This window comes from Streptomyces sp. NPDC087845 (genome assembly GCF_044742755.1).
GTDB lineage: Bacteria > Actinomycetota > Actinomycetes > Streptomycetales > Streptomycetaceae > Streptomyces.
On sequence record NZ_JBIUVC010000003.1, the window covers coordinates 436872 to 552214 of the forward strand.

The 115343-nt window shown below is 69.8% G+C and carries 93 protein-coding genes and 8 pseudogenes (1 of these 101 only partly in view); 33 read left to right on the forward strand and 68 right to left on the reverse strand.

Annotated features, from left to right (window positions below; all coding sequences use genetic code 11):
• The 4 genes and pseudogenes from ACIOMQ_RS11060 to ACIOMQ_RS11075 form a co-directional block, all read left to right on the forward strand.
• On the forward strand, positions 1–230 hold the 3' portion of the coding sequence (locus ACIOMQ_RS11060; RefSeq protein ID WP_362209919.1) for an RraA family protein. 394 nt of this gene lie to the left of the window's left edge; only the last 230 of its 624 coding nucleotides appear in the window; the start codon falls outside the window, past its left edge; it ends in the stop codon at positions 228–230.
• 230 nt (positions 231–460) lie between these two features.
• Positions 461–1990, forward strand: coding sequence for a UDP-N-acetylglucosamine 1-carboxyvinyltransferase (locus ACIOMQ_RS11065; protein WP_362209916.1), 1530 nt, complete (start codon positions 461–463; stop codon positions 1988–1990).
• A 749-nt stretch (positions 1991–2739) separates the two neighbouring features.
• On the forward strand, positions 2740–4548 hold the full coding sequence (locus ACIOMQ_RS11070) for a pentapeptide repeat-containing protein (RefSeq protein WP_402188832.1): 1809 nt from the start codon (positions 2740–2742) through the stop codon (positions 4546–4548).
• 368 nt (positions 4549–4916) lie between these two features.
• A pseudogene (locus ACIOMQ_RS11075) lies at positions 4917–6526 on the forward strand (IS1182 family transposase).
• A 28-nt stretch (positions 6527–6554) separates the two neighbouring features.
• On the opposite strand, the gene ACIOMQ_RS11080 reads toward ACIOMQ_RS11075, so the two are convergent.
• The 7 genes and pseudogenes from ACIOMQ_RS11080 to ACIOMQ_RS11110 form a co-directional block, all read right to left on the reverse strand.
• Complete coding sequence (locus ACIOMQ_RS11080) at positions 6555–7685, reverse strand: hypothetical protein (RefSeq protein WP_402188658.1); 1131 nt, start codon at positions 7683–7685, stop codon at positions 6555–6557.
• A 91-nt stretch (positions 7686–7776) separates the two neighbouring features.
• Positions 7777–9846 (reverse strand): methyltransferase, FxLD system, encoded by a 2070-nt coding sequence (gene fxlM / locus ACIOMQ_RS11085; protein WP_402188660.1) that lies wholly within the window; start codon positions 9844–9846, stop codon positions 7777–7779.
• A 21-nt stretch (positions 9847–9867) separates the two neighbouring features.
• Positions 9868–11133 (reverse strand): lanthionine synthetase C family protein, encoded by a 1266-nt coding sequence (locus ACIOMQ_RS11090; protein WP_402188662.1) that lies wholly within the window; start codon positions 11131–11133, stop codon positions 9868–9870.
• A complete protein-coding gene (locus ACIOMQ_RS11095; protein ID WP_402188834.1) occupies positions 11130–14159 on the reverse strand; it encodes a lantibiotic dehydratase in 3030 nt (1009 codons plus the stop codon). Before ACIOMQ_RS11095 ends, ACIOMQ_RS11090 begins: the two co-directional genes overlap by 4 nt.
• 176 nt (positions 14160–14335) lie before the next feature.
• Positions 14336–14515: an FxLD family lanthipeptide gene (locus ACIOMQ_RS11100; RefSeq protein WP_028444064.1), complete on the reverse strand. Its 180-nt coding sequence runs from the start codon at positions 14513–14515 to the stop codon at positions 14336–14338.
• Positions 14516–14703: 188 nt separating this feature from the next.
• Positions 14704–15357, reverse strand: coding sequence for a hypothetical protein (locus ACIOMQ_RS11105; RefSeq protein WP_402188837.1), 654 nt, complete (start codon positions 15355–15357; stop codon positions 14704–14706).
• 24 nt (positions 15358–15381) lie between these two features.
• Positions 15382–15537: pseudogene (locus tag ACIOMQ_RS11110) on the reverse strand (DUF5999 family protein); the annotation flags it as partial.
• 40 nt (positions 15538–15577) lie between these two features.
• On the opposite strand from ACIOMQ_RS11110, the gene ACIOMQ_RS11115 reads away from it, so the two are divergent.
• On the forward strand, positions 15578–15955 hold the full coding sequence (locus tag ACIOMQ_RS11115; RefSeq protein ID WP_266989948.1) for a hypothetical protein: 378 nt from the start codon (positions 15578–15580) through the stop codon (positions 15953–15955).
• A gap of 37 nt (positions 15956–15992) precedes the next feature.
• On the opposite strand, the gene ACIOMQ_RS11120 is transcribed toward ACIOMQ_RS11115, so the two are convergent.
• From ACIOMQ_RS11120 to ACIOMQ_RS11145, 6 genes are all read right to left on the reverse strand, one after another.
• The gene (locus ACIOMQ_RS11120; protein ID WP_402188664.1) at positions 15993–18113 is read right to left on the reverse strand and encodes a tyrosine-type recombinase/integrase; all 2121 of its coding nucleotides are present in this window, start codon (positions 18111–18113) and stop codon (positions 15993–15995) included.
• Positions 18114–18116: 3 nt separating this feature from the next.
• Positions 18117–18449, reverse strand: a complete 333-nt coding sequence (locus tag ACIOMQ_RS11125) for a hypothetical protein (protein ID WP_402188666.1) — start codon at positions 18447–18449, stop codon at positions 18117–18119.
• Positions 18442–19644: a tyrosine-type recombinase/integrase gene (locus tag ACIOMQ_RS11130; protein WP_402188668.1), complete on the reverse strand. Its 1203-nt coding sequence runs from the start codon at positions 19642–19644 to the stop codon at positions 18442–18444. Before ACIOMQ_RS11130 ends, ACIOMQ_RS11125 begins: the two co-directional genes overlap by 8 nt.
• Positions 19641–19799 (reverse strand): DUF5999 family protein, encoded by a 159-nt coding sequence (locus ACIOMQ_RS11135; RefSeq protein ID WP_402188670.1) that lies wholly within the window; start codon positions 19797–19799, stop codon positions 19641–19643. The genes ACIOMQ_RS11130 and ACIOMQ_RS11135 overlap by 4 nt, the downstream gene beginning before the upstream one ends.
• A gap of 44 nt (positions 19800–19843) precedes the next feature.
• The gene (locus ACIOMQ_RS11140) at positions 19844–20041 is read right to left on the reverse strand and encodes a DUF6302 family protein (protein ID WP_402188672.1); all 198 of its coding nucleotides are present in this window, start codon (positions 20039–20041) and stop codon (positions 19844–19846) included.
• Between the two features lie 265 nt (positions 20042–20306).
• Positions 20307–20888 (reverse strand): hypothetical protein, encoded by a 582-nt coding sequence (locus ACIOMQ_RS11145; protein WP_358979604.1) that lies wholly within the window; start codon positions 20886–20888, stop codon positions 20307–20309.
• A gap of 317 nt (positions 20889–21205) precedes the next feature.
• Here ACIOMQ_RS11145 and ACIOMQ_RS11150 point away from each other — a divergent pair.
• The 4 genes and pseudogenes from ACIOMQ_RS11150 to ACIOMQ_RS11165 form a co-directional block, all read left to right on the forward strand.
• Positions 21206–21424, forward strand: a pseudogene (locus ACIOMQ_RS11150) (helix-turn-helix domain-containing protein); the annotation flags it as partial.
• A 135-nt stretch (positions 21425–21559) separates the two neighbouring features.
• Complete coding sequence (locus ACIOMQ_RS11155; RefSeq protein WP_402188857.1) at positions 21560–22633, forward strand: DNA-binding protein; 1074 nt, start codon at positions 21560–21562, stop codon at positions 22631–22633.
• A 29-nt stretch (positions 22634–22662) separates the two neighbouring features.
• Positions 22663–23849 (forward strand): annotated as a pseudogene (locus ACIOMQ_RS11160) (dihydrofolate reductase family protein).
• A gap of 581 nt (positions 23850–24430) precedes the next feature.
• Positions 24431–24676 (forward strand): hypothetical protein, encoded by a 246-nt coding sequence (locus tag ACIOMQ_RS11165; protein WP_402188674.1) that lies wholly within the window; start codon positions 24431–24433, stop codon positions 24674–24676.
• Between the two features lie 33 nt (positions 24677–24709).
• Here ACIOMQ_RS11165 and ACIOMQ_RS11170 read toward each other — a convergent pair whose 3' ends face one another.
• Together ACIOMQ_RS11170 and ACIOMQ_RS11175 are read right to left on the reverse strand one after the other, a co-directional pair.
• The gene (locus tag ACIOMQ_RS11170; protein WP_093798514.1) at positions 24710–25000 is read right to left on the reverse strand and encodes a transposase; all 291 of its coding nucleotides are present in this window, start codon (positions 24998–25000) and stop codon (positions 24710–24712) included.
• A 35-nt stretch (positions 25001–25035) separates the two neighbouring features.
• The gene (locus ACIOMQ_RS11175) at positions 25036–25452 is read right to left on the reverse strand and encodes a group II intron maturase-specific domain-containing protein (RefSeq protein ID WP_399332763.1); all 417 of its coding nucleotides are present in this window, start codon (positions 25450–25452) and stop codon (positions 25036–25038) included.
• Between ACIOMQ_RS11175 and ACIOMQ_RS11180 the strand changes: the two genes are divergently transcribed.
• Positions 25370–30604, forward strand: coding sequence for a sacsin N-terminal ATP-binding-like domain-containing protein (locus tag ACIOMQ_RS11180; protein ID WP_402188677.1), 5235 nt, complete (start codon positions 25370–25372; stop codon positions 30602–30604). The genes ACIOMQ_RS11175 and ACIOMQ_RS11180 overlap by 83 nt on opposite strands.
• 364 nt (positions 30605–30968) lie before the next feature.
• Here ACIOMQ_RS11180 and ACIOMQ_RS11185 read toward each other — a convergent pair whose 3' ends face one another.
• A complete protein-coding gene (locus ACIOMQ_RS11185) occupies positions 30969–31202 on the reverse strand; it encodes a helix-turn-helix transcriptional regulator (RefSeq protein ID WP_402188679.1) in 234 nt (77 codons plus the stop codon).
• A gap of 418 nt (positions 31203–31620) precedes the next feature.
• Here ACIOMQ_RS11185 and ACIOMQ_RS11190 point away from each other — a divergent pair, with 418 nt between their 5' ends.
• A complete protein-coding gene (locus tag ACIOMQ_RS11190) occupies positions 31621–32895 on the forward strand; it encodes a tyrosine-type recombinase/integrase (protein ID WP_362201829.1) in 1275 nt (424 codons plus the stop codon).
• Between the two features lie 712 nt (positions 32896–33607).
• Here the strand turns inward: ACIOMQ_RS11190 and ACIOMQ_RS11195 are convergent.
• The 4 genes and pseudogenes from ACIOMQ_RS11195 to ACIOMQ_RS11210 form a co-directional block, all read right to left on the reverse strand.
• Positions 33608–33745: a hypothetical protein gene (locus ACIOMQ_RS11195; protein WP_401263624.1), complete on the reverse strand. Its 138-nt coding sequence runs from the start codon at positions 33743–33745 to the stop codon at positions 33608–33610.
• A 78-nt stretch (positions 33746–33823) separates the two neighbouring features.
• Positions 33824–34125, reverse strand: a pseudogene (locus ACIOMQ_RS11200) (transposase); the annotation flags it as partial.
• A 273-nt stretch (positions 34126–34398) separates the two neighbouring features.
• Positions 34399–34506 (reverse strand): annotated as a pseudogene (locus ACIOMQ_RS11205) (ATP-binding protein); the annotation flags it as partial.
• Between the two features lie 18 nt (positions 34507–34524).
• Positions 34525–35541, reverse strand: coding sequence for a helix-turn-helix domain-containing protein (locus ACIOMQ_RS11210; RefSeq protein ID WP_362201832.1), 1017 nt, complete (start codon positions 35539–35541; stop codon positions 34525–34527).
• A 259-nt stretch (positions 35542–35800) separates the two neighbouring features.
• On the opposite strand from ACIOMQ_RS11210, the gene ACIOMQ_RS11215 reads away from it, so the two are divergent.
• The 7 genes from ACIOMQ_RS11215 to ACIOMQ_RS11245 all read left to right on the forward strand — a co-directional run bounded on the left by ACIOMQ_RS11215 (position 35801) and on the right by ACIOMQ_RS11245 (position 44904).
• Entirely contained in the window at positions 35801–39502 is a 3702-nt protein-coding gene (locus tag ACIOMQ_RS11215; protein ID WP_402188681.1) for a S8 family serine peptidase, read from the forward strand.
• 240 nt (positions 39503–39742) lie between these two features.
• A complete protein-coding gene (locus tag ACIOMQ_RS11220; RefSeq protein ID WP_402188683.1) occupies positions 39743–40018 on the forward strand; it encodes a hypothetical protein in 276 nt (91 codons plus the stop codon).
• A 106-nt stretch (positions 40019–40124) separates the two neighbouring features.
• A complete protein-coding gene (locus ACIOMQ_RS11225) occupies positions 40125–41078 on the forward strand; it encodes a sensor histidine kinase (RefSeq protein ID WP_401758001.1) in 954 nt (317 codons plus the stop codon).
• Positions 41079–41215: 137 nt separating this feature from the next.
• Positions 41216–41740: a hypothetical protein gene (locus ACIOMQ_RS11230; protein WP_402188685.1), complete on the forward strand. Its 525-nt coding sequence runs from the start codon at positions 41216–41218 to the stop codon at positions 41738–41740.
• Positions 41741–41847: 107 nt separating this feature from the next.
• On the forward strand, positions 41848–42954 hold the full coding sequence (locus ACIOMQ_RS11235; protein WP_401263774.1) for a sensor histidine kinase: 1107 nt from the start codon (positions 41848–41850) through the stop codon (positions 42952–42954).
• Entirely contained in the window at positions 42951–43616 is a 666-nt protein-coding gene (locus ACIOMQ_RS11240; RefSeq protein ID WP_362201850.1) for a response regulator transcription factor, read from the forward strand. The genes ACIOMQ_RS11235 and ACIOMQ_RS11240 overlap by 4 nt, the downstream gene beginning before the upstream one ends.
• 436 nt (positions 43617–44052) lie before the next feature.
• Positions 44053–44904 (forward strand): IS630 family transposase, encoded by an 852-nt coding sequence (locus ACIOMQ_RS11245; protein ID WP_402188687.1) that lies wholly within the window; start codon positions 44053–44055, stop codon positions 44902–44904.
• 109 nt (positions 44905–45013) lie between these two features.
• Here ACIOMQ_RS11245 and ACIOMQ_RS11250 read toward each other — a convergent pair whose 3' ends face one another.
• Positions 45014–45250 (reverse strand): hypothetical protein, encoded by a 237-nt coding sequence (locus tag ACIOMQ_RS11250; RefSeq protein WP_401263621.1) that lies wholly within the window; start codon positions 45248–45250, stop codon positions 45014–45016.
• Between the two features lie 335 nt (positions 45251–45585).
• Here ACIOMQ_RS11250 and ACIOMQ_RS11255 point away from each other — a divergent pair.
• Positions 45586–46293 (forward strand): annotated as a pseudogene (locus tag ACIOMQ_RS11255) (Tn3 family transposase); the annotation flags it as partial.
• A 163-nt stretch (positions 46294–46456) separates the two neighbouring features.
• On the opposite strand, the gene ACIOMQ_RS11260 reads toward ACIOMQ_RS11255, so the two are convergent.
• Genes ACIOMQ_RS11260 through ACIOMQ_RS11270 form a run of 3 tightly spaced genes read right to left on the reverse strand, consistent with a single transcriptional unit; the run spans position 46457 to position 48731 of the window.
• A complete protein-coding gene (locus ACIOMQ_RS11260; RefSeq protein ID WP_402188689.1) occupies positions 46457–47881 on the reverse strand; it encodes an MFS transporter in 1425 nt (474 codons plus the stop codon).
• A gap of 38 nt (positions 47882–47919) precedes the next feature.
• Positions 47920–48381: an SRPBCC family protein gene (locus ACIOMQ_RS11265; RefSeq protein WP_362201859.1), complete on the reverse strand. Its 462-nt coding sequence runs from the start codon at positions 48379–48381 to the stop codon at positions 47920–47922.
• Entirely contained in the window at positions 48378–48731 is a 354-nt protein-coding gene (locus ACIOMQ_RS11270; RefSeq protein ID WP_362201862.1) for a metalloregulator ArsR/SmtB family transcription factor, read from the reverse strand. The genes ACIOMQ_RS11265 and ACIOMQ_RS11270 overlap by 4 nt, the downstream gene beginning before the upstream one ends.
• A 240-nt stretch (positions 48732–48971) precedes the next feature.
• Here ACIOMQ_RS11270 and ACIOMQ_RS11275 point away from each other — a divergent pair, with 240 nt between their 5' ends.
• The 4 genes from ACIOMQ_RS11275 (at position 48972) to ACIOMQ_RS11290 (ending at position 53609) form a co-directional block, all read left to right on the forward strand.
• Positions 48972–49973: a recombinase family protein gene (locus ACIOMQ_RS11275; RefSeq protein ID WP_402188691.1), complete on the forward strand. Its 1002-nt coding sequence runs from the start codon at positions 48972–48974 to the stop codon at positions 49971–49973.
• Positions 49974–50566: 593 nt separating this feature from the next.
• On the forward strand, positions 50567–51097 hold the full coding sequence (locus tag ACIOMQ_RS11280; RefSeq protein ID WP_401758119.1) for a DoxX family protein: 531 nt from the start codon (positions 50567–50569) through the stop codon (positions 51095–51097).
• Between the two features lie 434 nt (positions 51098–51531).
• A complete protein-coding gene (gene ctaD / locus ACIOMQ_RS11285) occupies positions 51532–53223 on the forward strand; it encodes a cytochrome c oxidase subunit I (RefSeq protein WP_402188841.1) in 1692 nt (563 codons plus the stop codon).
• A complete protein-coding gene (locus ACIOMQ_RS11290; RefSeq protein ID WP_362201868.1) occupies positions 53220–53609 on the forward strand; it encodes a cytochrome c oxidase subunit 4 in 390 nt (129 codons plus the stop codon). The genes ctaD and ACIOMQ_RS11290 overlap by 4 nt, the downstream gene beginning before the upstream one ends.
• 64 nt (positions 53610–53673) lie before the next feature.
• Here ACIOMQ_RS11290 and ACIOMQ_RS11295 read toward each other — a convergent pair whose 3' ends face one another.
• From ACIOMQ_RS11295 to ACIOMQ_RS11335, 9 genes and pseudogenes are all read right to left on the reverse strand, one after another.
• On the reverse strand, positions 53674–55335 hold the full coding sequence (locus ACIOMQ_RS11295; RefSeq protein WP_402188843.1) for a cytochrome bc complex cytochrome b subunit: 1662 nt from the start codon (positions 55333–55335) through the stop codon (positions 53674–53676).
• 313 nt (positions 55336–55648) lie between these two features.
• Positions 55649–56515 (reverse strand): hypothetical protein, encoded by an 867-nt coding sequence (locus tag ACIOMQ_RS11300; RefSeq protein ID WP_401263617.1) that lies wholly within the window; start codon positions 56513–56515, stop codon positions 55649–55651.
• Positions 56516–56705: 190 nt separating this feature from the next.
• Positions 56706–57059, reverse strand: a complete 354-nt coding sequence (gene mnhG / locus ACIOMQ_RS11305) for a monovalent cation/H(+) antiporter subunit G (RefSeq protein WP_362201874.1) — start codon at positions 57057–57059, stop codon at positions 56706–56708.
• Positions 57056–57418: a monovalent cation/H+ antiporter complex subunit F gene (locus tag ACIOMQ_RS11310; protein WP_362201877.1), complete on the reverse strand. Its 363-nt coding sequence runs from the start codon at positions 57416–57418 to the stop codon at positions 57056–57058. The genes mnhG and ACIOMQ_RS11310 overlap by 4 nt, the downstream gene beginning before the upstream one ends.
• Positions 57415–58038 carry a Na+/H+ antiporter subunit E gene (locus ACIOMQ_RS11315; RefSeq protein ID WP_362201880.1) on the reverse strand — a complete coding sequence of 208 codons (624 nt, stop codon included), beginning with the start codon at positions 58036–58038 and terminating at the stop codon, positions 57415–57417. The genes ACIOMQ_RS11310 and ACIOMQ_RS11315 overlap by 4 nt, the downstream gene beginning before the upstream one ends.
• The gene (locus ACIOMQ_RS11320) at positions 58035–59690 is read right to left on the reverse strand and encodes a Na+/H+ antiporter subunit D (RefSeq protein ID WP_362201883.1); all 1656 of its coding nucleotides are present in this window, start codon (positions 59688–59690) and stop codon (positions 58035–58037) included. Before ACIOMQ_RS11320 ends, ACIOMQ_RS11315 begins: the two co-directional genes overlap by 4 nt.
• Positions 59691–59848: 158 nt before the next feature.
• Positions 59849–60451: pseudogene (locus ACIOMQ_RS11325) on the reverse strand (Na(+)/H(+) antiporter subunit C); the annotation flags it as partial.
• Positions 60448–63375 carry a Na+/H+ antiporter subunit A gene (locus tag ACIOMQ_RS11330; protein ID WP_402188694.1) on the reverse strand — a complete coding sequence of 976 codons (2928 nt, stop codon included), beginning with the start codon at positions 63373–63375 and terminating at the stop codon, positions 60448–60450. The pseudogene ACIOMQ_RS11325 and the gene ACIOMQ_RS11330, both read right to left, overlap by 4 nt.
• 223 nt (positions 63376–63598) lie before the next feature.
• Complete coding sequence (locus tag ACIOMQ_RS11335; protein ID WP_402188696.1) at positions 63599–64030, reverse strand: (4Fe-4S)-binding protein; 432 nt, start codon at positions 64028–64030, stop codon at positions 63599–63601.
• Between the two features lie 218 nt (positions 64031–64248).
• On the opposite strand from ACIOMQ_RS11335, the gene ACIOMQ_RS11340 reads away from it, so the two are divergent.
• Genes ACIOMQ_RS11340 through ACIOMQ_RS11360 form a run of 5 tightly spaced genes read left to right on the forward strand, consistent with a single transcriptional unit; the run spans position 64249 to position 69822 of the window.
• A complete protein-coding gene (locus ACIOMQ_RS11340; protein ID WP_402188698.1) occupies positions 64249–67224 on the forward strand; it encodes a nitrate- and nitrite sensing domain-containing protein in 2976 nt (991 codons plus the stop codon).
• Positions 67221–67658, forward strand: coding sequence for a roadblock/LC7 domain-containing protein (locus tag ACIOMQ_RS11345; RefSeq protein ID WP_362201898.1), 438 nt, complete (start codon positions 67221–67223; stop codon positions 67656–67658). Before ACIOMQ_RS11340 ends, ACIOMQ_RS11345 begins: the two co-directional genes overlap by 4 nt.
• Entirely contained in the window at positions 67655–68059 is a 405-nt protein-coding gene (locus ACIOMQ_RS11350; protein ID WP_401263613.1) for a DUF742 domain-containing protein, read from the forward strand. Before ACIOMQ_RS11345 ends, ACIOMQ_RS11350 begins: the two co-directional genes overlap by 4 nt.
• Positions 68060–68065: 6 nt before the next feature.
• On the forward strand, positions 68066–68635 hold the full coding sequence (locus ACIOMQ_RS11355) for an ATP/GTP-binding protein (protein WP_362201901.1): 570 nt from the start codon (positions 68066–68068) through the stop codon (positions 68633–68635).
• 53 nt (positions 68636–68688) lie between these two features.
• Positions 68689–69822: an FAD-dependent monooxygenase gene (locus ACIOMQ_RS11360; RefSeq protein ID WP_362201904.1), complete on the forward strand. Its 1134-nt coding sequence runs from the start codon at positions 68689–68691 to the stop codon at positions 69820–69822.
• A 103-nt stretch (positions 69823–69925) separates the two neighbouring features.
• Here the strand turns inward: ACIOMQ_RS11360 and ACIOMQ_RS11365 are convergent, their stop codons facing one another.
• Together ACIOMQ_RS11365 and ACIOMQ_RS11370 are read right to left on the reverse strand one after the other, a co-directional pair.
• Entirely contained in the window at positions 69926–70327 is a 402-nt protein-coding gene (locus tag ACIOMQ_RS11365) for a RidA family protein (RefSeq protein ID WP_362201907.1), read from the reverse strand.
• Positions 70324–71451 (reverse strand): acyl-CoA dehydrogenase family protein, encoded by a 1128-nt coding sequence (locus tag ACIOMQ_RS11370; protein WP_401986451.1) that lies wholly within the window; start codon positions 71449–71451, stop codon positions 70324–70326. Before ACIOMQ_RS11370 ends, ACIOMQ_RS11365 begins: the two co-directional genes overlap by 4 nt.
• 104 nt (positions 71452–71555) lie before the next feature.
• On the opposite strand from ACIOMQ_RS11370, the gene ACIOMQ_RS11375 reads away from it, so the two are divergent.
• Together ACIOMQ_RS11375 and ACIOMQ_RS11380 are read left to right on the forward strand one after the other, a co-directional pair.
• On the forward strand, positions 71556–73157 hold the full coding sequence (locus tag ACIOMQ_RS11375; protein ID WP_362201913.1) for an AMP-binding protein: 1602 nt from the start codon (positions 71556–71558) through the stop codon (positions 73155–73157).
• A 78-nt stretch (positions 73158–73235) separates the two neighbouring features.
• Positions 73236–74060 carry a GNAT family N-acetyltransferase gene (locus ACIOMQ_RS11380; protein WP_402188700.1) on the forward strand — a complete coding sequence of 275 codons (825 nt, stop codon included), beginning with the start codon at positions 73236–73238 and terminating at the stop codon, positions 74058–74060.
• Positions 74061–74148: 88 nt separating this feature from the next.
• Here the strand turns inward: ACIOMQ_RS11380 and ACIOMQ_RS11385 are convergent, their stop codons facing one another.
• Positions 74149–76593: a bifunctional salicylyl-CoA 5-hydroxylase/oxidoreductase gene (locus tag ACIOMQ_RS11385; protein ID WP_402188702.1), complete on the reverse strand. Its 2445-nt coding sequence runs from the start codon at positions 76591–76593 to the stop codon at positions 74149–74151.
• A 4-nt stretch (positions 76594–76597) separates the two neighbouring features.
• The gene (locus ACIOMQ_RS11390; protein WP_362201923.1) at positions 76598–77425 is read right to left on the reverse strand and encodes an enoyl-CoA hydratase family protein; all 828 of its coding nucleotides are present in this window, start codon (positions 77423–77425) and stop codon (positions 76598–76600) included.
• A gap of 260 nt (positions 77426–77685) precedes the next feature.
• Here ACIOMQ_RS11390 and ACIOMQ_RS11395 point away from each other — a divergent pair, with 260 nt between their 5' ends.
• Positions 77686–78117 (forward strand): ATP-binding protein, encoded by a 432-nt coding sequence (locus ACIOMQ_RS11395; RefSeq protein WP_362201926.1) that lies wholly within the window; start codon positions 77686–77688, stop codon positions 78115–78117.
• A gap of 32 nt (positions 78118–78149) precedes the next feature.
• Here ACIOMQ_RS11395 and ACIOMQ_RS11400 read toward each other — a convergent pair whose 3' ends face one another.
• From ACIOMQ_RS11400 to ACIOMQ_RS11505, 22 genes are all read right to left on the reverse strand, one after another.
• Complete coding sequence (locus ACIOMQ_RS11400) at positions 78150–79616, reverse strand: amino acid permease (RefSeq protein WP_402188704.1); 1467 nt, start codon at positions 79614–79616, stop codon at positions 78150–78152.
• Between the two features lie 179 nt (positions 79617–79795).
• Positions 79796–80830: an ornithine carbamoyltransferase gene (gene argF, locus ACIOMQ_RS11405; RefSeq protein WP_401263609.1), complete on the reverse strand. Its 1035-nt coding sequence runs from the start codon at positions 80828–80830 to the stop codon at positions 79796–79798.
• Positions 80831–80961: 131 nt separating this feature from the next.
• Entirely contained in the window at positions 80962–82194 is a 1233-nt protein-coding gene (locus tag ACIOMQ_RS11410; protein ID WP_362201934.1) for an arginine deiminase, read from the reverse strand.
• Positions 82195–82299: 105 nt separating this feature from the next.
• On the reverse strand, positions 82300–84873 hold the full coding sequence (locus ACIOMQ_RS11415) for a polynucleotide kinase-phosphatase (protein WP_402188706.1): 2574 nt from the start codon (positions 84871–84873) through the stop codon (positions 82300–82302).
• Positions 84870–86369, reverse strand: coding sequence for a 3' terminal RNA ribose 2'-O-methyltransferase Hen1 (locus ACIOMQ_RS11420; RefSeq protein WP_401936240.1), 1500 nt, complete (start codon positions 86367–86369; stop codon positions 84870–84872). Before ACIOMQ_RS11420 ends, ACIOMQ_RS11415 begins: the two co-directional genes overlap by 4 nt.
• Positions 86370–86494: 125 nt before the next feature.
• Positions 86495–87460, reverse strand: a complete 966-nt coding sequence (gene mmuM / locus ACIOMQ_RS11425; protein WP_402188708.1) for a homocysteine S-methyltransferase — start codon at positions 87458–87460, stop codon at positions 86495–86497.
• 114 nt (positions 87461–87574) lie between these two features.
• Positions 87575–88498, reverse strand: coding sequence for an LLM class F420-dependent oxidoreductase (locus ACIOMQ_RS11430; protein WP_401936236.1), 924 nt, complete (start codon positions 88496–88498; stop codon positions 87575–87577).
• 94 nt (positions 88499–88592) lie between these two features.
• Positions 88593–89129, reverse strand: a complete 537-nt coding sequence (locus ACIOMQ_RS11435) for a DUF6099 family protein (RefSeq protein ID WP_362201950.1) — start codon at positions 89127–89129, stop codon at positions 88593–88595.
• Positions 89130–89253: 124 nt separating this feature from the next.
• On the reverse strand, positions 89254–89622 hold the full coding sequence (locus ACIOMQ_RS11440; protein ID WP_401263607.1) for a nucleotide pyrophosphohydrolase: 369 nt from the start codon (positions 89620–89622) through the stop codon (positions 89254–89256).
• Positions 89619–90944, reverse strand: coding sequence for an AAA family ATPase (locus ACIOMQ_RS11445; protein ID WP_401263606.1), 1326 nt, complete (start codon positions 90942–90944; stop codon positions 89619–89621). Before ACIOMQ_RS11445 ends, ACIOMQ_RS11440 begins: the two co-directional genes overlap by 4 nt.
• Positions 90945–91159: 215 nt before the next feature.
• On the reverse strand, positions 91160–91558 hold the full coding sequence (locus ACIOMQ_RS11450) for a cell division protein SepF (protein WP_362201958.1): 399 nt from the start codon (positions 91556–91558) through the stop codon (positions 91160–91162).
• Positions 91559–91662: 104 nt separating this feature from the next.
• The gene (locus tag ACIOMQ_RS11455; protein ID WP_402188710.1) at positions 91663–92937 is read right to left on the reverse strand and encodes a cytochrome P450; all 1275 of its coding nucleotides are present in this window, start codon (positions 92935–92937) and stop codon (positions 91663–91665) included.
• A complete protein-coding gene (locus ACIOMQ_RS11460) occupies positions 92934–93548 on the reverse strand; it encodes an ATP/GTP-binding protein (RefSeq protein WP_362201964.1) in 615 nt (204 codons plus the stop codon). The genes ACIOMQ_RS11455 and ACIOMQ_RS11460 overlap by 4 nt, the downstream gene beginning before the upstream one ends.
• Positions 93526–93879 (reverse strand): DUF742 domain-containing protein, encoded by a 354-nt coding sequence (locus tag ACIOMQ_RS11465; RefSeq protein ID WP_362201967.1) that lies wholly within the window; start codon positions 93877–93879, stop codon positions 93526–93528. The genes ACIOMQ_RS11460 and ACIOMQ_RS11465 overlap by 23 nt, the downstream gene beginning before the upstream one ends.
• Positions 93876–94301, reverse strand: a complete 426-nt coding sequence (locus ACIOMQ_RS11470) for a roadblock/LC7 domain-containing protein (RefSeq protein WP_362201970.1) — start codon at positions 94299–94301, stop codon at positions 93876–93878. Before ACIOMQ_RS11470 ends, ACIOMQ_RS11465 begins: the two co-directional genes overlap by 4 nt.
• A complete protein-coding gene (locus ACIOMQ_RS11475; RefSeq protein ID WP_402188712.1) occupies positions 94298–95695 on the reverse strand; it encodes an ATP-binding protein in 1398 nt (465 codons plus the stop codon). Before ACIOMQ_RS11475 ends, ACIOMQ_RS11470 begins: the two co-directional genes overlap by 4 nt.
• A gap of 62 nt (positions 95696–95757) precedes the next feature.
• Positions 95758–96759: an MBL fold metallo-hydrolase gene (locus tag ACIOMQ_RS11480; protein ID WP_401758031.1), complete on the reverse strand. Its 1002-nt coding sequence runs from the start codon at positions 96757–96759 to the stop codon at positions 95758–95760.
• Positions 96760–97096: 337 nt separating this feature from the next.
• Positions 97097–98269: a Gfo/Idh/MocA family protein gene (locus ACIOMQ_RS11485; protein WP_401263601.1), complete on the reverse strand. Its 1173-nt coding sequence runs from the start codon at positions 98267–98269 to the stop codon at positions 97097–97099.
• Between the two features lie 62 nt (positions 98270–98331).
• Positions 98332–99972, reverse strand: coding sequence for a hypothetical protein (locus tag ACIOMQ_RS11490; protein ID WP_362201982.1), 1641 nt, complete (start codon positions 99970–99972; stop codon positions 98332–98334).
• A 52-nt stretch (positions 99973–100024) separates the two neighbouring features.
• Complete coding sequence (locus ACIOMQ_RS11495; RefSeq protein WP_362201985.1) at positions 100025–100969, reverse strand: carbohydrate ABC transporter permease; 945 nt, start codon at positions 100967–100969, stop codon at positions 100025–100027.
• A complete protein-coding gene (locus tag ACIOMQ_RS11500; RefSeq protein WP_389801895.1) occupies positions 100966–101976 on the reverse strand; it encodes an ABC transporter permease in 1011 nt (336 codons plus the stop codon). The genes ACIOMQ_RS11495 and ACIOMQ_RS11500 overlap by 4 nt, the downstream gene beginning before the upstream one ends.
• 494 nt (positions 101977–102470) lie before the next feature.
• A complete protein-coding gene (locus ACIOMQ_RS11505) occupies positions 102471–103271 on the reverse strand; it encodes a DeoR/GlpR family DNA-binding transcription regulator (protein ID WP_362201988.1) in 801 nt (266 codons plus the stop codon).
• A 185-nt stretch (positions 103272–103456) separates the two neighbouring features.
• Here ACIOMQ_RS11505 and ACIOMQ_RS11510 point away from each other — a divergent pair, with 185 nt between their 5' ends.
• Positions 103457–104341 carry an SIS domain-containing protein gene (locus tag ACIOMQ_RS11510; RefSeq protein WP_362201991.1) on the forward strand — a complete coding sequence of 295 codons (885 nt, stop codon included), beginning with the start codon at positions 103457–103459 and terminating at the stop codon, positions 104339–104341.
• Positions 104342–104348: 7 nt separating this feature from the next.
• Positions 104349–105251, forward strand: coding sequence for an acyl-CoA thioester hydrolase/BAAT C-terminal domain-containing protein (locus tag ACIOMQ_RS11515; RefSeq protein WP_402188715.1), 903 nt, complete (start codon positions 104349–104351; stop codon positions 105249–105251).
• Positions 105252–105380: 129 nt separating this feature from the next.
• Here the strand turns inward: ACIOMQ_RS11515 and ACIOMQ_RS11520 are convergent, their stop codons facing one another.
• The 9 genes from ACIOMQ_RS11520 to ACIOMQ_RS11560 form a co-directional block, all read right to left on the reverse strand.
• Positions 105381–105968, reverse strand: coding sequence for a hypothetical protein (locus ACIOMQ_RS11520; protein WP_362201997.1), 588 nt, complete (start codon positions 105966–105968; stop codon positions 105381–105383).
• Positions 105969–106055: 87 nt separating this feature from the next.
• Positions 106056–107177: a P1 family peptidase gene (locus ACIOMQ_RS11525; RefSeq protein WP_362202245.1), complete on the reverse strand. Its 1122-nt coding sequence runs from the start codon at positions 107175–107177 to the stop codon at positions 106056–106058.
• A gap of 91 nt (positions 107178–107268) precedes the next feature.
• A complete protein-coding gene (locus ACIOMQ_RS11530; RefSeq protein WP_401263599.1) occupies positions 107269–107964 on the reverse strand; it encodes a 4'-phosphopantetheinyl transferase in 696 nt (231 codons plus the stop codon).
• Positions 107965–108130: 166 nt separating this feature from the next.
• Positions 108131–109306 (reverse strand): MFS transporter, encoded by a 1176-nt coding sequence (locus ACIOMQ_RS11535; RefSeq protein ID WP_401263598.1) that lies wholly within the window; start codon positions 109304–109306, stop codon positions 108131–108133.
• 6 nt (positions 109307–109312) lie between these two features.
• Entirely contained in the window at positions 109313–109888 is a 576-nt protein-coding gene (locus ACIOMQ_RS11540; protein WP_402128846.1) for a GNAT family N-acetyltransferase, read from the reverse strand.
• Positions 109889–111106, reverse strand: coding sequence for a type III PLP-dependent enzyme (locus ACIOMQ_RS11545; protein WP_362202009.1), 1218 nt, complete (start codon positions 111104–111106; stop codon positions 109889–109891). It abuts the gene before it with no gap.
• A gap of 19 nt (positions 111107–111125) precedes the next feature.
• Positions 111126–112439, reverse strand: coding sequence for a DUF6271 family protein (locus ACIOMQ_RS11550; protein WP_362202012.1), 1314 nt, complete (start codon positions 112437–112439; stop codon positions 111126–111128).
• Positions 112421–113485, reverse strand: a complete 1065-nt coding sequence (locus ACIOMQ_RS11555; protein ID WP_401936211.1) for a phytanoyl-CoA dioxygenase family protein — start codon at positions 113483–113485, stop codon at positions 112421–112423. Before ACIOMQ_RS11555 ends, ACIOMQ_RS11550 begins: the two co-directional genes overlap by 19 nt.
• A gap of 595 nt (positions 113486–114080) precedes the next feature.
• Entirely contained in the window at positions 114081–115058 is a 978-nt protein-coding gene (locus ACIOMQ_RS11560) for an ArsR/SmtB family transcription factor (protein WP_402188718.1), read from the reverse strand.
• Positions 115059–115343: the final 285 nt, after the last annotated feature.

Consider the following 115343-nt stretch of genomic DNA (forward strand, 5'->3'; position numbering starts at 1 on the left):
GGCCGCTCAACACCCCGGTGCGGTGCGGTGGTGTGAGCGTCCACGCCGGCGACATCGTGGTGGCCGACGAGGAAGGCATCGTGGTCACTCCCCGCGCCCGCCGGGAGCAGGTGCTCCTGGACGCCCGGAAGAAACTGGCCGCGGAGGCCGACGAGTCCCTCGACGCGTGGGAGGAGGCCCACCGCGCCCGCATCGACAGGATCCTGGCCGAAGGCGGCTTCGAGGACTGATCCGGCACCAGGCTCCCGCCGGCTCCCTGCCGTTCCGCGTCCACCCCGGACGGACGCACACCGCGCGCCCTCGCACCGATCCGGGGGGACGATGGAACGCACGGTGCGCCGGTGGCCCGCATCCCTCGCGCGCGTCCGGCCGCGCAACTGCCGTGCCTCCACACGTGGCCGTCACCCGAATGCCACACCCCGCCACAGGTCTCATCTCATATCTGAGATAACCTTTCGCCATGTCAGACGATTACCTCGTACGCATCGGCAAGCTCATACGTGACGCCCGTCAGCACCGGGGCTGGACGCAGAGTCAGCTTGCCGAGGCGCTCGCCACCAGTCAGAGCGCCGTCAACCGCATCGAGCGCGGCAACCAGAACATCAGCCTTGAGATGATCGCGCGCATCGGTGAAGCACTCGACAGCGAGATCGTGTCGCTCGGCTACGCCGGGCCCATGCACCTGCGGGTGGTCGGTGGGCGTCGGCTCTCGGGCTCCATCGACGTCAAGACGAGCAAGAACGCGTGCGTGGCACTGCTCTGCGCCTCACTCCTCAACAGGGGCCGTACGGTGCTGCGCCGCGTGGCCCGCATCGAGGAGGTCTACCGCCTCCTGGAGGTGCTGAACTCCATCGGCGTGCGGACCCGGTGGATCAACGAGGGAATCGATCTGGAGATCGTCCCGCCCGCCCGGCTCGACATGGACGCCATCGACGCGGACGCCGCCCGCCGGACCCGCTCCATCATCATGTTTCTCGGGCCGCTGCTGCACCGGATGGACTCGTTCAAGCTTCCGTACGCGGGCGGCTGCGACCTCGGAACGCGGACCATCGAGCCGCACATGATCGCGCTGCGCCGGTTCGGGCTGGAGATCGCCGCGACCGAGGGGCTCTATCACGCCCGGATGGACCACTCGGTCACGCCCGAACGTCCCATCGTGCTGACCGAGCGCGGGGACACCGTGACCGAGAACGCCCTGCTGGCAGCCGCCCGGCACGACGGCACCACCGTCATCCGCAACGCGTCCTCCAACTACATGGTCCAGGACCTGTGCTTCTTCCTGGAGGCACTGGGCATACGCGTGGACGGCATCGGCACGACCACACTGACCGTGCACGGCACTCCGCACATAGATGTGGACGTCGACTACTCCCCCTCCGAGGACCCGGTCGAGGCGATGAGTCTGCTCGCCGCCGCCGTGGTGACGGAGTCCGAGCTGACGATCCGCCGGGTACCGATCGAGTTCCTGGAGATCGAGCTCGCGGTCCTGGAAGAGATGGGCGTCGACTGCGACCGTACGACGGAGTACGCCGCCGACAACGGCCGTACCAGGCTGGTCGACCTCACGGTCCGCCCCTCCAAACTGGAGGCGCCGATCGACAAGATCCACCCCATGCCGTTCCCCGGGCTCAACATCGACAATGTGCCCTTCTTCGCGGCCATCGCCGCCTCGGCCCAAGGCCAGACCCTCATCCACGACTGGGTCTACGACAACCGGGCCATCTACCTCACCGACCTGAACCGCCTCGGCGGCAGGCTGCAACTCCTGGACCCGCACCGGGTACTCGTCGAGGGCCCGACCCGCTGGCGCGCTGCCGAGATGATGTGCCCGCCCGCGCTGCGTCCCGCAGTGGTGGTGCTGCTCGCCATGATGGCGGCGGAAGGCACGTCCGTACTGCGCAACGTGTATGTCATCAACCGCGGTTACGAGGAGCTGGCGGAGCGGCTCAACTCCGTGGGCGCACAGATCGAGATCTTCCGCGACATCTGATCGGCGGGGTGTTGTGCCCCTTGGGCCCAAGGGGCACAACACCGCAACATGCAATCTGACCTGCGAATACTTACCTTCACGGCCCTTCACTGATCACTGTTGCTTTTCAGCACCTTGTGCAACGCACGTGCAAGATGATCTTGAATGACTGATGGTGCGTCAGATATAGCTGAGTGCCCGTCAGTCTTTACGGAGGGTTACTGCCGAAGTGGACTCGCAACGTTCGATGTCGGTCGTGTCACGCCGACCGCGTCTGCGCGAGGCGCCCGCACGCCACATCGGCGGCGGTTAGGTCCAGCTGCAGCCCACACCGGCAGCCGCAACCTTGTCGGCCCATTACCGCCAGCTCGACAAGCGAATGGATCGAGATCTCGGCACCGGCCAAGGCCGCGCTGGAGCGGTGGCACCCGATCCGGCAGGACCTGGTCGAGAGCGGACGCACGGCACGACCAGGCTGTGGGTGTCGCTCTGGATGAACCGCTACGGGCTTCTCGACGAAGACGGCGGCACGATCATCAAGCCGGGCGGGATGCCGCTGGAGGAGAACGGGCTGACCCCTTGTGCGCCCGAGTCTCGTACTGTCCAAGTCACCAGCGCATAGTGTCAGTTGTAAGGCCTAACGCTGACGCCTGGTGCGGCCAGTGTTGTCGGACCGTGCGGAAGATTTCAGTAGCGCGCGTTTCATTTCAGTACGCCGACTGTGCGGTGGGATCGGCAACCATCCGGCCGTGCTTGATCGTCCTTCGGGTATGTCACACCTGAGCCCCGAACCGTCCTTGACCTCGCTGAGTTGGGTGCCCTGTGGTCAAGGCACCACCCCCGAGGACCCGGTCGGCTGCCGCGGTGCCGACGTGCCCGGTCATACCGCGTGCCTAGCCCATCTGGCCGACGCCGAACGCGACGCCTACCTGTACAGCCTGCCCCCCGGCGCCGACATCGACCACAGCGGCACCACCTTCACCGACCCCCTTCTCGACTCCCTCCTCGATGCCCTCCGCGACCCCGCCACCGGCTTCCCCCGCCTCGGCGACGCCCGGTTCATATCGGCAACCTTCCAGGGCAACGCCGAGTTCGAATTTGTGACCTTTCAGGGCGAAGCCACGTTCCGGTCGGCGATCTTTAAGGGCGACGCTGAGTTCGGGGCGGCGACCTTTCAGAGCGACGTCGAGTTTCGGTCGACGACCTTTAAGGGCGACGCCGTGTTCCAAGCGGCGATCTTCGCGTGCACCGCCAACTTCACCGTGGCGACCTTCCAGAGCGGCGCCCGGTTCGATGGAGCGAACTTCCAGGGCGGCGCCCGGTTCGATGGAGCGAACTTCCAGGGCAACGCCGAGTTCGCATCGACGGATTTCCAGGGTGACACCGGGTTCGTATCAGTAGCTTTCCAAAGGGATGCCCGGTTCGAACTAGCGGTCTTCCAAGGCGATGCCCGGTTCGAGATGGCGGTTTTCGAGCGGGCGGCTAGCCTCGGGCCGTTTGTGTGTGCCGGGCGGGTGAAGTTGTCCGGGGCGGTGTTCGGCAGCCCGGTGACCCTCTCGTTGGCCGCGCGCCGCCTGGAGTGCCGACGGACCCGCTGGTCGTCAACGGCCGAGATACGTCTGCGCTACGCCACAGTGGACTTCGCCCAGGCGGTCTTCGAATACCCACTCACGATCGCTGCGGAGGCCGAGCCCTTCTCCCTCCCCGCCGGACAGCCAGTGTCCGAACAGGCTCTTGCCGACGCCCCCAGCGCCACGGTGCGAATGATCTCGCTGCGGGGGGTGGACGCGGCCCATCTGGTGCTCTCCGACATCAACCTGGCGATGTGCATGCTGACCGGAACCGTGCATCTGGACCAGATCCAGCTGGAGGGCACCTGCTCTTTCAATGACGTCCCCCGCACCCAGTGGCGGCGCTGGCCTCCCGTACGGTTCACCCAGCGCCGCATCCTTTTCGAAGAACGTATCTGGCGTGTGAGCGAGCCAGCAGCAGCTCCGGGCTGGAACGCCGCCGTATCCGGCACCGTGCGCGTGGGGCCGGCGCAGCTGGCGCCGGTGTACCGGGCGCTGCGCAAGGCGTTCGAGGACGGCAAGAACGAGCCGGGGGCGGCGGATTTCTACTACGGCGAGATGGAGATGCGCCGCCATGACCGCATCAACACCACCCGCGCCGAACGCGGACTGCTGTCCGGCTACTGGCTGCTGTCCGGCTACGGCCTGCGTGCTTCCCGGGCGCTGGGCTGGCTTGCTGCCGCCATGCTCGTCACTGTCGTGCTTCTGGTGGGCTTCGGGCTCCCCAAGGACTCCCCGAAGCAGGAAGCGACCGGCACCGTGCCGCCCGGCGGCGGCAAGGTCACCTTCGAGATCGGCAAGGCTGATCCCCAGAACCCCACGGGGGAAAGGTTCACCGGCGAGCGCTTCGACAAGGCCATCAACGTCACCCTCAACTCGGTGGTGTTCCGCTCCTCGGGCCAGGACCTGACCACCACTGGCACCTACATCGAGATGACGTCCCGCGTGACCGAACCCGTCCTTCTGGGCCTGGCGGTCCTGGCCGTCCGTAACCGTGTCAAACGCTGACCCAACCCGTCCCCAGCCAGGGCCGACGCAATGCCGCAGCCACCGAACACTGAAACAACTGGTGTAACCGAACCCGCCATGAGCCGCCGCACGGAAGATTTCAGTGCCCAGCTCACAGCCCCTGCCCACTGACATCTTCCGTGTGGTCCGACAAGTGTGGCGCCATGGTCCTCCCCTAAGCTTGACTCTGTCGGTGATCTTGGGGTTTCCCAGTGCGCGAGCATGATCGGCGGGCATGCTCAGTGCTGTTTCGAAGGCCGATACAGCTGCCGAGGTGTCCGTTGTCGCTCCATCCCCGCTCCGGTGAGCAAGTCCCGCCTCTGACCGCCCAGATCGCACGGGCAAGCAATCCGGCCGGTACGACGGCGATGTGGGTCAGAGACCGGCTGGACGGGTTGTGGTGCGACGAGGACTTCGCCGGCTGGTATCCGCGCGACGGGCGTCTCGGGCTCTCGCCTGCCCAACTGGCCACCGTCTGTGTGCTGCAGTTCCTGCTTGGTCTGTCGGACCGGCAGGCAGCGGAAGCGGTCCGCTGCCGAATCGATTTCAAGTACGCCATGGCCATGGAGCTGGACGATCCCGGCTTCCACCACAGCGTACTGGCCGACTTCCGCGAGCGCGTCGCACAGGACGACCGCGCCGACCGACTCTTGGATCTGGTGCTCGCCCGTCTGAAGGAGGCCGGCCTCGTGGGCGAGCGCACCGCGCAGCGCACCGACTCCACCCACGTCCTGGCCGCGGTGCGCGACCTGACCCGGCTGGAACTGGTCACCGAGGCGGTCCGTGCCGCGCTTGAAGAAGTGGCCCGCACGGCTGGGCATCTGCTGATCGGCCTGGTCGACGAGGACTGGGGGCGCCGCTATGGCCGCCCGGTCCGCCTGGGCAAGAACCCCACCCGGCCCAAGACCAGGATCCTCGCCGCCGGCAACGACGCCTGCCGACTACTGGAACGCCTCCACCGGCACGGGTCCGCCTACCGGCCCGGCCCACAAGCCGAGGCCCTACGGCAGATCGTGGTGCAGCACTACTACCGCGACACGGCAGGCCGCCTGCGCTGGCGCACCACCGACGACGGCGGTCTGCCGCCCTCCTCCTCGGCAATCGTCTCCCCCTACGACACCACGGCGCGCTATGCCCGTCACGGGCACATCACCAGTTGGAAGGGGTTCGCCGCGCATGTCACCGAGACGTGTGCCTCCGACAGCGCCAACGTGATCACGGACGTGGCCACCACGTCGGCCGCTACGAACGACGGCCAGGCCCTGCCCGGTATCCACAGCCGCCTGGCGCGTCGCGGGCTGCTGCCGGCCGAGCACTTGGTCGACGGCGGCTACACCTCTCTGGTCCACCTGGAACGAGCCGCCCGCGAACACCAGACCACTGTCAGCGGGCCACTGCCGGGCAACCCCACCCGCCAGCACCGCAGGAACGAAGGCTTCGACCGGGACGACTTCCACATCGACTTCGACCGCAAGCAGGTCACCTGTCCCCGAGGCCAGGTCAGCCAGGGATGGCACGGCCCCTACCCGACCTCCTCGCCCACCGCGGCACCCCTGATCGTGGCGCGGTTCACCAAGAGCCAGTGCCAGCCGTGTCCGGACCGCCCTCGGTGCACCAGCTCCCGCGACGGCGCCCGGAACGTGGGCTTCCCTCCACGAGAACCCCGTGACCTGCAAGTCCGCGTCCGCGCCGAGCAGCAGACACCCGAGTGGAAGGCTCGCTACGCGGTCCGCTCCGGCGTGGAGGGCACCATCAACGAGTTTGCCCACGGAACGGCATGCGCCGCTGCCGCTACCGAGGACAGCCGAAAGCCCACCTGCAACACGTACTCACAGCCATCGCCGTGAACATCGAACGACTCAGCACTCGGTCAGTGACCCAGGAAACCCCTTCACCGAGACCGCCGACCGCCTTCCAGACCTTCCTGGACCAGCAGGGAATTCCCCGATCGAAGTCCTGGCGCACCCTCGGCACCTAACCTCGACCATCCAAGATCACCGACAGAGTCAACCCTGTGCGCCAGTCCCTTCCTGCTGAGGGTGGGATCGCCCGACGCTGGCACGGATCACCTCGTCGCTGCCCCGCAGAGCCTCTGTCATCCTTGCGAGCCAGGGCGCGGGGAGGTTTCCGCTGCCCAGCGCGCATGCACGGACGAGTTGTCGGGCCGCCTCGACCTGGCGCGGCTCGGCGAGGCTGGTGAACCGGTGGTCAGCCAGGCACTCGCGGGCGGCATAGCCGTCGGTCGCCACGACGGCCCGGCGGTGGAGCTCTGCAACCATCCGGTGCGCTTCGTCTTCCTGGTGCGGCTCCAGCAGGTCCAGAATCGTCAGGCCGAGGCGCGTGTCGAAGACGGTCATGCCTTGGTCGGGTTGGTGCTCGACGTAGTCCTCGACCAGCGTGTCGAGGAGGGGTACGGCCGGGCCGCGAAGGGCCTTTTTGCACATCACGTCGAGGCAGCCGGTGACGGCGTTCTCCCAGCGTTCTCCGGGTGTGGTCATGGTGATGAGCGCGGCGGCGTCGGTGGGGGTGTGGCTGAGTGCGGCCAGGAAGGCGACCTGGCGGCCGTCCAGCATGCGCTGCCCGATGCCCCGGTGTTCCTCGATGTGGGCCAGCGCCTCCGCCCAGCGGCCGGCCGTGGTCAGGGTGCGCGTGCCGTCGGCCAGGACTACCTTCCACAGCCAGGTGCGCACCTCGTGGCGGTCGGTGTCGGTGAGGGTGAGGTCGGCCGGGACGTGGACTCCCTCGAACTGAGCGTTGGTGCCGTTGGTGACGGCGTCGAAGAGGTGCAGCAGACGGTGACGCCCGTCGTCGGCGGCGCCCGCGCGGATCTGGAGGCGGGCGAGGTTCACCACGGGTTCGAGGGCGCGGATCGCGGTCATGCCGGGCAAGGGGGTGGCGTGGAGGTAGGCGGCGGCGTGCTGGTGGCACATCTTCCGCGCGAGGTCGGGCAGCCCGAGGTCGGAGGCGATGAGGGCGGCCTGGTTGTAGACGGCCGAGGCGAGGCCCTGGTCAGCCTTTGCGGCTGCGGCGTCGGCGAGTTCGGCCAAGCCGTGCACGCGCCGGGGCAGGGGCAGGCACGCGGGTCGGAATCGGTAGATGAGCGGGAAGCGCTGCGCTATGGGTCCGTTCGGGTCCATGAGATCCCCCGGGGGTGAAGACGACGAGGAGCGGGGAAGGGCCGCGTGGTGCCCGCCGGCCGGTCGGGCGGGCACCACGCAGGCGGATCAGCTACTGCCAGGTGACGCGGACGCAGTTCAGCGGGGTGTCGAGGACGAAGACACCGGGCTGCTCGTCCGCGGGCGCGTCGAGCGGCAGGATCTCGGAGGCGGCATCCCGGCCGCGGTACCCGCGGTCCCAGGTGCGGACCGCGTCGGCGACCTTGGCGGCCAGCTCATCGCTCCCGGGGCCGTGGCCGATGACGCCGAACTCCCAGAGCTTGTCGCCCTCGGGGGTCTTCTGCTCCGAGGGACGCCGCGCGAGGTAGGTGAGGGCGCCCTTCTCGACGGCGGCCGTGGCCGAGGGGTAGGGGTCCTCGGTAAGCACCGTGCCCTTGGCGGTCTGGAGGAAGAGCATCCGGATCAGCCCGGACGGCATGACGCAGGAGACGAACAGCTCCATCCACTCCGGGGACTCCCCGGCGCGGACCGTCATCCCCGTCCACTCCTCGACGCGCGGCTGGTCAAGAACACCGGCAAGGGCATCGGCGTCAAGCGCCAGTCCGGCCGGGGCCTGGAGGCGCACGGCGCCGTCCGTGCTGAGCGGCACGGCGCGGCGGTCGTCGTCGGCGATGCCCCGGCGCAGCGGCATGAAGGTGTTCATCTCCGAGCCGACCGACTGCCACCGGCCGTCGCGCTTCACGTAGATGATGGAGCGCGAGACGCTGCCCGTGAGCCGCTGCGGGGTGACGAGTCGGCCGCCTTCGGCGAGTTGGTCGAGCCAGGCGTGGGGGATGCCGTGCGCGCCGACGGTGGCGATGATCCGGTCGTACGGGGCGCCTTCGGCGTGGCCGAGGGCGCCGTCGCACGTCAGGGCCTCGACGTTGGTGGCTCCGGCGGCTGCGAGGTGGGCTCGGGCGCCTTCGACCAGGTCGTCATCGACGTCGATGGTGGTGACGTGTCCGCTCGGGCCGACGAGGTGGCCGATCAGGGCAGCGTTGTAGCCGGTGCCGGCGCCGAGTTCGAGGATGAGCTCGCCCGGCTGGGCTTCGAGCTGGTCCAGCATGAGGGCGACGACGGCGGGCTGGGAGGCGCAGGAGATCGAGGTGCCCTCGGGGTCGTACTTCACGTTGACCGGGTTGTTGGCGTAGGCGTCGGCCAGCGGGGTGTCGGGGACGAACAGGTGCCGGGGCACGGCGCGCAGGGCGGCTTCGACCGCGGGGGTGCGGGCGTGGCCGTCGGCCTTGATCTGGTCCACCAGGGCGTGGCGGAGCTGTTCGGCGTCGGCCTCGGGGGTGGTGAGTGTGTCGGTGTTCACCGTGCTGACGCTATGAGCCGCGGAGCCCGATCCGGGTGCTGACGCGGTGTTTTCACTCGATCCCATGACTGCCTCTCGTGCGATGTGGAACAGGGTGTGCTGGTCGGCGGACGGCAGACCGGCACGGTTGGCGTGGAAGATGGTGTGGTGTGCGATGACGGCGCGCAGTCCGCGGGTCAGGTCGCCTTGGGCGGCGAGGTAGGCGAGCGTGGTGCCGACGCGCTCGAAGGCGGCGATCCAGTCGGCGTGGCCGTCCAGCGGCCTGTGCTCGCGGCACAGGCTGCGGGCCTCGGTGGTCATCAGGCTCCTCATCGCCGAGGTCAGGCGCGTTGACGCGGGCGTGATGTTACCGGGGCGTAGTGCGGAGATCTTCGCCCATACGTCGCCTTGCTCGAACCAGTCGAGACCCGAGGCGCGCATCAGGCTGCTCATCAGCAGGATGGCGGTCTCGCGCCGCCCCAGGTGCCCGTCCTTGACGGGATAGGCGAGCAAGTGGCGGCTGTCCTCGTGGAAGAGGGCGTGCGCGGCCGTCATGGCGTCCGCCCCGCCGAACGCCTCGGTCTCCGGCTCGTAGATGCCGGTCATGTGGGACTGCGCGGTGCCGTCGGCCACCCAGTCGTCCAGCAGGGCCAGCACGATCGGGGCGGGCTCGTCGGCGAGGTACCGCAGGCGCCAGGGCTGCTTGTTCATGAACCACCAGCCGCTGAGCTGCCCGTCGGCCTCGGCGGCGAGCAGCGCCGGGGCGAGGCGTTCGGTGACGGCGCGCTGTCCCGTGTCCCGGTCGGGGAAGGTGATGTTGTGCTGCTGCCAGCGGTCGGGGCGCATCGAGAAGTCCTTCGGTCGGATTCAGGCGGTGAGTAGGCAGGCGTCCCAGGCAGTGCGGGGCGGGTCCGTGCTGTCCGCGGTGAGCAGTCCCAGCGCGGTTCCGGCGGCGCCGTCGAGGAGACCGGCGCCCGCCGCGTCCTTCAGCAACAGGGCAGCGGCGTCGTCCGGGGCGGTGCCGGGCAGGACCAGCATGGTGAGAAGGGCGGGGATGATGGCGCGGAGCTGGCCGGCGGTGGCCCGGTCGGCGTCGGCGGCGGCACGCGCCGCGATGTGGATCAAACCGGCGAAGCCGTGGCACAGGCCGCTGTCCGTGGTGACGCGAAGCTGCACGCGGTCGCTCAGCGCGTCCAGCAGGGCGGCCTCGGCCTCGACCTGGAGGTCGCTGTCGCCGAGGGCGAGCGCGGCGAGCTGCTGGGCACGGGCCAAGGCCGCGGTGCCGTAGCACCAGCTCGGCCGCCGTGGTGCCGCGGCCGCGGGCCGGCCGCTGCGCAGTTCCTCGCGGCTGATCCAGTACGGCCAAGCCGTGCCGCGCCCGGTGGGCGCCTTCCACTGCTCCAGCCAGGCAAGGATGGTGCGCATCGCCTGATGGTGGCCGGTGACGGTGGTGCCGCGGCGGGCGGCAAGCGCCAGCAGCGCGAGGACCGCGCCGACGCCGTGTGCCATGCCGTGGTTGGCGTGCCCACCGGGGAAGCGGTCGTCCGGCCTGCCGGACGGCCCGGTCGGTACCCACCAGCCCGGCAGGCGTTCGCCGCTGTCGGTGACCGGGTCGGTCAGGCGCACGCAGTAGTCGAGAACGGCCCGGGTCACCGGGCCCGCAGGGTCGCGGCGCAGCAGGTAGGCGCCGTACCCGCTCAAGCCCCGGATGGCGTCGAACTCGGCGAGTGCCGGAAGCTGCCCTGCTTCGATCCGGCGGTGCGCGGCGTCAAGGCGCCGCCGGGCGTCTGCCGTCACCTGCCGGTCCAGCACATCGAGGCCGCGCCGGTAGGAGTCCGGAAGCTGGTCGGCGGCGCACGCCACGGCATGGGCGAGCGCCGGGGCGCCGTAGAAGGGGTGGCTGTCCGGGCCGCCGGTGAAGGGCTCGCGGGTCGAGGCGGCCAGCCAGTCGTGGGCGCGCTGCCAGGGGGCAAGCCCGGCCGCGGCGCGTTCGATGTGCAACAGGGCGATGCCTGTCGGGCCGTAGGCGAGGTGCTGCCGGTTGGCGTCGTCAGTGGCCGCCGTCGGCGCCTGGTCGGGGTGGGCAAGCCGGTCGGCGATGGCGGCGGCCACCGCGGCTGCTGTGTGGGTCACGGTCGCCTCCCGGCGCGGGCGGTGAAGGCCAGGGCGGCGGCGCGGGCCAGGTACAGGCAGACCTCTTCCTCAGGGAAGTCCACCGCGACATGCCGCACGAAGTGGACGTGCAGTAGGGAGGTCAGCACGCCGTCCACGGCGATGCCGTCGGCGTGCGGGCCGGACAGGTGCGGCCCGTACGCGGCGAGCGCAGCGGTGCGCTCGGCCCAGGCGTCCACGATCGCGGCGCCGCCGGGCGCTGACCGCAGGGCCGCCCAGTCACCGCGCGGGTCTGCCAGCCGCACGGCGTCGGTGAACTGGGAGCGGGGTACCGGGTTCGGCGCGGCCGGCTCGATGTGGTCGATCAGCCAGCGCGCGCCGGCGTCCGGGCTGCCGAGGAGGGCGGAGGCGATGGCGAAGAAGTGCGCGGCCACGAGCGTGCGCTGCGCGGGCCGGACGGGCTGGGCGAGCTGCGCCACCGTGGCCAGGGAGTCCGCGCGGAACACGGCCTCGGCCGCGTCCCATGCCGGTCCGGAGCCCCACCGGCCCGTCTCGCGGTAGGAGGTGGGGTAGCGCAGGTCCGCCAGCAGCCCCGCGGTCCGCAGTTCGTCGGCCCAGGCGCTGACCGTGTGGGTGGTGTCGGCGAAGTCCTCCGGGTCCGGCAGTGCGATCCGCAGGCGAAGGTGCTGCTGGGGGTCGCGGAAGCGGACGTACCACCAGGGAGGAGAGCCGAGGCGCCGCATCAGGTCGGGCACGTGCCGGGTCAGCAGGGCGTCTTGACGCCGCGGGTCGCCGTACAGGGCTACGAGGAGCACCGGGGAGGTGGCCGGGGTCTGGATCTGGGCTGGGGAGAGCGTGCGGGCGGTGGTCGGCGTAGGCAGCGCAGGCCAGGCCGGAGGACGGACCGCTTTGAGGGGGACCGCGATCTCGTGGGCCCGGCCCCCGCTCCAGCCGTCCGCCCCGGGAGGAGCGGCTTCCGTCAGCAGCGCCGTACCGGTGCGGTCGAGGTGTTGGCGCAGCAGGCTCCGGTGGCCGGGCTCATCGAGGTCGAGCGGCAGGCGCCGGTCGTCCTGGACGAGGTGCACGTGCTGCGGCAGGCGCCGGCGCTCCCGCCAGCCGGACAGCGCCGCGTCCCAGTCCGCGCCGGGACGATGGCGGTTGGGGAGGTCGCCGGCCTCCAGCCTCCAGCGGGCCGCGACCAGCACGATGCGGCCGTACCGCAGGCGGGGGAGGAACGGCATTGCTGCAGCGGCGCCCCAGTCGAATCGGGTGACCTGGGCGTTCTGCGCCCGGGACGCCTCGGTGATCAACCGCGCCAGGGGCGGGGTGTGCTCGGCGAGGTTCAGCGCGTTCATGCCGACGGCCTCGACGCGCAGCCCGCGGCCCGGAGCCGCCAGGTACATCCGGCGCCCGTCGCACGCCACCGCCAGATCCGCCGGCGAGAGCACTGTGGCGTCGGGGGCGCGGTGCTCTTGCAGGCTGATCACCAACGGCAGCACGCGCGGGGTTCGGGTGACGTGGGCGGTGTCGGGCAGCAGCGCGGGGAAGGAAAGCTGCGCCGCCACCGTGCCCTCGTCAGCCGTGGGTAGGTCAGCCAACTCCGCGCGCAGGCACTCGCGTTGTGTGGCCGGGAGGACGCTGAGGAAGCGTCCGGCGGTAACCCCGGCTCCGCGTGACACGCTGGTCAACTCCACGGTGAACCGCCCACGGCGGACTTCGGCGAGGGTGGCCGCGTGCAGCCGCACGCCCACCTCCAGGTGGCACGGTATCCGCAGCTCCTGCGGGCCTCGGTCCAGGGCGGCCACGATCTCGTCGGTCAGCACGACCTCGTCGCGGCCGTCGAGCGCCGCGGCCTGGGCGAGGCGGAGCAGCACGTCGTCCCGCGGCGACAGGCGCCGGCGGCCTTCGCCGGTCGGCCTGCCCGGGTACCCGTCCGGGTAGCCGACGCCGCTGTCTGCGACAACTTCCATAAGCGGCACCATGGTGCCGACGCCGAACCGCTCGTAGAACCGCTGGTGGTACTCGTTCCACGGCTCGGTACCGTACGGGCGGGCGCAGAGACGGGTGAGGATCGTGGCGGCGCGCTCGACCTCGCGGGCGACCAGATCGGGGAGCACCACGGTGGCGTCCAGGCACAGGTCCAGGGCGAGCGGGTGACGGCGGAGGCCCGGCACCAGATCGCGCATCCGGGTCGCTACGGCGTCCCGGCCCTCTGTGGTGCCGCACTGCTCCAGCCCGGCGTGGACGGCGCGCAGCTCCCGGACGACGGGTGCCAGGAGACGAATGTCCTCGGCACGGACCGCGTCGAGCTGGGTGACGAGGTGACCGAGCGCGTCGGTCTCGGTCGCCGGCGCGTGGAGGTTGGTGATCAGCACGCGCCGCCGCACCAGGCCCGCGAGGAGCCGCTTGACGCGCTCCGGGGCCACGGCCGGGAACTCGGCCATCAGCTTCTCGGCGAGTTCCCCGATCCGGATCGGCGCGTCAGCCGCGCGGAGGATAAGCCGGACCGGCGCCGACAGCTCGACGGACGCCTCGACCGCTCGCCGCTGACCAGTCGGCCCGTCGTCCTGGTAGGGGACGACGAGACTGCCGTCGCGCTCGAAGGTGGTGTTATTGACGACGACCGACAGGAGCGGCAGCAGCTCTCCGCTCCTTTCTAACTGCTCGATCAGCCTCCCCACCCACTCCGCACCGGCGCGGGCCACGACCACGTGGTTCTGGCCCCAGCGGGCGTGGGGCTCGGCGTCGAAGGTGGTGGTGGTGACTCCGGCGAACAGTCCGAACGGTGTGGGCCGGTGCAGCGCGCGCAGGAGGTAGCGCGCCACCGACACTCCAACGCGGCGGACTTCGCGGGTAGAAGGGGAGTTAGCACTCTCTAGGACCTCGACTTCGGCGGCGAGAACCGGGCTGGCATGGCGGAGGGCCTGTGCGATGCCCGGGTCGTGCCAGATGCTGCGAATCCAGGCGAGGCGTCCGGTGGTGACCTCCTCCAGTTCCTCGGCTCGGAAGGACCGGTCGTCGAAGTCCGGTAGGGGAAGCTGGGTCATCGACGGTCGAGCGGCTGCGCGCACCAGGGCGGTCGTGCCCGCCTTGAACGCTGGGGGTATAGCCACGTGACGTGTCCCTTCGTGCGTCTGGAGGGGCGGTCGGAGCCGACGCGCCAAGTAGCGCGACAGCACCGACCGCGGTTCATGACCTGATGACCGGGTTCAGACGGTCAGGGTCAGTCGGTGAAGGTGACGCAGGCACCGCAGGAACTGCCGCACCCGTCGTCGGTCAGGACGGTCAGCCCGGCCGCATCGGACACCTCCAGGAGGGAGACGTTCAGGTCGAACCCGTCCGACTGGCCGCCGGCCGTCGGCTCCTGGACCTGGGTGGTGCTCTTGGTGACGATTCGCGTCATAACAACTCCAGGTGATTCGTTGGTGTGTAGGACAGGTGGTGCTTGCCAGCGCACTGAGGACCGTGGCGTCGCGACGGGGCTACGCCATGGGGTCAGGTTCTGGCCATCCCGGTCCGATGGTCGGGCCGGGAAGCTCTGGGGTGCCGCTCGACGGTCCGGTCTTTTGCCTAGGACCGTCGAGCAGCCGTCTATGCGGCGGGCACAAGATCGTCCAGGCTGACGACCTCGTAGTCCCGCAGTTCGCGTACGAGCTGAGAGGCGAGGAACCAGTCGATCTGGGGGTGGTTGTAGGGCAGTGGAGCGTCCGAGGCGGCGAGGGGCTGGATGCCGTCGGCGGTGTACTGGTACGGGGTGCCGATGACGCCGTAGAGCGGGAACCGCGTGGCCAGCAGGGCGACGTGGCCCTGGCTCCTGAGCCGGGGGCACCGCCGGGCCGCCATCCGGGCGTGCTCCAGACACACCGGCGGCTGCGCGGTCTTCACCGGCCCGGTGTAGTCGTCGCCGTCGTCGGCCGTCTCTACGAAGAGGATGCCGTCGCTACGCTTCAGCGGGACCGTGCACACCTGGCAGCGCAGGAGCGCCATCGTGATGCGCTGGCGGAGCGGGTGCACCAGCCGCCACCTCGGGTTCCCGGTGGGCTGTCCCGCGAAGCCGAGTGACATGGAGTACCGGGCCCACAGCACGCCGCGGAGATCTCGGTCGGGCCCTGCCTCGTCCTTGTACCCGAGCCGCGGGCGCCGGTCAGGACCGATGCGTACGTTCAGGTTGAGGAGGGAGTCCGCCTCTTCGCCTTCACGGGCGGTGACGTACGGAACGACCAGGTCGGCTGCGGTGATCGTCATGCCGCGCTTCCGACCGTGAGCGCGAGCGGCCGGTGGGGGGGCGACCATACGGCCGTCGGGGAGGAGTTCTCCGGTGTCCTCGAAGACAAGCACACCGTTGCACAGCAGGCTCCTTCTCTGCACTTCAGCCGATCGAGTGGTCAGTGGCTCTGGTGACCAGTGCCTGGCTGGAGGCAGAATCGCGTGGACCGCCGTTGCCCGGCCGTGATCCACTGAGGTCATGAGCTTGTCGGTGGATGTTTTCGTAGTCGGTGAAGACGGCCAGGTGGATGTCCTGGACGTTCCGAGGGGTAGTTCGGACCTCGCCGGCTTCGAGCGCTGGCGTACCTCGGTGTGGGGGTCCGATGCCGTTCGCTCACTGGGCGCGAGTTTCTTTCCGGCCCTGGCAAGCGGTGACTTGAAGGTGTTCCCGGACCAGGTGACGGATTTTCTGGCCGAGTGTTCCTTGATCCGCAGCAACCTCGAAGTCGTCGCTCCGCGCACCGATCCGTCAAAGACGCATGCCGAGTACGTATGGCAGATCTCGGAACGATTGAGGAACATCGAGGACGCAGCTGAGCGCGCGCAAGGCGTCGCCGGAGGCGTACTCATCTGGTAGTGCGTGCTGCCTTGAACTCTGCTCATCTGGAAGGCGATCACGGGGTCTCCTCGGGGCGGGGACGTGGGATGCCGAGGTCGGTGACGGGCCTCTTGGTCAGGCGGGCGGCTTCGGCTTGCTTGGCGCGAAGGAAGGTCAGGGTCGAGTCGATGCCTTCGACCTCACCCAGCCACTGCTCCTCCTGGGCCCGCTTGCGGCGGAGAAGGAGGTCTTTCTCGATCTCCGCGAGGCGGGGCAGCATCTTGGGGTTGACCTGGAGCATCGGGCAGCGGATGCATGCGTGCTCGTGGTTGCAGGGGGTTCCGTAGGGGCGGGCGCAGTTGCCGAGTTCGACCTTGCGTTTATCGAAGTGCTCCTCGAAGTCGGCCCATTCCTCGCGGGTGACCTCGGTGTACTCGATCTCGGGGCGGAGGGATCGCCGGTGGTTGAGGAACCGCTGGTAGTTGGTGACGATGTCCTCTGCAAAGACCGCGACGTAGCCCTGAAGGGTCTGCAGATTGAGGTGTCCGAGCAGGGCGGCTCCGATGTGGATGGGGAGGCCGCCGTTGACGATTTCGGTGGCGAAGAGCCTTCGGAAGTCGTGGGGCGTGAAGGTCATGTCCGAGAAAGCCCGGTGCGTCTCGGCCAGTTCCTCGCAGCTGCGGGCAAACATGTGGACGAACGTGGTCGGTGAGATCACCGAGCGTTGGGTGCCAGTCTCCCGCTGCATGAGGAAGGGCATGGGCTCTGACCAGGTCCTCTCGTGCGGGTCGTAGCGGTGGAGCAGACGGACGGGCCGACCGTCGGGTGTGAGCCGGCGGATCACCTGGGCAACCGCGTGGAACAGGTCGGCGGACATCGGGATGACGCGCTCGCGCTCGCTCTTGGACGGAGCGATGACCAGGAGCGCGATGACCTCGCCGTTGGGCCGACGGTACTGACGGATGCTCATGTGGGTGAGCTCGCAGAGCTCCTCGACCCGGATGCCGCTGTGCCGCAAGATCTCCAGCCCCGCCCACTCCCAGAAGGCGGTGTCCTCGACCAGGGTGACGTTGAGGGTCTGGCCGTCCTCGTCGATCACGCGGACCGGTGGCTCGTCCTCGCTCTTGGCCCAGGCGTGGTCCCGGTCGCTGTTCGTGCGCCGATAGGAGTGTCCGTCGTGGACTAAGTTCTCGCCGAGCTGGGTTCCGCGGGCGGTCTTGAGCAGGGTTGCGAGATGCTCGTAGCGCCCTTCGACGTGCGCGACCAGGGTGGGCAGCAGCGGCTGGCGGACTCGGATGCGGTCCGCCATGCGCTGGTTGATCTCGCGCTTGCGCTTGGCGAAGCCCTTGAGTTCTCTGGGGCGGATCGGGCGGGGAACGACCCACTGAGCCCAGCGTTCGGGCTCCTCGATCGCCCAGCTGTGCAGGTCGATGTAGAGGGCGCGGACGGCCAGGAGGATGCCGGAGTCATCCGCTCGGGCCCGGCGCTCGTCACGGTCCCAGCGTTTGACGGCCTCGCGCCACTGGGCGTAGACCTCCGGGCTCAGGGCCAGGTCCTGCTGGCCCGGATTGATCTTCTCGATCTTCGCCCAGAACGTGTTCGCCAGCTGACGGGCCAACGCCGTGATCGTGGTGTAGTCGGTCGAGGCCCGGCGGCGGGTCAGGTAGTCGATCAGCAGCTGCCGCACGCCCTGGTGCTGGAGGGGGTAGCGGTCGACGAGCTGGGTGATGGTGAGCTGGCCGCGGTAGACGTAGGCCCGCAGGGTGGGCGGGGTGCCGGGCGGAAAGTGGCCCATCTGGTGAAGCACTTGCCAGGCGCCGAGGCCGGCGAAGCGTGTCGCGCCGGACGAGCTGCTGTGGGTGAGCCCCAGTCGCTTGGATTCCAGACCGTGGTGCAGCAGCGCTGCGGGCGTAAGGTCTTCCAGTGCGATGCCCTGGGTGGTCAGCGCGGCCGTGAGGTCGAATTTCGCGCGCAGGCGGTGCATGTGGTTGAAGCCGAAGGCGTCGGCCGCGGCGAAGTACTTGTCCAGGTAGGGGTCGGACTGCAGTTCGCGGAACCGGTCGGGGTAGTCCAGGAACCTGTTCGCGCGAAACCCAGAGATCGACGGCCGGATCACGCGCAGACAGAAGGCGAGCTTGATGCCCGCGGTCAGATCGGCGCTGAAGACGCGGTCTCCCTCGGGTGCCAGGCTCCGCACCGGTCAGGCGCCCTCACTGTTGAAGCCGCTGGCTTCCCACCGCTCCTGCCAGGTAGTCCCCGGCGTCTTTTCGAGGAATGCGAAGGTCCGCTGGACGGCGTGCCGCCGACGGCCCGGGTTGGGCCGCCCCTTCGTCTCCAGCTCGGCGATGCGGACGATCTCACTCGCCGGAGTCGTGGACAGGTCGCCAAAGGGCCTCGGCGGAGTGCTCGGCACTGGCGCAGGCGCCGCCTTCAACTCCGCGCCTGCGAAACGTGAAACGGGTGCCGGGATGAACGGCCCGTCCTGGTAGTCGACGCGGCGGTTGCGGGCCGTGAAGGTCTGCGTCTCAGCCACCGAACACCACCTTGAAGTCGTCCGGGTCGTAGCCCGGCGCGATGCTCGGCCCGACCCGTGGCCGTTGGTAGTGGGCCTGAAGGGCATCGAAGAGGTCCTCGACCCCGGCATGCAGATAGCGGCCGGTGGTGGCCAGGTCGGCGTGCCGCAGGGTCGCACGGACCTCTACGAGGGTTAGGTTGGGGTCGTTCGCCATCCGCTCGGCCGCGGTGTGGCGCAGATCGTGAAGGCTCCAGTTCGTCCTGAGCTTGTCGTTGGCGCGCTGGATCACCCGGCGCATCGCCCAGTAGGTCAGCGGCCCGTCGGGGCCGCGGCGAGTACGGAAGACCGGCTCGTGCGGGGCGGGCATGCCCATCGCGTCGAGATAGCCGGCCAGCACCACCAGGGACTGCGGGCTTGCAGGGACGGGCTCGCGCAGCCTCGTGCCCTTGGAGACGACGTAGACGATCTGGCCCGACCAGTCGATGTCGGCCGGGGTCACCCCCAGCAGTTCCGAGGCGCGGGCACCACTGGCGACATAGAGCAGCACCGCGGCGCGGTCGCGGTCATGGTTCATGGCCTCGAAGAACTCGTCCCACATCGCGTCGGGCATCGCCCGCGGCTCGGTGTCCGGGACGCGCTGACGCAGCCGTGCCCGGCGGAAGACCGGCATGGCCTCCATCGGACCGCGATGAGCCAGGGCCCGGCGGCGTGCCTCCGAGACCGGCACCGGGTTCATCAACGGGCCGCGGCCCAGGTCTCGGTGGAAGTCATAGAAGCTGCTGACAACGGTCAGGGCATGGTTGATCGTGGATGGCGCGTACCCGGCCCTCAGGTACCGCTTGCCGGTGCGCGGATTGACTGACCCCGGCTCCGGCGCATCCGTCCGGGTACGGCGGCGCTGCGGATTCGGCGCGGCACGAAGCCATCCCACTATCACTGCCACCTCCCCTTCCGTTGCCTTGTCCCAGGACACGTTCAGCAGCCACAGAAACCGAAACCAACGCAGCAGATCGTTGGCGTAACTGCGGCCGGTGGCCGGGCTGTTGTCGTTCAGAGCGAGATCCCGCAGGTACGGCACGACGGACACGACCGGCTCGCTGTCCGGGCCGAGTACGGCGTACGGAGGGTGCTGGGTCTCCAGCTCGACGACGGAGCCGATACGGGGCAAGAGGGTTCGCCCCTCCATCAGCTCGTTGCGCAGATGCGACGTCACACAGAACTCCCTGGGCAGTTGGACATCGCAGTGCCCAACGACCTCAAGAAGGTGCAGTTAACACACCAGCCCTGCTCAGGGCGGTGCGCGACGGGTCGCGCGGCCTCCCTGTCGGGAGCCATGGCCGTGGGGCACGGCGGGTTGTGCGCACACATGGTGCTCGTCCTCTCGGGTGGGAAGTTGGGCCCTCTTCGGCCAGCTACGGTGCCGTGGGGGAACACGGTTCGGGCACGGCCGAAGAGGGGGACTTGTGGCACCACCCCATGAAGGCCGCTATGGCTGCTTCGCTGTAGCCGTAGAAGCGCCCCAGGGTGGTGGCAGTGCGGTCGCCCTCGAGCGTGAGTGGTCTCTCTCCCCCCACTCGACAACGAAGCAGGGATCCGGGTGAGACGACCACTGCACGCGCAGGTCTCTTTGATCGCGGTCATGCCGCGCCCTGCGGGTCACCTGCAGGCACGATGCAAAGGTCGAGTCCCACCCCACGGAGCGGCAGGAAATGTGTCGCCTGGTTGGTGTATCCCTCGAACGTCAAAACGGCCCTCCGATCAGGCGGATTGGTAGACGGTGACGAGCACTGCGAACACGGTGACGACGAGGAGAACCTGAGCGCTGGCCTGTCTCCAGCCCCAGCCCTTCGCATCCATCCACCGCAACGGTCGCCTTCAAGTCGGACCGGACAGCTCCTCGGGGATCACGAGGTGAATGAATGCCTGGTACCGCTCACCCAGTTCCTTGATCACAGCGCGATACTCGTCGTCATCGGAGCTGATGTTGTGCCGGTCGAGGACGATCACGCCGTCCGCGAAGCCGCCTCGGATCAGTCGCTCGACCTCCCCCCAGCCAGGGCGCTTCCAGGGCGGCGTGTAGACGCCACAGCCGGCACCCGAGCCGGGGAGGCACGTCGTGGTCACGGGAACGGCTACGTCGTGAAACCTCGCTCCCATTGCATAGCCACGCTGCTCAGCCTCGGTCTGGAGGGTGTTCCAGTCCTCATCCGGCCTGGCACTCCTGCTGAGCACCAAGCTGTACGCCAACACCCGGAGACGGCGATCACCGGAGCGGCGGTCGCACCTTTCGGTCGCCTCGCGACGGAACTGCTGACGGAGCCGGACGAGCTCGCCGCTGCGCGCCGGACGCTCCAGCGGGGCGGGTTTGCGGTGCCACTCCTGGGTTCGAGCAGTGTCGGTGTCCGTTCGGTCCCGGGATCCCATCAGGCTGATCCGTGGACTGGAGACGGCGATCATGTCGCCCAGGCTTCTACGTGTCTTCATGGTCGCCTTCCCCTAGATCGCGCTCCGCCCGCGCAGGGCTCATCCGACGGTTGCGCAATGCGTTCGGTCCGACCGACCACTACGTTCGCCACTGACGTGAATCAGGTCCGTGCCAGGCGCCGTTCGGATACCGTGTGATCAGCTCGTACCGACGATGAAAGCGGTACGGAACCCCGGTGGGCAGGCCCTAGATGGAGCCTCACACGCTGGCTCCGCAGGCCCCATGGAGAGCCGCCCCTGTCGCTGACATCGACCGCGGGTGAACGAAAGTCCACGGTGGAGGAGGAAGCGTGGGGCAGCAGCCGAACGAGCTGACTCCGGACGCCGGCCCATGGCACCGCTGGGGTTACGAGCTACGCCAGTTCCGCGAGGCCCGTCAGCTGTCGCAGCAGGCTCTGGCTCGCCGGGCGTTGATCGACCGTTCACATCTCGGGCGCTTCGAGCGCGCTGAACGTCCCGTCCCGAAACATGCGGCCATCACTCTCGACGACATCCTCGATGCCGCCGGTGCATTGGTTCGTGGCTGGGACAGCGCGGAGCGCGAGGCCCCCCAGGATTGCTCTGTCCCGGTGTCCAGAGCCGAGACAGCGACTCATGGGGCCAGTACACGGGGTCATGGGGCCAGCGCCCCGGAGACCCTGGCCATGAACGCGGTCGTGCGGGCAGGCTCGCTTGGAGACGACACGGACACGGTCGTCGTCCCCGCCCGCATCCACGGAAGGATCCTCTTCGTGCCCGTGCCCCGCCGCGTTGTTCTCGCATCAGGGATCGCCGGGCTGGCTGCGACAGCCATGCCGGCCGCGACGCCGGCGGCTGCCACCGAACTCGCCGACATGGGGTCTCCCTTCGAGCACTTCGCGCAACTCCGCCGGGTCATGTTCCAGACCGACAACCTCATCGGCCCCCGGCACGTGTTGCCCGCCCTGCAACAACACCTCGTCTCCCTTGCCACAAGACGTCGATCCGCTCGTGGCACCGACGCCATCGAGCTTCTCGCCTTGGAGACGCGATACGAAGAGCTGGCAGGCTGGTTCGCCCAGGACATCGGCGACGAGCGCACCGCCCACGGCCACACCGCGAAGGCACTGGACGCTTCCCACATCACCGGCGACACCGATCTCACCGCGTACATCCTCAGCCGTAAGGCACAGCTGGCTGTCGACACCGGTCATCCTGCCGACGCTCTCGGCCTCGCCGCAGCCGCCCGACGCACCGCCCGACCCGGGAGCCGCCTCGAAGTCATCGCCGTTCTGCACGAGGCCCACGCGCGTGCCGTACTCGGTGAAGGCAGCGAAGCCCACAGGGCTTACGACACCGCGCTTGCTCTTCTCGGGCGGGCGGGCTCCGACGGTGTCTGGGGTTCCTGGCTCGATGCGGCGTACATCAGCACCGCCCGAGCTCGCTCCCTCTCCGCACTCGGCGAGTATGAGCAGGCCGCGGCAGGCTTCGACAGCGCCCTCGCAGTGCTCCCGTCCGCATATCGCCGGGACCGCGGTGTCTACCTCGCTCGCGCTGCACGTGCCCATGCGGGCACAGGCAACGTGACCCTCGCTGCCCGAATCGGTGGGCAGGCCGTCGGGATCGCCGCCGAGACCGGATCTGCCCGCATCTTCGGACAGCTCGACCGGCTCGACCAGGCACTGGCCCCCGCAACCGGCGAGGACGGCGTCGCCGAGTTCCGCGCCTCACTCGACCGCATCGTTCTGCATCCCGCCTGACCCACCCGCGCACACCGCCTGGAGATACCTTGCCCCGCCCGTACGTCCTGCTGTCCGCAGCTGTATCGATCGACGGCCACCTCGACACCCGCCCGGGCGAGGACCGGCTCCTGCTCTCCAACAAGCAGGACTTCGAGCGCGTCGACTCCGTACGAGCCGGTGTCGACGCGATCCTTGTCGGCGCTGGCACACTCCGCGCCGACAACCCCCGCCTCCTCGTCAACTCGGCGGAACGCAGGGCGTCCCGGGTCGCCGCCGGTGAGCCCGAATACCCGCTGAAGGTCACCATCACCGGCACGGGCAACCTCGATCCCGGCTGGAAGTTCTGGCACCACGGCGGAGACAAGCTCGTCCTCGCCGTGGGCCACGAGGCCACCGCGAAGGCTCGCGCCAACCTCGGTGACCTGGCTACCGTTCAGAGCGTCCCCGCCGAGGCCGTATGGCCGGCCGCGCTCGACATCCTCGGCGACGAGTACGCCGTCAGACGGCTCATGGTCGAGGGTGGCGGAACCGTTCACACACAGCTCCTCGAAGCAGCTCTAGCCGACGAGCTCCAACTCGTCATTGCCCCGCTCCTGGTCGGTCAGCCCGATGCAGTGCGCATGCTCGGCCCAGCGAGCTATCCCGGCGGGCCCGCCGCCCGCCTCCGACTTCTCGAGACCCGCCAGATCGGCGACGTGGTACTCCTGAGGTACGCCCCCAAGGAGACCTCAACGGAGTCCCGATGAGCACCACCCCTTCAGCCGGCGCCCCCGGCACCGGCCGCGAGCCCAACACCGCAGACCGCAACTGGCTCGCCCTCGCCTGTGAGCTGGCCGCCCTCTGCCCACCTTCGGAGACCGCTTTCAGCGTGGGGGCAGTCATCGTCGCGGCCGACGGGACCGAACTCGCCCGCGGCTACTCCCGCGAGAGCGACCCCCACGACCACGCAGAGGAAGGAGCCCTCGCCAAGCTCCCCGCCGAGGACGCCCGGCTCGCCACCGCCACGATCTACAGCTCTCTTGAGCCCTGCGCCAGGCGGGCATCCCGACCTTACCCCTGCGCCCAGCTCATCCGCGACGTGGGCCTCCGCCGCGTCGTCACCGCCTGGAACGAGCCCGACACCTTCGTCGCCGACGCCGAAGGCGTCGAGACCCTTAAAAACGCCGGCATCACGGTCGTCGCACTGCCTGAGTACGCGAGCGCAGCACAGGCTCCTAATCTGCACCTGCTCTGACAACTCAAGGCTGGACCCCCTTGATCGTCACCGGGAACCTCATCGTGTGGGAAGACGGGCCCGAGCAGCGTTCCGGCGGGCAGCTCGACATGGAGTACATGCTCGGCATACCGACCAGGGCCGCAACGCCAAGACACGTCGCACCGTTCGGCGGGCACGAAAAGACGTCATCCAAGTAGTCCGTGGCATTGCTCACCGGCTGCACAAGCCGCCTAAAGCGCTGCCAATAGCACCACCCGGAAGCAAAGCGCGATTTATACCGCTGAGCGGCCAGCCCTGAGCTAGTGCTGTTCGAACAGCGAACGGGTTGCTCCCACTGAGCAAGGCTGAACAACAACGGGGGCCGAAGCACCACGGGTCGCGAGACCAGCAGTTGTTACGCCCACCAGGCGCAGCCTCCGACCCGCTCGATCTGCGACAAGAGCCTCACCACCCTGACCTCCCATCCTGCTGGCACCCCTTCGGCGCTCCCACCCGGCGGCAGTCGTGAAGACGACCGCCAGCAACCGTGCACGGCCCATCCTGACTGGTGCACTGAGGCCGGTATTCACGACGCACACCGCGGAGCCAGGCATGTCGTCATGGGCAACGACGGCCGTGAACCTCTCGACGCGCGTCTGCTGGACTTCTCCGGTTCGCAGCCGGCCATCGGTCTGGGCGAAACGGATACGGACGCGGCCGAGGCCCGCGCGAAGGCTAAGGACTTCCGCAAGTTCGCCGACGACCTTGAGACCCTCGCGGACATGATGGACGCCACCACCAGCAGCGACCGGGACGTTGCCTCCTGCCCCGGCGGCGTCTCCTTCTGCACGGGGGACTCAGACTGATCGCCCCGGCCACGACGGCCGGGTCCGCCACAGCTACTTCACCCACAGGACCATGCAGCGTTTGAGGACATCACGCTCCATGACCAGCTCCTTGTTGTCCTTCTTCAACTGCGCGTTCTCCCGCCGCAGCCGCGCCATCTCCGCATCCACCTCGGCCGGCTTGCCCTTCTCGGCCCGCTTGGCCCGCGAGACCCAGCTCGCCAGCGTCGTCTCGTTGATCCCCAGGTCATCGGCCACCTCGCCGATCGGCTTCCCGGTCTCGGTCACGATGCGTACAGCCCTCTCACGAAACTCAGGCTTGAACACCCGACGCTTCTCCGCCATGACTCTCAACTTCCCCTGCAGTCAAGGACTCCACACTATGAGGGGAGACTCAGGTCACAGAATCCCTTCAACTGGCTGCTGGGGATGCCGTGTTTGCGGCGGAGCCAGATCGCGACGCGGTGCCACGCATGGTGATCGACCGCGTTGAAGGTCCGCTTCGCCGCGCCGTGGCGGAAGTAGGTCGCCCACCCTGTCAGTGTCCGGTTCAGGCCCTCCAGGAGGCTCGATGCAGGCCTTCGACGCGCTGATAAGATCACTTGTCTGTTGTATCGGGGGTGCGGCATGGCGGGGGCTGAACGTATGCGGGTTGCGGCCACGCGGTCTCGCAGGTCGGCTACCTGGCGTAGGACAGTCACGGACCGTGCGCTCATGGAAGCCCGTGGCTGCCTGCGAGACTGGCAGGACGGCCGGCAGTCCGCCCGGGAACTCAAAGCCATCGCCGAGACGATCATCGCCCCTGAGTATCAGGGGCGCGTACTGATCGAGTTGTTGCAGAATGCCCACGACGCGCATCCCGCACGTACTCTCGACGGGCGCGTCGAGATTCTCCTCGACGAAGACGAGGGCGAGCACGGCACCCTATATGTGGCCAACGGGGGCAGGCCCTTGGGCACGCGGGACTTCACCGCCTTGTGCAGCATTGGCCTCTCCGGCAAGCGCCCCGACGAAGGCATCGGGCACAAGGGCGTCGGCTTCAAGAGCGTCCTCCAGCTCACCGAGGCACCCGAGCTGTACAGCGTCTCCCGGGCCGGATCCAAGACCTTCGATGGCTTCTGCTTTCGTTTCGCCCTGCCTGGCGACTTCATCTGGCTGGCCCGCCAGGTCGACCCCGACCGGGAGGACCTGGCCGCGCACCTGGAGGACAACCTCTTCCGGCTCAAGGTGCCGATCCCCCTGGACGAGGTGCCGCTGGCCGCCCAGCGCTTCGGGCGGCGGGGCTTCGTCACCGTCGTCCGACTCCCGCTGCGTTCGCCGGAGGCGGCCAAGACCGCCCGGGCGCAGCTCGATGAACTGATGGACGATGCGGCCCCCTTCGAACTCTTCCTAGACCGTCTGGAACGGGTGACCCTCGGCCGCAGGGCGGCAGGCAAGACCCAGCGCAAGAGCTACGACCGCTCGGTTCGCCAGCTCTACCGCTACCAGGGGATCACCGTTCAGGAGGTCGTCCTGCGCCGGGGGATGCGCCTGATCCTGGTGCGGGCCAAGGTCGATGAGCAGCTGGCCCGGACGGCCATCGCGGCCTCCGTCGACGAGGGGGCCCTGCGCCCCGACTGGGCGGTGTGGGAGAAGAAGGCCGAGGTCAGTGTGGCCGTACCGGTCGGCGATCCGCTGGACCGAGGCCGCTTGTATACGTTCCTCCCCATGGGGCATCAGATCGCCTCGCCGCTCAACGGCTTTGTCAACGCGCCGTTCTTCGCCGAACTGAACCGGCGGTCCTTCAACGAGGCCATGCCCTGGAACGACCTTCTCCTGGACACCCTTGCGACGGCCTGTGCCCGTGCCGTCCTACTCGCCGGCGAGGGGCGCCTGCAGCTTCCGGCGGAGGCGTTGGCCGACCTGATGTGCTGGAACAGCAGCGGGTTGGACCGGCTGGAAGAGGCGTTCGACGCCCTTGGCCAGAACCTGGACCACGTCGAGTTCATGCCCGTGCTCGCCCCGGTCGGCGTGCGAACCTCCTTCCGGTACGGATTCCTGTGGACGTGCCAGGACACCGCCAGGGTGTTCACCCCGGACTCCGTCGCCGCCACCGGGGTGATGCATCTCGTCGACCCCGGGCTCCACTCCGGCCGGCTGCGCCGCCTCTCCGCGCTGGCCGACGTCCGCGGGCTCTCTCTCGCCCCGGAGCCGGCGCGGGTCGCCCGGTGGGCCGAAAGGCTGGCGAAGCAGACCCTGAAGAACCTCTTCGACCCCGGCTGGTGGGCCGACTTCTACTACGACCTGTCCGTCTGTTTCCCCAACGGCTCGGCCCTGAAGGGCAAAAAGATCATCCTCAGCTCCGCGATGACCCTCGCGGCCGCCGGCGGCGAGGGTGTCTTCCTGGAACGAGGCGCCGACGTCGCGTCCGGACTCCCGGCCCTGCCGACGGGACTGGCGGACCACGTCTCCTTCGTGCACGAGTCGGTCGACTGGTCGGGAAAGCGCGCCAAGCGCCGGGCCATGGGGCGGCGTTGGCTGCAATCGGAGCGTCTGGTCCAGGAGTACGGTTCCGACGCCGTGTTCCGTGTGGTCACGGCGGCCACCGGGGCGAACGGCCAGGACGAGGGCGTACGGCTCCAGTGCCTTCGGTACCTCTGCTCGGTGGCGACCGCACTGGAGCGGGCCGGGCGCAGGGTGCCCACCCTGCAGAACCTGCACGTACCGACCCGTGGTGGCTGGCTGGTCGCCGTCCAGGCCATGTTCGGGACCGGCTGGCCCGGGGACCACCGTTCCATCGACGAGACCCTGACCCGCTTCCTCGACGGTGTAACGGGCATTCCCGTGTTGGCGACGACCGCCGGCCGGCTCGTGCGGACGCCCGAGGAGATCTGCGGGGACACGGAGCTGCCGCCCCAGACCATGCTGCGGTTCCTGGAGCGCCAAGGCGTGCGCCACGGGCTACGGCCCCGCTACGAGGTGTTCTCGGGCGGCGTCCGGGGGGAGGTGCTCAACACGCCCCGATGGTTCGCCGGCATGTGGCATAAGGACGCGGGCGTCGATTTCCTGGAGCAATGGCGCGCCACCGCCGCACGCTGGCCCAATCTGCGGTCCGTCGCCCACGCCACCGTCCAATACCATCCGTATCGCAAGGCGCTGCCCGTACTCCCCGGCCAGTACGACTACGCCAAGTTCGACGAGCAGAGCCGTCGCCTGTACGCGGAACTCATCACGCACGGCCTTGCGACCTGGCCGGACAGCGATCTGGAGACGAGGTTCGTCCGTCCCGTGTCGGACGGACACGGCACTCCATGGCCGACACCCGTATCCGCCTTCCTCACCCAAGCGCCGTGGATCCCCCAGATGCCGGCTCAGGGAGACGGGATCACCTTCGCCCCGGCCTCGACGGCGTGGTGGTGGCATTCCCAGGAGACGCCGCCGGAGTACCTCACCGTGGTTCCCCCCACGCTGCGTCGACGGCATTCCCCCGCGATGCCCGACAGGCTGCGCCTGCTGGGCATCCGCGCCTGGGACGATCCGCGGACCGCGGCCGACCGGATCCGTCACCTGCCCGCCCTCGTGGAGGAGCGTGGTCACCTTCGCCAAGGGGTGCACCGGTACGCCATGAGCCGTGCGTACGAGCAGGCGTGGTCTGAGGTACTCTCCGCACCGGACGGAACCTCGGCCTCTCGCCTCGCGCATCCGCTGGACGTCCTGCTCGTCGCGCGGGCCGGTGTTCTGGAGGCCCTGCGCGGTGAGCCGCAGGTCGAGACCGTCTACGTACCCGATCCACAAGGGGCACAGAACGGGAAGCTCCTCGAACGTGTCCCGGTTCCCCTCCTTCCGATCGAGGACAGGTCTCTCGGCCTACGGATCCACCGGTATCTGGAGGCGCGAGCGGTATTCACCGTTCGCCGGGCGAGCGAGGCCGAGACCGACATCCGCGTGGGAGCCCTGCTCCTCGACCAGGCGTCCCGCGCATCGCTGCTGGCCTACGCCGGGCCGTGGCTGCGCACGTTCGTCGCGGCGGCGGTGGACCTCGACGAGGAGCGAGCCTCGCGCCCTGACCCCGTTCCGCTGCCGGAGGTGCTCCGGCGCTTGCAGGCTTGCGAGTTCACCGTGGCCCGGGAGGCCGTCGTCTGGGTCGCGGGACACCGCGTCGAGGAGTCCGCCGCGGACGGCTCGCTGCTGCATCAGGACCCCGAGCGGCCCTGCCTGGTCGTCCTGCACACGGGAGAGCCCACCAAGTGGCGGCTGCTGCGGAACGCGGCGACCGGGCTGGCCAGTCTGGTCGGCGCGCCCTACCTGGCCAAGGGGTTGCGCGCGGCGCTCATGGAACTGCAGGAAAGCTGCCCGCAGACGGAGGAGATCGATGACGAGCGGATCGCGGCCGCGCTCGACGTGCCCCTGCGCAGGCTGGAGCTCGTCCTGGCGGACCGCGCCTCCCAGCGCTCTGGCAGCGCCCTGCTCGTCCCGCTACTCGCCTGCGTCGACCTCGACCTCGCGGAGGAGCTGCAGCGTTGCCTGGAGAGCTTCCACGACCGTTCGGAACTGCGTGACTGGCTGACGGGCCGGCTCGATCCCGACCGTGCGGAGCTGTTGCTGGGGTTGCTCGACGATGACGACCGGCAGCGACAGCTGAGCGAGCTTTCGATCCCGCTGGCCGACGCCAACCAGGCATGGCGAACGCTGGGGCTGCCCATGCTCGACAACCAGGCTCGCCACCGACAGCAGTTCGAGGCATGGCTGCAACGGAACCGGGCGGCTCTCGCCGAGCGAGTCCGTGACGCGCACGCGGGCGTGTACCGGTCGGGTCGCTCCCTTGCCGGGTACCTCCGCCTGCGCGCCCTATCAGGACTCGAGCCGGACCCCGGATGGCACACGACCTTGTGGAACCTGTCGTCCGAGCTGCTCCAGGTCCACGCGGACGCCTGGGCTGCGGCCCGGCTTCCGGCCCCTCCCCGCCGCCGGATCGTCCTGCGCCCCCTGGCGGAGGTCCGCGAGGCGTCCATCGGTGCAGTCCACCGGTCGCTGCCGAGGCTGCGCGGCCTCATCGACGAGTGGACGCGGCGCGAGGGCTCCGCGTCGGTGCCCTCCCTGCCGGGTGCCGCCGACCTCGTCCAGGAACTGGACGAGGAGGGTCTACTCGACTTCGAGGCCCTCACCTCGCCGGTGCTCGTCGACTGGCTGAACGGCCACGGCTACTGGCCACAGGGGATGCCGGCGACGGACCGACGAGCCGAGCTGGGACTTGACAAGCCCCACGTGCCGCTTCCCGGGCAGCGTTCCGGGCCCGGAACGACCTCGGGGTCCGGCTCAGCTGCGGGGGGACCGGGGCCGCACGTCATGCTGAACGGCAGGCCCCTGCCGACCCGTCCGGACGAACTGAGAGAACTTGCCCGGGCGGTCGCCGGCGACCTGACGGCTGAGCAACTCGCCACCCCCGCCCAGCCCACAGGAGCCCTCCCCCCGGTCGTGCCAAGGCCCCGCAAGACACCGGGGTCAGGTGGCAAATCCGGGGGCTACCGTGCCCCAGCCACCGATCAGGACAAGACCACGGCCATCGGTCTCGCCGGTGAAGCGGTCGTGGGCGCCTGGCTGAGGGAGCGGTTCGGGGTTCCCGAGGAGACCTCCTGGAAGTCCGGCCTGCGTTCCCACGTCATCGCCGGCGGCCAGGGGGACGACAGGCTGGGATACGACTTCCGCATCCATGACGGGGAGCGGACGTATCTGTACGAGGTCAAGGCATCGGTCGGCAGCAGTGGCGAGATCATCCTTGGCGACTCCGAGGTGGAACGGGCCTCTCACCTGGGCCCGGATGAGACGTACATCATCGTGTACGTCTCTGATGTCCTGGACCGCACTCGCCGCCGAATCACCCCTCTGCCTAATCCCTTCGGCGCCCCGGGCCTGGCTGGTTACGAGCTCGTCAGCACGAGGATGCGGCTCCGCTTCGCCCTCCCGCAGTAGTGCTCAATTGAACTCAGGCGGCGCGGGGATTCCGGTAGGTCTCGATGACGAGCGCTGCAACCCGCTGCGCCCGGCTCCCACAGGCCGCGCCCTGAGGCCAGAGGAAACATGATTACCCCAGGCCGGAGGCGTCCTCCGCGCCCCCGCGCCAGGGATTTTTCAGGGACTTTCAGTGTTGTCCGAGGGACTTCCGAGGGACTTTTCACCGCCTAACGCGGCAAGCCCCCGAAAGACCAGAAAGGGCCTCCGACGCAGGTCGGAGGCCCTTTCCAAGGCAAAGCCGCAGGTGGCGTCAGGCGAGTCGGGCTGTACGCCGGGTTCTGTCGCCCGACCAAGGACAAGGGCACCAGCCAATCTTGGCCGATCAGGTCGCGCGATTCACCACTTGAGCTTCCAGCCATGCCTCTACCTCCGGCCAGCGGTAGCGCAAATAGCGTCCGACCTTGTGGGCTCGCGGCCCCTGGCGTCGGTGATTCCATATATAGACCGTGTTCAGCGGTACGCCCAGGAATTCAGCCAACTCCTCCGCGCTCATCAAGGGACAGCGGTCCCCCGCGCCGCCAGCGGCTTCTTCCGCGCGGGCAGTGGTTCGACGCATGGGCACTCCAGAACGGTTCGAAGTAGGCAGGAAAGAACCACGTGAGCGATATTCCGCCGTGGTGGTGCACCGAACGTTTGCATTAGATTCCGGCCGGACCAAACAGAGGGCCCTTCGACGAAATGCCTACGACTCTTGCGAAGCCTCGAAGGACACAAGTGAATCTTCGCTGAGGATTCGGCGAGCCCTCGTCGAACCCTCAGCGAGCATTCGCCTAGGTGAAATCTTCTCTACCACTCTGCACCCTTTGTCGCGAAGACCCCAAGAATGCATTTGACATCTTCAGCTCGCTTGGATCAACATCCAATTCACTCAGGGCGCGATGAACGGGCAGACAATCTCGCCGTCGATGACGGCCCTGATTAGAAAGAGTCCACAAATAGACCCAAAGGGCCGTTGGAAACTAGGAGTTGAGTCGATGCCGTACGACCGCTGGCACAAGTCGCGCCCGAAAGACGGGGAGTCGACCTGCAAGGAACACGGCAAAGTCCCGACGCGGGATCACGGGACGGGGAAGCGGTGGCAGGCCCGATGGCGCAACCGGGAAGATGTCCAGCAGACGGAGCTGTTCCGCACCGAGGTCGAAGCCCGCAGGCACGAGACCAAGATGCGGTCCGGAGTGGACGACGGTTCATATATCAACCCTCGCGCCGGAGAGGTCAGGGTCGGCGAACTCGCCCTTACGTGGCTCAAGGGGCACGAACACAAGAATCCGCGCACATACCGACGCCACAGGGAGCGGGTTCACCTACACATCGCTCCTACCGCAGTTGGGAAGATGCGCGTAAAGGACGTGAACGCGTCGTCTTTGCTGGACTGGCTGCACGACCGTCTTCGGCTGCTCGAAAGTTCCACACTGCGCCTGGTCTTCGACAATCTCCGGGCTGTCTTTGACCTGGCCGTGGACGACAGCCTGATACACAAAAATCCATGCCTCGCCAAATCGGTGCAGGACGCCAAGCCGAAGCGAGGAGGTGGCGGCCGCGCAGAGCTGACCCTGACATGGGAGGACACCGAGAAAATCCGTGCCGAACTTCCCGACCGCTACAAGGCACTCGTCGACTGCGGTCGCGGCCTGGGCCTTCGTCAAGGAGAAATATTCGGCCTGTCACCAGAAGACATCGACTGGGCGCATCCGGACGGCGCCATGGTGCACGTGCAACGGCAAGTAGTCCACGACGGCTCGTTCCTGGCATACGCCCTCCCCAAGGGCGGAGACGACGAGGACCCGAAGGACCGGTGGGTCGAACTGACCGACGACGTGGCCATCCCCCTGCGCGAGCACATGGAGAAGTACCCTCCCGTCGAGGTGACCCGACCGTGGGGCAGCAAAGGCGGCGACCCGGTCACGGTGCGGCTGATCTTCTACACCCGGGAGAAGACCGCCATTCAGTCGAATTGGTTCAACTCCTACCGCTGGAAGCCCGCCCTGGCGTCGGCCGGCCTCATCAAGCCCCTCGAGCCCGACGCGAAGGGACGACGCTGGGAGAAGTCCCGCGACGTGATGATGCACGCGCTCCGACACCTGTACGCATCGATGATGATCAACGGCGGGGTAGACGTGTACACGCTCGCGGACCGCCTCGGACACGCCGATCCCGCGTTTACCCTGCGTAAATACGTGCACCGGGTTGTGGGAGCCGGTTCCAAGGTCCGCATCGCGGTCCGGAGCGCCTACACCAGGGCCGCGTGACTCCTGCTCCGTTCGGCTTGTGCAACAACCGTGCAAGATGATCTTCGCGAGGTGTCATCTACGCAGGTCAGAAGCTTTGTCCATGAGTTCCGCGACATCTGATCGACGAAAGCCGCCGCCCCCTTCCTGACCAGGCATAACGCGGGTTCGGAAGGGGGCGGCGGCATCTCTGGGACTTCTCTGGGACTTTGCGCCCGAGCGGGGGCTGCTGCGAGCTGCGGTCCGGCCTCGGCGCTGTCCGGGCCGACGCCACGTGAAGATCGCGTCGATGGCGGCGGTGCCTCGCGCGCCCGCACGGGGCAGGAAGTGGGAGTACTTCCGCAAGGTGAATCCAGGATCGGAGTGGCCCAGCCAGCGTGCCAGTGAGACAACCACCTACGCAGCACACAAGGGCGATGGCGGCAACGTCCTTGCCGCCATCGACTTCCTGAACTGGCTCGACACCCAGCACCTGAGCCTCCACCAGCTCCAGCAGCGGCATCTGGACACCTGGGCGATCGACCGGCCAACCCTGCGCTCCCGTTCCATTCCCTTACCGCTCGTACGCCCAAGGCCTGCACCACCTGCTCGACCGCGGGGAACTTTCGAAACCGGAGAAAACCGCGCTGTTCGGCGGCACCGCGCGCCGGGTCACGGGATGGGCGGGCACGCCCCCCGATGCCGGCTCAGCCGTCGCCACTGGAGCATGCTGACCACGGCCAGCCGCCAATCGCTACTCTTTCCATGACAGTTCGAAGGCTCGCAGGATGTTGCGTTCGCGGGTGCGGTCGAGGATCGCGAAGACGATCTCGTCGAAGTGAGCCGCGAACCGGCCGCCGCCCGCACGGTGGCCGTGCAAGACCGCGGCCACCCGCACCGGATCGTTTCTGGAACACCCCGCAGCCCCACGCCCCGAGCACCAGACGCCGCTGGGCAGTTTTCGTCTGGATCACCGGGAGGACCAGAGGAAGATGCCCGCGATGTGGAGTCCGGCCAGGTAGACGGTGGCGGTCTTCTCGTAGCGGGTGGCGATGCCGCGCCACTGCTTCAGACGGTTGATGCACCGCTCGACGGTGTTGCGCTGCTTGTAGGTCTCGCGGTCGAAGGCCGGTAGCCGGCTGCCCCGTCGCAGTCGGTGCCCACGCCGGTCAGCGGGGACGAGGATCACTGCCCGGATTCCGCGCTGCGCAGGTGATCGCGGATCGCACGAGATGAGTACGCCTCATGGGAAGCGAAGCTCGGCGGGAGCCGACCTTCGGAGGCGCGAGCCGAGTCTTTGAATACGCCCGGGCTTGGGAGTCCTGTTGACAAGACGGGGCCGGCTCGCGCTCAGCAGCGTGGGATGTTTTGTCACCGCTGACGTGACCGGGCCGGGTGCGGGGCTGCTCGCCCTGCGGGCGAATACTGCAACTCTCGGATACCGACACTCCACCAGTGCGCCTGTCTCACCCCGGCCGAGACCAGGCAGCGGCATCAGCACACCCTCGCGGCGTAGAAATCGAGTGCCCAAGATCACGGGGAAACTTCACCGAAGACCTCTCCCCAGCGGCCCGACGGTTTGTTGCTGGTCACGATCACGGACGCGCGTTCATAGCGGCCGGAGATCAGCTGGAAGAACAGGTTCGCTGCTTCATGACAGCCACCCCTCTCTCACGGCAGCCACCCCCGCCGCGCCGCCTGCCACACCAACTGCGTCCGCGTCGCGGCGCCGGCGCGCTGCATCAGCACCTGGATCCGGCGCTGCACCGTGCGCTGGCTGACTCGTAGCTGCGAGGCGATCGCCTTGTCCGCGACCCCGGCGACGACCAGGGACAGCAGATACCGCTCGTCGTCGGCGACGTTCGCACCGGGCCGCGGACTGCCGCCGAAGTCGGCCAGCTCACCGGAGTCCGTGACGTGCAGCGGCGACGCCGCCGCCCACTGGCTCTCGAACAGCGCGATCAGCGCGTCGAGCAGGCTGCTGCCGTGTACCACCGCGGCCGTCGGCTCACCCAGCGAACCACCCGAACCGCCGTGCATCAGCGGGCAGATGGCGATCGAACCGTCCGCGATCACCATCCGCACCGGCAGCGTCCCGGTGGCCCGCGCCTGCTCACCCGCGCGGATGCTCCGGGCAACGTTGTCGACCATGCCGGGCTCCTCCAGCAGCGCGCGCTCGTAGATAGCCTCGTACCGCACCCCACGGGCGAGCAGCTCCCACTCCTCGTCGTTCTCCGCCGCAGGCATGGCCACATGGCCGGCCTTGCAGAGCCACCGCATCTCACTGGCCCCGTACGCCATATGACGCAGCCGCTGCCGGATCACACTCGCCCCCGTGATCACCTCGACCAGTTGCCCTGCGTCATACCGCCGCCCCCCGGCCCGGTACTCCTCGGTGAGCTGCTCCACCCCCCGCCGCGCCGACTCCAGCGCCTCATGCCCACGCAGCAGCAGCGGACGCAGCGCGGCATCGGGCGCCACCGGCACATAGCGCACCGCGCCCCCCGCCGGCGAAACGGCCACCCGCCCCACCAGCCCCTTGTCGTGGAGCGAGGCCAACAGCCTGTGTGTCTGCGCCACGTCGAGCCCCAGCTGCTCAGCGATCACCGCGGCATCAGCCTCACGCACCCCGACGAGGAAGCGGTACACCCGCTCCTCCCCCGCCCCGATCCCCGCGGCCTCCAGCATGTGTCCGCCTCCCACGACGCCCCCACCCCAACCGATGTACCACCCACCGGACACAGCGTGATCTAACCACACCCGCACACCGGAACGTTGTCCGCGTTATCACGCACGCCGACCATCCGACTTCGATATGCGCGAAGTGTCGGCGAGCGGACATGTCACTTCTTCGACAGGCGCGGCCGTAGCGTCGGTGCCCCTTCCTGCCGAGGCTTGACCCGCCGGTCGCGGAACCCTCCCTGCCGGCGGAAGGAGAACGTTCAGCATGCGTTTCAGGCGAAGAGCCGCACTGCTCAGCTTCACCTTGGCGACCACCATGGCCACCACCTTGGCCGGCGGCGGCCTGGTGTACGGTGCCACCCCCGCACCGAAGACCGGGGAGGACGCGGTAACCACCCCGTCCCAAGCAGAAGTCCGCACCGCGAAGGTCACCCTCGTCACCGGAGACCAGGTGACGGTGGCCACGAGGGCGAGCAAGACCCTCGCCGTCAACATCACCCCGTACCACCGCAGTGCGGCCGAGCTGCGGACGTACACCGTCGGCACCGATGTGTACGTGATCCCGCGCGACGTCGAAGCGCTGGTGCACAACGGCCAGGTGGACAGCCGGCTGTTCAACGTCACCCAGCTCATCGCCCAGGGGTACGACGATGCCCACCACGCGTCGACCCCGATGATCGTGCGCTACGCGTCCGGCGCCAAGGACACCGCACCCGGCGGAGCCCGCCTCACACGGAAACTCCCCGGCGTACGCGGAGCCGCCGTCAGCGCCGACAAACGCAAGGGCGCCGCGTTCTGGGAGGCCGTCGACGACGATAGCGCCCGCGCAGGTACCCCCAAGGCCCGCCTGTCGGGGGGCGTCCAGCGCCTCTGGCTGGACGGGCAGGTCAAGGCGCTGCTCGACAGGAGCGTCCCGCAGATCGGCGCCCCGGAGGCGTGGAAGGACGGTTTCGACGGCACAGGCGTGAAGGTCGCGGTGCTGGACACCGGTGTCGACGCCACCCACCCCGACCTCGCCGACCGCATCGTGGAAAGCCGCAGCTTCGTCCCCGGCGAGACGGCGCGCGACGGCCATGGCCACGGCACCCACGTCGCCTCCACCATCCTGGGAAGCGGAGCCGCCTCCGGCGGGAAGTACCGGGGCGTGGCACCGGGCGCCGGGCTGATCGTGGGCAAGGTGCTCAACGACGCCGGCAGCGGCTCGGAATCCTCGATCATCGAAGGGATGGACTGGGCCGCGCACTCGGGGGCGAAGGTCATCTCCATGAGCCTGGGCGGCTCGGAAGGCGCCGACGGCACTGACCCCATGTCGATGGCGGTCAACGAACTGACGGCGCAGACCGGCGTGCTGTTCACCATCGCGGCGGGCAACAGCGGCCCCGCGGCGACGTCCGTCGGTTCACCCGGAGCCGCCGACGCGGCCCTGACGGTCGGCGCCGTGGACTCCACCGACGCGGTCGCCGACTTCTCCAGCCGGGGCCCACGAGGCGGTAACGGCGGGCTCAAGCCGGAGATCACCGCGCCGGGCTCGCGGATCGTTGCCGCCCGCGCCGCCGGCACGACGATGGGCACACCGGTGGACGGCTCGTACACCACCGCGAGTGGCACCTCCATGGCCACGCCGCACGTGGCCGGCGCCGCCGCGATCCTCGTGCAGCGCCACCCCGACTGGACGCCGGCCCGATTGAAGAGCCAGCTGATCAGTACGGCCAAGACCACCGCCGCCACCTCCGTCTACGCCCAGGGCGCCGGTCGCGTGGACGTGGCACGCGCACTCCGGCAGCCCGTATCGGCCAGCGGCACGGCCGACTTCGGACTGCGGGACTGGGACGCCACCGCCCCGGTCGGGAAGAAGATCGAGTACGTCAACGACGGCGACCAGCCGGTCACCCTCGCCCTGAAGGTCGAGAACGCGGGCGAGGAACTGCCGGCCGGAGTGCTCAGCCTGGGAGCCGACTCGGTGACCGTGCCGGCGCACGGCACCGCCGAGGTCGGCCTCACCCTCAACACCGTCGGCGTGACGACCGGATCCCACGGCGCGCACGTCACCGCGGTCTCCGCCGACGGGCGGACGGCGGCAGTGACGGCGGTCGGCTTCGGCCGGGACGTACAGCGCTTCGACGTTACGCTGAAGGTGCTCGACCGCGACGGCAAGCCGACGAGCGGCATCGCCGCGGTCACCGCCTGGCAGCTGGACCGCTACGAACTGCCCGAGACGTACCCGGTCGCAGCGGACGGGACCGTCGTGGTGCGGGTACCGCGCGGCGAGCACGCCTTCATCTCGGAGATCTTCCACTACAACTCCGACTTGAGCCGGCTTGAGGAGTACACCTACGCCGCCCAGCCGGGCACGATGATCGACTCCGATCGGACCTTCACCCTGGACGGCGCCAAGGCCGGCCCGGTCACCATGACCACCTCCCGGCCGACGGAGACCAACCGCGCCCGCATCGGTCTGAACTTCCAGGCCGTGGACAGTGACCTCGTCCACGACCGCGAGACGTGGCTGGACGGCAAGACGGCCGTGTACTCCATCCCGTCGCAGACCGCGAACGAGCGCTTCGAATCGCGCGTCGGCTGGTCGCTCGGCGCACCCGCACTCGACGCCCGCCTCGTCGGGCACGGCAACCGGACCCTGGACGCGTCCTACTTCGAGGGCTGGACGGGCTCCGCACGTATCGACGGCACCCGCGTCCTGCGCGTGGCGAAGGCCGGAGAGGACGTCCGGGGCAAGCTCGCCCTGGTGAAGCGGAGCGCCGAGCGCACGGTGGGAGAGCAGGTCGACGACGCCGCGAGCGCCGGTGCGCTCGCCATCCTCATCTACAACGACATCCCCGAGAACTGGCTCACAGGCAACTGGGGCCCGACGGCCACCAAGATCCCGGCGATGACCCTCTCCGGCACCCAGGGCGAGAAGCTGGCGGCCCTGGACAACGCCGTGATCAGGATCTCCGGTACGGCGGTGAGCCCGTACTCCTACGAGCTGCTGAAGTACCGCAAGGGCGGCATCCCCGCCGACCAGCGCTACCGGGTACGCAACGAGGAACTGGCCACCGTGGACTCCTCGTTCCACGCCTCGACGCCGGCCACCGAAGGCGGATACGCCCGGCTGACGCGCTCGCCGATGCAGCCGACGGCGTACTTCGGCTTCGACCGGGTGGTCCTGCCGCGCTCCCGGACCGAGTACGTCTCCGCGGACGTGCCCACCTGGGAAGCGGTGAAGGCAGGTCCTGTGTGGACGTCGGACGGCTCCTGGAAGCTGACGAACACCTCGACGCTCAAGGCCGGACAGCGCGTGCACCGCGACTGGAACAAGGCCGTGGTACGCACCGCGCTGCCGGACGCACAGTCCAACTCGGCCGTTCGGCAGGGCGATGTCGGTGTGGTGGCGTCGGGCGGTCTGCTCGACACCGCGCCGGACCAGTCCTTCTCCGCCGAAGCCGGCAGCGACAAGGCGCTGTCCACCGTCTACCGGGACGGCCAGCTCCTCGGCAGCATCCGTTCGGCGCCCGTCGCCTTCCCGATGACGGCACAGCGCGCTGAATACCGCGTGGTCACCGACGTGCAGCGGGACGCCCCCGGCTGGACGACCTCCACCAAGGTGCGCACCGACTGGCGCTTCCACTCCGAGCGGAAGGAAGAACTGACCCTGCTCCCCGTCCTGTCGGTCGACTACCGACTCGACGTCGACCAGGCCAACAGCGCCCGGCCGCACTCCACCACCCGCATCGGACTGGGCGTGCGCTACCCCAAGGGCCTGAATGGTCTGAAGCTCGCCGGGGCGAAGCTGTGGGCCTCGTACGACGACGGCACCAGCTGGCGGCAGGTCCGCCTCGACGGCGGCCTCAAGGGCACGATCGGCAACCCCGCGAACGCGGGCTTCGTGTCGCTGCGCGTGCAGGCCACCGATGCCGATGGCAACACCATCGAGCAGACGGTGACCCGCGCCTACCAGATCCGCCGCTGACCGATGCCGGGGCGCCTGCACCGCAGGCGCCCCGGCGTGCGCGCCCAGCAGCGATGCCCTGCCGCTGGTGGTTCCGTCGGCGTTGACTACGGTGAGCCCGGACGTCCCTTCCCCACCGACGCGGCAACGTCGGCCTTGCTGACGCCGTCCGGATCACGGTCTCCACCCTCCGCCGCAAGCTCGCGAACCGCCCCTGCTGCGCACCCTCACCGGTGCTGGTTACTACCTGGCGCCTGCCCGATGAGCCGGGGCCGCCCAAGGGACACCCTCCGTACCCGGCTGACCCTCGCCTACGGGGCCCTCTTCGCCGTGGTCGCCATGACCCTGGTGGCGCTGCTGTACGGGTTCATGATGCACGTCCCGATCTACAGCGAGAATCCGGTCACGGCGGGTATCCCGGCGAGAGGCCGGAGCCCGGCGGGCCAGTCGGCGCAGAGCGGGGTGCCTGCCCCCGGGAGCGGCGCCGTCTCCCCGGACTGCGGCAGTCCCCCCGTCGCTGGCCGACCGCGCCCGTGAGCTGGCCGACAGGGTGACGAAACCGGACGAGGGTATCTCCCGCCTCAAAACATGCCTGCGGTCCGCCGCGAACGGCGACGGGTCCGACAGCTGGGTACAGTCGTTGGTGGTCTTCGCCGAGGACGACTTCCTGCAAGCGCTACTGCTCTTCAGCGTCGTGGTCCTCGCCGTCCTGCTACTGATCGCCCTGTTCCTCGGCTGGCTCGTGGCCGGACGCATGCTGGCTCCGCTGCAACAGGTCACCACCACCGCCCGGGGCATCGCCGGGTCCACTCTGCACGAACGCATCACGCTCGGCGGCCCGAAGGACGAGATCCGGGAGCTCGCCGACACCTTCAACGACATGCTGGGACGGCTCGACCGCACCTTCGAGGCCCAACGCCGGTTCGCCTCCAACGCCTCGCACGAACTGAAGACACCGCTCACCGGCATGCGAGCCCTCCTGCAGGTGGCGCTGGCCGCCCCGGAGGAACACCGGCTCCAGGACATCGGCCCCAAGCTGCTCACCCTCACCACGCGGTCGGCCGAGATCCTCAACGCGCTGCTGACCCTGGCGCGCGCCGATCAAGGAGGTGTCGCGATGGAGGACGTCGAGCTGGACGACGTGGCCCGGGAGGTCACCGTCCAGACACGGGCGCAGGCGGACGATCTCGGTGTGGAGGTCACCGTCACCTGCGCCCGTGCGGAGGTCAGGGGTGACCGGGTGCTGCTTCGCCAGCTGACGGGCAACCTCGTGGAGAACGCGATCCGGCACAACCACCGGGGCGGAACCGCGCGGGTGTGCGTGGAGGAACGGACGGAGGAGGGCGTCGCCAGGTTCGTGGTGAGCAACACCGGGCGGCGGTTCAGCAAGGAGGAGACGGACCGGATGCGGGAACCGTTCCACCGCCTCGACACCCGGCAGGCCGGGCAGTCCGGCCGGGTCGCCGGACACGGCCTCGGCCTGGCCGTCGCCGAATCCATCGCCCGCGCGCACGCTGGCACCCTGCGGATCACACCGCTGGAGAACGGCGGCCTGGAGACCTGTGTCGAGCTGCCGCTGACCACCGCCGGCTCCTGATTCCGTTGCTGCTGGCGTTCTCCTCGGTGTCGTGTCGCCCGGCAGGTGGGGTGGACATCGGGGGGTGGTTGAACTCCACCCCCGATTCCACCCATAGGTCCAGGTGCTGTGAGCCTCATCGCAGCAGTCTTGAGGGCATGACAACGACCGAGTGGATCACCGATGTCGCCCTCATCCTCGTCGTCTTCCGGCAACTGCGGGAAGGCCGACTCGACCTGAAATCGTTCCTGATCCCGCTGGGGATCGTGACCTTCGTGGCCTACTCGTACCTGGACACCATTCCTACCGAGGGCAACGACCTGGTGCTGATCGGGGTCCTGATGAGCGTGGGTGCTGTGCTCGGCGTCGCCGGCGGCATCTACACCCGGATCCGGGCTGTTGGCGAGCACGTCCTCATCAAGGCCGGTGCGGTGTCGGCGATCCTGTGGGTATTGGGCATGGGGGCGCGGATGGGTTTCCAGATGTGGATGGAGCACAGCGGTGGCGCCGACGACGTCGCCCGGTTCAGCAGCACTCACCACATCACCAGCGGCCAGGCCTGGGTAGCGGCGTTCGTGTTGATGGCACTCACCGAAGTGGTCACGCGGCTGGCCACGATCTTCATACGTAGCCGGACCCGGATGGTGACCCGCCCCGTGCCCGTCTTCGACCGTACGGCCTGACCGTGCGTTATGTTTTGCCCGTGTCCGCAACCGAGAGCGCCCCGCCCCCTGGCAAGGCCGTGGCCCAGGGGGCGGGCCCGCGGCCGGTTCCTGGACAGGACCCGCGTGTGCAGTGGGTGCTGAGCCTTGCGGTCATCGTCGTCGGAATCCTGACGATCCGGCCCATGGGCTTCAGCGGCCGGGGTCTGGCCGTCGCCGCCCTCTTCGTGATCAACTCTGCGACACTGATGGCTCGGCGCCTGCCTGAGAACAAGGTTCCCAAGCACCTCGCTGTCGTCTGGCTGACCCTCGGCATCGTCGCGGCGGCCGCCCTGATCGGCGTCAGCCGCAGCGGAACGAGTTACCTTTTCGCCTTCTTCCTCGCCGGTCACGCCGGATACCGGCTCGAGACCAAGCCGGCCCTCGTTCTCGCGGGGATCTGCAGTCTGCTCTGCGGCGGTGTCCTGTACTTCCGCCTCGGGCCGGGGCACCACCTGTTGCCCTGGGCACTCGGTCTCGCCACCGGCGTTCCGGTCCTGGTCGGCATCGTCAACCGCAGCCAGCGCCGGGCCGTACTGGCGGCGTTCGCGGCGGCCGAGTCGGCCGAACGCGCCGCCCGGGCCGAGGCCCAGACCGCCGTGCTGACCGAGCGCAGCCGGATCGCCCGGGACGTGCACGACGTTCTGGCGCACTCGCTGGCCGGGATCAACATGCAGTTGGAACTGGCCGATGCACTGATCGACACCGGTGACCTGGAGAAGGTCCGGGAGGCCAACAACAAGGCCCACGGCCTGGTCAAAGAGAGCCTGAAACAGGCGCAGTGGACCGTGCACGCGCTGCGCGAGGACTCGCTGCCACTGCTGGAGAGCCTGACCGCGATGCTCGAATCGTCGGGCCGCCGTGACGTTCTCACCGTCACCGGGACCGTCCGTGAGGTGCCGGCCCAAGTGACCCAGAATCTGCTGCGGATCGCCCAGGAGGCGCTGACCAACGCCGCTCGGCACGCTCCCGGGGGAGATATCGGCGTGGAGCTGACGTTCGCCGCCTCGTCGACCACACTGAGGATCTGCAACCGCCCCGCCACTCGTGAGGTGAACGCGGATGTCGGCAGCGGGATGGGGTTGATCGGAATGCGCGAACGCGTCGCTCTGCTGGGCGGAACCGTCACCGCGGGCCCGGTCACCGAGGGGCCGGATCAGGGCGGCTGGCAAGTGGAGGCAGTGATCCCGGGATGAGTGAACCGACCGAGAAGCCGCAGCGGTTGAGGGTGGTCGTCGCCGACGATCAGGCCGCCGTCCGGGAGCCGCTCGCCGCGGTGCTCGGGCTGTCCGAGGACATCGACGTCGTCGCGGCCGCCGCGGACGGAAGCGAGGTGCTGGCGGCTGTTGCCGCCGGGCCGGTGGACGTCGTGCTGATGGACCTGCGAATGCCCGTGATGGACGGGATCGAGACAACCCGTCGGCTGGACGAGGAGTACCCGGAGGTGGCGGTGGTCGTGCTGACCACCTTCGCCGACGACGACTCGATCCTGGGCGCGCTGAGCGCAGGGGCCCGCGGTTACCTGACCAAGAACGCGGGACGCCAGGACATCACCCGGGCGATCCGGGCCGCTGCCGCCGGTCAGTCCGTGCTCGACCGCGAGGTCCAGGACCGGCTGCTCGCCACCGTCAGGACCAGGACGCCGGTGCTGGGACAGGCCCTGCCCGAGGACCTCACACCCCGCGAACGCGAGGTACTCACGCTGATCGGCCAGGGCCTGCCCAACCGGGGCATCGCCGAGAAGCTCTTCATCAGCGAGGCCACAGTCAAGACCCACATCAACAACCTGTTCGCCAAAGCGGGGATCCGCGACCGAGCCGACGCCATCCGTCGCGCCATCGAGGCAGGCATGGCCTGACCTGCCGGAGACACCGCAGCCGACGTGCACCGGGCAGCAGTGCTGCCCCTCACACCGGGGCCCGCGCCACTCCAGAGAGTGCGGGCCCCGGCGACACCCGGCGGAGGGAGCCGACGGTGGTGCCAGGCCCGAAGCCCACACCCTTCCCCGGCTGACAGGTGTTGCGCCCTCCGGCGAAGCCGATACTGGCCCAGCAGCGGCCCGGCCGTGACGCCGCCTGCCGGAAGTGGATTCCGCGGCATCGCGACCGCGAGCACCGCTCCCGCATCAGCGCGTACGCGAGGTCGGCGAACATGCCGGCCATGGCGGAGCAGTGGCGGGAAAACTGCCAGTCGCCCAGTGGGAGCAGGGCCAGCGGCGCCGTTCGACACCGCAGGCGTGGGCCCTGCGGTGTCGGATCATCCTGGCCTGCGTCCACGGTGCCTCGAACAAGGACGTGGCTGCTCAACTCGGGTCCACGCCTCATGCGGTGGGCCGCTGGCGGGCCCGGTTCGTGCAGTATCGAATCGCCGGGCTGGGTGATATGCCGCGTCCGGGTGGCCCGCGGACAGTGACGGACGAGCAGGTGGCCGCGCTGGTCGCCAGAACGCTGGAGTCCACGCCGAAGAACTCAACCCACTGGTCGACGCGTTCGATGGCGAAGGAACCGGGCTTGTCGCAGTCGACCGTGTCGCGGATCTGGCGGGCGTTCGGCCTGCAACCGCACCGCTCGGAGACGTTCAGGCTGTCGACGGATCCGTACTTCATCGACAAGGTCCACGACGTCGTCGGCCTCTACCTGGACCCGCCTGAGGGAGCTTTGGTGTTCTGCGTCGGCGAGAAGTCGCAGATCCAGGCCCTGGACCGCTCTCAGCCGGTGCTGCCGATGATGCCCGGGGTTCCGCAGCGGACCACCCACGACTACGTACGCGCCGGCACCACCACCCTGTTCGCCGCTCTGGCGGTCGCCACCGGCAAGGTGATCGGTTCCCTGCCCCGCCGCCACCGCGCCGAGGAGTTCAAGAAGTTCCTCATCAAGCTCGACAAGGAAGTCCCGGTCGGCCTGAAGGCTGCCCCATCACAGGACAGCCATCAGCCTCCCAGAACCCACCGGGCCACCGCGATCGCACTGAGCATCAGCGGCGGCGCCAGCCACCAGGGGCCCATCGCGCGCCGAACCGTGGGAGGGACGACCGTGACGAGCAGTCCGAGGCCGCTGACCACGATGGCGAGAAAACACATCAGTGTGATCGCACCGTACGCGTCCTGGTCCCAGCTCCCCGAAGGGCGAGTGATCAGCGCCGTATAGCAACAGAATGCTGCGATCGCATAGAGGAGTGTCAGCGGTACAGCCATGACCCGTCGAAGGCAGCCGCTGTCGTCCCCGGGCGCACGTGTGGTTTCGAACTGGTCGGACATCAGCGCAGTGCTTTCCTGGCGTTATCGAGGTCGTTGTTGAATCCCCGGCCGTACGCCTGGGCCTTGTCGCCTTCCCAGTAGGGCCCACCGTTGTACCGCGCGGCAAGTTCTTGGTACTGGGCGGACGTCATCTCCTCTGCGGGCACGTTGGCGAACTCACTCTCCGCTTTGAGTTGCGCCAGGTATTCGGACGCGATGAAGATGTTCTGCCCGGGGTCCTGGAGGGATTCCTCCACGACGGCGCGCTGGTGTTCGGTCAGGTTGTCCGGATCTTAACCGAGCACTTCAGCACCACGTCGGACCCGGATCGCGATGGGTCCGGAGGAAGTCTCGTCGGGGCTACCACCGAGACGACCCGGCAGATTCTCCGGTGAGACAGGGATCAGCCCCCAGGGTGCGTCGGCCTGCTCACGGATCGTGTCGACCACGTCGTCCGCGTACCCCGGCCGGCCTGCGATCTCCTGCCATGCGATGCCCGCGACCATGTCCGGAGGCAGTGCGGAGTTCTTCGCCGCAGCCTGGATGATCTCCTTGTTCGCCGCGATCCACTCCTTTTTCTCCTGGTCCGAGGGGCTACCGCTTCTCCCCGCGTTTCAAGGACCTTCAGGACCAGCGGTTCCGGAAGGCCCAGATGCCCGGCGCCGAGACGGTGGGCGGGTACGGGCCGCTGGAGGCCATCGCGCGCAACAAGGTGAAAGTGAAGAAGGTGCTCACCGCGTGGCCGGACATGCTGCGGGTGGCCGGCTCTCTGGTCACCAGCCAGGTCCGCGCCTATGACCTGCTGCGGATGTTCGGCCGCGAGGGCCACCCGACCCCGCTGGGGCAGGCGTTCGCCGAGTACGGGCGCATCGCCAAGACCCTGCACCTGCTCGCCGTCGTCGACCCGGTCGACGACACCTATCGCCGCCAGATGCACAAGCAGCTCACCGTCCAGGAGTCCCGCCACAAGCTCGCCCGCGACATCTGCCACGGCAAGAAGGGCACCATCCACCAGGCTTACCGGGACGGAATGGTAGATCAACTAGGGTCACTGGGACTGGTTTTGAACGCGGTAGTTCTCTGGACGACACGCTACATCGACGCCGCCGTCGCCCAGCTGCGCGCCGAGGGCCACGGCATCAGGGACGAGGACATCGCCCGGCTGTCCCCGCTCAAGCACAAGAATCTGAACTGCCTGGGCCGCTACAACTTCACCGCCTCCCAGCCCGTCGATGGCCTGCGGCCCCTGCGCGACCCGGACGCCGTCGACCTCGACGATGACGGCGGAGAGGAGGAGTGAGCCGGGTGCCGTCCGCACCCGCAGCAACACCGAGGACCTCGGCACAGGGGGCGCAGGGGTGCGCTGGTGAGGCTGGGGCCTTGTCGCCGGATTCGGGTCCGGCCCTCCGTGGAATGCGGAACAGGAATCACGCCAGGAGCGAGCCAAGGGTGTGTCCCGTAGATCAAGGTGAGGTCGACGGTGCCCTGGTAGATACGTTCTCGCTTGCGTCTGCCGACACACTGCGGGATAGGCCGGATCGCTTGCCGAGGAGCGTCAACGCGGTGATCAAGGCGAGAGCGGCGAAGACGCCGGCTGCCCCAAACGCGGCATGCTGCCCGGTGGTGAGTGCGAGCGGTGTCGGACCACCGATCGCGGACGTGCGGGCGGCAGCGACGCTGGTGCAGATGGCAGTGCCGAGGGCGGTGCCGACGGCGAAGGAGGTGTCGGCGAGGCCGGCGGCCAGGCCTGAGTCCTTTTCGGTGACGCCGGTCAGCGCGGCGATCTGTGCGCATACCGTGACGGCGCCCATTCCCGCCCCGAACAAGAACAGGGCCGCCGGCAGAAGACTCATCGGGCCACCGGCCGGTATGCGGGTGAGCAGCAGGCAGCCACAACCGAGCAGGACGGTCCCGGCGGCAGCTACCCGCCCCAGGCTGAGCCTGGGCACGATCCGTTGGCTCAGCAGGGCGCCTGCGGCCGCGGTGACGGTCATCACCGCGGCCGCCAGCCCGAACTGCGCCGCCGGCCAGCCGAGCACCTGCTGCACGAAAGAGGTGAGGGTGACGAGCATGCCGTCGACGGTCATGCCGGCGATGAGCAGGAGGAGGTTGCCGCCGATCAGCATGCGCGAGCGCAGCGACTGAAGGGAAACGAGCGGGGCCACCGATCGCTTCTCGATCAGGATGAACATCCAGACCAGCACGGCCACGGCGGCCAGTAGCCCGATGCTCTGCCCATTCGCCCACCCGGATGTCGGCACCCGGGTGATCACGTATACGAGCAGAACGAGTGCCGGGGCAATGGTCAGCGCACCAGGGATATCGAAGGAACGGGAGCGTGCTCGGCCCCGGCTTTCGCGCAGCATGGCGGGGGCGAGCACCAGCACGAGAGTCCCGACCGGGACGTTGACCCAGAACACCCACTGCCAGCCGAAGATATCGGTGATGATGCCGCCCAGTAGTAGACCGGCGGTGGCGCCGAACCCGCCGAGGCCGCCCCAGATACCGAGCGCCCTGTTCCGCTCGATCCCTTCGGGGAAAGTGTTCATGACCATCGACAACGCGGCCGGAGCGATGATCGCGGCCGAGACGCCCTGCACCGCCCGGGCGGCCACCAGGGCCTGGATGGATGGAGCGAGCCCGCACGCCAGCGAGGCCACGACCCGCAGCACCATCCCGGCGATGAACACACGCCGACGGCCCAGCAGATCCGCAGCGCGGCCGCATAACAACAGCAGCCCGCTGAAGGCCAGCGCGTAGGCCGTCACGGTCCATTGGACGGCAGGACCGTGCAGGCGAAGGTGGCCTTCGATCGCGGGCAGAGCGGCGAGCAGGCTGGTGCCGTCCAGAATCGTCATGAAGAACGCCGTGCCCAGCAGCGCCAGCACCCGCCAACGGCGGGTCTGCGAAAGGTTGCTCGTGGTCATCACTGTTGCTCGATGCTTCGCAGCAGTTCGGCGGCGAGCGCGTCAAGCCACTTGCCGGTGCCCTGCTTCCGCCAGCTTGGTTCTTCGCGGCCGTCGAGGAAGGTGCTCTGCTCGGTGAGTAGCAGCCGGGTGCCACCCCCCTCAGGGTGGAACTCCACCGTCGTCAGCGACACTGTCGCAAGTTCTTGCCCCTCGGACAGAGTGGAGGTGTAGACGATCCGCTCGTCCTGGACGATGTCGCGGTACCAGGACTCGAAAGTCAGCACTGGCCCACCGCCAGAGCGGCCGCGGTTGACCTCCCGCCCACCGACGCGGAAATCAAGCTCGTGCTCGGCGTCGGGGCCGGCGAACCAGCGGGCCTTTGCTTCGGGGGCGGCCCACGCGGCGAACACTGTGGCCGGTGAGGCCGCGTAGAGGCGTTCGAGGGTGAACGTGGCATGCGTGACCACGTGATCGGTCATTGTGCGCTCCCTTGATCTGGGCTGTCGCAGTGTTCGGTCAGGTAGTCGCCGAGGCGATCGAGGCGGTGTTCCCAGACAGTGCGCTGCGCAGCGATCCAGTCCTCGGCCATGCGCAGCACACCCGGTTCGATGTGGCAGGTGCGTACCCTTCCGGCTTTCTCAGACCGGACCAGTCCGCACGCCTCCAGTACCTGTAGGTGCTGCATCACCGCTGGCAGCGACATGGCCAGCGGCCGGGCCAGCTCACTGACCGAGGCAGGCCCGCGGATCAACCGCTCAACGATGTCCCGGCGAGTCGCGTCCGCCAGCGCTTGGAACACCCGGTCCAACGAACCAGCTTGGTTAAGCATGTGCCTAACTATTCGATGCCGACAGCGAATAGTCAAGCATTTGGTTAACTTTTCTTCCGTCGGCGTTCCCTCGCATACGTCTCGTCCGGGAGTACGCGCCCGGGCCCCACTTCTCACAAATGGTCATCTGTGAGAGTTCTGCGAGAGGCCCGGAAGCGATCACGTTTCACCAGGTCGCCATTCGCAAAAGTCCTCTCGAAACCCGCACGTTGTGCGAGGCACTTCTGAGAGGCTGCCGTCATGGGTTTGACACCCGATCAGGCCGCATTGGCGGTAGAACGTCACGACTGCCCGAACTGTGACGCGCCTGCCGGCAGCGCCTGCCGTACCCGGGGCGGCAAGACCGCCGCGAAGTACCACACCCCGCGCTTCGTTCTCGTCCCCGCGCTCCGCGAGGAACTGGAGATCCCGGTGCCCGCCGACCGCGGTCCCGGCCGCGCATGGAAGCAGGGGCCCGCGCTCGCGGTGGTGCCCGCGCCCCGCACCGAGCGGCCGGTGCGAATCGGATACGCCCGCACGTCGACCGCCCGGCAGGAACTGGCGAGCCAGCTCGAAGCCCTCCGCCGGGCGGAGTGCCACAAAGTCTTCTCCGAGCAAATCAGCACCCGGGTCAAGGTCCGGCCCGAGCTGGAGAAGGCGCTCGCGCTGGCCCACCAGTTCAAGGAGGCCGCGCCCGAGACCCCCGTCATCTTCACCGTCCACGAACTCAAGCGCCTCGCCCGCAACGCCGCCGAGCTGATGACGCTGTCCGCCGAACTCCAGGCCGGCGGCATCCAGCTCGAACTCCTCACCGGCCCGCTCACCGGCATCTACGACCCCAACGGCATGGGCGCGATGTTCTTCGCTGTCCTCGCCGTCGCCGGGCAGATCGAGCGCAACTACATCCGGGAGAAGACCCTCGAAGGCCAGGTCGTCGCCGCGTCCAAGGGCAACCACGGAGGACGCCCGAAGGTCATCGACGACGACATGCTCACCTTCGCCGTCGCACTCAAGGACAAGGGCGTCCCCGTCCCCGAGATCGCAAAGAAACTCACCATCAAGGTCGGGAAGAACGCGGGCAAGTCCCCATCGGTCGCCTCGCTCTACCGAGCCCTGGCCGAAGCCGAGGCCGCCACGGTGGACGACGGCCTGCCGCTCAGGCCCAAGCCCGTACGCATCCGCCGCCCCGAGGACCCGCTCACCCCCGAAGAGATCGACCTCCGCGGTCCCTTCCACCTCAACCGCGCGTTCCTGGCCCCGTGAGCCCGGCACGGGCCGGTCGCCGAGTGGTGTTGCGTATCGGGTGCTCGGTGGTCGTGATCACGCATTCGCCCGGACGCCAGGGGTGGGGAGCGGGGAAGCCTCGTCGTGTGCGGGGCGGGGGGACGCGCAGGGGCGCGAAGTCCGGGAACCCGGGGTGAGCCGGTGAGCACGCATCGTCGCCGGAAGGGTGGACGATCGCGTGGCCCGACCGTGGACCGGCCGCGCCCCGAACCCTGGTCCAGCCGGCAATGTGCCGCCCGAGGGACCGCGGCAGGGGCGGCCCCTCCTCCTGGCACCCGCTGATACCGCGTGCACTCACCCGCTCCGGGGTCGAGACCGGCTGGGGAAGGGGTAAGGCTTGCAATGACAAGCCGACGTCACTTGATTCAATGTGAAACGACCGGGGGTCGACCGCCCAGCTGGTTCTCTTTGGTTCGGCTTCCTCCCGGCAGCGCCGCGCGTTACTCCGTGCCCGGCGTGCGCTCCAGGCGCCGCCGTGCGGCCGAACCTGCCGTGTCCCGGGCTGTCAGTCGGCACCGCCCCGGGGCGTCGGAGCAGAGAAGGAGCCTCCGGTGAAGTTCATCAATGAGAAGCTGCGTGCCCCGCCCCAGTCGGCGGCCGGCGTGCCGGCAACGCCTTCGGTCTCCGCCGGCGACTGCGGTCTGCTCCTTGTCAGGATCACCTTCGGCCTCCTCATGGCAGGGCACGGATGCCAGAAACTCTTCGGAATATTCGGCGGTGAAGGTCTCACCGCAACGGGCAAGGGCTTCGCCGGTCTGGGCTACCACCCTGGAATGGTGTACGCCGCCGTCGGCGGCGCCTCCGAGTTCTTCGGGGGCCTCGGCCTGGCTCTGGGACTGTTCACCCCACTGGCGTCGGCCACCCTGATCGGCGTAATGATCAATGCCATGGTGACCGTCACCGCGGCACATGGCCTGTGGGAGACCGAAGGCGGCGTCGAGCTCAACGTGTGCATCGCGGTCGTGGCGCTGGCCGTCGCTGCCCTCGGCCCCGGCCGGCTCGCCCTCGACAGACCCTTCCGCTGGGGAAAGGGCGGCTGGCCGGAAGCCGCCTTCGCCCTGTGTGCCGGCGGCATCGGCGCCGCCATCGTCCTGAGCCTTTGAATTCCGGACAGAAGAGGGTGACGCGGATCGTTCCGGCCCATCAGGCGCCCGCACCCTGCGTGCAGCCGGCCTGCCGCACCGTCGGTGAGTCCGGGGTCGGTTCCGCAGCCGTACGGCGTCGGGGCCGGTGAGCGAGCAGGCGGACGCCGATCGGAATCAGTCACCGCCCCGCCGCCCCCTTGTTGCCCCGTGCACCCCGTGCACCCCGCAGGGATGCAAACGGGAGGCGGTCTCCGCGCGGTGCGTGTCCGGCGCGTCCGTCACTTGGTATGACGGTCGAGCGGCGAGTCGTAGGCCCGGCCGTCCCCAGGCAGGTTTCCGGTTGGGCCGACCGCGGCTGGTCACCAGGCGCGGTGGTGAGCTGCCCCCGCCGTTCACCCGGCATCTCTGGAGGCGCCGTGACAGAGCTGGACCAGCCACACACGCGCACACCCCTGGACGGCTCGAATCCACGGGTGAGTTCGGGGATCAGGATCAGAAACTACCTGTCCACGACCGATCACAAGACGATCGGCAACATGTACCTGGCCACGGCGTTCGGATTCTTCCTGCTCGCCGGCATCCTGGCGATGCTGATGCGCGCGGAGCTGGCGAGGCCGGGGCTCCAGGTCGTGAGTCCGGATCAGTACAACCAGCTGTTCACCATTCACGGCACCGTCATGATGCTGTTGTTCGCGACTCCCACGTTCGCCGGGTTCGCGAACGCCGTCATGCCGCTGCAGATCGGCGCGCCGGATGTCGCGTTCCCGCGCCTCAACGCACTGACGTACTGGCTCTATCTCTTCGGCGGCCTGATCGTCGTCTCGGGACTCCTGCTTCCGAGTGGCGCCGCCTCCTTCGGGTGGTTCGCCTACGCTCCGCTGAACGATGCCATCCACTCGCCGGGAGCCGGTGGGGAGCTGTGGGCCATGGGGCTCGTCCTGGCCGGGCTGAGTACGACGCTGGGTTCGGTGAATTTCATCGCCACCATCGTCAGCTTGCGCGCCCCCGGCATGACGATGTTCCGCATGCCGATCTTCACGTGGAACATCCTGTTCACCTCCATTCTCGCCCTGCTGGCGTTTCCCGTGCTGACGGCGGCTCTGCTGGCGCTGATGGCGGACCGGAAGTTCGGCGCGCACGTCTACGACCCGGCCAATGGAGGTGCGCTGTTGTGGCAGCACCTCTTCTGGTTCTTCGGCCACCCGGAGGTATATATCGTCGCACTGCCGTTCTTCGGCGTGGTCACCGAAATCATCAGCGTCTTCAGCCGCAAACCCGTCTTCGGGTACATCGGCATGGTGGGGGCGACGATCGCCATCACCATGCTGTCCGCGGCGGTGTGGGCGCACCACATGTTCGCGACGGGCGCGGTTCTGCTGCCGTTCTTCTCGCTGATGTCGTTCCTCATCGCGGTGCCGACCGGGGTCAAGTTCTTCAACTGGATCGGCACGATGTGGGGAGGGAGCCTCTCGTTCGAGACGCCGATGCTCTGGTCGGTCGGTTTTCTCGTCACCTTCCTCCTGGGCGGGCTGAGCGGCGTGCTCGTCGCCTCACCGCCCATGGACTTCCACCTCACCGATTCCTACTTCGTCGTGGCCCACCTGCACTACGTTCTTTTCGGCACCATCGTCTTCGCCACGTTCGCCGGGTTCTACTTCTGGTGGCCCAAGATGACGGGGCGAATGCTTGACGAACGCCTCGGCAAGATTCACTTCTGGACGCTGTTCGTCGGCTTCCAGACCACTTTTCTGGTCCAGCACTGGCTGGGCGAGAGTGGAATGCCCCGACGTTATGCGGACTACCTCGCGGCCGACGGCTTCACCGCCCTCAACACGATCTCGTCGATCGGCGCCTTCCTGCTCGGCCTTTCCACCCTTCCTTTCCTGTACAACGTCTGGAGGACCGCCAAGCACGCGGCGAGGGTCGACGTGGACGATCCGTGGGGGTTCGGCCGGTCGCTGGAGTGGGCGACCTCCTGCCCGCCGCCGCGGCACAACTTCGAGGCACTGCCGCGGATCCGCTCCGACTCCCCCGCCTTCGACCTCCACCACCCCGAGGTGCCCCGGTCGGGGACCACTGATCGTGAGGTGCCGACCCCTGGTACGTCTGATACATCTGATACGTCCGGAGGATCTGGCGAATGAAATCCGAGGCGTATCTCTTCGCGGGTGTCGCGCTGTTCTTTCTCCTCACCGACGCGGCCTACATCGTGTTCGCCCGTGAGCCCGTGGGGGGAACCGCTCTCACGGTGTCCTTCGTCATGTCGGCGGTCATCTCGTTCTTCTGCGCCATGAACTACCGCCGCAAGGGCGAAAGGCCCGAAGACCGCCGGGATTCCCAGATCCAGGAACGGACCGGTGTGCTGGACTTCTTTCCGCCGCACAGCTTCTTCCCGGCACTGACGGCCGCCGGTATGGCGCTGCTGAGTCTCGGCATCGTGTACGGGCTGTGGCTCTTCCTCATCGGGCTCGGCATCGCACTCGCCGGCGTCTTCGGGATGACCTTTCAGTTCGCCGGACGCGACGACTGACATCTGGTGTCCCGGACGGTGCGTGGTCGGGCCCGCCCGGCGCCGGCCCGGTACGGGAGCGCTGTCAGCGCTCCTTGTCCGCCCCCGCGGTCGGCTTCTCCTCCGCTGCGGCGGCCGGGTCCTTCACCAGCTCCGCGATCCGCGCGCGTTCCTTCGCCGTCGCCGGCATGTCGACCCGGTCGCGGTAGTACCAGGTGCTCAGCGCGGAGCGGAGTCCGGCCGTGTGCGATGCCCGCGTGCGCGGCGGGGCCGGCGGCTGCGGGACGTCCCTGACCAGCAACCGGTAGCGCCGTTCGGCGGACAGCGGCTGATGACTGTCGCTGATCCGCCCGTAGACACTCTGGCTCACTCTGCCTTTCGCCTCGCCCTCCTCCAGCAGCCGGCGGTCATGTGCTTGCATGGCCAGGCACACGCGCTTGGTGACCATGAAGGCGATCACCGGGCCGGCGATCAGGGCGGTCCTGAGGATCCAGGTCAGTGTTTCGACGGAGACGCGGAAGATGAACGCGCTCACGTCATTGCCCCCCGCGACGAGCAGAACCGCGTAGAAGACGATCGCCGCCACGCCCAGACCCGTACGAGTGGGGCGGTCGCGCGGCCGGTCGCACAAGTGATGCTCCATCAGGTCGCCCGTCACCCATCTCTCGAAGTACGGGTACAGGTAGAGGACCATGAAGAGCACTCCGGGCAGCACCACAGCGGGCAGGAGGACATTCCACATGATGGTGTGCCCGACCGCCGTGGTCTCCCAGGGCGGCATCACCCGCAGCGCGCCCTCCAGGAAGCCCACGTACCAGTCCGGCTGCGAGCCGGTGGAGACGTGGTCGGTGCGGTAGGGGCCATAGCTCCAGACGGGGTTGATCTGGACGGTGGCCCCCAGCCAGGAAAGGACACCCACGACCATCAGGCTCAGGCCCGCGGACTTCGCGGTGAAATGCGGGAACATCGGCTGCCCGACGACATTCCGATTGGTCTTTCCCCGGGACGACCATTGCGTGTGCTTCAAGTAGACGACCAGCAGCAGATGCACGACGACCAGGGCGATCAACACGCCGGGCACGAACAACACATGAACGATATAGAGTCGCGGAATGATGACATCGCCTGGAAAATTCCCGCCCCACAGGAAGAAACCCAGGTAGGTACCGACAACGGGAATAGCGGTCACAATCGTGTAAGCGGTACGCAAACCGGTACCGGACAACAGGTCGTCCGGCAGGGAATACCCGGCGAATCCCTCCACCAGGGCGAGCATGAACAACGTGACGCCGATCATCCAGTTGATCTCGCGGGGTCTGCGGAACGCGCCGGTGAAGAAGACCCGGAGCAGGTGCACGCCCAACGCGGCGACGAAGATGAGGGCCGCCCAGTGATGCATCTGCCGAATCAGCAGCCCGCCCCGCACGTCGAAGCTGATGTCCAGCGTCGTCGCGTACGCCTGTGAGACCAGAACCCCTTGCAGAGGGACGTGCGAGCCTTCGTAGATTTCCTGCTCCATGCCCGGGTCGAAGAACAGTGTGAGGTAGCTGCCCGTCACCACGAGAGCGATGAGGCTGTACAGGGCGAGTTCACCCAGCAGAAACGACCAGTGGTCGGGAAATGCCTTGCGCAGGAGCGCTCCGCCCGCCTCGGACACCGGCGCCCGGCGATCCATCGCAACGTATCCGGCAACGGCTGCCTGACGGACCTTCCGTTCAATCCTTTGCTTTCGTCTACGGAACATCAAATCCGTCAGCTCCTTTCCTCTTGCGAGCCGTGTGTGGGGGGCAGCGGCAGCGCCCGGGGCACGGACGGATATCGGCACTATGCGCGGTCGGGGGAGCACCGTTCCCGCATTAGGCAGAACATGGGCACGGCCTTCCTGCCGCATCGGCACGGGCCGCGCGCCGCGCGATTCTTCCGGGGCAGCATTCTCCGGGGGCAGCACCGAATCCCGCGTACACCGCTACGGGCGGCCCGATCCCCGGTCGGCACTCTGGGCCTGCCCGGCTACGCGGGCGGCTGCGACCGGGGCACAGAAGGTACAGCCTCGTTGTGTTTCAGCGGGGTGTCGGCCCTTCCGGGATGTACTGGTGGCCGACGTCACGGACGAGGTCCAGGCCGAGGACCCGGTCGAGGTGGGCGAAGGTCTCGAACTTGGCGCCGGACGGCACATCGGAGCGTTCCGCCACATCGGCGAGCAGGTCCAGTACGGCGGCGACATCGAGGTCGTCGACGAGCGCCGCGTGCGACTCCCGCAGCAGATCGGCGGGGATCGGCCGGGACGGCTCCTGCGCCCAGTCGGCCACCTGCCGACGCCATTGCCGCAGCGTCCGCCGGGCCTCGGCCAGCGCCGCACCGGTGACCGTGACCGGAGTGGCGTAAGGACGGTGGAGCAGCAGCAGCCGCACGGCCAGGGGATCGGCGGTCTCGGGCACGAGTACATCCGGCCGGTCCGGGGACAGGAGGTGGCCGGGGTCGGGGACGCCCTCCTCCAGCAGGACCGTGCCGACCCGGCCCACCTCGATCCGGCCCCCGCCCGTGGCATCACCGATGTCGGCGCCCTGGGCGACCACGTGCACGTCGGCGGGGCCGCCGAGTGCCGCGTCCGGGTGGTGGGCTCCGACGACGACAGGGGGATGGATGCCGAGCACCGCCATGACCCGGTCGAGCGCCGTGGCCCGGTCGGGGGTCAGCTCCGGGGTGGTGAGGACCGTGACGACCTGGAGGCCGTTCAGCTCCGCGATGCGTGCCAGTACGTCACCGACCAGCGGCACACGCAGGTGCACCGGACCGATCCCGGTGCCGGCGCCAGTGCCGGTCCCGGTACCGATGACCGGCAGATGGACACAGCTGCGCAGCAGACGGCGGGGCGCGGCGGGGATTTCGACGAGGTGACCGGTGCGGGTGTCGGCGATACGCAGCATGGTCGGAGGCTAGTCGCGGGTGCCACCCGCATGTGGGAGAAACCCGTCGGGGAGTCCGGCCGTCGTCCCGGCGCGGGGCCGGGGCACCCGTCCCCGCGGCGACGCCCGTTCGTGGACTCACCGGGATCGCCCTCGGCCGCCTGCTGTCCACCGTTGGACGCGGCGCCGTGCGCCCCGCACGGCAGCGGTCTCAGTTCTCCTCGGTCAGTTGCTCGTCCAGTTCGTCGAAGAGCAGCTCGCCGTGGTCGACCTGGCCGGTCCGGTAGGCGGATCGTGCCACCAGGTGGGCGGCGACCGGGCCGGTCATCAGCTGGAAGAACCCGATCAGCGCGAGGGTGGCGAGATCCATGCCGCTGCGCAGCCGCAGGGCCACCCCGGCGAGGACCAGGAGCATGCCGAGGGTCTGCGGTTTGGTGGCGGCATGGCTGCGGGACAGCACGTCCGGCAGCCGTAGCATTCCGATCACACCGAGCAGGCAGATCGCCGCACCGATGAACACCAGCGCCGCACCGGCCGTGTCGAGGATCTGGAGCCAGAGGGTCATCGCGCGTCCTCCTGGGTCCCGTTCGTACCGCCGTTACCGTCACCGCGTTCGGTTCCGACCGCGTCCGCTCGCAGCGCCGGCCGGTCGCGCGCGGCGATGAAACGTGCGATGCCGACCGATCCCGTGAAGCCGAGGAAGGCCAGGACCAGCATGATCGGGAAGTAGAACGGGTCGCGCGCGAAGGCGGACTTGGCACCCAGGCCCGCGATGATGAGGGCGGCGCACACGTCCAGCGAGATGGCCCGGTCCAGCATGGAAGGGCCTCGCCAGATCCGGGTGAGGAGCCCCGCTCCGGCGATGACGATCACGACGACGGCCGCGGTGAGCAGCACCCGGTCGACGGTCTCCGGCGCGCTCACCCGCCCTCCCCCCTGCCGGGTCCGGTCGGTGGGGGCGGTTCGGCGACGCGGGCGATCTCGTCGGACGTGCCGAAGGCCCGTACGGTCAGCTCCTCGATCCGCCATACCGAGCGCCGCGCCGCGTCGAGTACGGCGGGTCTGTCCGCGTCGAGGACGTGCAGGAAGACGGTGGCGGTGGCGCGGCGGACCTCGACGATCGACCCGCCGGGCACATTCGACACCGCGACGGCGGTGGCCGCGAGCATCAGGTCCGAGCGGCACCGCAGCGGTACGGCGATGACGGCGGCCCGGTGCGGATGGTCGACGAAGATCTGCCGGGTGACCCGTACGCCGGAGGTGTACATGTCGTAGAGCAGATAGCCGGCGAGCATGATGATGCCCCACGGGTGCAGGCGGAGCCCGAGGTCGACCCGGGGCAGCGGGAACGCCAGACAGACCGCGACCGCGACGACCGCGCCGATCAGGATGTTGGCCCAGTTCAGGCTGGACCAGAGCAGCACCCAGATGAAGGTGAGCCAGGCGATCAGCGGGAGATCCAGCACGCGTCCCCGCCCGCCGAACTCACAGCTGAAAGGGGGCAGGTCCTTGTTCCGGAAGGACAGCTTGACGAGGCGTTTCACCGGCCGAGCACCGCCTCTACGTAGGGGGTGCGTGCGATGAGTTCGGCGGCCGCGCGGTCGGTGTAGGAGGTCAGCGGTCCGGCGAACACGGTGAAGGCGAGTCCGAGGGCGACGGCTGCCGCGGTGGCCGCGGTCATCGGCCGCGGCAGTTGCGTCGTGGTGGTGACGGCGTGTCCGTGCAGGGTGGCCGCGACCGCGAGCCCCGCGGGCTGATGGCGGTGGCGGACCGGTTCGTCGCCGCTGCCGCGGATGTGGTCGGGGCCCGCGTCGGCGTCGTTGTCCTCCTCGTCGGAATCGGCCTCCAGAACGGTGCCGGCCACGACCTGTCCCGGGGGCGCGGCCCGCCAGAACGCCAGGTTCCAGACCTTGGCCATCACGTACAGCGTGAGGAGGCTGGTCACCGCCGACCCGATGACGAGGAGCCACGCCCAGACGCTGCCGTCGGCGACCCCGGCCCGCATCAGCCCGAGCTTGCCGATGAAGCCGGACAGCGGCGGGATACCGGCCAGGTTCATGGCGGGCACGAAGAAGAGGACGGCGAGCAGCGGGGAAGCCTTGGCCAGTCCGCCGATCCGGGTGAGTTCGTTGGTGCCGCCCCGGCGTTCGATGAGCCCGGCCACCAGGAAGAGTGTGGTCTGGACGGTGATGTGGTGGGCGACGTAGACGATCGCGCCGCCGTACGCGTCCCGGGTGGCGAGGCCGATGCCGAAGACCATGTAGCCGATGTGGCTGATGAGGGTGAAGGAGAGCAGCCTCTTCAGGTCGGTCTGGGCGACGGCTCCGAGGATGCCGACGACCATCGAGGCGAGCGCGGCTGCCATCAGCAGGTCGCCGAGCCGGTTGCCGGGGAAGAGCAGGGTCTCCGTGCGCAGCATGCAGTACACGCCGACCTTGGTGAGCAGACCGGCGAAGACCGCGGTGACGGGGGCGGGCGCGGTCGGATAGGAGTCGGGGAGCCAGGCGGCGAGCGGGAAGACGGCGGCCTTGATGGCGAAGACGGTGAGCAGCATCGCCTGGATCAGGGTCTGCACCCCGAGGGGGAGCGCGGCGAGCCGGCCGGCCAGCTGCGCGAGGTTGGCGGTGCCGGTCGCCGCGTAGGTCATGGCGATGGCGGTGAGGAACAGCATCGACGAGAACAGCGAGATGATCACGTAGGTGGAGCCCGCGCGGATGCGGGATCCGGTGCCGCCGAGCGTGAGCAGGACGAAGCTGGCGACCAGCATGATCTCGAAGCCGACATAGAGGTTGACGAGGTCACCGGCGAGGAAGGTGCAGGAGACCCCGGCGACCAGGATCAGGTACGCGGGGTGGAAGACCGCCACGGGTGTTTCCTCGTCCCGGTCGGCCATGCCCTGGCCCAGGGAGTAGACCAGCACGCAGAGCGTGATGGCGGAGGAGACGGTCAGCATCAGCCCGGAGAGCCGGTCGGCGACCAGGGTGATGCCGAGCGGCGGCGCGAAGTCCCCGAGGTGGACGGTGAGCGGGCCGCGGGTGTCGGCGACGATCATCAGCGTGACGGAGAGCCCGAGCACGGCGGTGAGCACGGCGACGCTGACGAGGCGTTGGATCTTCTTGAGCCGGGTGCCGACGGCGAGGCTCAGGCCGGTGGCACAGAGCGGCAGCAGCACCGGCAGGGGGACGATTGCGTTCATCCGGTGTCTCCCGGGTCGGCGTCGGGGCGGGAAGGTTTCTGTGTGCGGTCCTCGGGGTCCGCGTCGGGGCGGGAAGGTTTCTGTGTGCGGTCCTCGGCGTCGGGGCGGGATGTTTCCTGCGCATCGTCCTCAGGGTCCGCGTCGGGGTGGGACGTTTCCCGCGCATCGTCCTCGGGGTCCGCATCGGGGCGGGACCGGCCCTGTGCGTAGTCCTCGGGGTCCGCGCCCAGTACGTCGTGCCAGAGGTCGCCGGTGGCGTACCGGCCGCGGGCCTGGAGTGCGCGGTCGGCGCGCAGCCTGGCCCGCAGGCGGCGCCGCTCCTCGTGGTACCGGGCGCGTTCCTCGTCGGTGACCTCGGGGGCGGACCGGTACCGCTCGCGCAGTTCGTCCCGCTCCCCCAGCACCTCGGCGCGCAGGGCGATGCGCCGGTCCTCCAGGTCGTCATGGACCTCGTCCGTGCCGGTCAGTTGGTGGCCGCGGTAGGCCATGGCGAGGAGGAACGCCGTGGTGGCGAGGGTGATGACGATCGCGGTGAGCGCGATGGCCTGCGGCAGGGGGTCGGTGACCTTCCCCAGCGGGACTCCGTAGAGGAGCGGTTCCCGGCCCGCCGATCCGGTCGCGGCGAGGATGAGCAGATTGATGCCGTTGCCCGCGATCACCGCACCGAGCAGGATGCGGGTGAGGGGCCGGGTGAGCATGAGGATGCCGCCGACCGCGCACAGCACCGCGGCGGTGGCCAGGAGCGAGAAACTCACCGTCATCCGGTGGTGCCTCCCGTCCCCGGTGCGGGTCCCGGTGGGGTGCCGGTCCTCGCGGCGGCCGCCTTCTCGACCGCCGCCCGCTCGATCTGCCGGTCGATCTTGGCGCCCAGCGCGCGCACGATGTCCAGCACCACACCCAGGACCAGCAGATAGACCCCGAAGTCGAAGAGGACCGGGGTGCCCAGGTGGTATTCACCGATCAGCGGCAGCCGGCCGTGGTGGGTCCAGGCGTGCAGGACCGTTCCGTCGATGAGACCGAGCAGGGCGACGCCGGTGGAGATGAACAGTCCGAGGCCGGTGAAGAGTCCGGGCTGCAGCGGCGCGGCCTCGGCGAGTTCGAAGCGGCCGCCCGCCAGGTAGCGGGTGATCAGGGCGAGTCCGGCGACGAGTCCGCCGACGAAGCCGCCGCCCGGCATGTTCTCGGCGCAGAACAGCAGGTACAACGAGAGCACCAGGACCGGGTGGAACAGCAGCCGGGCCACGACCTCGAAGACGATCGAGCGGTGCTCGGGGGCGAGCGTGGCACCGGCCGCGAGCCAGCCGCGCTCCGGCGCCCCTTCGTCGCCGTGCGGAAGTCCCGTCATCTCCGGAGCGGTCAGCGACCAGGCGGTACGCCCCCGCACCTCTTCCCGCAGTGACGCTCCCTCGGCGCGGCGGTGCAGATAGATCAGGCTCGTCACCCCGATCGCCGCCGCGGCGAGCACGGCGGACTCCCCCATCGTGTCCCAGGCGCGCAGGTCGACCAGAATGGTGGCCACGACGTCCTTGAGGCCGTGGTGGGCGGTTTCCTCCACCATGGCCGCGCCCGCCGGTCGTGCCGTACGGGCGGCCGCCGCGACCCAGACCACCACGCCGAGCGTCGCCGCCGCTGCCAGCGCCACCGGAATGCGTACGGCACGCCGCCAGGTGCTGACCGATTCCTGGAAGTACACCGGCATCCGCCGCAGCACCAGCACGAACACGATCATCGACACGGTCTCGACGCAGAACTGGGTGAGCGCCAGGTCCGGAGCGCCCTGGACGACGAACAGCAGCGCCGCGCCGTATCCGGTCAGCCCGGCCAGGACCACGGCCTTCATCCGCCGGCTGACGGTGAGGCAGAGGAGAGCGGCCGCGCAGGTCAGCACGGCGATGGCGCCCTGCAGCGGGACGTCCCAGGCCCTCGGGACGACCGCCCCGTGCCAGGGCCGGTCCACACCGAGGACGGTGAGCTGGCCGGCCAGCATCACGAGCAGGGTGGTGGCGAGGTACACGGAGAGCGAGCCGCGCTGGACGAAGCCGGTGAGCTGGAGGGAGAGCCGCTCCAGGCCGAGCAGCAGATGCCCGAAGACGCTGTCGGCGGTCGGCCAGGCGATCCGCCGGGACAGCCCGGTCACGGTGGTGCGGGCCATGAAGAGCACCACGCCGGCAGCCGTGGCGACGGCCGAGAGCAGCAGGGCCGTCCCGAGTCCGTGCCAGAGCGAGAGATGGTAGGGATGCGCGGTCGGCGGGAACGTGTCCGCGTACGCGCTGAGCAGCCGGTCGGCCCATCCGGCACCCGGTCCGAGCACCAGCCCGCCGACCGCGAGCAGCGCGGGCGGTGCGAGGAACGCCGGGCCGACCCGGTGCACCGGGGTGTCCTCGACCCCGGGTTTGCGGGCGAAGGCGCCCCAGATGAACCGCACGGTGTACGCGACGGTCAGCGCCGAGCCCGCGACCGTGACGCCCAGCGCCCAGCGGTCGGCCGTGTCGCCGTGCAGCAGCGCGTCGAACGCGGCCTCCTTCGCGGCGAAGCCGAGCAGCGGGGGCAGGGCGGCCATGGACGCGGCGGCGAGTACCGCGACCGTGCAGACGTGCGGCAGCGCCCGGCCGACGCCGGAGAGCTTGCGCAGATCGCGGGTGCCGGCCGCGTGGTCGACGATGCCGGTGACGAGGAACAGCGGGGCCTTGAACAGGGCGTGGCCCAGGATCATGGCGCCGGCGGCCAGGGCCGTGTCCCGGGTGCCGGCCCCGGCGAGCAGGGTGAGGAAGCCGAGCTGGCTGACGGTGCCGTAGGCGAGGACGAGCTTGAGATCGTTCAGGCGCAGTGCCCGCCAGCCGCCGAGCAGCATGGTCGCGGCGCCGAGGACGATCACGACGGGCCGCCAGACCGGCACGTCGGCGAAGCCGGGGGCGAGCCGGGCGACCAGGTAGACACCGGCCTTCACCATCGCGGCGGCATGCAGATAGGCGCTGACGGGGGTGGGCGCGGCCATGGCGTTCGGCAGCCACAGGCTGAACGGCCAGATCGCCGACTTCGACAGGGCCCCGCACAGGATCAGCACGACCGCGACCGAGACGGCGAGGCTCGCCCCGGGCGGGTCGGCGAGGATGGCGGAGATCCGGTACGTGCCCGCCGACCGGCCGATGATCAGGAAACCGACGAACATCGCGAGGCCGCCGAGCGTGGTCACGACGAGTGCCTGGAGGGCGGAGCGGCGGCTGTGCTTCTGCTCGCTGTCGTACCCGATCAGCAGGTACGAGAAGACCGTGGTCAGCTCCCAGAACACATAGAGCGAGATCAGGTCGTCGGCGAGGACCAGGGCGAGCATGGCGCCCGCGAACGCGAGGAGGTTCCCGGCGAATCCGGCCAGTTGGGGGGTTCCGTCGGTGAAGTACGAGGCGCAGTAGAGCAGGACGAGCGTGCCGATTCCGGCCGCGAGCAGCACCATGAGCTCGGCGAGCGCGTCGAGCCGCAGGTCGACGGTGACGTCGTAGGCCGGCATCCACCGCCAGGACCAGGTGACCGAGCCGCCGGATGCGGCGGTGCTCCATTGCGTGGCCGCCCACACGGTGGCGGCGGCCGGTGGCAGCGCGAGCACGACGAAGGCACGCCTGCCCAGCGCTCGTACCAGTGGTCGCGCGCAGGCGGCCAGGACGAAGTGGCAGACGATGAGCGCGGTCATACGGCCCCGGGGGGCGTCCCGCGCCCGCCCCGGTCGGGCGTCCGGGGCCTGGACGATGCATCACGAACAAAGGGCACTAAACAGAGATATATCCCTGAACCCGCTTCACCCGTACGGCGCGCCGCGCCCGGCACGCCGCGCCGAGTTCACCGGTCCCCCGCACCGGACCTCGCGGGCACCGGCCGACGGGCTCTCCCACCGGGCCTCTCCCGCGCTCTCGCGCTCACTCGTGCTCGCCGCAGACCCCGCTGTGGTCGCAGTACGGCGTGTTCCCGGTGCGTCCGCAGCCGCACAGCATCACCCGGGTCTCCTGGCGCGGCCCCCGGGGAGTGGCCACTTCGAGGTCGCCGCGCAGATGGAGTACGCCGTCGGCGTGCAGCGAGACATGGGTCGGCACCTCCGGCTCCTCGTCGGGGGCACCGTCGGTGCGGTGGTACTGCAGGGCACCGCTCGGGCAGCGGTGGATGACGTCGGCGACGGCGTCGGCCGGGGCGTTCCCGGGCTGGATCCACGGCTTGCGGCCGGTGTCGAGGACCGACGGGAGACCGCGGACGCATTCGGCGGCGTGCGGGCAGCGGCGGACGCCGTAGCCGACGGTGACGCCGTCACCGTCGTACGACCGGGCTGCGGGGTGCGGGGGCTGTTCGGTGGCCACAGGTGGCCTTCCTGGGCCGGTTCGTGACTCCGTACGGACCGTTCCAGCGTCCCCCTTGGCCACCCCGTCCGCTACTCGAACCACCCCGGATCGGCCCGAACCGGGCACTCCAGGCCACGGTGATCGAGTTGTGCGTGATCAGTGATGCACTTGTGAGCCCACTTTCTTTTCATTTTTGCAGTGTGACTACTATCGATGTGTCGAAGTTCTCAACGGATTTGACCAGTCGTGAGGCTGGCATCATCGTCAAGGAGCACGCCCTGCGCACGCGCGCCTCACGGCGGACCGAATCGACCACCATGTCGTTGCGGACAGCCCTGCTCGTCCTGGCCATCGTCCCCGGCGTCGCCCTGGCCGCCCTCTGGGCCGTCACCAGTGGCCAGACCCTGCTGGACTTCCAACGCCAGGCAACTCAGGGGAAGTTGGCCCAGAAGGCGGGCCAGCCGTCCAACATCGTCTATTACAACCTGCAGGAGGAGCGCCGGCTCAGCGCCGAGGCGCTCTCCCGGCACAAGGGCCCCACCGACGCGCTGGAGCGGCAGCGCAAGAAGACCGACGACGCGATCAGGAGTTTTCAGTCGCTCTCCGACGTGGCGACCGACGACGCCCCCGCCGAGGTCCGTGACGCGGTCGGCAAGGCCCGCGCGGAGATCAACCAACTGCCCGCCCAGCGCACCCTCGTCGACAACGGCGGCAGCGACCAGCAGAAGGCCGTGTACGGCTACTACACGGACCTGATCGAGGTCGACCTCGAACTCTTCGCCGCGCTCAGCCATGTCGACAACGGCCGCATCACCACGCTCTCGCAGCCGCTCGTCGACCTCTTCTGGACCAAGGAGATGATCTCCCGTTCGGACGCGCTGCTGGCGCGCGGCTGGTCCAAGGGGAAGCTGAGCACCGAGGATCTGGCGCTGATCCGGGAGGCTGTTTCCGGCCAGTCGCTCCAGTACTCCACCAAGGTCGTCCCCTATCTGCCGTCGGACGAGAAGGCCATGTGGGAGAAGATCACCCACAGTCCGGCCTGGCAGACCAAGACGCGGGTGGAGAACGAGGTGCTGCGGCCGGCCGATGCCGACGCCGGCGGCTTCGTCGATGTCGGCGTCCAGGAGAGGACCTGGCGTGGCGCGATGGACGAGGTCTCTCCGCAGATCGAGAAGCTGCTGGAGCACCGCACCGCCCTCGTGGTCGAAGAGGGCAAGGGCAGTGTGATGTCGCTGCTGTTCAAGATGGTGCTGACCACGGTGGTCGGTCTGGTGGCCGTGATCGCGGTCATCTGGACCACCTGGCGCCTCACCCGCAACCTCCGCCGCCGGATCAGCAGGCTGCAGGAGCGGGCCGAGGAGCTGGAGAAGGACCTGCCCGATGTCGTCGAGCGGCTGGGCCGCGGCGAGCGCATCGATGTGGAGGCCGAGGCCCGCGCCATCGAGCACGACGGCAAGGGCGCCAAGGACGACGAGCTGACCCGGCTCGGTGAAGCGCTCAACCTGGCGCGCACCAGTGCGCTGGCGGCTGCCGTCAAGCAGGCCGACCAGCACCGCGGCTTCGAGCGGCTGCTCCAGCGCATCGCGCGCCGCACCCAGCAGTTGATCGGCCAGCAGCTGAAGAAGCTGGACGAGCTGGAGCGCAGGCACGAGGACCCCGAGGTGCTGGACGGCCTCTTCGACCTCGACCACCTCACCGCCCGACTGCGGCGGTACGAGGAGAACCTGGTGATCCTCGCGGGCGGCTCCCCGCACCGGCGCTGGCGCAAGCCGGTCCCGCTGCTGGACGTGATGCGTTCCGCCCAGGGCGAGGTGCAGGACTACCGGCGTGTGGTGCTGGACCTCGACGGCAGCCCCTGGCTGTCGGAACGGGCCGTCGGCCCGGTCTCGCACGTGCTGGCCGAGCTCATCGAGAACGCGCTCAGCTTCTCCCGGCCGCCCGCCCCGGTGGAGGTCAGGGCCGCCAAGGTGAGCCGCGGTCTGGCCATCGAGGTCGAGGACCGGGGCCTGGGGATGGAGGAGGACCAGCTGGCCGCGGCCAACGAGCTGATGGTCCGGCCGCCCCGGATGGACGTGCTCGCCCACTCCGACGACATCCGGCTCGGTCTGTACGTGATCGCACGCCTCGCGGACCAGCACGGCCTGCGGGTGGAGTTCCGCTCCTCGGCGTACGGCGGTACGCGGGTGGTCGTACTCGTTCCCGACGAGCTCACCGTCTCCGAACCGCACTCCGGCCCGGTCGGGGTGCCGTCCCCCGCTGCCGCGCCCGCCGCCCCCTCGGCAGCGGCCACCGCGGCCCCCGCGGCCGGTGACGCACTGCCGACCCGCGTCCAGGGCCAGGCACTGGCCGGAGTCACCGCGCTGAACGCGGCGGGCGCGCCCTACGCCACCGAGGAGCCGCCGTACGCGGCACCGGAGCGGGAGCGGGGACACCAGCCGTACCAGGCGTCCGACCAGCCGTATCGGGCCCCGGACCAGCCGTACCCGGCTCCGCAGCAGCCGTACGCGGAACCGGAGAACGCGGTCCCGGCACCGGACGATCCGTACGGGGTGCCCGTCGGCCCGTACTCCGCGCCGACCGCACCGGCCGGGCCGTACGCCGCGCAGGAGACCCCCTACGACGCGGCCGAGCAGCCGTACATGACGGCCGCCGGCCAGTACCCCGTGGACCGGCCGCCGAACTCGACGCCGGAGAACCCGTACCCGGTGTCCGAGGAGTCCTACTCGACCCCGCAGGGGTCGTACGCCGCCCCGTACCCCTCGGGCGGCATCGGGGCGGACCGTTCCGCCCCTCCGGTCCACGGTCTCCCGGTCCCCGGGCCCCGGCAGTCCGGTTCGGACGTCGCCCGCCCCGCGCAGTTGCCGGTGTCCGTGCCCGACCATCCCGCGCCGCCGGAGCCGGACGCCGTCCGCCCGGAGGGCGGGTCCGGCCGGCTCGCCCTTCCCGCACCCGGTGCGGAGCCCCCGCTGCCGCGCCGGGTGCGGCAGACCAGCCTGGCGGACGAGCTGCGGATCGCCCCGGCCGCCCGGCCCGCCGCGCCCACGCCGCCGGGCCACGACGAGAACCCGCAGCTGCGACCGGCCCCTCGGCGGGCCGGAGCCGCGATCGGAGCGTTCCAGCGCCGCTCCCGCGCGGCCCGCGCGACCGACGAGACGACGACGCAGCCCACTCCGCCCGCCACCCCCCTCCCCACGAGAGAAGAACGGTCATGACACGCACAACCGCCACTCACCAGGATCTCGACTGGCTGCTCGACGGCCTGGTGGACTCGGTGGCCGAGACCCTGAACGCCGTGCTGCTCTCCGACGACGGTCTGGTGGTGAGCCATTCGCGCACCATCGACCGTGCCGACGCCGAGCGGCTGGCCGCCATCTGCACCGGCCAGCAGAGCCTGGCCCGCGGTGTCGGCCAGCTCTTCAACGGCGGCGGCGTCCACCAGGTGATCGTCGAACTGGCGGACCTCTGGCTCTTCATCATCTCGGCGGGTCAGGGCACCCACCTCGCGGTGATCGCCTCCCAGGAGGTGGACGCCGAGATCATGTCGCTCGCCATGCACAACCTCGTACAGCAGGTCGGCAAGAAGCTCAGCACCCCCGTCCGTGGTGAGTTCGACGCCTTCGGTACCGGGGACGGGCAGCGCGCGTGACCCCGTACTGGGAGGAGGAGGCCGAGGAGGACGGGGCGGGCACGATGGTGCGCCCGTACACCATCACCCGGGGCCGGACCGCTCCCGAGCGGGACGACTTCAGTCTCATCACCGTGCTGACGACCGCCCAGGACCCGCGGGACGAGCACGGAGCGCCGATCCTGCCGGGGAGGCTCCAGCCGGAGCACCGGCTGATCCTGGAGCGCTGCCGCCGCCCGTCCGCGGTCGCCGAGGTCGCGTCCGACCTCGGCCTCCCGGTGTCGGTGACCAAGATCCTGCTGGCCGACCTCGTCGCCCAGGGCCTGCTGCTGGCCCGTGCCCCGCTCTCGGTGGCGCGGGCGGCGGGCGGGGCCGACATGGGCCTGCTGGCCGCCGTTCGTGACGGACTCCGGAGACTCTGAACCAACATGACAAGCAGTCAGGCGGCCCCCGCCGCAGTCAAGATCCTCATCGCCGGAGGTTTCGGCGTCGGCAAGACCACCCTGGTGGGAGCGGTCAGCGAAGTCGCACCGCTGCGCACCGAGGAGTACCTGACCAAGGCCAGCATCGGTGTCGACGACCTGGCCGGTGTCGGTCAGAAGGACACGACCACCGTGGCCCTGGACTTCGGCCGGATCACGGTCAGTTCCGAGCTGGTGGTCTACCTCTTCGGCACCCCCGGCCAGGAACGCTTCTGGTTCATGTGGAACGACCTGGTCAACGGGGCGCTCGGCGGTGTGGTGATCGCCGACACCCGCAGGCTGGAGACCAGTTTCGCGTCGATCGACTTCTACGAGAGCCGGGACATCCCGTTCGTGGTCGCGATCAACTGCTTCCACGGCCACAACACCCGCACGCCGGACGAGATCAGAGCCGCCCTCGACCTCGATCCGCACGTTCCGCTGCTGATCGGCGACGTGCGCGAGCGGCCGTTCGGACGGGACGTGCTGCTGGCCCTGGTGGACCACCTGATGAGCCTGCCCGCCGCGGTCGGCTGACCGTTCACTCCCCCGTACCTTCCGTACTTCTTCTCGTTCTGGAGAGATCTGAGATGGCATCACCCCTGCGCGTCCTGATTCACGGCGGCGGCATCGGCGGGCTCACCCTCGCCACCGCGCTGGCCCGGCGCGGCCACACCGTCGAGGTCGCCGAGCTCCGCGACGCACTGGAAGCGCTCGGTGTCGGCATCATCCAGCCGTCCAACGCCCTGCACGTCATGCGGGAGATCGGGGTGCTCGACGACTGCCTCAAGGCCGGCTTCGAGTGGGAGATCCTGACCATCGCCGACCCGGCCGGCGCCACGCTCGCCGAGATACCGCAGCCGAGGATGGGCGACGCGCCCTCCAACAACGGCATCCCGCGCCCGGCCCTCGCCCGGGTGCTGAACACCGCAGCGGTCGCCGCCGGGGCCACCGTCCGCTTCGGCACCACCATCACCGAGCTGGCCGACGACGGCTCCGGCGTGGACGTCACCCTCTCCGACGGCTCCACCGGCCGCTGGGACCTGGTGGTCGGCTTCGACGGCATCGGTTCGCCGCTGCGCACCCGGCTGTACGGGGACCGCTACGTCCCCGAGTACACCGGTTTCGCCAACTGGCGGGTGACCGTACCCCGGCAGCCCGGGGTACGGGGTGTGGTGATGGGCACCGCGGGCAAGGAGGCGAAGGCGCTGCTCACGCCGATCACCGAGGAACTGATGTACCTGGGCGCGGTGTTCGCGGAGTCCGAGGACTTCCGCCCGGACCCGGAGCGGGCCCACGAGCAGCTCACGGAGCGGCTGGCGATGTTCTCCGGGCCGGTCGCCGAGGCGCTGGCCACGGTCACCGACCCGACCGCGGTGGTGTACTCGCGGATCTCCCAGGTGACGGTCGAGGAGCCGTGGCACGTCGGCCGGGTAGTGCTGGCCGGTGACGCCGCGCACGCCTCCACCCCGCACATCGCGCAGGGCGCGGCGATGGCCGTCGAGGACGCGCTGGTGCTCGCCGAGTCGCTGGACGCCGAGGCCGACGTGGCCGCGGCCCTCGAATCGTGGGAGGCGCGCCGCCGGCCCCGGGCCATGTGGGTGCAGGCCATGTCCCGTGCGGTGCTGAAGGCGGAGACGGGCAGCGAGACCACGCCCGAGGAGGACGAGCTGCTGAAGGTCGGCATTCCCGGCGCGGCGCACGTGCTGGTGAAGCCGTACTGATCCCCGCCGGTCGGCGCCGGAGCGCATCCGTCCGCACCGGCCCGCGCCGATCGGCGCGTCACCGGAGGGGCCGGACCCGGTGGGTCCGGCCCCTCCGGCCCGTTCACGGCAGTACCGCCACCCCGTCGATCTCGACCAGCGCCTGTTCGTCCCAGAGCCTCGCCACGCCGATGACCGCCATCGCCGGATAGTCGCGGCCCGCCAACCGCCGCCAGATCCGGCCCAGTTCCCCGGCGTGGGCGCGGTAGTCGGCCACGTCGGTGGCGTACACGGTGACCCGGGCCAGGTCCGCCGGGGCGCCGCCGGCCGCGCGCAGGGCGGTGAGCAGATTGGTGAGCGCCGTCGCGAACTGCTCGGGCAGGCCCGCGCCGACGACCTTGCCGTCCTGGTCGAGGGCGGTCTGCCCGGCCAGGAAGACCAGTTGGCCGCCGGTGACCGTGACGGCGTGCGAGAAGCCCGCGGGCGGCGACAGCTCGGTGGGGTTGATCCGGTGGACCGGACTCATGCGGACGCCTCCCGGTTCGCGTACAGCTCCTTGGCGATGATCGTGCGCTGGACCTCGCTGGCGCCCTCGTAGATCCGTGGGGCACGGACCTCCCGGTAGAGGTGTTCGAGGAGGTGGCCGCGGCGCAGGGCGCGGGCTCCGTGCAGTTGGACGGCGGTGTCGACGACGTACTGCGCGGTCTCGGTGGCGTACAGCTTCGCCATGGCCGCGCGGCACGGTACGCCTGCCTCGCCCGCGTCGTACGCGGCGGCGGCCGCGTACACCAGGAGCCGGGCGGCTTCGGTACGGGTGGCCATCTCGGCCACCTGGTGGGAGACGGCCTGAAGGTCCTTCAGCGGGCCCCCGAAGGCCGTACGCCGGGCGGTGTGCGTCACCGTGGCGTCGAGGGCGGCGCGGGACATGCCGACGGCGAACGCGCCGACGCTGGGGCGGAACAGGTTGAGGGTGTCCATCGCGACCCGGAAGCCGCGGTCCGGTTCGCCGAGCACATCGTCGGGGGTGACCGGGACGCCGTCGAAGACCAGCGCCCCGATGGGGTGCGGGGAGAGCATGTCGAGGGCCGTGCCGGTCAGCCCCGGCCGGTCGGCGGGGACCAGGAACGCGGTGACGCCACGGGATCCGGCGCCCTGGGTCGTGCGGGCGAAGACGGTGTAGAAGTCGGCCTCGGGCGCCTGGGAGATCCAGCATTTCTCGCCGGTCAGCCGCCAGCCGCCGGGCGCCTGTTCGGCCTTCAGGGCGAGGGCCGCCGCGTCGGAGCCCGCGCCCGGTTCGCTCAGTGCGAAGGCGGCGACGGCGCGGCCCGCGCGCACTTCGGGGAGCCAGCGCTCGCGGTGGGCCGGGGTTCCCGCCCGGAGCACGGGGTGGGTGCCGAGGCCCTGGAGGGCCAGTGCCGTCTCGGCCTCCGTGCAGCCGCGGGCCAGGGACTCGCGGAGGAGGCAGAGGTCGAGGGCGCCGGAACTCAGCAGCCGGTCGAGGAGGCCCGACTCGCCGAGTGCGGCGATCAGGGGGCGGTTGACACGGCCCGGGTCGCCTTTCTCGGCGAGGGGGCGCAGTTGCTGCTCGGCAAGGACTCTCAACTCCTCACACCAAGCGGTTTGTGCCGGATCGAGCGAGAATGCCGTCATACCGGCGCCTCTCTTGTCGCGTCTCGTCTTCTCGTCTTATCGCGGACCGTTGACTACCGTCACTCAAACGATACGCTCCAGAAGCGACAAGGGGGCGATCCGTCATGGAACCGAAGACCTCAGCGCACCTCGACACGTTCGCCAGGGAGCACCTGCCACCCACGGACCAGTGGCCGGAACTGCTCTTCGACCTTCCCGAACTGCGGTACCCGGCCCGCCTCAACTGCGCGGCCGAACTGCTGGACCGCACGGCCGACCGCCTCGGCCCCGACCGCCCCGCCTTCCGTACCCCCGACGGCGGGGTCTGGAGCTACGGGGAGCTGCGGGACCGGGTGGACCGGATCGCCCACGTCCTGACGTCCGGTCTGGGGGTCGTCCCCGGCAACCGCGTCCTGCTGCGCGGCCCCACCACACCCCATCTGGCCGCCTGCTGGCTCGCGGTGCTGAAGGCGGGCGCGATCGCCGTCACGGTGCTGGCCCAGCAACGGTCCGCCGAGCTCGCCACCATCTGCTCGATCGCCCGGGTGAGCCACGCGCTGTGCGACATCCGGTCGGTCGACGACCTGGTGGGGGCTCAGGTGCCGGGGCTGCGGATCACGGCGTACGGAGGTGACGCCCCGGACGATCTGCTCCGGCTGGCCGAGACCAGGCCGGGGCCGTACCGGCCGGTGGACACGGCAGCGGACGATGTCGCGCTGATCGCCTTCACCTCGGGCACCACCGGACGCCCCAAGGGCTGCATGCACTTCCACCGGGACGTGCTCGCCGTCGCCGACACGTTCTCGCGCCATGTGCTGCGCCCCACGCCCGACGACGTCTTCGCGGGCAGTCCGCCGCTCGGGTTCACCTTCGGGCTCGGTGGTCTGGTGGTCTTCCCGCTGCGGGCGGGTGCCAGTGCCCTGCTGCTCGAAAGGTCCGGCCCGGCGCAGCTGCTGCCCGCGCTCGCCGCCCACCGTGTCTCGGTGCTGTTCACCGCGCCGACCGCGTACCGCGTGATGCTCGACCACCTCGACGAGCACGATCTGAGCGCGCTGCGCCGCTGCGTCTCGGCCGGCGAGAACCTCCCGGTCGCCACCTGGCGGTCCTGGTACGAACGGACGGGTCTGCGCATCATCAACGGCATCGGCGCCACCGAGCTGCTGCACATCTTCATCTCCGCCGCCGGCGACGCGATCCGCCCCGGTTCCACCGGCATGCCCGTGCCCGGGTGGCAGGCCCGGGTGCTGGACCACGAGGGCAGACAGGTGCCGGACGGCGAGCCCGGACTCCTCGCCGTACGCGGTCCGGTCGGCTGCCGCTATCTCGCCGACGAACGCCAGCGGGACTACGTGGCCCACGGCTGGAATCTCACCGGCGACACCTATGTGCGCGACGCGGACGGCTACTTCCGCTACGTCGCCCGCGCCGACGACATGATCATCTCCTCCGGCTACAACATCGCGGGCCCCGAGGTCGAGGACGCCCTGCTGCGCCACCCCGCGGTGGCCGAGGCCGCGGTGGTGGGCCGGGCGGACGAGCTGCGCGGCCGGATCGTGGTGGCATACGTGGTGCTGCGCGAGGGCACGGAGCTTTCGGCCGACGAGCTGCGTACGTACATGAAGGGCGAGCTGGCCCCGCACAAGTGCCCGCGCGTCGTCGAATTCCTGCCGGAACTCCCCCGGACGGCCACCGGGAAGCTCCAGCGCTTCCGGCTGCGGGACGGATGACCCGGTCCGAAGACCCGACGAGACGGCCGGCCCGGAAATACGGGTGCCGCCCCCCGCGGACACCCGGCAGGATGAGGCATGCCCTGGACCTTCACCGATGACGTCGATGTCTTTCTCGATGCGGCGGGCGCCTCGCTGGCCGCCCGGCCCGCCGACAACACCCTGGTTCTCACCGTCACCGCGACCCTGCGCACCAACGGCCCGCACGCCTACGGCGACGCCGCCCCGCTGCTGGGCTGGTGGCGCGGGGCGGACGGCGAGGTCGCGGGGACGCTGGTGCAGACCCCGCCGTATCCGCCGCTGCTGGGAACCGTCGCCCCGGAGGCGGTCGCCCCGCTCGCCGCCGCGCTCCCCCTGACCGGAATCAACGCGGACCGGTCCACCGCCGAGGCGCTGGCCGCCCTGTGGCCCGGCCACCGGGTCGACCAGGAGCAGCGGCTCTACCGGCTGGAGACTCTGGTTCCGCCTTCCCCGGCCCCGTCGGGGAGGCCCCGGGCCGCCGTCGCCGCGGACCGGGAGCTGCTGGTGCGCTGGCATCTCGCGTTCGCCGACCAGGTCGGCCAGCCCGGCACCCATGCCGAACGGATCCTGGACGAGCGGACGGCGTCCGGCAGGCTGACCCTTTGGGAGGACGACGGCGTCCCGGTGTCGATGGCGGGCCTCTCACCGCGGATCGCGGGCACGGTACGGGTCGCGGCGGTCTACACGCCGCACGAGTACCGCGGCCGGGGGTACGCGGCCGCGGTGACGGCGGAGGTCAGCCGGGCGGCACGGGAGGCCGGCGCACAGGAGGTGCTGCTCTTCACCGATCTCGCGAACCCGACCAGCAACGGCGTGTACCGGCGCATCGGCTACCGGGCGGTCTCGGACCGGCTGCTGATCAGCGTGGTGGAGGAGCGGTGAGCGGACCGCCCGCACCGGCGTGGCCGCTGGATCACCGTCGGCCGTCACGGGCCCCGGCCCCCGTGCCTCCGCCCCGCGTGCCCGTCCGTCACCCCAGAGTGAGCCGGGGCTTCGGTGCGTCCGTACGGCCCGTCGGCGGGGTGCGGCTGCCCGCCCGGTACGGGAGCGGCCAGGGCGCGCCCGGTCCGCTGTAGCCCTGGTCGGCCGCCGCGTGCAGCGTCCAGTGCGGGTCGTAGAGATGGGGGCGGGCCAGGGCACAGAGGTCGGCCCGGCCCGCGAGCAGCAGGGAGTTGACGTCGTCCCAGGAGGAGATCGCGCCGACCGCGACGACCGGCACGCACAGTGTGTTGCGGATCCGGTCGGCGTACGGGGTCTGGTAGGAGCGGCCGAACTCCGGGTGCTCGTCGGGGACGACCTGGCCGGTGGAGACGTCGATGGCATCGGCTCCGTGGGCGACGAAGGCGCGGGCGATCTCGACGGCGTCCTCGGCCGTCGTGCCCCCCTCGGCCCAGTCCGTGGCGGAGATGCGGACGGTCATGGGCCGGTCGTCGGGCCAGGCGGCGCGGACCGCGTCGAAGACTTCGAGGGGGAAACGGAGCCGGTTGTGCAGCGGTCCGCCGTACTGGTCGGCGCGGTGGTTGGTGAGCGGCGAGAGGAAGCCGGAGAGCAGATAGCCGTGGGCGCAGTGGAGCTCCAGCAGGTCGAAGCCGCAGCGGTCGGCGCGCCGGGCCGCCGCTGCGAACTGTTCGCGTACGGCGTCGAGTCCGGCTCGGTCCAGGGCGTGCGGGACCTGGTTGACGCCGTCCGTGTACGGGATCGGGGAGGCGGCGGTGAGCGGCCAGTTGCCGTCGTCGAGTGGCTGGTCGATGCCCTCCCACATGAGTTTGGTGGAGCCCTTGCGTCCGGAGTGGCCGAGCTGGACTCCGATGGCCGTCCCGGGCGCGCTCGCATGGACGAAGTCGGTGATCCGGGTCCAGGCCGCGGCCTGTTCGGGGGTGTAGAGGCCGGTGCAGCCGGGGGTGATGCGGCCCTCGGCGCTGACGCACACCATCTCCGTCATGACGAGCCCGGCGCCGCCGAGCGCGCGTGCGCCCAGGTGGACGAGGTGGAAGTCGTCCGGGACGCCGTCGACGGCCGAGTACATGTCCATGGGCGAGACGACGACGCGGTTGCGGAGGTGGAGGCCGCGCAGCCTCAGCGGGGTGAACATCGGCGGGGTGCCCGGGGCGCAGCCGAACTCCTCCTCGACGGCGGCGGTGAAGGAGGCGTCGCGCAGCCGCAGGTTGTCGTGGGTGACACGGCGGCTGCGGGTGAGGAGGTTGAAGGCGAACTGGCGGGGCGGCTGGTCGACATGGGTGCCGAGCTCCTCGAACCAGCGCAGGCTGGCCGCGGCGGCCCGCTGGGTCGATTCGACGACCGGGCGGCGCTCGGCCTCGTACGCGGACAGCGCGGCGGGCAGGTCGGGCTGTTCCTCGATGCAGGCGGCGAGCGCGAGGGCGTCCTCGACGGCGAGTTTGGTGCCGGAGCCGATGGAGAAGTGCGCGGTGTGGGCGGAGTCGCCGATGAGAACCGTGTTGCCGTGCGACCAGCGGTCGTTGACGACGGTGCGGAAGGTGAGCCAGGAGGAGTGGTTGGAGCGCAGCGGCCGGCCGCCGAGCGCCTCGGTGAAGATCTCGGCGCAGCGCACGGTCGAGTGCTCGACGTCGCAGGTGTCGAATCCGGCGGCCCGCCAGACCTCCTCGCGCATCTCGACGATGGCGGTGGAGGAGCCGGTCGAGAAGGGGTAGGCGTGGAGCTGCATCACCCCGTACGCGGTCTCGGCGATCTCGAAGCGGAAGGCGTCGAGGGCGAAGTCGGCGGCGAGCCAGATGTAGCGGCAGCGGTGGTCGGTGAGGCGGGGACCGAAGGTTTCGGCGTGCGCGGCGCGGGTGAGGCTGTGGACTCCGTCGGCGGCGATCACCAGGTCGTGGGTCGCGGCCAGCTCGGCGGCCGGCGGGGCCCCGGTGCGGAAGCGGAGGCGTATGCCGAGGGAGTCGCAGCGTTCGTGCAGGATCTCCAGGAGCCTGCGGCGGCCCAGCGCCGCGAAGCCGTGGCCCCCGGAGGTCTGGGTCACACCGCGGTGGACGATGTCGATGTCGTCCCACCGTACGAACTCGTCCTGGAGGGCCCGGTGGACGACGGGGTCGGCATGCTCGATGCCGCCGAGGGTCTCGTCGGAGAGGACGACGCCGAATCCGAAGGTGTCGTCCGGGGCGTTGCGCTCCCAGACGGTGATGTCCCGTTCCGGATCGAGCCGCTTGAGCAGGGCAGCGGCGTAGAGCCCGCCGGGCCCGCCGCCGATGACGGCGATCCGTTTCACGCCGGGCGGCTTCGTGGCGGACGGGCCTGCGCCGGGCGCCGTCACCGCCGCGCCGGACGGGCTTGCACCGGGCGCCGTCACCGCCGTGCCGGACGGGCCTGTGCCGGGCGGCTTCGTGGCGGACGGTCCCGGGTCGGTCGCGCTCGGGTCGGTCGCGCTCGTGTCGGGTGGCATCGCGCTACCGGCCCTGCCACTTCGGCGGCCGCTTCTCGGTGAAGGCGGCATGGAATTCGGCGTAGTCCTCGCCGTGCATCAGCAGGGCCTGGGTCGCGGCGTCCATCTCGACCGCGGCGGCGAGCGGCATGTCGAGTTCGGCGGTGAGCAGCGCCTTGGTCTGGGCGAGGGCGAGGGCCGGTCCGTCGGCGAGGCGGCGGGCGAGCGCCGCCGCGCGTACATCCGCCCCGCCTTCTTCGGTCAGTTCGCTGATCAGCCCGATCCGTTCCGCTTCGGGAGCCCGGACCGGTTCGCCGAGCATCAGCAGCCGGGTGGCGTGGCCGAGGCCGACGACGCGCGGCAGCAGGTAGGCGGCGCCCATGTCGCCGCCGGAGAGGCCGACCTTCGTGAAGAGGAAGGCGAAGCGGGCGGACGGGTCCGCGATCCGGAAGTCGGCGGCCAGCGCGAGAACCGCACCAGCGCCCGCGGCCACGCCGTGTACGGCGGCGATGACGGGGAAGGGGGTTTCACGAAGGGCCCGCACCACCTGCCCGGTCATGCGGTTGAAATCGAGGAGCTGGGCGGTGTCCATGGCGAGTGTCGCGCCGATGATGTCGTCGACATCGCCGCCCGAGCAGAAACCGCGGCCCTCTCCCGCGAGCACCAGAGCGCGCACGGTGCGTTCGCGGGACAGCTCGGCGAGCAGATCACGCAGGTCGGCGTAGGCGCCGAAGGTCAGCGCGTTGAGTTTCTCGGGACGGGCGAGGGTGACGGTGGCAACTCCGTCGTCCGTCGTCAGCCGGAGATGACGCCAGTCGTCCGTACGGGGGGCGGAGCTGGGAAACGGACTCATGGAGGGGGCTCCCCTTCAGCCGTCGGGCCGCTGCCTGCAACTACCTGCGACCGAACTTATCACTCGCGCGTGACTCCCGTCACGAGCGCGCGATACGTGGAGCGGGAGAATCGCGAGACGAGGAGTGTGAGAACGCAGTGCCGAACGTCCCTTTCATTCCGGTCGGCAGACCCTTGTCCGACTCGTTGCACTTCGTAAGGTTGAAACCGAGAAGAGCTGTCGTCCAGAAAGCCCGCGAACTCCGGAACGGAAACGCCGCTGTGCCCCCCGATGTCCCCCTTCCCGCCTCCTGGCGGATTGCCCTGCCGCACTCGACGGTCGCCGTACCGGTCGCCCGCGCCCTGATCCGTACGGCCCTGGCGGACATCGACGCACCGGCCGATTCCGACACCGCCGAGCTCCTCACCGCCGAACTGGTCACCAACGCGGTGGAGCACACGCGCGGCGAGGAGCCGATCGAGCTGGTGGTGGAGCTGCTGCCGACCGGCTGCCAGGTGGAGGTGCACGACCGCGACCCCGCCCCGCCCGGCGATCTCTCCCATCCGCGGCCCGGCGGTGAGCCGGACCCCTGGCAGGAGCACGGCCGGGGTCTGCTGCTGATCCGGACGCTCAGCTCCTCGTGCGGTCACCGCACGACGGAGCACGGCAAGGCCGTGTGGTTCACCCTGCCGTCCCCTGCGCCCCGGAGCTGACCGGCCGCCCGCACATCACCCCGGGCCCCCGGTCACCCCGCCTCCGCAGCGGCCAGCCGGGAGCGGCCACGGCCGTAGAAGGCGTACACCGTCGCACCGACGGCCAGGAAGGCGGCGAACTGCACCCAGGTCGCCCAGCCCGTCCCGTACATCAGGTAGAGGCAGAAGCCGACCCCCAGGAGCGGGCTCAGCGGGTAGAGCGGCACCCGGAACGAGCCGGTCACCTCCGGGTTGCGGCGGCGCAGCACGATGACCGCGATGTTCACCGCGACCATGGTGGCGAGCGCGCCGATGGTCGTCAGGTTCACCACCACGTCGAGCGAGGAGAAGGCCGCCGGGACCGCGAAGACGACGGCCACGATCCAGGTGTTGGCGACCGGCGTCGCCGTCCGCGGCGAGACCCGCTCGAAGATCCGCGGAATCAGGCCGTCGCGGGACATCGACATCAGGATGCGGGTCTGTCCGTACATCACGGCGAGCACGACGGACGCGATCGCGACGACCGCCCCGAAGGCGATGACCCCGCCGCCGACGTTCGAGCCGGTGACCTGGTCGACGACGATCGAGAGCGCGGCCGGCCGGCCGGCGACGGCCTTCGGGCCGAGTGCTCCGATGGCGGCGAGCGCGACGGCGCAGTAGAGCAGGGTGACCAGACCGATGCAGATCAGGATCGCGATCGGGATGTTCCGCCGCGGGTTCCTGACCTCCTCGCCCGCGGTGGTGATGGCGTCGAAGCCGATGTACGAGAAGAACGCGAGCGACGCACCGGCGGTGACCCCGCCCGCCCCGTGGGCGAGGAACGGCGTGAGGTTCCCGTGTTCGAAGGCCGTGAACGCGATGCCGCAGAACATGACCAGAATGGTGATCTTGAGGACCGCCATCGCGGTGGTGGCCCCCGCACTCTCCCGGACACCGCGCACCAGCAGGGTGGCGGCCATCGTGACCACCAGGACGGCGGGCAGATTGATCACTCCGCCGTCGCCCGGTCCCGCCGAGAGGGCCGCGGGCAGCTGCCGGCCGAACAGGCTGTTCAGCAGCTCGTTGACGTACTGGCTCCAGCCGACGGCGACCGCCGAGACCGAGACGCCGTATTCCAGCAGCAGACACCAGCCGACGAGGAAGGCGACGCGCTCGCCGAGCGTCGCGTAGGCGAAGGAGTAGGAGCTGCCGGAGACCGGGATCGCGCTGCCCAGCTCGGCGAAGGAGAACGCGGTGAAGATGCAGGTGATCGCCGCGAGCACGAAGGACAGCACGACGGCGGGGCCCGCCTCGGCGACACTGTCGGAGAGGCCGACGAAGATGCCGGTGCCGACGACGGCGCCGACCCCGAAGCACACCAGCTGGAAGAGGCCCATGGTGCGCTTGAGGCCGTGCCCCTCCAGGTCGGCGCCGGACTCGGCGATCAGCTGGTGAGGGCTCTTGATGCGCGGCCCGGACGGGCGCGGGGGGCTCGGTGGGCGCAGCGGGCTCACGGGGGGGTCTCTTCTCTGGTGGAGCATGTGGGGGGAGGTGCGCCCCGGCGCCTGTGGGGGGCTCCGGGCACCGTGGGTGGCACGCACGAAAGTGGGGTTCGAGCGTGCGAGCTCGAACCCCACCAAGAGGCACCATATTAGTCGCCTTCGCGCATGTTCACCCAATTGGGCGCATGATCATGCAGTCACTGCCGCAGTCGCAGTCGTCAGCTCGCGGCCGCCGGGGTCGCGTCGCCCGGCACGCCCGCCAGGGTTGCCACCAGGACGGCCTTGATCGTGTGCATCCGGTTCTCGGCCTCGTCGAAGACGACCGAGTGCGCGGACTCGAAGACCTCGTCGGTGACCTCCAGCTCCGTCAGCCCATGGGCCGCCGCGATCTCCCGCCCGACCTCGGTGCCGAGGTCGTGGAAGGCGGGGAGGCAGTGCAGGAACTTCACGTCGGCGTTGCGGGTGGCGCGCAGGACGTCCATGGTCACGGCGTACGGCGCGAGGGCCTCGATACGCTCGCCCCAGACCTCCTTGGGCTCCCCCATGGAGACCCAGACATCGGTGGCGACGAAGTCCGCCCCCTCGACGCCTTCGGCGATGTCCTCGGTGAGCGTGATGGTCGCACCGCTCACCCCGCCCACCCGGCGGGCCTCGGCGACGATCTCCTCGGCCGGCCAGTACGGCTTCGGCGCGACGATCCGCACGTCCATACCCAGCAGCGCGCCGGTGACCAGGTAGGAGTTGCCCATGTTGAAGCGGGCGTCGCCGAGGTAGGCGAAGGCGATCCGCTCCAGCGGCTTCTCGCTGTGCTCGGTCATGGTGAGGACGTCGGCGAGCATCTGGGTCGGGTGCCAGTCGTCGGTGAGTCCGTTGAAGACCGGAACGCCGCCGTGGGCGGCCAGTTCCTCGACGGCCGCCTGGCTGTCGCCCCGGTACTCGATGCCGTCGAACATCCGGCCGAGGACGCGGGCCGTGTCCTTCACCGACTCCTTGTGGCCCATCTGCGAACCGGAGGGGTCGAGATACGTCGTGGACGCACCCTGGTCGGCGGCGGCCACTTCGAAGGCACAGCGGGTGCGGGTCGAGGTCTTCTCGAAGATGAGCGCGATGTTCTTGCCGCGCAGCCGCTGCGCTTCGGTCCCCGACTTCTTGGCGGCCTTGAGCTCGGCCGCGAGATCGATCAGGCCGCGGAACTCCTCGGCCGTGAAGTCCAGCTCCTTGAGGAAGTGGCGGCCTGCGAGGTCTATGGCCATGGGACTGCTCCTGGGTAGGGCGAGGATCGCACGTACGGTGACTTTGGAAGTCTATACGACACAATGCATCGCTATACGGAGCGCCTTCCTCGCGCCGCCCCCTGCCCGCCGCTGTACCGCGTCCCCCGGGACTACACCGGGTCGCGCACCACGGGGCAGCTCATGCAGCGGGGGCCGCCCCGTCCCCGCCCGAGTTCGCTCCCGCGGATCTCGATGACCTCGATGCCCTCCTTGCGCAGATAGGTGTTGGTGGTCGCGTTGCGTTCGTACGCGACCACGACGCCCGGCTCGACGGCCAGCACATTGCAGCCGTCGTCCCACTGTTCGCGCTGGGCGGCGTGCACGTCCTGAGTGGCCGTGAGGACCCGGATCGAGTCCAGGCCCAGGGCGTGCGCTATCGCGTCGTGCATGTGCTCGGGCGGATGGTCGGTGACCTTCAGGTCCCTCGGCCCGTCACCGGGCTCGATGGTGTACGAACGGAGCATGCCCAGGCCCGCGTACTTGGTGAAGGTGTCGCCGTCGATCATCGTCATGACCGTGTCGAGGTGCATGAACGCCCGGCGCTTGGGCATGTCGAGCGCCACGATCGTGCGCGCCGAACCGGCGTCGAACAGCCCTCGGGCCAGCATCTCCACCGCCTGCGGGGTGGTGCGCTCGCTCATCCCGATGAGTACGGCGCCGTGGCCGATGACCAATACGTCGCCGCCCTCGATGGTGGACGGGTAGTCGTCCTGCCCTTCCGACCAGTGGTGGAAGGCCCCTGCTTCCGGACCGGTGAAGAGCGGGTGGTGGCGGTAGATCGCCTCGAAGTGGACGGTCTCGCGCTGCCGGGCCGGCCAGCGCATCGCGTTGATGGACACGCCGTCGTATATCCAGGCCGAGGTGTCCCGGGTGAAGAGGTGGTTGGGCAGCGGGCCGAGCAGGAAGTCGTCCAGGTCCATGACGTGGAAGCGGACGGAGGTCGGCTCGCTGTGCCGTTCCAGGAACTCCCGTTTGGTCATCCCGCCGACCAGCGCCCCGGCCAGCTCGGCGCTGGACAACTCCTCGAAGGCGGCCCGCAGATGCTCGGTGGCGAGCGGGCCGTACTCCTTCTCCTCGAAGACCCGGTCCAGGACCAGCCGCCTGGCCACCGGGATGTCCAGCGACTCACGGAGCAGATCGCCGAAGAGGTGCACCTCCACTCCGCGGTCGCGCAGCACGTCCGCGAAGCCGTCGTGCTCCTGCCGGGCGCGGCGCACCCAGAGCACGTCGTCGAACAGGAGTGCGTCCTTGTTGCTGGGGGTGAGCCTCTTCAGTTCCAGATCGGGGCGGTGCAGGATGACGCGGCGCAGCCGCCCGGCCTCGGAGTCGACGTGGAATCCCATGTCTCCATCCTCACCGTGCGGAGCGCCGTTCACCCGGTGAATCGCCAGCGGGTTTTCCGTTGATCTCACTGTTGGTCCCACCGGAGAACCCGCTGACGCCGCACCCTACAGCCGGGGGTCGACCGGCTCCGACTCCAGGGCCAGCACCGCGAACACCGCCTCGTGCACCCGCCACAGCGGCTCCCCGTCGGCCAGCCGGTCCAGTGCTTCGAGTCCCAGCGCGTACTCCCGGAGCGCCAACGAACGCTTGTGGCCCAGGAACCGGCCGCGCAGCCGCTCCAGGTTCTCCGGGCGGGTGTACTCGGGGCCGTAGATGATCCGGAGGTACTCCCGGCCGCGCACCTTGATGCCCGGCTGGACCAGCCTGCCCTTGCCGTCCCGTACGAGCGCGGCGAGCGGCTTGACGACCATGCCTTCGCCGCCGCGTCCGGTCATCTCCAGCCACCAGTCGACGCCGGAGCGTACCGACGCCTCGTCACCGGTGTCGACGACGAGCCGGCGGGTGACCTGGAGCAGCCCGGTCGGGTCGTGCTCCACCAGCCGGTCGAGCCAGGCCAGCTGCTCGTCGTGCGGTACGGAGGCCAGTGAACGGCCCTGCACTGCGAGGATCTGGAACGGCGCGAGCCGCACCCCGTCCAGCCCCTGGGTGCTCCAGCAGTAGCGGCGGTACGCCTCGGTGAACGCGGCCGCGTCCTCGGCCCGCCCCCGCTGGCGTTCCGCGAGCGTGCCCACGTCCACGCCACGGGCCGCCGCTGCCGCGAGAGCTGCTTCGGCCTCCGGGAGGACGGCGCCGGAGGCGGCGCCGACCGCGGCGTACTGCGTGCGCAGCAGCCCGGCCGCCTTGAGGGACCACGGCATCAGCTCGGCGTCGAGCACCACCCAGTCGGTGTTCCACTCCTCCCAGAGTCCGGCGGCGCTGACGGCGGTGCGCAGCCTGTCGAGGATCACCTCGGTGAGTGCGACGTCGTCGAGGAACGGCCGTCCGGTGCGGGTGTACAGCGCCCCGGTCGGGCCTCCCCCACCGCCCGGGGCGCGGGAGGTGTCCGCCACGCCGAACCGCTCGCGGGCGGCGTTCGCGTCCCGGCAGACGAGCGCCACCGCACGCGAGCCCATGTGCTTCTCCTCGCACACGACCTGGGTGACGCCGTCCGCCCGGTACTGGGCGAAGGCCTCGGCCGGGTGCTCCAGATAGCCGTCCTCGTGCGAGGTGGCGGTGGGCGCCATGGTCGGCGGGAGGTAGCCGAGCAGCCGCGGGTCGACGGCGAACCGGCTCATGACTTCGAGCGCCGCCGCGGCGTTCTCCTCGCGGACCGCGATGCGGCCCAGGTGCCGGGTCTCCACGATCCGGCGCCCGTGCACATCGGCGAGGTCCAGCGGCCGGCCCTCCCGGCCCCCCGGGGCCTCGGTGGTCAGCGGCTTGACCGGCTCGTACCAGACCTTCTCGGCGGGTACGTCGACGAGTTCGCGCTCCGGCCAGCGCAGCGCGGTCATCTTCCCGCCGAAGACCGCGCCGGTGTCCAGGCAGATGGTGTTGTTGACCCAGGAGGTGTGGGGCACCGGGGTGTGGCCGTAGACCACCGTGGCGCGGCCGCGGTACTCCTCCGCCCACGGGTAGCGCACGGGCAGGCCGAACTCGTCGGTCTCGCCCGTGGTGTCCCCGTACAGCGCGTGCGAGCGGACCCGTCCGGAAGTGCGCCCGTGGTACTTCTCGGGCAGTCCGGCGTGGCAGACGACGAGGTCACCCCCGGCGAGCACGTAGTGGCTGACGAGCCCGTCGATGAACTCCCGCACCCGCTCCCGGAAGGCCGGGTCCTTCTCGTCCTCCCGGTCCAGCTGCTCGATGGTCTCGGCGAGTCCATGGGTGTGCTGGACCTGGCGGCCCTTGAGATAGCGGCCGAGCTTGTTCTCGTGGTTGCCGGGCACGCACAGGGCGTTGCCCGCCGCCACCATGGACATGACGCGGCGCAGTACCCCGGGGCTGTCGGGGCCGCGGTCCACGAGGTCGCCGACGAAGACCGCCGTGCGCCCCTCGGGGTGCGCACCGTCGACGTAGCCGAGCTTGCGGAGCAGGGACTCCAGCTCGGAACTGCAGCCGTGGATGTCGCCGATGATGTCGAAGGGGCCGGTGAGGTGGCGCAGGTCGTTGTAGCGGCGCTCCAGCACCACTTCGGCGTGCTCCGCCTCCTCCTCGGTCCGCAGGATGTGCACCTTGCGGAAGCCCTCGCGCTCCAGGCCGCGCAACGAGCGGCGCAGCTCGCGGCGGTGGCGCTGGATGACGTGGCGCGGCATGTCGGCGCGGTCGGGGCGGGCCGCGTTGCGCGCGACGCAGACCTCTTCGGGCAGGTCGAGGACGATCGCGATGGGCAGCACGTCGTGGCTCCTGGCCAGTTGGACCAGCTGCCTGCGGCTCTCGGACTGGACGCTGGTGGCGTCCACGACGGTCAGCCGCCCGGCGGCGAGCCGCTTGCCCGCGATGCAGTGCAGGACGTCGAAGGCGTCACGGCTGGCGCTCTGGTCGTTCTCGTCGTCGGCGACCAGGCCGCGGCAGAAGTCCGAGGAGATGATCTCCGTCGGCTTGAAGTGCTTGCGGGCGAAGGTGGACTTGCCGGAACCGCTGGCTCCGATGAGGACCACGAGGCAGAGGTCGGTCACCGGCAGTGTGCGCGAGGTACTGGTCATGCGGCTTTCGCCTCCTTCTCGGTCTTGTTCCCGTTCTGCTTTCCGGTCCCATCGGCTGCGGTCATCGTGAACACGGCCATCTGCGTGGGCGGTCCCACCTCGGGGTCGTCGGGCCCCACGGGGAGGAAGCCGACCCCGTACCCATGCCGCTGTGCCACCTCACGGGCCCAGGCGCGGAACTCGGCCCTCGTCCACTCGAACCGGTGGTCGCCATGGCGCACCTGTCCGGCCGGGAGGGTCTCCCAGCGGACGTTGTACTCGACGTTCGGCGTCGTCACGAGCACGGTCCGCGGCCGGGCCGAACCGAACACGGCGTACTCCAGCGCGGGCAGCCTCGGCAGGTCGAGGTGTTCGACGACCTCGCTCAGCACAGCCGCGTCATACCCCTTGAGCCGCTTGTCGGTGTAGGTGAGCGAGCCCTGCTGGAGCGTGACACGTGCGGCCTGCCGCTCGCCCATCCGGTCCAGCTTCAGCCGGCGCGAGGCGATGGTGAGGGCGCGCATGGAGACGTCGACGCCGACGATCTCCGTGAAGCCCGCGTCCTTGAGCAGCGCCTGCACCAACTGGCCCTGCCCGCACCCCAGGTCGAGGACCCGGCTCGCGCCCGCGCCACGCAACGCGTCGAGGATCGCGGTCCGCCGCTGCTCGGCGAGCGGCACCGGCTTCTCCTCGGTGTCGGTCGTCTCGTCCACCGCGTTGTCGATGCTCTCGACATCGAGGTCGTCCGACTCGGCGAGCCGTACCAGTTCGAGCTGCTGCATCGCCTGCCGGGTCAGCCCCCAACGCCGGGACAGATAGCGGCTGGTGATCAGCTTCTGCTCGGGGTGGCCGGCCAGCCAGCCCTCACCGGCCCGCAGCAGCTTGTCCACCTCGTCCGGCGCGACCCAGTAGTGCTTGGCGTCGTCCAGCACCGGCAGCAGGACGTACAGCTGCCGCAACGCGTCCGCGAGTCGCAACTCGCCCTCCAGCACCAGCCGTACGTACCGCGAGTCCCCCCACTCCGGGAACTGCTCGTCCAGAGGTACGGCCACGGCGTCCACGCTCGTCCAGCCGAGCGGCCCGAAGAGCTTGCGCACCAGTTCCGCGCCACCGCGCGCCGGCAGAGCGGGTACCTCGATGCGCAGCGGAAGAGGCGCTTGCACCCGGTCGGGCAGCGCGCGGCACACACCGTTCAGAGCGGACTTGAAGACGGCGCTCATCGCCACGGCGAGCAGCGAGGACGCCGCGTACGGACGATCGTTGACGTACTGCGCCAGCGCGGCGTCGGGGGCGCCGCCACGGCCCTTGCCCTTGCCGCGCCGCACCAGCGCCACGGGATCCACCTCCAGCAGGAGCGCCGCGGTGCAGAGCTCGGCGGATGCCTCGGGATAGAAGACATGCGCGGTGCCGTGGGAGGTGGAGAACGTCTGCGCCTTCCCTGGGTGCTTGTGCAGCAGGAAACCGAGGTCGGTAGCGGGACGTTCCGGGTTGCCGGTCGTGCTGATCGTCAGGAACACACATCCGAGTATGGTCCGGTTCGCTCGCGTCCCACCAGCGCATTTTCATGTGTCCGGACGCCGCCGGCCCGCCCGTCCCCCCGGCCCGCCCGTCCCCTCGGCTCCCGCGGCCCCCTCGGTTCCCGTCATCCCCCTTCTCCGCCCCGCTTCCCTTCGTCTGCCGTCGTTCCGCCGAGCAGCCCCGCCAGCTCCGCTACGGTGTCCGGGCCGACCCGGCAGCAACCGCCCACCAGCCGGGCGCCGGCGTCCTGCCAGGCCCTTGCCCTTCCCGGATCGAACGTCGAGTCCCCGATCCACCCCCGGCCCCCGGCATCCCACCGCTCACCGCTGTTCGGATAGACGACCACCGGTTTCCCGGCCACCTCCGCCGCCACCCGCACCGCCCGGTCCGCATCCGCCGGATCACAGCAGTTCACCCCCACGGCCAGCACACGGTCGTTCCCCGAGGCGAGAGCGAAGGCCGTCTCCAGCGGCTGCCCCGCCCTGGTCCGGTCCCGCGCCACGCTGTAGGAGAGCCAGACGGGCAGTCCGCATCCCTCGACCGCCCGCAGCAGCGCCTCGGCCTCGTCGATGTCCGGCACCGTCTCCAGCGCCAGCGCGTCGGGCCCGGCGGCGGCCAGCGCCTCGATCCGGGGACGGTGGAACCGCTCCAGCTCCCGGACGGAGAGCCCGTAGCGGCCCCGGTACTCGCTGCCGTCCGCCAGCATCGCCCCGTACGGGCCGACCGAGGCGGCGACCCACACCTCCCGCTCCACCCCTCCGGCGGCCCGCCGTGCCAGCCGCACACTGCGGGCGAACAGTTCCGCCGCCCGGGCCCGTCCGATCCCCCGCCGCTCGAATCCCTCGAACGTCGCCTGGTAGCCGGCCGTGATGAGCACCTGCGCACCCGCCCGCACATAGGCCGCGTGCGCCGCCTCGATCTGCCCCGGCCCGTCGACCAGCAGCCGGGCCGACCACAGGGCGTCGGACAGATCGCAGCCCTGCGCCTCCAACTGGTTGGAGAGACCGCCGTCGAGCAGGAGCGTCCTCTCCGCGAGGGCCTGATCGAGGGCGCGGGCGGGCGGGTCCTGGGCCGACCGGGCGGTGTGCACGGGTGACTCCCCTCAGGTGCCGGGCTCCGGCGCGGCGGGCGAACCGGGAACGGACGCCGGCTCAGGTGGGCCGGAACCGGCATCCGGCCCGGGTGGGCCGGAATCGCTCCCGGCTCAGGTGAGCTGGGACTGGACCTGGGAGGAGATCAGCTCCAGGTGGTCCAGATCGTCCAGGTCCAGGACCTGGAGGTAGATCCGGGACGACCCGATCGCGCCGTACCGGCCGATCTTGTCGACCACCTCGGCGGGCGAGCCCGCAAGGCCGTTCTCCTTCAGCTCCGCCACCTCACGGCCGATGGCGGAGGCACGACGTGCCACCTCGGCATCGCTCCTGCCGACGCAGACCACCAGGGCGTTGGAGTACACCAGATCGTCCGGCCCCCGGCCGGCCGCCCTCGCCGCCTCCCCGACCCGGCCGAACTGCTTCTCGCTGTCCTCCAGCGAAGCGAAGGGGACATTGAACTCGTCCGCGTACCGGGCGGCCAGCCGCGGTGTGCGCCTCGCGCCGAGACCGCCGATCAGGACCGGCACCCTGGCCTGCGCCGGCTTGGGCAGCGCAGGCGAATCCGTCAGCTGGTAGTAGGTGCCGTCGAAGCTGAACGTCTTGCCGACCTCGGTCGCCCACAGCCCGGTGACGATGGCCAGTTGCTCCTCCAGCCGGCCGAACTTCTCCTTGGGGAACGGGATGCCGTAGGCCCTGTGCTCCTCCTCGAACCAGCCCGCACCGAGGCCGAGCTCGACCCGCCCGCCGGACATCTGGTCGACCTGCGCCACCTGGATGGCGAGCACTCCGGGGAGCCGGAAGGTCCCCGCGGTCATGAGCGTGCCGAGACGGATCCGCTTGGTCTCGCGCGCCAGCCCGGCCAGGGTGATCCACGCGTCGGTCGGGCCGGGCAGCCCGTCGCCCGATCCCATGCGGAGGTAGTGGTCAGAGCGGTAGAAGGCGTCGAAGGCGAGATCCTCGGCCGCCTTGGCGACGGTGAGCAGGGTGTCGTAGGAGGCCCCTTGCTGGGGTTCGGTGAAGATTCGAAGATCCATGCACCCATCCTGCACCTCCGGACGCCGGTCCTTCCTCCCCTCCTCCCTCCTCGGCGCCACCACCGCCACTCGCCGCCGCCGAAGGGCTGTACGGTCACGGCTGGCCCGCCGCCGAGCCCGCCGGTCCGCGGACCGCACCGTACGGGCCGTCCCGCTCCCGGCCGCGCTCCAGATCCTGCTGCCGCTCCCGCTCCTGCTCGTCGAGGCGCCGGAGCATTCCGTGCACCCGGTCCATGGACTCGTCGGCCGCGTCGATCGCCTCCATGCACTGCCAGTAGAGCCCCTGCTCGTCGGTCTCGCAGGCCACCCCGACCAGGGCCATCCCCACCTCCCCGAGCAGCGTGCCCAGTCCCGTCAGCGTCGCCCGCGGTTCGGCGAGCGCGGAGAGCTGTGCGGCCCGTGCCACCCCGGCCCGCGCCGCCGGGTGGTCCAGCGCCCCGCTGCTCCTCCCCCCGATTTCACTGAGCCCGCGCGCCTCGCCCCGTAACTCCTTGGGTCCGTCCACGGCGAGCCGACTGCCGATCGCCTGAGCGAGCGCCTGGGCCTGCCATGCCTCGGCGATGATGTCCGGCGTGCCCCGGCTCTGCGCCAGCGCACGTCGACTGACTCCTACAAGCCGCTCCGCTTCCATGCGTTACCCCCGTCCGTACGAAAAGCCGCTCAACTCATTCATTACCCACAGTGAGGGCGTCAGCACCGAAAAGCCAGGGGAATTCGGAAATCTGTGGACACGAAGTCGACTGTGGATAAATCGATCACTCCGAAGAGTGACGATCCGGGGGTTCGGAGGTGTCCAGGCGCTCCGGCACCGGGAATCGGGCCTCATTCCGCTCGATCTTCTCCGACAGCGCCGCCAGCGCGTCGATCCCCAGCACCTCGCAGAACTGCAGCAGATACGCGAGCACATCCGCGACCTCGTCCGCCACCCTGTGCGCCGTCTCGGGCCTCTCCATCACCCGCGCCGACTGCTCCGGCGTCAGCCACTGGAAGATCTCGACGAGTTCGGACGCCTCGACGCTCAGCGCCGCCGCCAGGTTCTTCGGGGTGTGGTACTGCTCCCAGTCCCGTGCGGCCGCGAACGCGGCGAGCCGTCGCTGCAAGGCCCGTACATCAAGTTCTCTCACGGCTCCAGGTCTACCACCGTCACCCCGGGCGTCTCCCGGGCCCGCGCCGCACCCGACTCCGTCACGGTCCCCACCAGTCCGAGGTGGCCGGCCGCCCCGGTCGACACCGCCAGATCCAGCAGTTCGCGCGACTGCCGTCCGTCCAGGTCCCGGTCGAATCCGTCGGCCAGCACGGTGAGCGTCTGCATGGCCGACGGCACCTCGCCCGCGGCGTCCACCGCGAGCGCCCCGGGGCCGGTGAGCAGCACCAGGGCGAGCGCGAGATACCTCAACTCGCCGTCGCCGAGCCGGCCGACCGGCGTGACGCGTCCCCCGCCGCGCCCGACCACCGCGCACAGCAACCCGTCCGCGAGCCGCTCCACACCGAGCCCGGTCACCGGCCCCGCGCATCCGGCGTGGGCGGCCGCGACCAGCCGGGCATGCCGTGGGGCGTGCTGCGTGTGCGTACGCCCCAGCACGGCCGCGAGGTTGCCGCAGTCCCTGCGCAGCCGGCCGTCGCCCGCCGGTACCGGGGCACGCATGCGCGACGGCTGCGGATCGCAGGCGAAGACCGACCGCAGGGCCACGACCGTCTGTTCGGCGGCGGCCAGGACCCGTAACTGCCCCTCGGTCCTGCCCGCCACCCGCAGCGGCAGCAGGGACGTTCCGAGGCGGTCGTCCGGCAGCGGCGCGCGCGTCACCGGGACCGCGCCCGCGGTGTGCCAGGCCGCCTGGACGGTCGAGCGCCCCGGGTCGCGCAACGCGGTGGTGAGCAGAATCTCGCCGCCACCGGTGAGCCGTTCGCCGACGATGCGGAGGGTGGGCTCCGTCTGGACGGCGACGTCGAGCCGTACCGGGCCCGCCGGGCCGTCCGTCGTGCAGCCGATCCGGAATCCTCGGCGGCCCTGGGCATCGGCCGCGGCCCCTTCCGGCACACAGCCCGCCGGGTCCGGGAACACCTCGTCGAGCACGTCCCCGCTGCCCAGCCGCGCCAGCGCCTCGTACGCCCGCAGGGCACTCGACTTGCCACTGCCGCCGGGCCCGGCGAAGAGAGTGACGGGGCCGACGGGGAAGGTGGCGCCCCGGTGCGAGGCGAAGGCGGACAGCCGCAGTTCGGTGACGACGGGCCCGGCGGAACGGACGGACCCGCGGGAACGCAGCACGGATTCCGGCCGGGCCGACGTACCGGATGAGGCAACGGCGGACACGGGTGTACCGGCCGCACCGGCGGTGGCAGCGGCACCACCCGGCGCGGACGCACCCGCGGCGAGGGAAGCGTCGGCGGACATGGACGTACCGGCGAGTGGTGGAAGGGGGGTGGTTTCCGGGCGGAGTGCAGTCATGGGCGGACCGTAAGCAGGCCCCGGGCAGGAGAACCGTTCCGCCTGAACTACCTTCCTACGATCGGGCTACCTTCGCGGCGACTGTCGCGCCCGCACGGCGTTCCCGGACGGCGTTCCCGCACGGCGTTCCCGCACGGCGTTCCCGCACGGCGTTCGCACGAACGGGACGGACCTGCCTTGCCGGTCCCTCCCGGCCACCCCCGCCCGCGTTCCTCCTACGAACCGGGTACGCCCGCCGCCGTGACCCCTTCGACCTCCATGCCGACCGGTGACAGCAGGAAGACATTCCGGTCGACCCGGTGCATTCCACTGCCGAGCCCGAAGACAACCCCGCTGGTGAAGTCCAGGATGCGCTTGGCCACATCCGTCTCCGCGCTGGTCAGATCGAGCAGCACCGGGATCTGTGCGACCAGGTACTCCGCCACCTCCCGCGCGTCCGCGAAGACCTGGACCCGCAGCACGACGAGGCGCCGCTGTTCGGCTTCCGCGCTCTCGTCGGGGACCGTGCGGTGATCGACCCGGGAGGGCCACTCGTTCCGGCTGCGCAGAGGCACGACCTGGGCAAGCCCCTCCCACTGCTCGTCCGTGACGTCGTACCTGTCGTACCTGCTCACCGGACCACCCCGTCTGTGCTTCGGTCGGCGTTGCGCCGGCTGCGCTCGCTGTTCATCGGGCAATTCTCTCGTCCCTCACCCGTTCGGCGTACCACCGACACGGTTCACGGGCCGATCGACACCGCCGACGGGCCGTCCGACGCGCTCTCGGCGGCTTCGCGCCGGTCCGTTTCCGCGGTCATGTCGACGGGGGTGAAACGTACCGGAAGCCGGACCAGCGCGCGGTGGAACGACCCCTGCCGCCACTCCAGTCCGCTGACCGGAACGTCCAGTTCTGCGTCGCACAGCTGACTGGTCAGCTGCTCGATCGCGGTCATGGCGATGAGCAGCGCCGGCTGCTTCGCCGGGCACCGGTGCGGACCGGCCGACCAGGCCAGATGGGCACTGGCCCCGGACCGGATCCCGGAGTCCGAACGTCCGGGCACCGACTGGGAGTTGGCCGCGGCGTAGGAGACCAGGACCAGCTGTCCGGCGCGCAGCCGGACGCCGTGGAACTCCGTGTCGTGGCGTGGGTAGTGGGCCGCGAGATTGGCCAGCGGGGGGTCGTGCCAGAGGACCTCGTCGATCGCCTCGTGCGCCGTCATCGCGCCGCCGTGCAGCGAGCCCGCGTAGCGCACGTCGGTGAGCATGTGCAGCAGCGCGTTGCCGATCAGATTGGTCGTCGGATCGTGGCCCGCGCTCATGATCAGAGTGATCTGACGCACAGTCTCGTCATTGTCGAGATCGGCGGGATGGGCGAGCAGGTACGAGGTGAGGTCGCGCCGCGGCCTGGCACGCCGGTCGGCGACCAGCTCGGTGACGACCTCGACGAGATCGGCGTACGCGGTGGCGGCGTCCTCGGCGGAGTTGAACATGCCGGCGATGCCGTTGACGATGCGTTCGCTGTCGCCCGGCGGGACACCGAACCAGGTGACGAAGACATGCACCGGGAGCCGTCGGGCGTACTGGGCGATCAGATCGCCGCTGCCGGTCGCGGCGAATTCCCCGATGAGCCGCTGGGCGACCCGGGCGACCTCGGCCCGCAGGACGTGCGGCTCGATCAGGGCGAGGCTGTCGTTGATGGCGTCGCGGTAGCGGGTGTGCACGTCGCCGTCGCTGAAGAGCGCGGTGGGCCGGTAGCCGAGCATGGGCAGGACCGGTGAGTCGTCGGGCACGGTGGCCTGCCAGGCGCGCGGGTCCTTGGTGAAGGTGTGGGGGTCGCGCAGCAGGTCGACGGCGGCCTGGTAGTCGGTGACCAGGAGGGCATCGATGCCGGGGGCGAGCCGGACGGGGGCGAGGGGGCCGTGTGCGCGCAGGCGCCGGTAGTGGCTCTGCGGGTCGGCGGCGAAGTCCGGGCCGTACAGCGCGAGGGGCTGCGGCGGCTGTACGGGCGGTGTCATGAGGGGTCCTCGGGCCGGGGCATTCGGGTCAGCACGTGCTCGGCCAGCGCGATCAGCGCGTCGATGCTGCCGCGGCGTTCGCGGGCGTCGCACTGCACCAGCGGGGTCTCGGGGGCGAGGTCGAGGTGTTTGCGCAGGACCTCGTCCGGGTGGGCGGGGGCGTCGGGGAAGCGGTTGACGGCGACGGCGTACGGCAGCCCCTGCTCCTCGACCATGTCCATGACCGCGAAGGAGTCGGCGAGCCTGCGGGTGTCGACCAGGACGAGTGCGCCGAGCGCGCCGCGTGCGATGTCCTCCCAGAGCGGAAGGAAGCGCTGCTGTCCCGGGGTGCCGAACATGTAGAGCACCAGGTCGTCGAGGACGGTGAGCCGGCCGAAGTCGATGGCGACGGTGGTCGTGGTCTTGTCCGGCAGCCCCGCGGTGTCGTCGAACCGGGTGCTGGACTGGGTCATCGCCTCTTCGGTGTGGAGCGTGGCGATCTCCGACAACGTCCGGATCAGGGTGGTCTTGCCCACGCCGAAGGGCCCCGTGACGACGAGCTTCATCAGGGTCCGGGCGGCGGGCGGCAGGTAGCCGATGCCGGCCCGGTCAGTGGAGGGAGCGGAGTCCAACGAGCAGCCTCTCGACGAGCGACCGGTCGATCTCCCCGGCGCTGGGGATGGGCGGTCGGGTGTGCAGGTGTCCGGCGGCCGCGAGGTCCGTGGCCAGGAAGACGGTGGCGCTGACCGGCAGTTCCAGGTGGGCCGCGCATTCGACGACGGTGAGCGCGCCCGGTTCGAGCAGCTCGCACAGTCTGCGCTGTTCCGAGCCGGTGTCCGGGGGCAGGTCCGTGCCGGTGCGTACGAGTACGGCGAGCCGGTCGAGCGCGGGACCGGCGGGCCGGGTCCGGCCGCCGGTGACCAGATAGGCGGGGATCAGACGGCGTCCGCGGCCGGAGGTCATGGCCGGGCGGTGGTGTCCGGTTGGCGGGCGGGCGCGTTCATCGCCCGGGTCAGGGCGGTGACCTGCACCTGCATCTGGTAGGCGATGTCGCCGAGCTTGGCTCCGGGTTCCGCGAACAGGGCGAGGGTGGTGTTGTTCCCGGCCGGTACGACGATGGCGAAGCCCTGGTCGGACTCGACGACCGTCTGGGCCAGGCTCGGCGCCTCGACGTCGGTGAAGGCCGTCGTGAACGCGCGGGCCGCGGCGTGCAGCGTGGCGGTCATGGCGGCGACCCGTTCGCCGGATGCCCGGTCCAGGCCCGGCGACGCGCCTTCGACGAGACCGTCACCGGTGGCGACCACGGCGTGCTGGACTCCGGGCAGTTCCAGCAGGGGGGTCAGCACCCATGCGAGGTCACCGGTGGTGGGGGTGGGGGCGCTCACGTCTCGTCGTCTCCTCGGTCGTTCCGGTCGTTCCGGTCGTTCCGGTCGCTCTGGTCGTCCTGGGGGGCGGGGTCGTCCGGTGCCGGTGCGGTCGGCCGTCCGGCGGTGCTCCTGCCGTTGAGGGTGCCCTGCTGGAGTGCCGCCCAGGAAGCCCCGGCCTCTTCAGGTGTACGGGACACCTTTTCCCGGTCCGGGGTGACGGTGGCGGGCGCGGGCCGGGCCGGGGTCGGACGTGGTGCCCGTCGGCGCCGGCTGGGCAGTTCGGCGGGGTGCCCGCCGGCGGGGCGCGGCGCGGGGGCTGGCTCCGGCCCGGCGGGGGCGGAGGCGGACGAAGTGGCCTGTGCCTGCACCGGCTTCGGGGCGAGGGCGGAGAGGGTCCGGTCGTCCTCCAGCACGGTCAGCAGGTGGGCGGGGACGCGCAGGATCGTACGCATTCCGCCGAACGGCGAAGCCTCGATGTGGCAGCTGAAGCCGTACTGCACGACGAGCCGGCCGACGACGGCGAAGCCGGTCTGCGGTGGATCGCCCAGCTCGGTCAGGAGCACTTCGGACGGACCCGCCAGCAGGGCGCGGGCCCGGTCGAGCGCGTCGTCGTCCATGCCGATGCCCGCGTCGTCGACGACCAGGAACGCGCCGCGGCCGCCGCTCTGCTGGACGGTCACCTGGACATCGGTGTCCGGGTGCGAGTAGGCGGTGGCGTTGGCCAGCAGTTCGGCGAGCGCGATCGCGAGGGGCTCGGCGGCGCGGGCCACGAGCGCGAGCCGTTCGTCGCGCAGATGGTTGGCGACCTTGATCCGTTCGTAGCCGGCGACCCGGGACTGGGCGCCGAGCACGATCTCGACGAGCGGCGAGTTCCGGCGGGCGAGCCCCGGCCAGGCGTCGCAGAGCACGGCGGTGGACTGGGTGCGCCGCAGCGCCAGTTCGTTGCGGAAGTCCAGTTGCAGGATCCGCGGGTCGTCGTACTCGTGCTGGAGCTCGTGCAGCAGTTGCTGGGACTGGTTGAGCAGGGACTGGATCTTGGCGGAGGTACCGCGCATCGCCGCACGGGCGGCCGCGTCGACGCGCCCGCGTTCCTCGACGACCGCGGTGCGGGCGGCCTGTACGGCCTCGGTGAGCAACCGGGCGGCATCGCCGTCGACGTCGGCCGCCTCCCGCAGTCCGGGCACCCGGGCGGTGGGATGGGAGAGGGCGAGCGCGACGGCGGGTATCCGCTTGCGGGCCAGCTGCCGGATCTCGTCGGTGAGGGCGGCGGTACGGGCCTCGGCGGCCTTCGACTGTCGTTCGGCCAGCTCGACGCGGGTCAGGGCCAGGTACTCCGAGCGGGCCGCGTTCTGTGCGCGGGCAGCCGCCGCCACGGCAGCAGCGACGGCGATCACCGCCACGATCCATCCCATGCCGTCACCGCGTTTCTGTTGTCGGATCGGTCTTCCGGCCGAAGCGGCGGCGGAAGCTCCGCTTACTTCTCCGCAGGGCCCGCCGGCTCACGGGACTGCTCCACTTCTTGAGCGACCACGGCGACGTCGGTCATCACCTGGAGCACTCCGGGCAGTTCGGAGCCGTCGAGCTGCCGGTACTCGCTGCCGATGGTCACCACCAGCCGCTCGGGGAGGCCCAGCTCCGGATAGCGTCCTTCGCCGATGACCCGGCGGGCCGCTTCGAGGGCCGGAACCCCGGCGGCGTGGAAGGCGTGGGCACGCTCGCGCACGTACTCCAGGTACACGATGTGATCGCGCACCCCGGCCCGGTCGAGGACCGGTCCGTGTCCGGGGACGACGGTCTCCGCGCCGGTGGCCAGCACCCGTTCGCAGGCCGCGATCACGTTGCTCAGCGGACCCGCCCAGTGCACCGGGTGGTCGCCGGGCCGGGCGGGGGTGGAGGAGAAGATGATGTCCCCGCTGAACACCGCGCTCTGCGCGGGCAGGTGGACCATCAGGTCGCCGGTGGTGTGCGCGGACGGCAGGGCGGAGATCTGGACCGGGTACTCCCCCAGGGTCAGTTCGAGCTCCCCGGTGAAGTACGTGGTCGGCTGCACCGGCTCGGTGTGGGACCAGTCGAAGGGGCCGAAGTGGCGTCCGAGGTAGGCGCCCAGCGCGGTGGCCGGATCGCCGGTGGTGACGAGCGCGTGCTGCTGCTGCGGCGTGGGCTCGTAATGGATGTGCTCCCGGGCCTCGCGGGTCGCGATGATCTCCGCGTCCGGGAGCACGCCCGCGCCCCAGAAGTGGTCCCCGTTCGCGTGGGTGACGATCACCCGGTCGATGGAGACACCGTCGGGCAGCCGCTTCGTGGATTCGGCCAGGAACTGGCCGGCCAGCACGGCGTCGTACGGGGTGTCGATCCAGAGCGCGCCACGGGGCGAGACGAGGAGACCGCAATTGGCCAGCCCCCAGCCGCGCTTCGGCGGAAGCCATGCGTACAGGCCCCGCCCCAGGTCAACGACGTCTCCACCCGTGATCGACATGGACGCGATTATGCCGACCGCGTTCCGGCCATGCGTTCGAACTCGGCCATCACGGCCTTCCATTGGCGCAAAATCGCCTCTCGCATCCTTCGGTCACGGCGGCTCGGTGACCCTGCGAAACCGGCACTTCGCACCCCCATGGGGCACCTTTCGGACAATCACCTTCACAGCACCCGGTGAGGTCACCCATCGCGGGCGACACCCCTCGGGCGGGCATCAAACCGGAATGCGCCGATTACCCACCGAGCATGGCTGAAAACAGCCGTACCGCGACCTCCGGTGACCGCGCCGGACAGCGCGGTCGCCGAAGGTCGCCGGAACGCCTCGTGCCGTCTTCCTAGCGGACCTGACCGCGTTCGAAGTAGGCGACGAGCTCGGGGTCGAGGGCCGGTACGTCGTACGGCGCACCGCCCTCGCGCAGGGAACGGGTGGCGAGCACACCGGCGGCGACGCTCATCCGGGCGGCGACCGGCGAGGTGTCGGTGACGCCCCCGTCGCGCACGAACCGGCAGAACTCCTCCATGATCCGGGTGTCGCCGCCGCCGTGCGAGCCACCGGCGTCCGGCACCCGGTAGGTGATGTCGGCGTCGCCGCGGTAGCCGCTGGGGCCGGTGTTCCAGACCTTGACCTCGTCACCGGGGCCGTCACCGAAGTTCTCCAGACGCCCCTCGGTGCCGATGACGGTGTAGTTCCGCCAGTAGTCCGGGGTGAAGTGGCACTGCTGGTAGGCGGCCACGACGCCGTTGTCGAGCTGCATGTTCATCACCGAGACGTCCTCGACGTCCACGATGTGGTGCAGGTCCTTGCGGGCCGTCGGCGGCCAGTCGAACTCCCGCAGCCAGTTCGCCGGGCGCGGGGTGTCCGGTTCGCGCCGCGGCAGGTCGCCGTAGACGAGGAGGTCGCCGAGCGCGTTGACACGGCGGGTGTAGCCGCCGGCCAGCCAGTGCAGGACGTCGATGTCGTGGGCGGCCTTCTGGAGCAGCAGACCGGTGGTGCGGGTCCGGTCGGCGTGCCAGTCCTTGAAGTAGTAGTCACCGCCGTAGCCCACGAAGTGCCGCACCCACACGGCCTTGGGCTCGCCGATGTCGCCGCGGGCGATGATGTCGCGCATCAGCCGCACGACGCCCATGTGGCGCATGTTGTGTCCGACGTACAGCCGCGTCCCGGTCTCGTACGCGGCACGCAGGACGTTGTCGCAGCTCTCGACGGTGATGCCGAGCGGCTTCTCGACGAAGACGGCCTTGCCGGCCCGGAGCGCGTCGATGGCGATGGTCTCGTGGGTGTCGTCCGGGGTGGCGACGATGACCGCGTCGAGGTCGTCGCGGCCGAGGAGCAGCTTGTAGTCCTCGACCGCGACATCGGTGCCGAACCGCTCGGCCTCACGCCGGCGCACCTCGGGGTCGAGGTCGCAGACGGCGGTGATCGCCGAACCCTGTCCGGGGTGGTGGGCGGACATCGCGATGGAACGGCGCAGGCCGAGCCCGATGACGCCGAGTCGCAGGTCTGACACGGTGGTCCCTTCTGTCTGTACTGGTGGTGCGGGCGGTTCCGTACGGATGGTGCGGGCAGGGACTACTTGCCGGCGAGCGAGGCCTCGTACTCGGCCCGTATCTTGTCGCCGCCGCCGGAGCGCCACTTGCGCAGCTCCTCCTTGTAGGCCGAGATCGGCTTGCGGCCCGCGATGATGTCCTTCTGGATGTCGCTCATGGCCGTGGTGAGCGAGGCGCCCTTGCGGGTGTACGTGTCGGAGAAGTGACCGCTGACCGGGCTCGACTGGTTGATCTTGAGGAGCTCCTGCTGCCAGCCGTGGATCCGGCCGGCCAGTTCCGCCTTGCCCGGCAGGTAGATGTACTCGGGCCCGGCGGCCAGGAAGGCGAGCGGCATGGCGGTGGTGACGGCCTCGGCCTCGCCCTTGGGGGTGAGCTCGACGTCGCCGCCGGACGTGCGGGTGAAGTGCTTGCCCTCGATGCCGTTGTCGAGGAACAGCCGCTCCTCGGTACCGAAGGGAGCGGCCAGGTAGTCCAGCACGCCCAGCAGCATCTTGACCCGCTTGTCGTCGGCCTTCTTGCTGATGGCGGTGTAGCCGACGGAGCCGTATCCCATGCTGTACCGGGGCTTCGCGCCCGGCTTGGCGGCGAACGGCACGATGACGCCGAACGGGAAGTCGTACGTCTTGGCGTCCACCAGGAAGCTGGGGAAGGACTGCACGTAGGCGCCCAGCGAGCCCTGCGCCATCTTCTCCATGGTGGTGGAGAGGTTGGGGTCGGGCCAGAAGAGACCGGCCTTGGCCACCTTGACGCCGAACGCCAGGGCCTCCTGGTACTCCTCGGTCTCGTACATGTGGGTGAGCTTGCCACCCTCCAGCCGCCAGCTGCTGGGGGCGCCGAACCACTGGCCGAACATGCCGACGTGGTTCACGTACGCCGGCTCCAGGACGTACTTGTTGCGCTTGGCGTCCAGGAGCTCCTTGCCCTTGGCGAGGAAGTCCTCGGCGCTGGTGAACTTGGCGCCGCCGACCGGCCTCCAGAAGTCCTCGTTGACGACGTAGACCTGGCCCATGGAGCCGTAGGCGACGGTGACGCCGCGGATCTTGCCGTTGATCACGGCGGTCTTCCAGGCGGTGGTCGGCAGGTTCGCCAGGTTGGGGTACTTCTTGACCGCGTCGCCGGACAGGTGCGGTGTGAGGTCCTGGAACTTGGCGTCCAGCAGCTCGGGCACCCGCTGGATGCCCTGGTTCGGCGGGAACCAGACCAGGTCGGGAATGTCGCCGCTGGCCATCATGGCGTTGAACTTGGTGAGGTACGCATCGACGCCCTGGTCGACGACGATCGTCATGTCGAACTGCGCCCCGAGGCGCTTGTTCAGCTCCTGCCAGTAGGCGTTCTTGGCCTGCGGCGGCGCGGGCGTCGTGAACGTCTCGGTGAGGGCCGTGATCCGGCTGCCGTCGCCGGGCACCTTGGCCACGGACCTGGTCAGCTGCTTCGGGTAGCGCAGGTACGTGGCGTCCAGCCCGGCCGCGTTGCCCGCGAGGTCCGCGGGGGCGGTCTGCGCGGCGACGTACGCCGGGAGCTTCAGCTTGGCGGACGCCTTGGCTCCGCCCTTGCTGATGGTGGCGCCGCTGCCGCACGCGGTCAGGGACGTCAGACCGGCCGCGGTCAGGCCGGCGATCCCCGCCGCGCCCATGAAACCGCGCCTGGACAAGTTGGTGGACATGGGTGCTCCTTGAAGTGTGTGAAGTGCGTGGGGCGGGGTCCGGGCGGGCGGATCAGCCCTTGATCGCCCCGGTCAGAACGCCCTTGACGAAGAACTTCTGCAGGAAGGGATAGACGCAGAAGATGGGCACGATGGCGATGATCAGCACGGCCATCTGCAAGGAGGTCGCGGGCGGCACCGCGTGGACGCCCATGGCCTGCGCGTTGATGCTCTGGCCGTTGAGGACGTAGCTGCGCAGGATCACCTGGATGGGGAACTTGCTGGAGTCGTTGAGGTAGAGCACCGCGTTGAAGAAGCTGTTCCAGTAGCCGACCGCGTAGAACAGCCCGACCACCGCGAGGACCGCCTTGGAGAGCGGGAGGACGATCCGGAACAGGACGGTCACCTCACCCGCCCCGTCGATCCGCGCGGCGTCGTACAGCTCCTCGGGAATGCTCTGGAAGAACGAGCGCACGACCACGATGTTGAACGCGTTGAGCAGTACCGGAAGGATCAGCGCGGCATAGGTGTCGAGCATCTTGAACTGCTGGACGGCCAGGTACGTGGGGATGATGCCGGGGGCGAAGAGGAAGGTACCCAGCACCAGCAGCAGGATCGGCTTGCCGAGGACGGTGCCGGGCCGCGAGGTGCCGTACGCGATCATCACCGTGCACGCCAGGCTCAGCGCGGTGCCGATCAGCGTGATGCAGATGGAGACCAGGGCCGCCTGGGTGACGACCCCGCCGGAGAGGATGACCCGGTACGCCTCCAGCGTCGGGTGCTTGGGCAGCAGGACGTAGCCGCCGTTGGCGTTGAGCTCTTCGCGTCCGGCGAGGCTGGTGCCGATGGCGAGGACGAACGGGTAGAGCACGATCACGGTCAGGACGACCAGGGCCGCCGCCTTCGCGCCCTGTCCGTACCAGTGGGGGCGCTCCATCCACGGCGGGCGGCCGGACGAGGCACGCCGGGGGCCGGACCGGGCGGTGCGCAGCCGTGACGAAAGGGTCTGCTGACTCATCGGTACACTCCCTGCTCACCGAAACGGTGGGCCAGCTTGTTGGCGGCGAGGATGAGGGCGAATCCGATGACGCCCTTCATGAGACCCGCGGCCGTGCTCATCCCCCAGTCGCCGTCGATGACGCCGTGGAAGTAGACGTAGGTGTCCATGACTTCGGAGGCGTCCGGACCGACGGCGTCGCGCTGCAGGATGATCTGCTCGAAGCCGACCGAGAGGATGTCGCCGAGCCGGAGGATCAGCAGCATGAGGATCACCGGCCGGATGCCCGGCAGGGTGATGTGCCAGATCCTGCGCAGCCAGCCGGCTCCGTCCATGGCGGCGGACTCGTACTGGCCCATGTCGATCGAGGCGATCGACGCCAGGAAGATGATCGTCCCCCAGCCGCAGTCCTTCCAGATGGCCTGGGCGGTGATCAGCAGCTTGAAGGTGCCGGGGTCCGTCATCACGTTGCCGATGGTGACCCCGTGCTCCATCAGGAGCGTGGTGACCGAACCCGCGCCGCCGAGCACCTGCTTGAACATCGCGACCACAACGACCCAGGACAGGAAGTGCGGGAGGTACACGACGGTCTGGATGAACCGCTTGATCTTCTCGCTGATGAGCGAGTTGAGCAGCAGCGCCAGGGCGATCGGTGCGGGGAAGTAGAGGAGCAGCTGGATCGCGGTGATCTGCAGGGTGTTGGAGACCGCGCTCCAGAAGTCCGGTTCGGCGAGCAGCGCGGTGAAGTTCGCGAGGCCGACGAACGGGCTCTGCTTGAAGCCCAGGAACGGCTGGTAGTCCTGGAAGGCGATGACGTTGCCTGCGAGCGGCAAGTAGAAGAAGAGCGCGAAGTACAGGACGCCCGGCAGGCAGAACAGCAGAAGTGCCTTGTCCCGCTTGAGGCGGTGCCGGAGCGGCTGCCGTATTCGCAGGTCTTTGCGCTTCTTCCCGGCGGGGCGATCCGCGTCGTCGCGGTCTTGGGGCTGCGGCACAGGCGACCGCACGGCCGAGACCGGCGCATCTGCCATCGTCACAGGCACCTCCAGGGCTGATGGAGCAAGGGAGTGTCCCGCATCCGTGGAGACGGCCCGCACCACCGTGGGTGTGCGACCGGCGCTCCTTCGCGGCGACAGGCACATAGTTCACGACGGTGCACCCGGATGGCAAGAGTTGTTCATTTCACAGAGGTAACGAACATCTATTGACACAGAAAAAGTTTCTATACGGGTGCCACGAACACGGCGAGCGACCACCCAAGACCCGAAATAGGGCACAGAAGCAGCATGTAAGCGCCACCGAAGTGACCGTCAGGAGGCCCTGCTCGTGACCCCGCGTCCGGGCCGCGGGCGCTCCACCATGCTCGATCATGCGTTCAAGATCACTTGTACCGACATTCTCAAGCACCCGCAGGGCGCCATCCTCGCGCCCTCCGCACGACCCGCACCCAGCACGCAGCACGCAGCACGCAGAAGCGGCGGGCCGCCACCTCGATGGTGGCAACCCGCCGCTGCGTCGGCGCTGTTCAGACGGCGATGACGGTGACGCCGGCCTCCGTGAAGCGGGCGGTCGCCTCGGGCGTGATGCCCTTGTCGGTGACCAGGAAGTCGACCTGCCCGAGATCGCAGACCCTGGCGAAGGCCCGCTTGCCGATCTTCGAGGAGTCGGCCGCCACGACCACCCGCTGCGCCTGCTGGGCGAGCAGCCGGTTGATGCTGGCCTCGCCCTCGTGGTGGACGTACGCACCGCGTTCGGTGTCGATCGCGTTGACGCCCAGCACGGCGACATCCAGCGTGATTTCACCCAGTACGCCGCTGGCCAGCGGGCCCGTCAGCTCGTACGACTGCGGCCTGGCCACCCCGCCGGTCACCACGATCTTGATCTGCGGCCGGATCACCAGCTCGTTGGCGATGTTGAGGGCGTTGGTGACCACCGTCAGTGTCGGCTGACCGCCCATCCCCGCCGCGGTGTCACCGACGACGTCGGAGCGCACCGCCAGCGAACGGGCCACCTCGGTCAGTGTCGTACCGCCGGTCAGCCCCACCACTTCGCCCACCGCCACCAGTTCGGAGACGGCGCGGCCGATGGCCTGCTTCTCGGGGGCGTGGCGGCCGGTCTTGTAGCGCAGGGCCAGTTCGTAACTGACACCGTGCGCGACCGCGCCACCGCGGGTGCGGGTGAGCAGCTGCTGCTCGGCGAGCTGGTCCAGGTCGCGGCGGATGGTCGCGGCCGAGACATCCAGCGTGGCGGCGGCGTCCTCGACCTCCACCCGGCCGTTCTTACCCACCAGTTCCAGCAGCGCGTTCCACCGGGCATCCCTGGACAAGAGAACTCTCCTTACGGGCCCGGGCTTCGGGCACCCATCCCCTTGGGTACGGTCACCGGACACGCGCAAGCGTCGCACAAGGCTCCGCCCAGTCAAGCCTCCTGCACGCAGAATGCTTGATAATGCTCGTAGATCGCGTATAGCGTGCGCAAACGAGCATCTCACTACGAGTACGGAGTGCAAAAGTGTCATTTGTCGAGATCGAGACAGCCAGTCAGCCGGAGTGCTGGCGCCGCGCCGCCGAGCTGGCCCAGACCCAGGCCGCCGCTCTGCCCGCCGCCGGTGAGCGCATCGCGGTCGTCGGCTGCGGCACCTCGTTCTACATGGCCCAGGCCTACGCCGCGCTCCGTGAGGAGTCCGGGCAGGGCGAGTCCGACGCCTTCGCCGCCTCGGAGTTCCCCTTCGGCCGCCGCTACGACCGGGTCGTCGCCCTCACCCGTTCGGGCACCACGACCGAGGTGCTGGCCCTGCTCGACCGGCTCCGCGGTGTCACCCGCACCGTGGCCATCACCGCCGACCCCGACACCCCGGTCATGACGTCGGCCGACGAGGTCGTCGTGCTCGACTTCGCCGACGAGCAGTCCGTCGTGCAGACCCGGTTCGCGACCACCCTGCTCACCCTGCTCCGCGCCCACCTCGGTCTGCACACCGACGCCGTGGCCCGCGACGCGGAGACCGCACTGGCCGAGCCGCTGCCCGAGGGTCTGCTGGACTGCACCCAGTTCACCTTCCTGGGACGCGGCTGGACGGCGGGGCTCGCCAACGAGGCCGCACTGAAGATGAAGGAGGCGTCGCTGTCCTGGACGGAGGCGTACCCGGCGATGGAGTACCGTCACGGCCCCATCAGCATCGCCACCACCGGCACCGCGACCTGGATGTTCGGCACCGCCCCCGAGGGGCTCGCCGAGCAGGTGCTCGCGACCGGTGCCCGCTGGGTGGAGAGCGACCTGGACCCGCTGGCCGAGCTGGTCCGCGTCCAGCGGCTGGCCATCGCCCGCGCCGCCGCCCGCGGCCTGGACCCGGACAGTCCGCGCCACCTGACCCGCTCGGTGGTCCTCGCGGACGCCTGACCGCCCGATGGACATCGTCGAGCGCACGTTCGGCGGCGCGGACGGGGACGCCCGCGTTCATGAGGGCTTCCTCGCCATGCCCGCGCGTGGCCCCGTACGCGGCGGCGTCGGGGTGCTCGTGCTCTCCGGGTCCAGTGGACGCATCGAGGACGAGCGGTGCCGGATCCTGGCCCGGGAGGGCATGACCGCGTTGTCGATCCGCTGGTTCGGCGGCCCCGGGCAGCCGCCCGGGATCTGCGAAGTCCCGCTGGAGACGTTCGGGTCCGCGATCGAGGTGCTCCGCGCGGGCGGTGCCCGGCGGATCGGCGTCCTGGGTGTGTCCAAGGGGGCGGAGGCCGCCCTGCACCTGGCCGTGCTGCTGTCCGGTGTCGACGCGGTGGTGGCGCTCTCGCCCACCTCGACGACCTGGGCGAACGTCGGCCCCGGCCGGGACGGCCGGAACCGGCCCTGCCGGTCTTCCTGGTCCTGGCGGGGCGAACCGCTGCCGTTCGTCCCGTACGACGACTCCTGGGCACCGGTGCCCACACCGCCGACGGGCGCTCCCGTCGCCGTCCGTGACTGGTACGAGCGCAGTCGGCGGACGTTCGCCGACCGCGTCGACGCGGCGGCCATCGCGGTGGAGAGGTCCGCCGCCGAACTCGTGCTCGTCGCGGGCGGGGACGACGCGATGTGGCCTTCGCTGCCCTGGGCCGAGGAGCTGGCCGCCCGTCGCAGGGCGGCCGGCCGGCCCGTACGGGTGATCAGCAGCCCCGACGCGGGTCACCGGCCACGGCTTCCGGGCGAGGGTCCGGCCGCGGCCTCCGCGCACTTCCTGTACGGGGGCACGCCGACGGCGGACGCCGCACTCGGGACGGCGGCCTGGCCCTGCATACTCGATGCGCTCCGCGGAGCACATCGGGGCGGCGTCTGACGGCGCCCCGCGGACGGGCGTCCACCGTGGCCGCGGCCCGGCCGGGCGGCCGGGACGGGGCCCGCGGCCGCGACGGGACCGACGGCCGTCATGACCGCCGGCCCGCCCTCCCGCCCGGCACCGCCTCGGTCAGGACTCCTCGAAGTGGACGTCCAGGACCGCGTCGAGTTCCTCCGCCCACTTCTTGAGGTCGCTCCTGGCCGGCGCCTCGACCTCGGCGTTGAACCACCGGCGGGTGGACATGTGGACCGTGACGGTGAACCGGCGGCCGAACCGGGGGGTCTTCACCTCGACCGCACCGATCTCGTCCCAGTGGAAATCGGCCTCCTGATCGTCCAGCCGGAACCGGACCCCCTCACGGTCCGCGGTGATCGAGCCACGGCGGTCGCTCACCTCGAATACGGGGCCGTCCTCCGCCTCCTTGCCGTCGGCCGCGGCGCCCTCGGACACCGCCTCCGTGACGGCGTCGTCGGGAGCGGCCGCGTCGGACACCCGCTCGTCCGTCTGCTCCTGGCCACTTGGCTCCTGGCCTGTCGTCTGCTCCTCGCCTGTCTGCTCCTGGTCCGTCCGCTCCTCGTCCTTCTCTTCCTGGGCTCTGTGCTCCCGGCTCGTATCCGGCGTACCGGCAGGGGCGGGGGCCGTGAGACCAGGGATGTACGCCGGGTCAGTCCCTGCGGCGTACCCGGGCTGGGTGTTCGGATCTATGCGCTGCTCCACGGCGGGCAGTATGGCCGACGAACCTGTACGAGACCAGTGACCACCGCGCCGCGCGCCTGTCTCTCCCCGCCGGGCCCGCGTACCGCGTCACCGATCCCGCGCCGCCAGCAGTTCCGTCACCCGGTCCAGCGGGAGCGCCGGGACGTGGTGGCCCGCCCGGCCGGTCATCGCGTGTGCGCCGGTGAGCACGTTGAGCACCGCTTCCTCCACCGACTCGACCACCGCCCCGTAGAAGGGATCCATCCGGCCCCATGGCACGAAGCGCATCGACTCGTACGGTGCACTGCCGTCGTCCTCGGGAAACGTGCTGGTCAGTGCGGACGGGTTGGCCGTGGAGAAGGCCAGGAAGAGGTCCCCGGAGAAGTGGCTGCCGGTGGTGCCGGTGCGGGCCAGGCCCAGCGTGACCCGGCGGGCCAGCGCCTTGCACTGTCCGGGCAGCAGGGGTGCGTCGGTCGCCACGACCACGATCACCGATCCCGCGCCGGGCGGCACCGGCCGCTCCCCACCGGGCACCGGTCCGGGCGCCGTCTCCCCGACCGGGTCGGACAACTCGCGCCCCACCGGCACGCCGGCCACCACCAGTTCGCGCCGCGCGCCGAAGTTGGCCTGCACGAAGGCGCCCACGGTGTAGCGGTCCTCGCCGTACTCCACCACCCGCGAAGCGGTCCCCGAGCCGCCCTTGAAGCCGTAGCAGCGCATGCCGGTTCCGCCGCCGACGCACCCCTCCTCGACCGGGCCGGACCCGGCCGCCTCGATCGCGGCCGCCGCGTGCCGGGGCTCCACGGCCGTGCCGTGGATGTCGTTGAGGTGGCCGTCCCAGGTCTCCGTGACCACCGGCAGCAGCCACTCCGGCGCCATGTCGCGGCGGTTGGCGCGTACCCACTCGACCACACCCCGGTGCACCGGCCCCACCGCGTACGTATTGGTGATGACCACCGGGACGGCGAGCGATCCGCTCTCCTCGATCCAGGCCGTTCCGGTCATCTCCCCGTTGCCGTTGAAGGAGTGCCAGCCGGCCGCGCAGGGCGTACCGACTCCGTCCCGGCCGCGTGGCAGGAGGGCCGTCACCCCGGTGCGCACGTCCTCGCCCTCGACGAGGGTGACGTACCCGACCTCGACACCGGGTACGTCCGTGATCGCGTTCCAGGCACCCGGCTCGCCGCTCAGCGGGATGCCCAATTCACGTGCACGCCTGCGGTCTTCGCTCATGTGATCTCCGCTCATGCGGACAGAGCGTACGGGTGGACCCGCATCCTGGACGAGGGGAGCGGCGGCGCTCGTCGTCTCCGCCTTCCCCGCGCTACCCGGCGGGCGTGTCCGGCTCGTTCTCGACGGCGATCGCGGTCGCCACGAGACCGTCCGCGACCAGCCAGCGGCCGCGGAACCCTGTCGGGGCCGGGTTCGCCGCCGGCCCGGTGGCCCGGTCCGGCTCCGGGGCGGAGATCAGCAGCTCGGCCGTGAACGTACCGTTCGAGTGGAGCACGATGTCGGCCTGTTCGAAACCGAGCCACCGGTGGGTGAGCGGGAACCACGCCTTGTAGACGCTCTCCTTCGCGCTGAACAGCAGACGGTCCCAGTGGATCTCGGGGGACATGCCGCGCAACTCGCGCTCGCGCCGCTGTTCCGTCGCGAGGGCGATGGTCTCGTGCACCCCGTCGGGCAGCGGCTCGTGCGGTTCGGCGTCCACGCCGACGGAGAGCACGTCCTCCCGGCGGGCGACCACGGCGGCCCGGTAGCCGGTGCAGTGGGTCATGCTCCCGACCACTCCGCCCGGCCATATCGGCGCGCCCCGTTCGCCCTTCAGGATGGGCGCGGGCGCGAGACCCAGCGTGCCCAGCGCGCGGCGGGCGCACCAGCGCGCGGTGGTGAACTCCTTGCGCCGGGACTCCACGGAGTTGCGGATCAGTTCCTCCTCGCCGGGGAAGAGCACCGCGTCGGACGGGTCAAAGAGCGCCTCGGCCACCGCGACCCGCGACGGCAGAATCTTCTCGATCATGTTCTCCCTCGTCCCGGCTGGTCGATCCATCCTCTGCATCGTCTCCGAAGCCTGCCCAAAGTGTGCGGGGTTCCGCCAGTGCCCCCGGTGCTTCCGACGGCGTTCTCGCACCGAGGAACGGTGCATACCGGCACAGTTGTCACATATCGGACCGATGTGGCACCGCTCAGGTCGCAACCGAGGGATCGGGTTCCGTCTCGGCGAGGCTCGGCCAGCGGATCTGCGTGGCACACAGGGATACGAGGACGGCCGAGGCCGCGACGGCGCCCATGCCCCACACCAGGCTGCCGGCGCTCGCTATGAAGCCGATCACCGCGGGGCCGGCCAGCAGGCCCGTCGTTCCCATGGCGGCGACCAGGGCCAGTGCGTCCGTGCCCTGTCCCGCGGCGGCCACGTAGATGCACGGTGTCACGGCCGCGACGCCCAGACCGACGCAGGCGAATCCGATCAGCGTCGGCACCACGCCACCGGCCAGCAGGGCCAGTGCCAGTCCCGCACCGGCCACCGCGCCGCCGACCCGGACGATGCGTCCGTCGCCCCAGCGGCTGCGCCAGCCGTCGGCGAAGATGCGAGCCAGCACCATCATGACCGAGACGACCGCGATGCCCATGGGCGCCAGCGACGGGGCCGCGTCGACGACGTCCTTCATGTAGAGCGCGGACCAGTCGTTCATGGCGCCTTCGGTCACCGTGCCGAACACCATCGCGAGGCCCATCCAGATCGTCACGCGGGACGGCAGGGTCAGTTTGCGGCGGCTCTTCTTCTGAGCCTGCGGGTCCTCCGTCAGCAGTCCCGACCGGGTGAGTCCGACCAGCAGCAGAAGGAGGACGGCGGCCACACCGAAATGCGCCGCGATGGCCGACGTCACCATGTTCATGCCGGACGCGAGCAGCGCGGCGAACAAGGAACCCGCGCTGAACGTCGCGTGCAGCTTCGCCATGGCGGTTCGCTGGTACGTGACTTCGAGAGCCGCACCCTGCGCGTTCATCGCGACGTTCAGGCTCCCCACCGCGATGCCGTCGCAGCAGATGACCGCGAGTGCGACCGGGTAGTTAGGTGCCACGGACAGCGCGAGCAGGAGCAGGCTCAGGCAGACGGCCGACAGAAGCGCGAGGCGCCGGGATCCCAGCCGCTTCATCAACACCGCCACGAGGGGGAACGATGCCGCCGCGCCCGCACCGCAGGCCATCAGCAGAAGGCCCAGTTCTGCCTCCGTCAGGTCGAGCCGTGCCTTGATCGCGGGGAGCCGCGAGGCCCAGGTGGCGTACTGGAATCCGAGGAAGCAGAACAGTGCCGCGATCGCCAGTTGCGCCCGGCGGAATTCATCACGAACGCCAAACACAGGGAATCAGCCCACTTCGTCTTCGAGAGGTGCCCCGTACAACAGGTCGTGGGCGAGGTTGGTCTTCTTCCCGGTACGGCCGCCGCCCGGCACCGTCCTGGACATGTACACCGCATCCGCGCCGTAACCGGCCGGGGGTGCGACCTCATGGCGGGCCGTGTATCCGTTCGCCGACCAGAAGGTGTCGCTGCCCGAGACGGCGACCAGAGAGATCTCCTCGTATCCCTTTGCCGCGGCCGTTCTTGTGAAGTGGCGCAGGAGACGCTTCGCCAGCCCTCTGCCGCGAGACTCCTCGGCGACGACGAGATCATGCAGATGCAGATTGCGCGAATGGAAGACGACGCCTTCCGCCCGGTTCAGATCCGGATACTCGGACACCGGGTAGGGCAACGCCAGCAGATAGCCCGCCAACCGCCGCTCGACGTCCAGCGCGAAGCACGTGGCCGGCGAGGCGTGGGCCTTGGACCTCAGCGCGGCCCGCCCCTCCGACAGCCCGTCCTTGGCGTACACCCCGGCTTCCAGCGCCGTGATGCCGTCCCAGTCGCCTTCGGAGATGTGCCGTATGCGTACGTCGTGAATCATCTACTCCTGCCCTTCCGGGGCTGGTTCGGCACCGGAAGGCCCGCCGTGGCGTTCTCCGTGTGTCCAGGTGTACGGAAGCGGGTCGAACCCGTTGAACCCCTGCGTCATGTAGCTGGTGACGTAGGCACCGCAGGAGAGGACCCAGACCGGATCCCCCGACGCGAGCGACTCGGGCACGGAGACGAGACGGTGCTCATGGGCGTAGGCGTCGTCGCTGTCGCACGTGGGCCCCGCGACAACGGCCGGCACGCATTGCGCGTCGGTGTGGGAGGGAAACCACAGCCGGTACTGCAACTGGTCCATCTCGTACAGGCCGTTGAACTTCCCACAGCTCAGGTACAGCCAGTGCTGCCGTTCACCGTCCCTCTGCTGCCTGGACGACAGCCGGGACACATGCGCTCTGATCGCACCGTGGTCGGCGACGAGATGGCGCCCCGGCTCCATGCGGAATTCCAGAGGGGATTGCGACACTTCTCCGAGCCGCTGCATTCCCTCCCGGATCACGGCGAAGATCTTGTCCACCGGGGGATCCAGAGGCCTGCCCCGGTTGTCGAGGTATCCGAGTGCGGGGAGGCCCCCGCCGAGATTGACATGGTCCAGCAGGATCTCTCGCCGGTTCAGGGCCGTGATCACCTCGGCGAGGTGATCGAACGCGTCCTGCCAGGCCTCGGACGTCATCTGCTGCGAGCCGACGTGAACGGACAGGCCGGACGGTGTCAGACCGGCCGACCGAGCCGCTTCCATCACGCGCACCGCGTCGGTCCCCGAGCATCCGAATTTCCGGCTGAGCCCCCACAGCGCCCCGTCACCGCTGGTGGCGAGCCGGCAGAAGACCCGGGAACCGGCGGCGTGGGCGGCTATCGCGGCCACGTCCTCCAGGCTGTCGGTCGCGAAGTCCCGGATGCCCAGCCGGTACGCGTCGACGATGTTGCGGTCGGACTTGATGGTGTTGCCGTAATGGATCCTGCCGGTCGGTACACCGGTCCTGATGGCTTGCGCGATCTCCGCCGGACTCGCCGCGTCGAAGCCGGACCCCTTCTTCGCCAGACAGGCCAGAACCTCGTCCACCGGACATGCCTTCATGGCAAATCGGACGGAGATGGCCGGCAACTCCCGTACCAGTGCTTCGTATTGCGCTTCGATCCCGCCGAGGTCGAAGACGATCCGGTCCTCGGTGGCCGCCGCCAGGGCGGCGCGCATGTCCGCGTTCAGTCGCATCGTATGGGTCCTGGCCCGGCTACCGGCTCGACCGGCGGACACCGGTGGACCCGCTCGCCCGCATCAGCGGCCCCCATGCCTCGATCAGCAGGGCGAAGTCCTCGATGTCCTCCTGGGCCTCGTCGAGCAGTCGTCCACCGCGCGCCGCCAGCAGATCGGCGAACTCGGCGTATCTGCCGCCCAGTTCACGATACGAACGGTCGAGGACGCTCAGCCGGTGCACGTTCTCCGCGCGGTCCAGCCGGGCGCTCTCCCTGACCAGTTCGACGACGGCGTCCGGCCGGACGTGATGCCGGTCGTCGAGCAGTGACGCACCGGCCGCCGCCATCCTGTCGTAGATGAAGTTGAAGTAGAGCATGGACAGGAAGAACTTCGTCAACCGCATCTGATAGGCCAGGAAGCCCGTGTCGGTTCTGCGTTCGGCCGTGTAGAAGTTGACGATGTTGCGGTTGTGCAGGACGCCCGGCAGCGTGCCGTCGTGCACGAGGTGCATGAGGAAGTAGTCGCTGCCGATGGTGTCCGTCGCGGGCGGCAGCGGCACGCGCTCGTACACCTCGTGCCGGAAGGAGATGTTGCACATGTCCACGCGCATCGGGTCGACATGGGCCAGGATCGAATGATCGCGGACGAACGGCTCGTTGCCCGCCCCTCTGAAGGACTCGTCGACCAGTTCCCTCTTCTGTTCGTCCGACCACTGACGAGGGGCCCACAGGCTGACGACGTCGTAGTAGATGTCGCCGTCCAGCCGGGCGATCTCACCGATGTCCACCGACAGTTCACCGACGAAGGAGCTGCCCACCATCACCACCGGCTTGTGTGCGTGCTCCGGGGACAGCGTGGTTTCGGACACGCCGTGCGCCGCGTCGATCGCGGCCTTTCCGAGCGAGGTGAGCTCGTGGTGGATGGGAAAGACGGGCTCACCGTTCAGGACCTGATAGGTGCTGTCCGAATCCCTGCGGTGGATCGACCGGCACCCGAGCGCGCTGCCGATCAGGAACGCGCGGTTGGTGCAGGCACCGTAGGAGACGCCGGCCGGAAGCATGAGGTCGAGGACGAGCTCCGGCTTGCTGACACCGGAACGCCGGATCACCCGCCGGAGGAAGTCCCGCTGCTCCGCTTCGTCGAGGTGGTGCACGATCACGTTCGGTGCGCGGCGGGAGTTGCCGAGGACTCCGGCGTGCTCCGCGAACGCCTCGGCGTCGGAGGAGTCCAGGATCAGCAGGTGCACCTCGACATCGAAGTGACCGGCCGCGTAGTCCGCTTCCTCGCCCAGGGCCGAAATCGTCGCGGCGCAGGCCCTGTTCGTGGGAAGGGTCAGGCAGATTTTGCGCATGCCGGCTCTCCGGTCGAGCGTTCGGGTTCCTGTCCGGTCCACGAGGTGAGTCCCAGCAGCTTCTCGCCGAGTCCGTCCAGCGCGGCGGTGCCGTACCTGAGGGATTCGTGTCTCGTCACGTCCCCGACCAGCGTCTTGTTCCAGTCCGGCGTGGTGAGACGGCGCCACGACTCGACCCTGGACCGCCGCAGCGCGTCGTGGGATTCCAGGGCGGGCATCATCGAGAGGTACTGAACCGCGCGCACCCCGTTCTCCGAGGTGTTGCGTGCCACGCCGTGCGCGAGCAGACCGTTCCAGATCAGCAGGTCGCCGGCCTTGAGCTCCGGTCGCACCACGGGGAAGTCCGCCCGGTCGGCATCCGGCCTGATCGGATCCCGGTCCGTCGGCTGAGCCACCTTCCACTCCTCGAACTGCCGGAACAGCTCGGGCGAGCACTGGAAACCACCCAGCTCCGGCCGGGTGTCGTTCAACGCGATGATCCCCTGGACCCGTTGCGGCAGAACACCGAGTGTGGTGTCGACATCCCAATGGAGCTCGATGTCGAAGCCCTTGTCCGTGGGGGCGATGAGGGCTCGGTCGCGGTTCTTGACGTTGGGCGGGTTGAGGTTGAGCCGGTCCAGGGTCACCCACAGTTCCTCGCAGTCCCAGACGTCGACGAACGCGTCGTAGACGCGCCGCGCCTGGCGGCTGTCCCACTGGAGCTGGTGGTGGTACGCCTCGACGAATCCGTAGACGTGCAGCTCTCTGTCCAGATCCGACCGGAACGGCCTGTCCTCGTACCAGCTGTCGGGCCGGGCGGGATCGAGGCCCTGGAAGTCCCAGGTGAAATCGAGCAGCCGCTTCGCCGCGGTGGCGGGAATCGCCTCCTTAACGATGACGTAGCCGTACGTCTGCCAGAAGGTGTAGTCCTCTTCGGAGAGCACGCGGAGCTCTCGCGACTTGACGATGTCCCTCAACGGCGTCCGGGCCAGATACGCCTCGCCGTCGGAGCTGAAGTAGGGACGGCCCGAGGGGGCTCGATGCAGATAGGGGTCGGGCGTCGGCATGCAATCACTCCAGGGCTCGAAGTTCTCAGTGGCTCTCAGCGGGGCCGAGCGACTGACGTGGCCCGGTCGCCCGGCCATGGCAGAGCGATGGCGGGACCGCGGCGCGTGCCGGCTGTCGCCGCCTCGTCGTCGAGGATCACGACACCGGCAGGGACGGTGTTGTCAGAGGGTCATGCGGACGGTGTTGCGGTGACCGCGGGAGCCGGGGACGGCCGAGGCCCTTCCTTCCGTCTGGCGCGACCGGGCGCCGGGCACCGTGTCAGGTCGGTACGGCGACGCGTTCGGGCTTGTGGAAGTGGACGGTTCCCAGTGTCTTGCTCACGTCTTCGCGGTCCTCCGGTCGAGCAGTTCCCACCTCGACTTTTGTCGACCGCCGGGCAGGCAACAACCCTTTCGGTGCACGCCGAATCGCCGCAGTTGCGCCCTGCGTGCGCGTGGGCGCCGCGAGGAATCAGGCCATGATCGGGCCTCGACCCGAAGAAGGGGCCGTTTTCCATCAATTGACTGCCCATCACCATGATCGACATGCCCATGCCAATCATGACGGTGCGGAGATCCGCTACCGGGATCCGGGCCGGAACCCGAGGCGGTCGCGCTACCCGACGCCGCGTCCGTGCGCCAGTTCCGCACCGTCCGCCGGCTGTCGATTCATGAGGCACTCCGCCAGCGCCATGCCCTCGCGGTTGAGTTCGTAGAGGACGCGGGTGCCCGCCCGGTGGCGTTGCACCACGCCGGCGGAGACCAGGGCCGCGAGGTGCTGGGAGACCGTGCTGGCGGCGAGTCCCAGATGGTCGGCGAGTGCGGATGTGGTGATGGGTACGGCCAGTTCACGGACTACGGAGGCACGCCCCCGGCCCAGCAGGATCGCCAGACGGTCCGCACGCTGCGGCCGGTCCGCGCCGTCCCGCTTCGGTTCCGCGCGCAGGAGGCCCGCTCCCCGTGCCGCGAAGGAGACCACCGTCCGCCCCTCGGCCACGGACCACCAGTGGGTGCCGTCCGCGAGCAGCATCGGAACGGCGGTCAGGCGGTCCGCGCCGTCCGTCCGCTCACGAGGCAGTCCGAGTTCATGGAGCAGCGCCGCTCCCCCGCTCATTGCCAGGGTGCGCGAGCGGAAGAGGATCTCCTCCTCCAGAGAACGCGCCAGACCGACCCCGCGAGGCTCGATGGCGGCCCGCCAGAAGTTGGCGAACTCCACGGCCAAATAGCGTAGTTGCGACTCGGGATCACGGATCAGCGCGGCGATCAGCGGATCGGCGAACGCCCGCGGGTACTCCCGGGCGAGTTCGTCGCGGACCAGTCCGGGCGCCGTGCGCGCGATGCCGTCGAGCTCACCGGCGATGCTCGACCTGCGCGAAGTGACGCCCGCGGTCAGGAACGAGGGGATGCGCCCCCGGGGCCGGGCCAGCGCGACAACGGCCCTCAGGCGCGGCGTCAGCGCCCCGTACGCCTCACGGGCCCACGCCGAATGCGGCCAGGGCACGTCGGAGCCGTACCGGCTCAGCAGTGCGATGCCGCCGAACGCCTGCCACAGCTCGCACAACGCCAGCCGCACGTCCGGGGCCTGCCGGTTCACCGGCTCCCCCGGCCTTCGCGCACCCGGGCCTCCGCCTCGGCGACAGGATCCGGCACGAACGCCAACCGCGCTGCATCCAAAGGACGTTCATCTGGAGGAAGATACGCGCCCACGACGGAAGCACGTGCCGGCTCGAACATGAACCCCGCCCATTCATCGTGGTCCAGACCAATGATGAACGAGCTTTCGACAACCGCCCGGCGACTGTCAAGGATCTTGTGCCCCAGGTCACACGACCATTACGCATGGTGCGCCAGTGCACACTTTCAGCGAGACGAGTTGGTC

What these genes read in the sequence shown, in the direction of transcription:
- ACIOMQ_RS11220 (WP_402188683.1), top strand. Translation starts at nt 39,743, where the DNA reads ATGAGCCGGGGCCGCCCAAGGGACACCCTCCGTACCCGGCTGACCCTC.
- ACIOMQ_RS11230 (WP_402188685.1), top strand. Translation starts at nt 41,216, where the DNA reads ATGACAACGACCGAGTGGATCACCGATGTCGCCCTCATCCTCGTCGTC.
- ACIOMQ_RS11270 (WP_362201862.1), bottom strand. Translation starts at nt 48,731, where the DNA reads ATGCTTAACCAAGCTGGTTCGTTGGACCGGGTGTTCCAAGCGCTGGCG.
- ACIOMQ_RS11115 (WP_266989948.1), top strand. Translation starts at nt 15,578, where the DNA reads ATGAGCTTGTCGGTGGATGTTTTCGTAGTCGGTGAAGACGGCCAGGTG.
- ACIOMQ_RS11330 (WP_402188694.1), bottom strand. Translation starts at nt 63,375, where the DNA reads ATGACCGCGCTCATCGTCTGCCACTTCGTCCTGGCCGCCTGCGCGCGA.
- ACIOMQ_RS11180 (WP_402188677.1), top strand. Translation starts at nt 25,370, where the DNA reads ATGGAAGCCCGTGGCTGCCTGCGAGACTGGCAGGACGGCCGGCAGTCC.
- ACIOMQ_RS11555 (WP_401936211.1), bottom strand. Translation starts at nt 113,485, where the DNA reads ATGCCGACGCCCGACCCCTATCTGCATCGAGCCCCCTCGGGCCGTCCC.
- ACIOMQ_RS11480 (WP_401758031.1), bottom strand. Translation starts at nt 96,759, where the DNA reads ATGTCGATCACGGGTGGAGACGTCGTTGACCTGGGGCGGGGCCTGTAC.
- ACIOMQ_RS11185 (WP_402188679.1), bottom strand. Translation starts at nt 31,202, where the DNA reads ATGCGTCGAACCACTGCCCGCGCGGAAGAAGCCGCTGGCGGCGCGGGG.
- ACIOMQ_RS11300 (WP_401263617.1), bottom strand. Translation starts at nt 56,515, where the DNA reads ATGCTGCGTATCGCCGACACCCGCACCGGTCACCTCGTCGAAATCCCC.
- ACIOMQ_RS11100 (WP_028444064.1), bottom strand. Translation starts at nt 14,515, where the DNA reads ATGACGCGAATCGTCACCAAGAGCACCACCCAGGTCCAGGAGCCGACG.
- ACIOMQ_RS11375 (WP_362201913.1), top strand. Translation starts at nt 71,556, where the DNA reads ATGGAACCGAAGACCTCAGCGCACCTCGACACGTTCGCCAGGGAGCAC.
- ACIOMQ_RS11345 (WP_362201898.1), top strand. Translation starts at nt 67,221, where the DNA reads ATGACACGCACAACCGCCACTCACCAGGATCTCGACTGGCTGCTCGAC.
- ACIOMQ_RS11445 (WP_401263606.1), bottom strand. Translation starts at nt 90,944, where the DNA reads ATGACTGCACTCCGCCCGGAAACCACCCCCCTTCCACCACTCGCCGGT.
- ACIOMQ_RS11170 (WP_093798514.1), bottom strand. Translation starts at nt 25,000, where the DNA reads ATGGCGGAGAAGCGTCGGGTGTTCAAGCCTGAGTTTCGTGAGAGGGCT.
- ACIOMQ_RS11475 (WP_402188712.1), bottom strand. Translation starts at nt 95,695, where the DNA reads ATGGGATGGATCGTGGCGGTGATCGCCGTCGCTGCTGCCGTGGCGGCG.
- ACIOMQ_RS11410 (WP_362201934.1), bottom strand. Translation starts at nt 82,194, where the DNA reads ATGGGATTCCACGTCGACTCCGAGGCCGGGCGGCTGCGCCGCGTCATC.
- ACIOMQ_RS11145 (WP_358979604.1), bottom strand. Translation starts at nt 20,888, where the DNA reads ATGATCGCCGTCTCCAGTCCACGGATCAGCCTGATGGGATCCCGGGAC.
- ACIOMQ_RS11095 (WP_402188834.1), bottom strand. Translation starts at nt 14,159, where the DNA reads ATGACCCAGCTTCCCCTACCGGACTTCGACGACCGGTCCTTCCGAGCC.
- ACIOMQ_RS11415 (WP_402188706.1), bottom strand. Translation starts at nt 84,873, where the DNA reads ATGACCAGTACCTCGCGCACACTGCCGGTGACCGACCTCTGCCTCGTG.
- ACIOMQ_RS11550 (WP_362202012.1), bottom strand. Translation starts at nt 112,439, where the DNA reads ATGCGCAAAATCTGCCTGACCCTTCCCACGAACAGGGCCTGCGCCGCG.
- ACIOMQ_RS11070 (WP_402188832.1), top strand. Translation starts at nt 2,740, where the DNA reads ATGTCACACCTGAGCCCCGAACCGTCCTTGACCTCGCTGAGTTGGGTG.
- ACIOMQ_RS11455 (WP_402188710.1), bottom strand. Translation starts at nt 92,937, where the DNA reads ATGACACCGCCCGTACAGCCGCCGCAGCCCCTCGCGCTGTACGGCCCG.
- ACIOMQ_RS11525 (WP_362202245.1), bottom strand. Translation starts at nt 107,177, where the DNA reads ATGAGCGAAGACCGCAGGCGTGCACGTGAATTGGGCATCCCGCTGAGC.
- fxlM (WP_402188660.1), bottom strand. Translation starts at nt 9,846, where the DNA reads ATGCGCCCCGACCGCTGGCAGCAGCACAACATCACCTTCCCCGACCGG.
- ACIOMQ_RS11155 (WP_402188857.1), top strand. Translation starts at nt 21,560, where the DNA reads ATGAACGCGGTCGTGCGGGCAGGCTCGCTTGGAGACGACACGGACACG.
- ACIOMQ_RS11080 (WP_402188658.1), bottom strand. Translation starts at nt 7,685, where the DNA reads ATGGACCCGAACGGACCCATAGCGCAGCGCTTCCCGCTCATCTACCGA.
- ACIOMQ_RS11465 (WP_362201967.1), bottom strand. Translation starts at nt 93,879, where the DNA reads ATGACCTCCGGCCGCGGACGCCGTCTGATCCCCGCCTATCTGGTCACC.
- ACIOMQ_RS11545 (WP_362202009.1), bottom strand. Translation starts at nt 111,106, where the DNA reads ATGCGACTGAACGCGGACATGCGCGCCGCCCTGGCGGCGGCCACCGAG.
- ACIOMQ_RS11190 (WP_362201829.1), top strand. Translation starts at nt 31,621, where the DNA reads ATGCCGTACGACCGCTGGCACAAGTCGCGCCCGAAAGACGGGGAGTCG.
- ACIOMQ_RS11210 (WP_362201832.1), bottom strand. Translation starts at nt 35,541, where the DNA reads ATGCTGGAGGCCGCGGGGATCGGGGCGGGGGAGGAGCGGGTGTACCGC.
- mnhG (WP_362201874.1), bottom strand. Translation starts at nt 57,059, where the DNA reads ATGACCCTCTGGCTCCAGATCCTCGACACGGCCGGTGCGGCGCTGGTG.
- ACIOMQ_RS11530 (WP_401263599.1), bottom strand. Translation starts at nt 107,964, where the DNA reads ATGATCGAGAAGATTCTGCCGTCGCGGGTCGCGGTGGCCGAGGCGCTC.
- ACIOMQ_RS11065 (WP_362209916.1), top strand. Translation starts at nt 461, where the DNA reads ATGTCAGACGATTACCTCGTACGCATCGGCAAGCTCATACGTGACGCC.
- ACIOMQ_RS11275 (WP_402188691.1), top strand. Translation starts at nt 48,972, where the DNA reads ATGGGTTTGACACCCGATCAGGCCGCATTGGCGGTAGAACGTCACGAC.
- ACIOMQ_RS11320 (WP_362201883.1), bottom strand. Translation starts at nt 59,690, where the DNA reads ATGAACGCAATCGTCCCCCTGCCGGTGCTGCTGCCGCTCTGTGCCACC.
- ACIOMQ_RS11490 (WP_362201982.1), bottom strand. Translation starts at nt 99,972, where the DNA reads ATGTCCACCAACTTGTCCAGGCGCGGTTTCATGGGCGCGGCGGGGATC.
- ACIOMQ_RS11385 (WP_402188702.1), bottom strand. Translation starts at nt 76,593, where the DNA reads ATGCCACCCGACACGAGCGCGACCGACCCGAGCGCGACCGACCCGGGA.
- argF (WP_401263609.1), bottom strand. Translation starts at nt 80,830, where the DNA reads ATGGCCATAGACCTCGCAGGCCGCCACTTCCTCAAGGAGCTGGACTTC.
- ACIOMQ_RS11215 (WP_402188681.1), top strand. Translation starts at nt 35,801, where the DNA reads ATGCGTTTCAGGCGAAGAGCCGCACTGCTCAGCTTCACCTTGGCGACC.
- ACIOMQ_RS11400 (WP_402188704.1), bottom strand. Translation starts at nt 79,616, where the DNA reads ATGCTCCACCAGAGAAGAGACCCCCCCGTGAGCCCGCTGCGCCCACCG.
- ACIOMQ_RS11495 (WP_362201985.1), bottom strand. Translation starts at nt 100,969, where the DNA reads ATGAGTCAGCAGACCCTTTCGTCACGGCTGCGCACCGCCCGGTCCGGC.
- ACIOMQ_RS11390 (WP_362201923.1), bottom strand. Translation starts at nt 77,425, where the DNA reads ATGAGTCCGTTTCCCAGCTCCGCCCCCCGTACGGACGACTGGCGTCAT.
- ACIOMQ_RS11265 (WP_362201859.1), bottom strand. Translation starts at nt 48,381, where the DNA reads ATGACCGATCACGTGGTCACGCATGCCACGTTCACCCTCGAACGCCTC.
- ACIOMQ_RS11105 (WP_402188837.1), bottom strand. Translation starts at nt 15,357, where the DNA reads ATGACGATCACCGCAGCCGACCTGGTCGTTCCGTACGTCACCGCCCGT.
- ACIOMQ_RS11240 (WP_362201850.1), top strand. Translation starts at nt 42,951, where the DNA reads ATGAGTGAACCGACCGAGAAGCCGCAGCGGTTGAGGGTGGTCGTCGCC.
- ACIOMQ_RS11165 (WP_402188674.1), top strand. Translation starts at nt 24,431, where the DNA reads ATGGGCAACGACGGCCGTGAACCTCTCGACGCGCGTCTGCTGGACTTC.
- ACIOMQ_RS11500 (WP_389801895.1), bottom strand. Translation starts at nt 101,976, where the DNA reads ATGGCAGATGCGCCGGTCTCGGCCGTGCGGTCGCCTGTGCCGCAGCCC.
- ACIOMQ_RS11175 (WP_399332763.1), bottom strand. Translation starts at nt 25,452, where the DNA reads ATGATCGTCTCGGCGATGGCTTTGAGTTCCCGGGCGGACTGCCGGCCG.
- ACIOMQ_RS11365 (WP_362201907.1), bottom strand. Translation starts at nt 70,327, where the DNA reads ATGAGTCCGGTCCACCGGATCAACCCCACCGAGCTGTCGCCGCCCGCG.
- ACIOMQ_RS11135 (WP_402188670.1), bottom strand. Translation starts at nt 19,799, where the DNA reads ATGTGTGCGCACAACCCGCCGTGCCCCACGGCCATGGCTCCCGACAGG.
- ACIOMQ_RS11515 (WP_402188715.1), top strand. Translation starts at nt 104,349, where the DNA reads ATGGACATCGTCGAGCGCACGTTCGGCGGCGCGGACGGGGACGCCCGC.
- ACIOMQ_RS11290 (WP_362201868.1), top strand. Translation starts at nt 53,220, where the DNA reads ATGAAATCCGAGGCGTATCTCTTCGCGGGTGTCGCGCTGTTCTTTCTC.
- ACIOMQ_RS11540 (WP_402128846.1), bottom strand. Translation starts at nt 109,888, where the DNA reads ATGATTCACGACGTACGCATACGGCACATCTCCGAAGGCGACTGGGAC.
- ACIOMQ_RS11435 (WP_362201950.1), bottom strand. Translation starts at nt 89,129, where the DNA reads ATGGAAGCGGAGCGGCTTGTAGGAGTCAGTCGACGTGCGCTGGCGCAG.
- ACIOMQ_RS11370 (WP_401986451.1), bottom strand. Translation starts at nt 71,451, where the DNA reads ATGACGGCATTCTCGCTCGATCCGGCACAAACCGCTTGGTGTGAGGAG.
- ACIOMQ_RS11430 (WP_401936236.1), bottom strand. Translation starts at nt 88,498, where the DNA reads ATGGATCTTCGAATCTTCACCGAACCCCAGCAAGGGGCCTCCTACGAC.
- ACIOMQ_RS11360 (WP_362201904.1), top strand. Translation starts at nt 68,689, where the DNA reads ATGGCATCACCCCTGCGCGTCCTGATTCACGGCGGCGGCATCGGCGGG.
- ACIOMQ_RS11355 (WP_362201901.1), top strand. Translation starts at nt 68,066, where the DNA reads ATGACAAGCAGTCAGGCGGCCCCCGCCGCAGTCAAGATCCTCATCGCC.
- ACIOMQ_RS11380 (WP_402188700.1), top strand. Translation starts at nt 73,236, where the DNA reads ATGCCCTGGACCTTCACCGATGACGTCGATGTCTTTCTCGATGCGGCG.